Here is a 115,343-nt window from a genome sequence, read left to right on the forward strand (position 1 = left end):
GTGACCTCTTCGTATTCTGTTCTTTTATTTTGTCTTATTTCAAGTGAATTATAGCCACCTGTTATAAGGTAGGCAATTTGACGTCCCCAAGGATAGTAAATTAAGCTTGTTCTTTTATCTTTAGGATAGATATTGGGCGATATTAAGACGGCAGAGTATATTTTGTTTGGGTAGTTTTTTAATGCCCAAATAGTGCAAGCTCCACCATTTGATGTCCCAATGATTATTAATTTTTCTCCTATTGATTGCCCAATTTGAATAGCCTCATCAATATCTCTTAACCAGTCTTGAGTGTTAACACCTTTAAATGCGTCTTTGTTGTTAATTCCGTGCCCTTTAAGTCTTGTAAAGAAGATATTTGCGTTTAATGCTTTGGCTATATTGTTTGGAATGGGATAAATTTCATTTTTAGATGCCCCAAAGCCATGAATATATACTACGGCGTATTCTGTTCTTTTTTGAGCCTCGTTCCATATGATTTCTTTTTTTGTATTTGCTTCTAGATTAAACTTGGATTCCTCAATTAGTAAATATTGATCAATCTCTTCAAGTTTATTGGGAATTTTGGTCTTTGCAAATTCATTTCTAACTTTCATTTTTGGACCTACTACTATTAAAAGAAGTAAGAATATAAAGATAAAAATAGAGTTTTTTATGTGCATATATTGTTTTCCTTTAATTATTTTCATCATCAATATTAGATTTTTCATCTTTAGATTGTTGATAACAATTGTTACATGAGCCTGAATAAATAATTTCAATAGATTTGGTTTTCCATTCTTCTCCAAGTTTGTCTTTCAGAATATCTTTAATGTCATCAAGTTGGATGGGATAAACTTGATTGCATTTGTTGCATTTAAAGTGAGCTATTGTAGAAGTCAAACTTAGATAAAATCTTGTTTCTTTTTGATCGGTTGTTTTTATATCTTTAAGAATATTACGTTCTTTCAAGATGTTTAATGTGTTATACACCGTTGCTTTTGATAGGCTTGGTATTTCTTTTATTAATTTGTTGTAAATCTCTTTTGCTGTAAAATATTCTTTTGGATTTGAGGCAATGTGTAAAATTATTCTATTTCTTGAATGTGAGGCTTTCATGCCCAACTCTGTTGTTAATGATTTTAGCAAGATAGGGTCATTAGTAATTCCGACTTTTTCTAAAGTGGAATGTACCTCTATTGTATTGTTGTTCATATATCATACCCTTTATTATTTAAGATTAAGTACTTTAATGTCCTTATAGAAATAATTTTATAACGGTTTATTAATATTTTGCTACTGATAGCTATTTATTTTCATTTTTTTTTATATTTGGGTAAAAAAGTAAGGTTTTTATTTTTGAGTTTATCTTTATTTTATTATCAAAATTATTATTAATTGGGATTAATAGCAAGTTTAAACTCAAAGAATAATTTTGCAAATCTTCAGCTTTTACTGTATTGTAAGATCCTCCTATATTTAAAATAAACCATCTCTTAAAGCCTCTTTTTGAGATTTTATAATTGATCGTGTATATAATATGTTTTTCGATATTTAAGAAACTGATGAAGAAATTACTATTTTGATCGTTTCCTTTAGATATTAAGAATTCTGTGCCATTGATGTATCCTTTTATATCTTTTTTTGTTTCAATAATTTTTTCATAAGTATCAGAATCATTGTATCTTGCAGTAATTTTTAAGTTTGTTCCTTTCTCAACTTCGAAAATGGGTATCTCTAGACTTGAATATTCAAGCAAATAATTTGTGTTACTTATCTTTGGGCTTTTATTATTGCAAGTTATAGCAGAAGGCCATGCTATTTTAATCGATATAAAAAAACCTGCAAGGCTTTCGTCTAGAAAGAAATCAATTATTGATTTTTCTTTTTCATTGAAATTTAAGTATTGTCTAATTCCTACAATTTTCTCATTTGAGAATGAAAATGAACTTTCAATAGTTGGTTCTATAACTATTTCTTTTTTCGATAAGACCTTAATGTAAGTTCTGCAAAAATCTAAAAATTCAACTTTTCTCTCTTTATATTTGATCTTATTTAGTTTGCCTTCTTCAAACTTCACATGATATTTTTCATGAGATAGCGTAAAATTGCCTTCCATGTTGTATTCAAGATTTTTACTTGTAATAGGTTCTAGATTGGTTAAGTGATATTCAAAATTTTTATTAACTAAAAATTCTTTTAAAGAAGTTTCATTTACTTGATATTCTTTTAGTCTTTTGTTTTGAAATTGCAGTATTAGTGCTTGTTCTTTTAATGAGTTAAACTCTGGGATTTCTAAGAGCTCTGTGGTTATTTTTTTGCCTTCTAGATTTTGTATCTTAATACTGTAAAAGTTTGCATCTAGTTCTTTTAAAGACAGTAAAAAGTTCTTTAATTCTTGATTGTTATAAATGTCTTTAATTTCATGAAAGTAAATAAGCGTATCTATATTTTGCTTTTTTGTTTCAGGTTCTTGGATTTCTGAGAGTAATTGACAATTATTTTTATAGAAAACTAAATATTTTTTATTATTTTTTGCAATTCTTATTCCTTCTATGTAGTTAAAATTAAGGTTTCTATATAGTTCAAGCACTCTCTTCCTTGATTTTTCCATATTGTATACGTAAAATGTATGTGGATTATCTTTAAATAAATCTTTATATCCACTTTTAAATGGGTTCTTTAAAGCCCAGTATAAATCTACATGTATTTCATCATGTAACATGTACTCATGAGGACTGCCGCTGTACGTGCTTGGAATGTAAATATCTTCATTATTTTTAAGTCTCTTAAGAAACCATTCATTTAATTCTGAATTTAATTTTAAAATTTCAAAAAAGTATGTTGGGAATGTCCAATGTATCTTATAGCTTAAATTTTTGTTTTCAATTAAATATTTGGTATTTGATAAAATGGAATATAATTTACTCTCAGCAAATGCAGTTATTGAAATGATAACAATATAAGTTCTTGAGTTTCTAAATTTTCTAAACATCATAAAAGATCTTTACATAAGTATATATTAGATTAGTATAAATGGTATTGATTTTACAGTAAATTACTGCAAAGAGGTTTCTTGATTTTTATGTTATTTTGGCTTGATTAATGAATAAAAAAAAATTATATTTTTATAGTGATCTGTATGAAGTTCATGCTAACTTTATGATGTGCTATTTAATTTAACTTTAAATTGTTATACTTAAAAGGAGTAAAATTTATGGCTAAGGACATATATTTTAATGAAGATGCGAGAAAGAGTCTGCTCAGCGGCATTGAAAAATTATCAAATGCTGTAAAGGTGACTCTTGGTCCTAAGGGGAGAAATGTTTTAATTGATAAAAAATTTGGTTCTCCTACTGTTACAAAAGATGGAGTGAGTGTTGCTCGTGAAATTGAGCTTGAAAATGCGTTTGAAAATATGGGAGCACAACTTTTAAAAGAAGTTGCAATTAAGACAAATGATTTAGCTGGAGATGGAACTACTACAGCTACTGTACTTGCTTATGCAATTGCAAGAGAGGGACTTAAAAATGTTTCTTCTGGGATTAATCCAATTGGAATAAAAAAAGGGATAGATCGTGCGGTGACTTTGGCTGCTGAAAAGATTCGTAAATCTGCTAAGAAAATTACTACTAAGGAAGAAATTGCACAGGTAGCATCTATTTCTGCAAACAATGATACTTCGATAGGTGAAAAAATTGCTGAAGCAATGGACAGAGTTGGAAAAGATGGGGTTATTACTGTTGAAGAGTCAAAGACTTTTGATACTACAATCTCTTATGTTGAAGGAATGCAATTCGATAGAGGATATTTGTCCCCTTATTTTTCTACAAATAAAGAAAATATGAGTGTAAGCTTTGATGATGCTTATATTTTAATATGTGAGAAAAAAATTAGTACAATTAAAGAACTCTTACCAGTGCTTGAAAAAGTTTTAAACACAAATAAACCTTTGTTAATTATTGCTGAGGATATTGAGGGAGAAGCTCTTGCTGCACTTGTTCTAAATAGTGTTCGTGGGGCTTTAAAGGTTTGTGCAATTAAAGCTCCTGGATTTGGTGACAGACGCAAGGCAATGCTTGAAGACATTGCGATACTTACTGGAGGAGTACTTGTCAGTGAGGAATTGGGACTTACTCTTGAAAATGTTGAGCTTGAGCAACTTGGCCAGGCTAAATCAATAAGAGTTGATAAAGATAATACTACAATTATTAATACTGGAAATAAAGAGCCAATAAAAGAGCGTGCGGAGCTTATTAAAAAACAAATTGAAGAGACAAGTTCTGAGTATGATAGAGAAAAACTTCAAGAGCGTCTTGCAAAACTTGTTGGTGGAGTTGCTGTTATTAATGTTGGTGCTGTTACTGAAGTGGAACTTAAAGAGAAAAAACATAGGGTTGAGGATGCTTTATCTGCAACTCGTGCCGCTGTTGAGGAAGGTGTTGTTCCTGGTGGTGGATCAACTCTTATTGAAGTTGCTATGTATCTTGATACAGTTGATACAAGTAAACTTAGCTATGAGGAGAAGCAAGGTTTTGAGATTGTGAAGAGAAGCCTTGAAGAACCAATGAGACAAATAATTGCTAATGCTGGATTTGAGAGTTCTATTTATATTCATCAGATTAAAACTGACAAGAAAGGACTCGGTTTTGATGCAGCTAGTTTTAAATGGGTAAATATGATTGAGAGTGGCATAATTGATCCTGCCAAAGTTACAAGAAGCGCTCTTCAGAATGCAGCTTCAATTGTAGGATTGCTCTTGACAACAGAGTGTGCTATTACTGAAGTTAAAGAAGAGAAGAGTAATGCTGGTGGTGGCGGTTACCCTATGGATCCTGGAATGGGGATGATGTAAGTTAGTCTTACTTGCAGATTTTTCATTTATGAGGATTTATATTGTGCTAAGGAGCTAGATTTGAGTGAAAATGAGTTTGTCTTTTGCATAGGTTATGATGGTTCTAAGGCAATAATAGATAAAGAGCTTTTAAGCCAGCATAAAGGTAAGAGCGCAGAAGAACTTTTTGAACTTGGGTTTTATAGAAGTGCTTTTAGCAAGGCTCTTTATAGAAAAGATAATACTCTTATTGAGTATTTAATTGATAGGTATAATAAAATTAGCAAATCTAGTTATAGTAAAAAAGAGGAGCTTGAGCTCCTCTTTGGGGTAGTTTATCCGGATGATATTGCTAGTACAAAAGCGACTTATGTTTAAAAGTTAGGAAATTTTATGTTTTTATTGCAAGATTTTAGCCATAGTAGTAGTTTTTTTAGGAGTTTATTGGTTTTTATTCCTGTAATTGCTATATTTTGGTTTTTAGTAATATCACCTCAGCGTAAAGAAGAGAAGAAAAAAAAGGATATGATCAAAAACCTTAAAAAGGGAGATAAGGTCTTAACTATAGGTGGAATTTTTGGGGTTATTAAGAAGGTTAGTGATTCTGAGGTTGTGCTTGAGCTTAGTCCAACTTCTGAGGCAAAATTTATAAAAAGTTCAGTTGAAAAGGTTATTTTTGACGAAATTAAAAACAAAAATTAAGGTGTTAGAAGCAAATTAATATATGACTATTAAATTAAATATTAATTTAGCATAATGTTTAATTTAGATTAACTTAATAAGGGTGCTATTTATGAATAAAGTCTCTAAATTTATATTAATACTATTTGTGACATCATTTGCTTATCTTTTAATATTTCCTACTCTAAAGTGGTATTTTTTTACTAATGATGGGGATAGGAAAATTAGTTCGTATTCAAAAGAGGCTTTAAGGGATTATTCTAAGAGTAAGGCCTTGAGTTCTCTTGTAAAACTTAGGGAATTGTATCAAAGAGATCCCAATGCTCAAATTCCAGATGATTTGAAATATTTAATTCCAGTTGCTAAGAATAACTATAGAATTTATGGAAAAGAGCCTCCCAAATTCTTTAATAATGTAAAAGTCTTAAGAGATGGATTTTTAACAGATTCTGATATTGAAGAGCTTAGTCTTGAAATTTATAGGTATTATGAAGATATAAAGAGGAATAAAAGCAAAATAATACAACTTGGACTTGATTTGTCTGGGGGAATGAGTATTACTATTTCTCTTGATTACTCAGGGCTTGAGCAGAAATTAGGGAGAACTTTGAGTGCTCTAGAAAGGGAGGAAGCTCTTGGGCGTACAATTCAGATACTTAAAGAGAGGGTAGACACCTTTGGGCTTACAGAGCCTAAGATTACAAGAGAAGCAGGTGGGAATAAGATTTTCTTAGATATTCCTGGAGAAAAGGACGAGAAGCGAGTTGATTCTCTTTTAAGTGGTAGAGGCAATTTAACCTTTTATGTGGTTGATAATGATGCTACCTCTGTGCTTAATGCTAAAATACTAGAAGCTGGACCTCTTTATTCGATTTCTGATATTAAGAGTAGCATGGGGCTTGGAGATAATAAGGAAATTTTTCCATGGTATGTTAAGGATTCTTATGGTATTGATGATGAATCTAGTGTTCATTATTATGTTGTTGATTCTAGTGTTGAGAGTTCTTTTGATGGCTCCCATATTAAGGATGCTGGGGTTTTAAATGATCACAAAACAGGTAGGGATATAGTTACGTTTAATTTAGATAATGAGGGAAGTGAAAAATTTTTTGTCTTTACTCAAAAGAACATTGGCAAGGCTTTAGCGGTGGTTATGGAAGGAAAAATTAAATCAGTGGCTAATATTAGTCATGCTATTGCTGGAGGAAATGTTTCAATTCAGGGAGATTCTTTTGATAAAAGGGAAGCTAATGAGCTTGCACTTGTTTTTAAAACAGCAGCTTTTCCAGTTGAAATAAAGATAGATGACCTAAGAGTTATTGGACCTACTATGGGAGAGAAGACAATTGCACTTGGAATAAAAGCATCTCTTCTTGCACTTGTTTTAGTTTTTTTATTTATGTTGGCATATTACAAGATGAGTGGTTTTGTAGCGGGATTTTCATTGGTTATTTATAATCTATTTTTAATATTGGCAATTCTCTCGGCATTTAACTTTACTTTGACTCTTACAAGTATTGCAGGTCTTGTATTAACTATGGGCATGGCTGTTGATATTAATATAGTTATTTATGAGCGAATTAAGGAAGAGATTAGAAATGGGCGAAAATTTGGGAGAGCATTTGAGGATGGATTTAAAAAAGCTTTTTGGGCAATAATGGATTCAAATGTTACAACATTTATTGCTGTGCTTTTTTTAACTCTTCTCGGAACTGGAACTATTCAAGGTTTTGCGTGGTCTTTGTCTATAGGGATTGTGGCATCACTTTTTAGTAGTTTAATCTTTTCAAGGTTTATTTTAGAAGTTATTATATCTTTAAGTAAAAGCAAATGTGTAAGTATCTCTTGGAGTTCAAATTATGCAAAAAGTGTTTAATTTTTTAAAATATGGAAATAAAGCTATAATAGTTAGTATTTGTATGATTTTTTCGGGCTTTATTTACACTTTTATGTATCATGATGGTTATAATTGGGGAATAGACTTTTCTTCAGGGGTTAATATTAATTTTGTAATAGATAAAGCAGGTATTAAAGATTATGATATGCAAAAGGTGCTCTTTCCAGTTTATAAAACATTTGATGTTAATGAAATTATTTCAAGTGATGCTTCTAAGAGCCATTTTTCTATTATAGTTAAGTCAGACATTACTGATTATACTTTAAAAAAAGAAATTCACACTACATTAATCGATAAGTTGAATGCTGAATTTGGTGTTAATGTTGAAATTCTTGATTCTTATTTTATTGATTCGAATTTTTCATCTATTTTAAGGACAAAATCAATGTTATTGGTTTGTTTAACATTTGCACTTATTTTAGTTTATGTGGCATTGAGATTTAGGTTAAGTTATGCTGTTGCATCAATATTTGCAACGATTCATGATATACTTTTTGTGGTTGCTTTTTTAGGGGTATTTAGAATAGAGATAAATAGTTCAATAATTGTTTCTATATTGACAATTATTGGGTATTCTTTAAATGATACGATAATTATTTTTGATAGGATTAGAGAAAATTCTAGGAATATGACAGATACTTCATTTTTAAATGTTTTAAATTTAAGCATTAGGCAAACTTTATCAAGAACTATTTTGACATCTATTACGACGTTTGTTGCTGTGCTTTCTATTTATGTGTTTACTGATGGTGCTATTAAGGATTTTTCTTTAATATTTATGGTAGGTGTTGTTGTTGGTACTTATTCTTCAATTTTTATAGCTTCTCCTATTCTTTTAAGTTGTTATAAAAAAATTAAATAGATGTTTTGTTATAATATTATGATATGAAGTTTTTTGATTTTGGTTCATTAGGATTTTATAGGTTTTTTGATTTTCAGAAACATCTAAATTTTAGTATTTTTAGGTATAGTTTAATAAATTACTATTCTTATAAAGAACAGTCAAATCTTATTAATGATGCCAATTTGCTTAAATGTAAGATTGTCTTTTTAGATAAGACTCATAAGGATATTGCTAATATTGCTAGTGCTTCTTCTTCAAAGTTAAATGATAATTTAAATGTTAATAAAAAGGTGTTTTGCGATGTTTTAAATACTATTAAAAATTTGATAAAAAAGTATCATCCAGAATCAGAATTTCTAGACTTAGAATGCGATGTACTTTTAAATAATGAAGATATTTTTAATAGATTTTTAGATAAACTTAGATATTTGAATTTTAGAGTAGATCTTAAAAAAAAGATTGAAGAATTTGACAGTAAAAATAAGACCCCATACTCTTGTATAAAAATTGCCACTTTTTTTATTAAAGAAGAGTTTTTAGAAAGACTGGCAAACTCAATTGATTTCTTTTCTAATGAAGCTAATAATAATAGCCTGGATTTGATCAATAAAGAAATTGATGAGTATTGTGGAAAGGTGGAACAGGTAAAAGTAAGCGAGAATATTAAAGATACACATAAAAAATTTGTTATAGAATATGCCAAAGAAAGAATATCAAAAATTATGAAAGAGCATAGTCTTGATATATCTAAGTTGCTTATTAAAATTTCTCTCCTAGATATTACTATTCAGTGTTTTGAGAGTTATTATTTGAATTTATTAGAGACTCTCAATATCCTTTTGTCAATAAGTAATATTATTGATATTGGCTTAGATGAATTACCTGATGCTATTTTTAATGAGTGGAATGAATTTATTTATTTGCGCAGGAAAGAGTTTCAAAAACTTGTTTTAATATCAGATTATGTTTTTCAAAAAAGGATAATATCTACTATAAATTCTGGGGGTTGGAAATTTACTTTCTTTAGTCTTTCGCCCCGTCAAGGTGATATTATTCAATTTGCAGTGGATATTAATAAAAATTTTAATAATATCGAGGATGGAATTAAGGAATATGAACTTAAAATAAATAGGCTTAATGATCTCAAGCTTGATTGGGAGAAAAGCTTAAAAAATTTTGAACATTTATTTGTTTAAAATCCCTAATTATATATTTCTTTTAGTCTTTCATATATTTTTTTTACTTCATCATTAATGATTTTGGGTACATCTATTATTAGCGTAGCTTTAAGATCTCCTTTAATGGTATTCCCAAGTGCAGGCATTCCAAGACCTTTTAATTTAAGTATCTCTCCATTTTTTGTATCTTTTGGAATTTTTATCTTTATTTTTTTGCCTTCAATTGTTTCAAAGATTTTTTCACTACCTAAAGCTATTTCCCATGGATATACAGTAATTTTTGTTTCTAGGTTTCGTTCCTTTAAATTAAAATTTTTATAACTTGAGATTTCAAATTTGATAATTAAATTACTTCTTTTCCCAGAAATTGGATGTATGTTTCCCTTTCCATTGAATTTTAATTTCGTAGTCTCAATTGTGCCCTTTGGAATATTAATGTCAATTTTTTCATTGTTTATTAATATTGATTTCCTTCCTCCCATATAAGCGTCGTATAACGAAATTTTAATAGTTATTTCTTTGTCTTTAAGTATTCCCCTTGTAGATTCTCCAAAGATATTAGAGAATAAATCAAAGTTTTCAAAATGATGAAATCCAGTATTTTTAAATCCTTTACTAAATGACTCTGTGTTGAAATTATTATTAAAATCCGCACTTCCAAAATTATCATAATTGGCTTTTTTCTGAGGAGATGAGAGAATTTCATAAGCTTCATTTATTTCTTTAAATTTTTCTTCAGCAAATTTATTGCCTTTGTTTTTGTCAGGGTGGTATTTTATAGCTAATTTTTTGTAGGCTTTTTTGATTTCTTCTATTGTAGCATTTTTGTGTATTCCAAGTATGTTGTAATAATCTTTAGACATTCAAACCTCTTGTTTTTATTTTCCATTTTATATTGAAGATATTTAAGTTCATTATAATTGATGCTACCATTATATATATTATAATTAAACTTAAATTTTTTAAAGGCCGTTTATATAGTAGTGAATTTTTTGTGTTTAACGGATTTAAGTATTTATATTGATCTTACCAGATGTTTTAGTTATGTTTTCTTTAATAAGATATTGCATGAGTTGTCTTGTTGCTTAGAGGTTTTGGGCTTCCCAAAAATTAAGACTCTTTATATTAAATATGAAACCTTGGGATTTGGTAATGATGCTAATTTAGAATCATTTTTAACTTCTCTTTCTAAAAATTTTGATTTTGTTACATTAGATGAATTTACCTTTGAATTGCATCCTGGAGAGATTACACCTTCGCTTTTAACAATTTTAAATGATTTTTCTGTTAGTAGAATTAGTCTTGATGTAAAGAGTTTTTCTTCAAAATTTTTAAGGATTTTGGGTGCTTCTTGGATATCTGTAGGTAGAGTAAATATCGCAGTTGATAATATTCATAAGTTTGATTTTGATTTGAATATTGATTTAAGTATTAATATTCCTTATCAAGAAAAAATGCATCTTAAGAGTGATTTAGTAAAGGTAATTGCATGTGCTCCTGAACATATTTGTCTTTCAGAAGTTTTAGTTGATGAAGAAAATTGTAATATTGAGCTTTTTAAAGAGGTTTCTTGTAATTATGATGAGGCTAAGGCTGAATATTTTTGGTTTTATGCTCTTGATTTTTTGGAATCTAGTGGTTATATAAATTATGAGATTTCAAATTTTGCCTTAAAGGGGCATGAGAGTAAACATAATGCAAGGTATTGGGCTCTTAAACCATATTTGGGTCTTGGAATAAATTCTGTTAGTTTGCTTGTTGCGCATAAAGGTGATGGTCTTGAGGCTGTAATTAGGAGGGATGATAATTTTTTAGGGAGTCCCAGAGCTTCGGCAACTTTTGAGAGTTTAAGTGATTTAGATTTTTTTATTTGTCATTTTATTACAAATCTTGGCACTAAGAATGGTCTTGATGTCTCTATTTTAAAGCGTAGGTTTATATATAATCAGGAAAATTTTTATAAGCTTATTGATTATCTTTTGAGTTTAAGTAAATCAGTTGTTTTTAGCAATGATATTCTTTATTTAGATGGGCATGAAAGATTTAAATTGGATTTTTATCTTCGGTTGATTAGAGAATATTTAATTAATAATTCTTTTAAAGTGAATTTTAAATTTCTTTAATCTGTCCATTTTGATAGTATATAACTTTAGTATTTTGATGGTTGAAAATACCAATCTCAAGTATTCCTGGAAGTAATTTAAAGTATTTTTCAGCCCCTTTAGGATTTTCAATATTCATTTTTACATCTAAGATGTAGTTATTATTATCAGTTATGATTGGGCCTGCTTTGAATTTACAAGTCCTTAGAACAGGGTTAAAGTTCATTTTTTCTAGGTTCGCCGTAATAAATGGAAGAGCATCTGGGACAATTTCAATTGGTACAGACACTTTTTCTCCTAAAGTTTGTACAATTTTTGTTTCATCTGCAATAATCAATAGTTGATGAGAATTGTATGCTATTATCTTTTCCATTAAATGAGCTGCTCCACCACCCTTTATTAGGGCTTTTTTTTCTAATAAAATTTCATCAGCCCCATCAATTGTGATGTCTATATTTTTGCTAAATTTTGTGAATTTGGATTCATATGTAATATTTTCTTTTGCAAGTAAATATTTTGTATCACTACTTGTTGGATAAAGTTTCAAATTTTTTAAGTCTCCAGATTTTATTTTGTCGCTTAAATATTTAATTGCATAAAAAACGGTTGTTCCTGTTCCAATGCCAAGATGCATGTTGCTTTTTATATAATGATCAATTGCGTATTGTGAGACTAACTTTTTTTGTTCTTCCATTATGAATCATCCTTAAATGTAGATTTATTTATAGGGTTTTAAGATAGATTATATCATTAAAATGAGATAGGCGATAGTATAGGTTTTTAGTAAAATGTCTAATAATTTATTGTATTTATGGTTACTTGGGGGGGATTCTTGAGTATTAACATTAATTAGATTTTGTGTTAATTTAATTGATAAAATGTTATTAAAGTAATAAAAAACATTTCTTAGGAGATTTTATGTATAAATTAGTTTTAGTGAGGCATGGTGAGAGTGAATGGAATAGAGAAAATCTTTTTACAGGCTGGACTGATGTTAAGCTTTCTGAAAAGGGTATTTCTGAAGCTTTAGAGGGTGGTAGAGTTCTTAAACAAAATGGATATTCTTTTGATATTGCTTTTAGTTCAATGTTAGTCAGAGCTAATGATACTTTAAATATTATTTTGCGTGAGTTGGGACAATCTTATATTGATGTAGAGAAATCCTGGCGACTCAATGAGAGGCATTATGGAGCTTTGCAAGGGTTAAATAAGGCTGAGACAGCTGAGAAGTATGGAGAAGATCAGGTTTTAATGTGGAGACGTAGTTATGATATTCCTCCTATGCCTTTAGAAGAGTCTGATAAGCGTCATCCAATTCATGACTTAAGATATAAAGGAATTCCTAAAAGTGAGCTTCCCTCAACAGAATGTTTAAAGGATACTGTTGCAAGAGTTATACCGTATTGGACAGATAAAATTGCTAAAGCTATTATTGAGGGAAAAAGAGTTATTATTGCTGCTCATGGTAATTCCTTAAGAGCTCTTGTTAAATATCTTGATAATATGAGTGATGATGATATTTTAAAGCTCAATATTCCGACTGGTATTCCTTTAGTTTATGAACTTGATCAAGATTTAAGACCTATTAAACACTATTACTTAGGTGATGAGGATAAGATTAAGGCGGCTATGGAATCTGTTGCTAATCAAGGAAAGAAAAAATAAAGAGGCCATTAAGACTATTAGGAAGAGATCATTTAAGTTAATGCTCTCTTCCTGTTATATGTTAAATAATTTAATATTGGAGCTAAATATAGTGTTTAACGATTTCTTCAAATTTTTTAATTCCAATTATTTTAATAAATCCTGCTAATTTTGGTCCCTTGTCTTTATTAATTAGTATATTGTAAAGTTGTTTAAAGAATAATGGGGGCTCAATGTTATTGTTTCTTGCAATATTATAAATTTCATCTTGGATTTCTTTTTCAGTGATATTATTGAAATCTTTTTTTAAAAAATCTAGTAATTGCGTTACCCCTTGTTTGTTATTATCCTTTAAGGGTTCGATATTATCGAATGTGTACCTTAGTGAAAATTTAAAGTCTTCAGGTGCAAATTTTTTGATCCAGTTAATGGCACATTCAATTTTGTTTATAAGTTTTGCTTTTTGGCTTTCTTTGACGTCATTTAAAAGTTTAAAAATTTTGTCTTTATCGCCTTCAAAAATTTGACAAATCGTGCTTAAATGTCTAAAACCAATTTGATAGGGAATTTCTTTGTCTGGTAATTTTGGTTGAGATAGTTCATAAATTCTTTTAAAAGCTTCTTTTTTGTTTTCTTTAATGTCATCAATTCCATAATATACTCTTTCAAATTTATCATAGTCTTCATATATTTTTATTACATCAAGATCGAATGATATTGAAAACTCTGTGTTGGGCTTTGTTGATGCAAATAAAAACCTTGTAACTTCAGGAGTGTATATTTCAAGGACATCTTTTAGTGACACGACATCTCCAGATGATGAGGATATTTTTCCACCACGTCCCTTGATTGATATGAAATCATACTGAAATGTTATGGGAGGAGTTCCCCCAAAAATTTTTACAATTTCTATTGAGGTATCAAAGCTCCCTCCACTACTGTGATGATCTTTTCCCGCAGGCTCAAAGTCAACGTTTTCATATTTCCATCGCATTGGCCAGTCAATTCTCCATGGAAGTTTTACAGCCCATGTTTTTCTTAAATCGAGCGATTCCTTGTTGCCGCATTCGCAACAGTATTCAATAGAATAGCAGTGATTATAATTTTTTATTGTTGTAGTATCTCTGTTGCATTTGGTGCAAAAAATGCTAATAGGGTACCAGTTGTCTGCAAGTTTTGTTGTTCTGTATTTATTAAGCACTTTTTCTATTTCATCTTTATGATCTAGTGCAAACTTAATTTGACTTGAATAATCACTTGACATGTATTTTAGACTTTGATCTATGAATTCTGGCTTGATACCTACAATAGGTAAATATTTTTCGAATTCCACTTCGTTTGCTCTTGCATAGCTTGACTGATTAGTTTGAGTATCAGGAACCCTTGTGATCGCTTGTCTTAAATGGGTTGTCAGTAATTCTTGATTAGGCATGTTCTTAGGTACTTTTCTAAATACATCATAATTATCCCATGAGTAGATAAATCTTACATTTCGGCCCGCATCTTTTAATGCTCTTGCTACAAGGTCAACGGAAATTACTTCCCTAAAGTTTCCAATATGTACAGTTCCTGATGGAGTGATGCCTGATGCAACTGTATATTGTTCTTTTTCTCCCTTTTCTTCTATGATTTTTTTTGCGTAAAAATCTGCCCAGTGAGCTGTTTTCATAATATTACCCCTGTTTAAAGCTTGATTTTATCATTCTATGTTTTTTGTTTCAAGATTTTAAGGAGATGTTTTATGATGTTATTGTGCTAATTGATTAAATTTTTAATTAGTTTAGAATTTTTATTCCAATTTTTTCTTAATTTCACTTGTAAGAATAAATCACATTTTTTTTCAAATATTTTTGATATTATCTTTCTTGCTTCTTCTCCAATTGCTTTGATTCCTTGCCCCCCCTTGCCGACTATTATGCCCTTTTGACTCTCTCCAGCTACAATAATATTTGCTTTAATAAAAAGTTTATTTTTCCTATCTTCTAAAATTTCGATCTGTGTATATAAAGAATATGGTAGTTCTTCTTTGAGTTTTTTAATAGTTACGCCTCTAATTATTTCACTAGTTCTTAAGTTCATTTCCTGATCTGTATAATATTCTTCTGGGTAATAAAGAGGACCTTCTTGGAGATTTGCATAAATCTTATCTTTAATTTCTTCAATATTGATTTTTTGCTCAGCGGAGATTTTTATGATATTGTCTTTCTTGATTCCTTTTTTTTCTAAAAAAATCATGATTTCTCTTTCTTTTGTTTTTTGAATGTCAATCTTATTGATGACTACTAAGAAATTAATTTTGGATTTACTGATAATTGTTAATATTTCATTTTCTTCAATACCAGGTTCATCTTGAATATCAATTACATAAAGAATTAATTCTGTTTCTGTAATTGCTGAATGTACGTTATTCATCAATGCTATATTGAATTTCTTTTTACTTAGATGAAATCCTGGTGTATCTATGAAAATAATTTGACCCCTTTTATCTGTAAATATTCCTTTTATTTTATTTCTAGTTGTTTGTGGTGTAGATGAAATAATTGATATTTGGTGTCCGCATATTGAATTTAAGAGTGTAGATTTTCCCGTTGAAGGTCTGCCTATTATTGATACAAATCCTGATTTCATTTTAGTATTCCTATTTAAATATATTAATATATTAATATATTTTATATGATAATTAATGTATACTATCTTTAAATATTATATTTAAAGGATTATAGTTTGAAAAAAGTCAAATTTGGGGTTTTTTGTGAGCAATGTGGAGGAAAGGTTGGACTTGGTAAATCTGTGTGTTCAAATTGTCATGCTAAACTAGGTGATCTTGAGTGTCCAAATTGTGGATATGTGGGTATTGTTTCTGCATTTGAAGATGGTTGTCCAAAGTGTAGTTATAGTCCTTTTGAAGAAAAGTTGAGTCGTTCTTTTAGAGGAAGACATAGAGGAGGATTTAAGGGGTTCTGGAATAATAGTAGTTTTTTAAAGTCAAGATTTTATTTTGGACTTAGTATTAATGTCATGCTTTATTTATTTGCAAGTTTTTTAATGGTTTTGCTTTTTGTTTACATTCTTTTTTTCTAAGGATGAATTCATATGGTAATTACGGTTTTTTATTTGTTATCTGTTTTCTTGTCTTTTAAGATGGGGGATAACGTTAAATCTGTTGAGGATAATGTTAGTCAAAATTCTATTTTTTATTATGATCTTGAAGAAGTTGAATTTCCTTATGCCAAAACACAAACCTTAAGATTTGAAGGTAAGTCTCCTATAAGATATGCTTATTTTAATTTTGATAAAGATAAGCTTTATTCGTATACTTTTGTTTTTGATAAGAAGTTGATTTCTCAATATTCTATTGTTATTGGTGTCAAGGAAAAATTTGGTGATGCTACTGCTGTAACTCCTTTTAATTATACTTGGGATGTTGGTGATTCTATTATTGTTTTAAGTAGCAGTATTTTAAGAATGACATTAAAGTCTTATGTTAGTAAGGAGAGTTGATCCTGCGGTTTCTTTTTGCATTAATTTTTTATGTGTCTTGTACCAGTCATGTATATGATAAAGCAATTATTATCAATAATACTAAATTTTTTGTTAAGCTTGCATTTGATGAGCTTACTAGAACTAAAGGGTATATGGGAACTAAGAACATAAATGAAAATAATGGCATGCTTTTTATTTTTAAGAAAGAGAAAAATTTATCTTTTTGGATGAAAGATACTCCTGTGCCACTTGAGATTGCTTATATTAATTCTGCGGGCATTATTAAGGAAATTTACAGCTTGGTTCCTTTTTCAAAAAGGATTGTGAATTCTAGGTATAAGGTCAAATATGCTCTTGAGGTTCCAGAGGGTTCTTTTTCTAAATTTAAAATCAAGGTAGGCGACAAGGTAAATTTTAATTTTGATGTTAATTCTTTGAATGTAGAATAGTTACTCGGCTTTTATTTTTTGAAGCTCCTCTTCTGCATGGTCTTTTATTTTGTCTTCATTTTGTAAGGTATCATTATTAATTTCATTAGGTGTATTATTAATTTTGATTTCTGTAGTGTTATCCGTTATTACCTTTTTAAAGATAGCTATTGTAGCTGCAACTTCATCAAGAGCATCGAGTAAAAAGGTTTCTTTCGCATTTTCTTCAGCTTTGACAATATATACTAAAGAATTATTTCCCCTTTCAGGATCATGAACGATTTCCCACGAACCTAAAACTCGGTTATTGTAGCTATCACTCATTAGAGATTCTGATATTTCTTGGATTTTGTCCGAATTGACGTCGAATATCTCGACAATTCCAAAAATTTCTCTTATTTTTGAATTTTTATATGAATTTAGTTTTGATCTGACTATTATTTCTGTTTTTATTTGATTGATGGTTTTTGATATAATAAAATCATTTTCTTTGTCTATTCTATATTCAATTTTATTATTATCAAGTATTTTTTTTATTCTTTTGTCGTAGGTTATATTTTTATCTTTGCAACTTATAAATGTTATAAGTATTAAATTGGCAATAACTATGCTATATTTTAATTGTTTAATGTTTAAAATACTTATTTTTAACATTTTAGTGCTTACCATGTAATTATTATAGTTTAATTATAAGGATTTTTGAAGTAAGTTTATGTATTTTAAGAGTAATGACTATTCTTATACAGTTATTCAGTCTAAAAATAATTATGTACAAAGGTCAACTTTTGGAATTTCTTTTGTAATTTTAAATAGAGGTACAAAAATTTTTAGAGAAGATTTATTTGAATCCCTTTCTAATTTTGATTTTATCAGAGAAATTATTTCTATTGAAAAGCAAAGTAACAGGAATTCTCTTCAATTTATTTCAGAAAGTTATGATAAGTTGAAGTTTATTTTACTTTCTGATGACTTGAATTCTGGCGAGAAGGTTAATTTAGCTATGAAAGAATCCATTTGTAGTTTTGTTTTTGTATTGCAAAGTGATATGTACTTGTTAAATCCTTTTTGGATTCCTAATATATTTGATGAAATAGTTAAAAAGAATGTACTTCTTGTTGGTGGAGAATTTTTTGACAAGGAAGAAGAAGTTGTTCCATCAGTTTTTCTTCCCACTATTGATAAACAGCAAAAATTAAAGGTAATTTTAATAAATTCTGAGAGGGATTATGAGAAAACTTTAATTACTATGGATTATTGTGGTCTTTACTCTAAAGAGAAGTTTGTTCAGTTGGGGGGTTTTGATAGAAGGATTAAAAACGAATATTTTCAAAAGCTGGATTTTGGACTTAGGGCTATTTATTTCGGGGAGAGTATCCATATCTATAGAAAATTGCGCATACAATATACCGCTTTAAATGTTCCAGAAGATTTGACAAAAAATAGAAGTTTTTTGATCTTTTTGCTTAAAAATTATGTTCCTATTTTTGTTGGAAACGGAATAAAATTTTCATTCCTTAGATTTTTGCAACTGTGCTTAAGGTATGGTGTTAACCCTTTTAAGTTTGGTAGAGAATTTAAAGAGATCAAACATGAAACTATTAAGAATAGTTTAAGGTTTAAAGGTGACTTAAAGAGTGCAATTGAACTTTGGGAAAATAATATTATTGATTAATTTAATCTTTGTCTTTCTATTTTTAGATGCCCGAGAATTTGATTATGTTAATATTCTTGATTCATTTGACAGTAGGCGCTTTAAGTTTAACTTTAACATTGAAAATGATATTCTTACAATTGAACATGAGAAGGGACATCTTAAGCTTAAGGTGGGATTTGAATATGGCCTTTTGTCTATTGGTTATTATATTTATGTAGATCCTATCCTTTTAAAGAATGGGGAAATCTTGATAACCAAGAGGGCTTTGATGCAGATTAAAAATTATTTTAGCTCTTTGCAAAGCTACAGCAAGCCACGAATAACATCGATAGTAATCGATCCTGGTCATGGTGGACATGATAGAGGAGCTGTTGTGACTCATAAAATAAATGAACATAATATTACTCTTTTAGAGAAGGATTTTTCTTTAACTTATTCTATTTATTTATATAAAATATTGAGTAATTATTTTTTAGATAGGAATATTTTGTTAACGCGTGTAGATGATGTTTTCGTGTCGTTACAAGACAGATCTGAACTTGCAAATGCAATTAAACCAGATTTTCCAAATAATGTTATATTTTTATCAATGCATGTAAATAATGCGCCAAATCCTGAAGCTAGGGGAATTGAATTTTGGTATCTTCCTCAGGATTCAAAAAGAGAAGTTGTAAGAAATTTTAAAGGATATGATATTAGAGGTAATAGATACTTAAGGGAGCTTAATGATATACTAGATATTCAGTATAAATATGAGTCAAAGAAATTAGCTGAGATTTTATATGAGACTTTTAGTGATGTTTTATATGAAACCAAGATACGATCAATTAGGGAAGAGCAGTGGTTTGTGATCAAAAATAGTAGTATGCCTGCTGTGTTGATTGAGATTGGGTTTTTATCTAATATTGATGATGCGATGTTAATTTTAGATTACAATTATATGAGTAAGATGAATATGTTAGTACTTAAATCTTTAATTAAGTTTATTGAATTTTATGAAAAATGATGTTTTGGATATGATTTTAAAAAATAATTCTATTTATTGTAATTTTCTTGGTCGTAATGGAGAGAAATATTTACTCGGAATATTAATTGTACTTTTATTGTTAAGTTTTCTATGGTCTTCATGTATAATTTTTGTAAATTATGAGAATATTTTCTTTAGAAAAGTATTTTATTTTTATTCTGAAAATGAATTGATTTCTGATTTAAGATATTTAAAGGAGAAAAAAACTCTTAAAGAGAATTTGGATTTTTTAGTTGGAGACTTTCTATTGGGTAATAGTAAGGGTTTTTCTTTACAATTTGCGACAAGGAATGTAAAGCTTTTGTATTCTTTTATAAGCAATGATGTATATTTTATAAATCTTTCAAAAGAGTTTTATAATTCTTTCAAGAATGGTGGTTATAATGACTCTGATAAACTGAGAGTAAATTTGTTTGTTGAATCTTTAAAAAAAACAATTAATTTTAACTATTCTGGAAATATTAGGGAAATTGTTATTTTTATTGAGGGGTATATTTTAGATGTTTAAGGCATTTGAGGTAGTCTTGGATATACTGTAAAATTAAAATTAGCAGTTTAAATGATTTTGTAGCAGGAGTTAATTTTTATGACTAAAGCAAGAAACATTGTTTTTATTTTATTTTTTCTTATTATCTTAAGTCCTCTTTTCGGACAAGAAGCAATTGGTGCAGGTGCTAATTCCCCTAAGGATGAGCCTGGCGAAGTAGTTTTTGATTTTGTTGAACTTGCAAGAGATCCAAGTTCAACAAGGCTTGATCTTGCAGATTATGTTGATCGTGTGTATTCCGGAGCTTCAAGTGTTGTGAAAGCAGAAGATATGGTATTAGACCTTGGAATAAGTAATTGGACTGTTCTTCTAGCTCCTTCAGCTAGGATGCAGGCTTATGTAAAAAATTCTGTTGTTGTTCCAGCTGTTGTTAAGGCTGAATCTAAAAGATATGCAGGCGATACAATCTTAGGAGTGAGAATATTATTCCCAAGTTATTCTCAATCTTCTGCAATGGTTTTGCCTCCATTTAAGATCCCGTTTTATGCTGGGGAGGATGGTAAGCAGTTTTTAGGTAAAGGTCTTATTGATAATATTAAAATTATGAAAGAAGTTAAGGTTACTGTTTACAGTTTGGGTCATGAGGTCGATCTTGAAGTTTTATTTGAAGATATGAGTGGTATGGAATATGTATATCCTTTAGGTACCTTGAAATTTAAAGGTTGGGCAGATTTAGTGTGGTCAAATCCTAATTATATTCCAGGTATGAGCGCTAGAGTGGTTAAGGATAACATTCCTAATTATCCCCTTCCCTCAAGTAAGATGAGATTTAAGGCATTTAGGGTTTTAAAATCTCATAGCTCAAGGGATCAGAATTTGATTTTTTATGTTAAGGATGTAAGAGTTATTTATAGTAAGTTAAGTGTTTCCTTGGATTCTGATATTGATAATGAATCTGTATTTAAGATTTATGAGACACGTGGGGCAGAATCACTTCGACGATTGAAATCACAGGAAGCTCTTAAGAGAGTTTTAAAGATTAGAGAAAGTGTGTCAATGCCAGGTGAGTCTTTCCAAAGTTTCTTAGAGAAAGGCGGCAATGATGAATCTGGGGCACGAACTGAAAAACAATAAATTTAATGATGTGTTAATAGGGTTTAAATCTTTAAGATTTTGCCCTATTAAGCTAAAATAGGAAAGATAGGCTAATGCTAGATTCAGATAGTAAAGAGCTTTTAGAGATTTTTTTTGAGGAAGCTCAGAATCTTGTAGATACTCTTGAAGAGAATATTATGTCATTAGAGGATGACCCTAATAATGCAGAAACTATTGATGAGATATTTAGGGCGGCACATACTCTTAAGGGCGGTTCAGCTTCTGTTGATATGATGGAACTCTCAGGTTTTACTCATGTTGTTGAGGATGTATTTGATGCTATTAGAGATAATAAATTAAAGATATGCAATGATCTTGTTGATTTACTTTTAAATGCGCTTGATGTAATAAAAGGCATGCTTGATGCACGTCTTAATGGAGATGTTTATTTACAAGATGTAAGCGAGCTTAAAAATAAATTAAGAGGGTTTTTAGGAGACGAGCATCAGACAGCTTCTGTTGTATCTTTAGAGAATATAAATGATGATGAATTTTTGCTTTCTTCCCGTGAACTTAGTGATATGCGCGAAGTTGTAGGACTTGAGCAAAAGGTTTTAAGAGTTAGTATTTATTTTGATCAAGATAATCCTATGGCTACAATTGCTGGCATACAAATGTTTCAGGCTTTAAAAGACTTAGGACCAATTCTTTACACTGTTCCTAATTATGAGCAAATTATTGCAGATAAGTTTTTAAGCAGAGTAGATTATTATTTAATATCTTTAAATAATCGTAATGTTGCAGAAAAAATAGATTTGTCTGATGTTGCCTTAAGTTATGCAATTGATGAATTTGACATTGGTAGTGAATTGGCAAAGGCAAATTCAAGAGAGAAAAATGCTGTTGTTCATGATACTGTATCTAAAGGCGAATTGCAGCTTTCTAATGATGAGCTTATAAGTTTAAGAGAGCATATTGGTGATGCTGAGTTATTTGAGGTAAAGTTAAATTTCAATAAAGACAATCCTATGGCAACAATTTCTGGATTTCAAATGTTGCAGGCGTTAAAAAGTTTAGGTGAAGTTTATAAATCTATTCCTGATAGTGAAGATTTATTAACCGATAAGTTTTTTGATTCTATTGTATATTATTTAATATCAAATACCTCAGTGGAGAGTATTTCTAAAAAGGTAGATTTATCAGATGTTGTTATTAGTTTTGATATTAAGAAAATCGATTTGGAGCATATTAAAGATGGGGATTTAAATACTGAAGTTGAGAGTTATACTCCTGTTAAGGAGCCAAAAAAGCCAGCTGTGAATGTCAATTTAATTAGGATCGATAGTAAAAGGATAGATTCTATATTAAATCTTGTAAGTGAAGCTGTTATAAGTAAGTCAGCTTATAATCAAATAAATTCTGATATAACATCTTTCCTTTATGGTTTTAATCATTTTTATGATTATCAAGAAAGTTTTCGCAATAGTTTCTTGGTAGATTTAAAGATGATTTTTAAGGATGTAGGTTTGGAATTGGAAAGTTCTCTTGAGAGTCAAATAGCAAATTTGGTGGAGCATAAAATTGATAAAACTTTACAAGATATGGTAGGTTTAAGAGATTTATTGCTTAAAATTCTCCAAGATTCTAGATTTGCTTCTAATAGGCTCTCTAGGATCATTACTGATTTGCATGAGAGTGTTTTAAAGACAAGGATGCTACCAGTTTCTGGTATTTTTTCAAGATTTACAAGAGTGGTAAGAGACCTTTCGAAGAAGCTAGGCAAAGTTGTAGAGCTTAGGACTGAAGGGGAGGATACGGAGGTTGATAAATCTGTCATAGATGATCTTGTAGATCCTTTAATGCATTGTATTAGGAATTCTATGGATCATGGACTTGAGACTGTTGATGAGAGACTTAGCAATGGTAAGGATAAAACTGGTCATATAGTTTTGCGTGCCAAGAATGAAGGTAATGTGATATCAATTGAGATTGAAGATGATGGGAGAGGTATAGATCCAAATATTATTAGGCGGAAGTCAATTGAGAGGGGTTTAATAAAGGAAAATACGGTTTTATCTGAGAGTGAGATTCTTAACTTAATTTTTGAACCTGGATTTTCAACAGCTAGTCAAATTACAGATGTTTCTGGTAGAGGTGTAGGACTTGATGTTGTTAAGAGTAATGTTAAGAAATTAAATGGAAATATTATAATAGATTCAAAGGTTAATGTTGGTACTACTTTTAAAATAAAGCTTCCTTTAACATTAGTGATTGTGCAGGGCCTTCTTGTAAAATCAGGCAGCGAGATTTATGTTATTCCTTTAAATAGTGTTCTTGAAACGCATAGAATTAGTGAGGAAAATATTAAGTTTCTTGAAAATGATCATGAGGTTTATAATTTAAGGGAAGAAGTTATATCTGTGCTTAGACTCGATGAGCTTTTTAATATAAAAGACGATCAAACATTATATGAGAAGTTTTTGATAGTCATTAGTATTAATGATAAAAAGGCAGGGATCATTGTGGATTCTATTCTTGGAGAAGAAGATTTTGTTGTAAAGCCTATTAAAGATAAGTATGCGTCAAGTCCCGGAATAGTTGGAGCTACTACACTTGGTAATGGTAAGGTTGTCTTAATTATTGATGTATTTAGGCTTTTTGACCTAAAGGATATGAAAGGATAGTCTTATGATGGAAATAAAAGAGATATATTCAGGTGAGCATAATTTAAGTAGACAGGTTAAAGGAATTAACCCTGTTAATTTGGATTTTAAAGTAGTATCTTTCAATATTGGTAATGATAATTATTTAATAGATATTATGCAAGTTAAGGAAATTAGGAAATCTAGTAATTTTACATATGTCCCAAATGCTAAGGAATATGTGGTTGGTCTTGATAATTTAAGAGGTGAGATAATCTCCATTATTGATTTGAGAATAATGTTTAATTTGGAAGTCATTAAGAAAGAGCTTGAAGATATTATGGTTCTAAGGAATGACGATTTATTAATAGGGGTTATTGTTGATAAGGTTAATAATGTTTTTTCAATTGATTCTTCTCTGATCCAGGAGCCCCATCCTGTTCTATCTCATGGAGCACTTATACGCTACATAAAAGGAGTAGTTGAATATAGTGGAAAATTATATATTCTTCTTGATGTTGATAGGATTTTTAATTATGATAGAGAAGAAGAGCTTTTATTGGAAGAGATCAGCAATGATGATGAGGTAAATACTGCTGATTCTGAGTCATTGTCTTATAGTAATAATTCCTTAGAATTACCAGAATCATCTGTTAGTGAGATTGTAACATCACCTAAGGATGATTTGGTTGATTTAAAGGTTATTAAAAAAAATCTTTTTAAATATTCTTTCAATGCGTCTTTAGTAAGTGACGAGTTTTTAAAGAAAGTTAGTATGAAATTAGATATTGCAAATATTAATGATTTATCTTATGATAACTTTTTAGGTGAATTTTATTCAAAATCATCAGGATGTTTATGGAGTGATAAATATTTAAAAGGATTTCAAGATGAAATTGTTAAACAACATGTTAATGATATGAGTGATGTTGGTACCGTTTTAAATGTTTTTGAAATTGGATGTGGTGAAGGAAAAGAGACAATATCTTATGTGAGTGTTTTATATGAGTCTTATAAAAATCCTTTTAAGGTAACAGCTATTGATAATGATTTAATTAAGGTGATTGGCACTTCTAATTTAGTTTTCTCAGAATCTGAGATCAATTTGAGCGAGATTTATAAAAAAAATTCTTTTGAGCAGAGTCCGGGAGTTTATAAATTCAAGCCAGAGATTATTAATAGTGTTTTATTTGAATATTCAGATGCTATTTTATCAGAATTTCCAGAGAATTTGGGAATTATTTTTTTAAGAGATGTTTTGTGTTTCTTGAGTGATGATGGGCAAGTTTTAATTCTGGATGCAATTGCAGAAAAATCTGTTAGGGGTGCTCTTTTGATTTTGGGAGATAATGAAGAACTTAAGAATAATGATCTTTTTGTAAAAGATATATCTGTGAAATATTTTAACTTGTATAAAAGGATCTAAAGGAGAAATTAATGAGAATAGATTATATAGAGCCGTTTTTAGATGCTGCTTCTTCAGTTTTAAGGGATATGTTGCTTGTTGAAGATATTCAAATGGGCAGTCCTGGACTTAAGTCGATAAATCAAAAAATAAGAGGGGCTTCTGTAATTGTAGGGCTTGCAGGTTCTGTTGAAGGTAGCATTATCATTGATATGGATATTGATACTGCACTTTTTGTTGCTTCTAAGTTGAATTTTGAGGAGTATGTTGATTTTGATGATGAAGAGACTAAGGAGATGGTAGCTGCAACTCTTACGGAAGTTGGTAATATTATTGCTGGTAATTTTGTTACTACTTTGCATGCTAAAGGTTTTGTGTTTGATATAACTCCACCGGCTTTTATTTATGGAGAAAATATGAAAATAAGCAATAAGGGTTCTGAAGCATTAATAGTACCTTTTACTTTGCCAGATGGTAAAATTATCGAGGTTAATATTGCAATAAGAGAGAGGGTTTGATATGATTATGAAGTTGAAAATACTTATTATGAGAAAAGAGGGTTTAATATGATCCAGAAAACTACAATTTCTATGGATTCTTCAAATAAACCAAAGGGGATTAATTATGAAACCGGAGCTCCTTTTAATGTTTTGATTGTAGATGATTCAGTCTTTACTGTAAAGCAGCTTACACAAATTTTTACTTCTGAAGGGTTCAATGTTATTGATACTGCTGCTGATGGCGAGGAGGCTGTGATCAAATATAAAAATCATTATCCTAATATTGATGTTGTTACTCTTGATATTACTATGCCCAAAATGGATGGAATAACTTGTCTTTCTAATATCATAGAGTTTGATAAAAATGCTAAAGTAATAATGATTTCTGCTTTAGGAAAAGAACAGTTGGTTAAGGATTGTTTAATTAAAGGTGCAAAGACGTTTATTGTAAAGCCTCTTGATAGAGCCAAGGTTCTTCAAAGAGTTATGTCTGTATTTGTTCAATGAATTAGTATTGTTTACTTATTTAGTATTTTTATAAAAAATCAATTCGTTACTTATTTCATTTGGGCTTTTTGTGAAATATGACATGTTGAGGTTGAAAATTTCTAATTTATTTTTGTTATTGTTGCCCATGTGTAGTTCTAGCTTGTAAAATCCTTTTTTGGTGTATATTAATGCTGAACTTTTAAAAATTGAATCTATAGTTTTTATTTTAAATATTTTATATTTTGAAAAGTCCTTGTCAATAATTTCACTTTGAAGTAAATATTGATTGGCTTCTTTGTAAGTTGGAGTTATTGCCGTGTAATCAATTTTATCCTTGAAGATGCTTTTTATAAAATTTTCTGTTAATTCATATATTTGTATTTCATGTGTGTTTTTTGGATATTGAGTATAGTATGCTTCTTCTGTTATTAAATTAAAAGAGGAATATTGCCTAGTTGTTTCTGATGATCGTTTTTCAATTGAAGTTGTTATTAGTCTTGAATAAATTGATGTGTTAATAATGAGTAACAGGAATATTTTTTTTATCATATATGTTCCTTATTGCTGTTTATTATTCTTTTCACTTTTTCAATCTCTAAGGGAAGTTTGCTTTTTCTTTTTGCGTTTAGTTTGTCTTTTAATAAAAGATTGTTAAATGTTTTTGCCATTTCATATACTTTTTCTTCACTGAAATGGAATGGAATTTGAATTTTTCTGTATTCGATTGGATCTTGTAAGACTTTTTGCATTAGTATGATTGGATTTAGAAAACTTGCTTTAAAGAATTTATAAAAATTTGTTAAAAATAGTGAAAATGATACAAAGAGTGTAAATAGAAATATCCCAATTACAGAATCATTTTTTCTTTGCAGATATTTATCTATATAAAATTTTGTCTGATCCATTTCAATAATTTTGTATTCACTAGGACTATAGTAGAAAAATATATCATCGGATTTAGAATATATTGTTTTATCTATATCTTTAATTATTAGTATAAATGGATATTTTTCTTTAATATAGTTTTTTTCAGTTGTTATTGAGATGTTTTTTATGATATTAAATTCTTGCTTTTCTGGAATTGTATTTGCAAAACCTGAACTTGAAAATATTATGAAAAATATGAATGGAATTAGTAGACTTATTGAGAATGTTCTGGCAAATGCAATTAAGATTAGATTTTTCTCTTTTGGATTATAATAAATTTCAATCATTAAATCGTTAAATCTAAGAAGTCTTAAGAATCTTAATTTGAAAAGTGAAAGTATGATTGGTCCTAGAATTGTTTCGTGAGGATTAATTATATTTTGAATTTGATGTGAGCTATAAAATATTAAGGGAATTAGGCAATGGATTAGATCAAAAAACAGATTATTTCTTATATATATTTGTAATGTTCGTGAAAAATAAGCTTTTAAAATTTTATGAAAAAAAATCAAGATCAGTATTGCGTCGAATAAGAGTCCAATGAATATTAGAGCAAAGCGAATCTTGTATGGCAAGAAAAGTATTATTGATAATTCTTCTATTAGGAATGCAAGTATCGAAGTGATTAAAGTAGCTTTAAAAAAATTTGCAAATATCTTTACCATTTATTTTTCCTAGCTATTTCTAGAAGTTCCTTAATAATTCTTGGATCATAGTCTTTTGAGCTGGATTGTTTTATTGAAAACCAGCTCTCATCATATCCCATAAATCCTTTTATTCTATTGTTTTTAATGCTTGGGATTCTAGTTCTGTTTGAAAAAATGGATATTAATGTTGCAATTGGTGACATGTTACTTAAATGTTCATATTTGAACAGGCTTTGAGTTATTAAATTAGCTGTGTTGTCATCTAAAAAGTCGATTTCTCTGCTCACTAATTTTGATGTATCTTCAACATTTCTTGGAATTAATTTTATATCTTTTTCTAAATAAAACTTAATTATTAAAACTCTTAATAAGAGTAGAATTTTTATGTAATTTTTTACAAGTTTTGAAGAATCAAGAATATCGTTTTCTTTTTTGATTAGGTATATTGTGTAGGAATTTTTGTCTTCAAAGAGTTTATTTATATAAAATGTTATATGCCCACTGCTTATGGCATTGAAATTATATAAAAATTCTTTTCTTAAGTAAGGATTTGCTTTAATGGAACCAAATATTAATTCTAAATTATTTTTATTAAATTTTTTGTTAAAAAGGTCTTTTACAATATTTAGATCAATAGATTCAATATTTGACAAAACAAGGGAAGTAATGATTATGTCTGTTTTTTCTTTAACGTATTGAGTAAGTGAATCAGTATCGAATTTAAAGTTTTCGTCTATGAATGTTGAAATAGTTTTTTTATTTTCTTCTAGATATTTAATTATTTCAATTTCTTTTTCAAAGACTGACAATCCCCTTATACTTTCATGATTAAATAAATAATGATATAGGTGTGGAAAATATACTTTTAATTTCATTTAATTATGCCCAAAAGTTCAGATGGACTATTTAGGATGTATTTTGCTCCACTTGCTTTTAATTCTTCTATTGTTCTAAATCCCCATGAAACCCCTATAGGTAGGAATCCGGCATTCTGAGCAGTTATCATATCAACATCACTGTCCCCGATGTATGCTATTTCTTCTGGTGTAAGATTTAATTCTGTGATCATGTCAAGTGCATTTGCAGGATCTGGTTTTGCATTAAATCTTGTTGAGTAGCCCCTCACTTCAAAGAAGTTTATATCTTTAAATATATCTTTTGATATAATTAATAGTTCCGTGTGGTTTTTATTGCTTAAGATTCCAATGGGAATGTTAAGTGAGTTTAGCTTTCGTAAAAGTTCTGGTATGCCATCATATGCTTTTGTTCGGGAAGAAAGATTTTGATTATATGATTTTACAAATTCTAGGTACAGATTATCTTTGAGGTGTTTATTGTTTAAGTTTATGTTAAGATGTTCTAAAGTGTTCTCTACTAATTTAGAATATCCTCTTCCAACAAGAGTGTTAAATTCATCTGTTTTAATTTCTGTATACCCTAATTTTTTTAGGGCAGCGTTCATTGAGAATGCAATATCCATGATGCTGTTTATTAAAGTTCCATCCATGTCAAAAATGCAAGCTTTGATTCTCATATTTTAATCCTCTTGATAAGTAATTATTATTAATGTGCCTTCATTTTATCATTATTTTTTATCTTTATATTAAGTTTATTTCATGATTTTTGATATTTTGCATTATTTTTGATTTTTTTATGAATATCCCTTGAAAATATTTACTTTTAGTTTTAACATGTCTGGTTAGGGTATAAATAAATATTATTTACCTTTGTTAAATTTCAGGTTATCTTTGATGCAAGATATATTAACTTTAGATAAAGTTACTAAGCGATATGGCAACTTTGTTGCTAATGATAATATTTGTATAAGCTTTAAAAAGGGAGAAATACATGCAATTCTTGGTGAGAATGGTGCTGGCAAAACCACTTTAATGAAAACTATTTATGGAATTCATAGACCTGATAGCGGGCAAATTTTTTTAAAAGGTAATGAACTAAGACTTAAAGATTCAAGCGAATCTATTCGAAGTGGTATTGGAATGGTTTTTCAACATTTTATGTTAATTCCAAAATTTACGGCTGTGCAAAATATTATTTTAGGATATGAAGATTCAAAGTTTGGGTTTATTAATTATGATCGTGCAAGAAGGAAGATACTTAAGCTTTCTGAAAAATATGGTTTAAAAATAGATACTGATAAGCCTATTGAAAATTTAAGTGTTGGGATGGGACAAAAAATAGAAATACTTAAGGTTCTCTATAGAAATGCAGATATTGTTATTTTTGATGAACCTACAGCAGTGCTTACGCCTAATGAGATTAATGAATTCATAAATGTTTTAAAAATATTGGCTGTAGAGGGGCATACTGTAATACTTATTACGCATAAAATAAAAGAAATAAAGGCTGTGGCGCAAAGGTGTACAATTATGCGTTTTGGAAAAGTGATTGGAACTTTTGCTGTTGCTGAGACTGATGAGAGAATGCTTACTAAATTGATGATAGGCAAAGAAACTTCTTTTGATATATCCAAGAGGCAGGTTGTTGATCACACTAACGTTCTTGAGATTAGAGATTTAAATGTTAAAGATGAACGAGGTGTTTTAAAAGTTAAAAATATTAGTTTTAATCTTAGAGAAGGTGAAATTTTTGGAATAGCGGGAGTTGAAGGAAGCGGTCAAGAAGAATTAATCGAAGCAATTCTTGGTATTAGAGATGTCTTTAGCGGGGACATAATTAAGAAGATTGATGGCAAGTTTGAATCAATAAAGGGTCTTAGTGTTAAGCAAATAATAGATAGAAAAATTGGTCATATTCCATCTGATAGACAAAACCACGGTCTTATTTTAGATTTTAATATTTTCCAAAATATTGGAATTAAGAGTTTTGATAATGTAAATTATTTAAAAATTAAGTGTAGTGATGTGTGTAATAGTAAATTAAAGTTTAAATTTTTCAATACTCTTAAAAAACAGTTTGTTGACTTTAATTTAACTTTTCTTAAGAAGATAACTGAACAACTTGCAGTTTCTTTTGATATTAGACCGAGGGATATTTTAAGCAAAGTTAAAAATCTATCTGGAGGCAATCAACAAAAGGTAATTGTTGCACGTGAGATTAATTTAAAACCCGAAGTTCTTTTGGCAGTTCAACCTACAAGGGGACTTGATGTGGGTGCTATTAAAAATATTTATAAAAAAATGATGGAACAGAGGGATGCAGGAATGACAATTCTTCTTGTGTCTCTTGAGCTTGATGAGCTTATGAGTATTTGTGATAGGATAGCTGTAATGTATGATGGGAGAATTGTCGGTATTTTGGAGGATAATTTTGATGCTGAGGTTATTGGTAAAATGATGATGGGTGTAATTTGAATGATAATTAATAATTATAAATATAAAGAAATAATTGCGGCATTTTTAAATTCAGCAATATTTATTAACTTTTTTGCATTTTTTTTAGGAATTTTAATTCTTGGACTCATAGTATTGCTTCTTGGATATTCTCCTCTTAGAATGTACTATGTAATGATAGAAGTTGCATTTTCTTCTCCTAAGCATTTTGGGTATATTATAAGCTATGCCACACCATTGATTTTTACAGGTCTTTCAATTGGTATTGCCTTAAAAGTAGGACTTTTTAATATTGGTGTTGAGAGTCAGTTTATGCTTGGTTCAATTTCAGCTTTAATAGCTGGAATTTTTTTGGATTTTCCTCCTTTATTGCACGTAATTTGCATTTTCATTTTTGCTTTTTTAGCGTCAGGAATTTTAGGCGTTTTAATTGGATATTTAAAAATTAAATTTAACATCAATGAAGTAATTTCAGGGATAATGTTTAATTGGATTTTGTTTCATGTGAATAATCTAATCATAGATTTGCCTGCTATTAAAAAGAATAACAGTGATTTATCTAAGCCAATTCGAGAAAGTGCTTTTATTGATTTTTTTGGCTCTTGGAAACTTTCATCTGAAGGACTTGCTTATAGAGCAGAACATTCATTTATTAATGATTTATTAAAGGCTCCTCTTAATTTTGGGATAGTTATTGGGATTATTATTGCTATTTTAATGTGGATTTTATTAAATAAGACAATGCTTGGATTTAAAATAAGTGCTGTAGGACATAATATTGTAGCGTCTTATCGTATGGGAATTGATATTAAAAAAATTTTGCTGTTTGCTATGTTTCTTGCAGGTGCACTTGCGGGACTTGCGGGTGCTATACAGGTTATGGGTGTTAATAAGGCAATATTTAAGCTTTCTTATATGGAAGGGACAGGCCTTAATGGTATAGCTGTCGCTTTAATTGGTAATAATTCTCCAATAGGAATTATATTTTCAAGTACTTTATTCTCAATTTTGCTTTATGGCAGTAGTAGAGTTCAAAGTTTAATGGGGTTGTCCTCTTCAATTGTATCTTTGATGATAGGAATAGTGGTGATTGTGATTTCTGCTAGCCATTTTTTTAATAAGATAGTTTTGGGAGGTATAAAAAGTGTTAAACACACTAATATTTCTAATTAGTGAAACGTTGGTAAATTCTCAGGCCTTAATTTTGGCTGGTCTTGGGGGGCTTATAAGTGAGAAAAGTGGAATAATAAATATTGGTCTTGAGGGTACGATGGCTCTTGGAGCATTTGTTGGTGCTACGGTTGCATATTATTATGGTAGTCCATTATTTGCAATTTTTGTTGGAGGTCTCTCAGGGCTTATTCTTTCAGTTTTGCATGCCATTTTTACTATTTTTTTTAAATCAGATCAGATAATAACTGGTATGGCTATTAATTTTTTGGGACCAGCTATTGCTATGTTGTTTGGAACTTTTATTTTTGGTTCTGCTTCAACTCCCCCAATAAACATTAAGTTGCCCATACTTTTTGACGGAGTTTTAGATAAAAAGTCTTTTATATTTCAGATTTTTGGTAAAAGATATTCACTCTATATTGCAATTATGTGTGTTATTCTTTTTCATGTTATGTTTAAATATACTAAAATTGGACTTAGAATTAAAGCCAGTGGTGAGGAGCCAGAAGTTTTAGAATCCCTTGGGGTTAATGTGATTATGATTAGGTTTTTTTGTGTTCTTCTAAGTGGATTATTTGCAGGAGTTGCTGGAGCGGTGATCTCTACTGTGATTGCTTCAAGTTATATGCAAGGAATTATTGGTGGGCAAGGTTTTATTGCCATTGTTATGGTAATTTTTGGGAATTGGCAACCTTTTGGAATTTTGATGGGTAGTTTTTTATTTTCTTTTATAAGAACCTTAGTTGTTATGATTTCTCAAATTTCCTTTTTATCTTTAAAGGTTCCTTTTAAGATATTAATCATTTTACCTTATGTTGTTGTGATTCTAAGTCTTATGTTCCTTTCAAAAAATAATTATGCTCCTAAAGCCTTAGGTTTACCTTATAAAAAAGATTGATTTTTATTTTTATTTCTTTTAAGATACAGGTGGAATTATTTAGGGTTTATTTGGGAATTATATTTTTTGATATAAAGTTATGAAGGATATCTACTTAATTCTTATATTTGTTAAATTAATTAAGTGAGTGATTAATTTACGAGGTAGTTTTATGTTAAAAATTAAGCACAGATTTGTTGGATTTTTATTTTTATGTTTATTGATAACCATATTGTTTTTTTCTTTAATTTTTAAGTTTGTTTTGAGTAATCGTTTAGAACGTTATTATAAGCAACTTACAAGAGCTCAAGCAAGACGAGCTGCTTTTGCTATGCAGGCTTTGTTAGATACATTTTATATAGTAATTGATGGAGCAAGTTCCAATTTAGCCCTTGAGACCATGGATGAGTATTCGTCTATTAAAAATGGTGGGCATATGTTTTCAGAGGTCGAATTAGACAGGCTTAGAGAGAATTCCCAAATAGTTCTTGATTCTGTAAAGGGGCATAAAAGATATCGTGATCGGTTGTATGATATATTGTGGAATTTAAAGCTCGATACTGTTTATGAAGAATTTGCATTTCTAGATTTTGAAGGTAAAGTAATTGTTACTACAAGACATGCGAATAATATGGATTTTGGTCAGTCTGAGGCAAATACTGAGTATTTTAAAAAATCTGTAGAAGAGTATAATAAAAGTAAATTAAGTTTTATTGGCTGGTATTCTGGTCTTATTGAGGGGATAGCAGGAGAGGTTGCTGTTAGATCCTACTATGAGGATAAAAAGGCTTCTGCCATAGTTGTTCCTGTGTATTCAGCAGAAGATAAAGTGTTTCTTGGCTATTTGATAGGTTATTTACTTGATGATATTATAAGGGATAAATTAGATAGAGCTAGATTTGGTTTTTATAATAGAGGAAATTTATTTTATTTAGATCCATATAATAATCTTGTTAATCCTTTAATAGAATATAATGAGAGCTCTAAGCTTAGTGCTCAATTTGTTGATGTTTTAAAGGATACATTGTCCAAGCCCCCTAGGCAATCTATTGTGTCAACTGAGGTGCCAGTTTATCAGATTGAGAAAGCGTATCTTCCAGAGATGGGGTTGTATAACTATTATGCCATATTGCCTATTAGCAGTGAGCTTGGAGAGAATAGTGGAATTCTTGTTGCCAGAATCCCTTATGAGGATATTCATGGGGTTATTGACAGTTTAGCTTTGAAATTTATTGTAAGCTCTGTCTTAGGCATTATCATATTGGTTGTGATTCTTTCAATGAGGGTAGAGAGAATTATTAGTTCTAGGTTAAATTTGATTCGGAATTTAGTAAAGGAGATAGTCCAAGGGAATTTAGATAAAGATTATATCATTGGTAATGATAAGTATTCTGATGAGCTTAGTTCATTGGGTTTACAAATTATTAAAATGAGAAATGCAATTGCGGATGCTATTGCAAGTGTTCTAAAGAATATTAATTATGTTAATAAGGCAAGTGTTGAAGTTGCTAATTCAAGTCAAAGTTTAAGTTCTAGTGCATTACAGCAAGCGTCAACACTTGAAGAAATGTCAGCTAACATTGAACAGATATCAGCTGGAGTTAAGATGAGTGCTAATAATTCCCAAGAAACAGAACGAATTGCTTTAATTACTAATGAGAGTGCCCAAGTAGGGGGTAAGGCTGTTGAAGAATCTGTTGTGGCTATGCAGGCTATTGTTGAGAAGGTTAGTGTTATTGAAGAGATAGCTAGAAAAACTAATTTGCTTGCGTTAAATGCAGCTATTGAAGCTGCAAGGGCTGGGGAGGAAGGCAAGGGATTTGCTGTTGTAGCAAGTGAGATTAGAAAGCTTGCTGATCTTAGCAAGGAGTCTGCTCTTGAGATTGGCGAATTAGTTGAAGAGAATTCTAGATTGGCAACGGAAGCTGGATTGATATTTAAGGATATGTTACCTGAGATAGAAAAGACTACCAATCTTGTGAAGAGGATTTCTGAAGGAAGCTACAAACAAAATGAGCAAATTATGCATTTTAAAATGGCCCTTGATCAGGTTGGAGAAGTCGTTCAAGCTTCAGCATCAAGCAGTGAAGAGCTTTCAAGTATGGCTGATCGAATGCTTGAAAAGGCAAAAGAGCTCAGACAGGTAATATCTTTTTTCAAAGTTAAAGATTCTGAGGGTGATTCTTCTGATGCATTTAACGATGCAGATGATGGTTTTGTGGCTGGGAGTCTTACCACTTTAAATGTGGAGAGTAATCCATCTTTAGGAGATAGGCAAGATGATATACATGGTGATTCAAATGTAAGTTATAAGCCTATTAATAAAAGGGTAGATCCTAAGAAAGCTATTGATGTTGTTGATAAGGATTTAGATTTTGATGAGGACTTTTCAGATTTTTAGAATTTATTTTTGTAAGAGGTGGTTAGTGTATGAAACTGAAGCTGAAAGTTAGGATATTACTTATTGTTAGTATTCTTATATCGATTTTTATTTCTGTATTATTTTTCGTATTTGGGATGACGATTAATTCTAGCTTAGTAGAGCAGCAGTTAGATCTTATGGAAAATCTTATTGGCAATGTCAAAAATTCTGTAACCATATATCTCTCATCAATGGAAGAGAGGGTTAAAATTAATTCAATGTATTTAGACTCTTCAGATAGATTTGAATCTATTGCTAAAAGTAAGCCTAAGAGAATAGAGGCTATTTTAGATCAAATTGAGATCTTGCTTAAGACAGGCAGAGGTAGCAACTTGATGATAACTAATAATAAAGGCGAGATAATATTTACTACTGCTGTTAAAGATAATAGTGATTATGGCATTTCTATTGCAGATAAGGGATATTTTGTTAATTTAAGGAGCACTAGTTCTGTTTATAACTCTTCTGTTCTTTTGGCAGATTCTGGGTCTGTTGAAGAGGTTTTGATGAAGGATATTTCTAAGATTAGGAATAAGGCGGGACAAATTCCTTATTTATTAATAGGCGTTCCTTTAAGAGATCATGATACCAATGATATTTTTGGTTATTTTATGATCTTTTATGCTACCGATTATCTTTATAATTCATTTAAAGGTATTGTTTTTGGAACATTAGGCAGTGGTCGGGCTATGGTATTTGACAAAACGGGTTCATTTCTTGTCCATCATACTTGGTTTCCTGGCGATAACTTAGTTGGTACTAATCCTTACTATGATGACGTAATTAAGAAGACTTCTGAAGATTTAATACAGAAAAATAAAGAAATTAGTGTAGGACGTTATGTTGACCCTCTTGACACCGCATATATTGGACTTGCTCAAAAGATAAAATGTAAATTGTCTAATATGTCATTTATAGTATATTTGAGAGTTAAGGAAAAAGATTTTTATTATATGTCTAGACTTACTACTGTAATTTTGGGGGTAAGTTTTATAGTTACTTTAGTTGTTCTTGGAGGGGTTACTATTTATCTTGTAGGTAAACTTAGTGCTGTTTTAAATGGAATTTTAAGTTACTCCGGAAGACTTGCTTCTGGAGATTTTACTGTTTCAAATTATTCTTTAGAGTGGAAAACTTTAGAACTTTGTGGATTATATGAAAATTTGGAGCTTTTAAGATCTAACTTTTCATCTGTTGCTAGAGGAGTTGTTGAGAACCTTGATTATCTTTATGAAAATGCAATTCAGATAGCAAATGCGAGTCAGAATTTAAGTTCAGGAGCAGTTGAACAAGCATCTACATTAGAAGAGATGACAGCAAATATTGAGCAGATATCCCAAGGTGTTATTGAGAATACCGATAATGCTTCTACTACTGAGAGTATTGCTGTTAACACTAATGAGAAAACCCGTGATGGACATCAATCTGTTGTTAAAGCTATTGAGGCGATGGAAGTTATTACAGATAAAATAAGTGTTATTGATGAGATAACAAGGCAAACCAATTTACTTGCTTTAAATGCTTCTATTGAAGCTGCTAGAGTAGGGGATAAGGGTAAGGGATTTGAAGTTGTAGCTGCTGAGGTTAGGAAGCTTGCTGATCAGAGCAAGGAGTCTGCTAGAGAAATTATTGATATTGCACATAAGAGTTTGACTATTGCAAGTAAAGCAGGTAATAATTTTGAGCAGATTGTTCCTGGAATGGAGAAAACAGCTGGGCTTGTTAAGAATATTACTCGTGAGAGTTCTAATCAGAGTAATCAGATTGGACAATTTAAGAATGCAATAGAACAAGTTAGTCAATTGGTTCAAACAACAGCATCAAGTAGTGAGGAACTCTCAGCAATGTCTGATAGAATGTTGGAGAGTGTTAAACATTTAAAGGAATCCGTAGATTACTTTAAGATTGATAAATAATTTATAGGGATATTTAAATTATCCCTATAAATAATGATATTAAAAATATATGTTTTTATGTTAGGGTTTGAAGGATTTGAGCTCCACCCAGGCACTCATCTTCTTGATAAAATATGCAAAATTGTCCCGGTGAGATTCCATAGTCTTTTTCTTCTAAGTCAACTTTTATAATGTCGTTTTTTAACATTTCTATTTTGCATTTTATTTTTTTTTCTCCATGTCTTATTTTGGCGCTTAAGTCGATATTATTTACTGGCTTATTTATCCAGTTTGTTTTGTGAACTAAAAATTGGTGTTTTCCTTGTGCCAGGTAATTTACACTGTTTGAGATATAAATAATGTTATTTTGAATATCCTTTTCTGTGACAAACCATGGCCCGTGGCTGAGTTTGATGCCTTTTCTTTGTCCAATTGTAAAAAACCAATATCCATTATGTGTTCCAAGTATTTTGCCCGTTTCTTGTTCGATTATATTACCTTTAAGTTCTCCCAAGTGGTATTTTATAAATTCATCATATTTGATTTTTCCAAGAAAACAGATCCCTTGACTGTCTTTTCTGTTTTTATTAGGCAAATCTATTTTGTGTGCTATTTGTCTTATTTCAGTTTTTAATAAGTCTCCTAATGGAAAATGCAATTTTGATATTTGTTCTCTAGAGAGATGGGATAAGAAATAGCTTTGATCTTTTATTTTATCTTTAGCTTGTTTAAGTATGTAATGATTATTTTTGTTTTCTATTTTGGCATAGTGTCCTGTGACAATTAAATCGTAATGTTCGTTGATCTTGTCAAAGAATGCACCAAATTTTATTCTTTGATTGCAAAATATATCTGGACTTGGGGTATTTCCGATTTTTAGTTCTTCAATAGCATAAGTTACTACTCTTTTGTAATATTCATCTTGCAAGCTGATGATTTCATATGGTACATTGAATTTTGTACACACAGCTTCTACATAATTAATATCTTCTTCCCAAGGACACTCTCCAATATAAGAAAGTTCATCTTCAAGCCAAATTTTGAGATAATAACATTTTATATTCTTATATCCTTTTTGTATCATTGTATAAAGAGCTACAGAGCTGTCTACGCCACCAGATAGAAGTACTGCTATTTTCATGATTTGCATCTCCTTTCAATATTATATTGAACTTTGCTGTTTTTATGATCTATAGTATAATACTTGGCAATCATTTTTTTTAATTGGAGGAAATCGATGAGAGTAGGTATTAGTGATATTAGAGTTTTTTTACCTTTAAATTATTTAAATTTTAATGTTCTTTTAAGCAATTCTTTATATAAGTCTGATGGGATTTTTTTTAAGAAATTTAATAGAGCAATTGATGCAACCCTTCAGAAGGCATTTAGATTTACAAGTCCTAATGAAGACAGTGTTACAATGGCTAGTTCTGCTGTTAAGCTAATTTTTGATAATAATAATCTTAAGTTAGATAAGATGAGGATATTTTTAGGCGGAACTGAGACGGGGGTGGATTATTCAAAGTCAATCTCATCTTATGTCTATGGGGCTTTGAAGTTGGCTGGCATTGATTTAAAAAATAATTTCTTGACTTTTCAAGCTCAGCATGCATGTGCAGGTTCTGCGCTTGCTTTGCACAGTGCCGCAAGTATTTTGAGTCAGTTAGATAGGTCTGAATATGGCATAGTATTCTCTAGTGATATTGCACATTATAATAATCTTACAACAGCAGAGATTACTCAAGGGGCTGGAGCAACAGCAGTACTTATCGAACAAAATCCAAAAGTTTTATCTATTAATTTGTCTGAATTTGGGGTTTATACTGATGATGTTGATGATTTCTTTAGACCATTTGGAAGTCTTGAGGCTAAGGTAAAGGGACGTTATTCTATTGAATGCTATAATAAGGCAAATGAAGAAGCTTTAGCAGATTTTGCATATAAGAAAAATATGAGTATTAAGGATTTATTTTCTAACTATAGATTTATTTTGCATGTACCTTTTGCAAAAATGCCTATAGATTCAATGCATTATGTTTTAAAGAAATATTATAGTGAAGATGAATCTGAGCGAAATGCTTATTTAGAATCAATAGACTTTTATGATTCTGTTGAGGCTTCTAAGGAAGTGGGAAATTTATATACAGGGTCGATATTTTTATCTTTAATGTCTTATTTGAAACGAGTATTTGCAAAAAAGGATATTAGTGGGGAGAAAATACTTTTTTGTTCTTATGGATCTGGTAATATTATGGTTATTTATGAGCTTACAGTTGAAGATCATGCTCAATATGTTGTTAAGACTTGGGATATTGATAAAATACTCTCAGTAAGGCATAATGCAAGCTTTGATGAGTATAGAGATTTTTTTGAAAATAAGATCGCGCCAGGTGAATCCCAAGGCTTCTATTTAAAGGAAATTAGAGAGGATGGATACCGAGTTTATGGGTATCGAGCCTAATATATTAAATAATAAAAAACGACAGATTGAAATTTGTTTAAATAAAGAAGATGTTAGCAAGAGTGATAATCTTTTAAATTTTGTTAATTTAAAGCATGATGCACTCAGTGAGCTTGATTTTTATGAGATAGATACAAGTGAGAGTATATTTGGTTATGATATTGCTATGCCTATTTTTATCTCATCAATGACAGGGGGTATTCAAGAGGGCAATAAACTGAATAAGTCTCTTGTTAAGATTGCAAATAACTTAAGAATTCCAATGGGTCTTGGATCTTTTAAGCTTATATTTAAATATCCTGAATATATTAAATATTTCGCCTTAAGGAAGTGTGCTGATAATATTCCTTTATTTTCAAATATTGGTGCTATTCAGTTAAGAGAATTTGGAATATTTAAAGTAATTGAGATAATTAAGAAGCTCGAGGTTGATGCCATAATTGTGCATTTAAATTCAGGCCAGGAATTAATGAATTCAAGAGGTGATCGAAATTTTAAAGGAATTAAGGATTCAATTGCTAGGCTTTGTGATGCATCAAATTTACCAGTCATTGTTAAAGAAACAGGTTTTGGGATTTCACCGGGTTGTGTTATCAGTTTACTAGATCTTGGAGTGTCTTATGTTGATCTTGCTGGTAGTGGTGGAACTAACTGGGTTTTGGTCGAAGGAATTAAAGAAGAAAATTTGAATGTTGCGTCTTGTTTTTCTAATTGGGGCATATCTTCAGTTTTAACATTACTTAGTATTAAGGATTCTTTTAAAGATAGGATTTTTGCATCAGGAGGATATGAGACGGGAATAGATATCGCTAAAGGCATTGCTCTTGGGGCTAAGTTGGTGGGTATTGCATCAGCCATTCTTAGAGCTTTTTATGCGGGAGGTGAGGATGCCTTATATAAACTTTTAAAAGATTATGAATATGTTTTAAAGATGTCTATGCTTTTAAGTAATAGTAAAAATTTGGTACAGTTTAGGTTAAATAAATATTTCTTAAGTCATCCGTTGTCGTTTAATGTTAAGAGTTTTAAGGATTTTTATGAGACTTAGTGAGAATTTTAGAAATAAAAATATTTCAGATAAAAGACAAGAGATAAAGAGTATTTTAAAATTGAATCCTTGCGATTTTTTTTATGATTCTGTTGATGAGAATTTTCTTTGTCACATGATAGAGAATTATGTTGGGTATTTATCCTTGCCCATTGGCATTGTAAAAAATTTGAAGGTAAATGGAAAGTATTATGCTGTACCTATTGCTACAGAGGAATCTTCAGTTATTGCCGCATTAAATTTTGCAGCTAAGATTCTTGAGAGCGCTAATTTAAGTTATTCTGTGGGTGAAGTGTTAGGTATTGCTCAAGTTTATATAAGAACAGATAAAGATTTAAGTGATATGCTCCTTAGTCTTTTTGAAAAAATTGATCTTTGGTCTAAGCCTCTTTTGCATAATATGGAGCTTAGGGGTGGCGGATTTAGAAGGCTTTCGACTAAGTTTATTAAGGAAATTGGTATTCAAAAATTAAATATTTATGTAGATGTTTGTGATGCTATGGGTTCAAATTTGCTGAATTCGGTAGCTGAAAGGGTGGCTCATCATATTACTTTGGAGTTTGGATATGAGTGTGTTTTAAAAATTTTAAGCAATGATTCAAATGATTTTGTTATAAAAGCTAATTTTAAATTAAATGTTAATGCTTTGCTTAAAGATAATGAAGAATCTTTGGCTTTGGCTCAAAATATATCTCTTATTTCTAAGATAGGATTTTTTGAAGAGGAACGTGCTGTTACTAATAATAAAGGTATTATGAATGGCATAACGGGTTTATGTGTCGCTACACTTAATGATACAAGGGCTCTTGCTGCATGCATACATAAGTTTGCCTCAAGAAGTGGTAGATATTTACCTCTTAGCAAATTTTATATTTCTGATGAAAATTTAATTGGAGAGATTGAATTGCCTTTACAAGTTGGAGTTAAAGGAGGTTCAGCTAGTTCTCATGAAGCAGCTATATTGAGCTTTAAGATTATGGGAATTGATTGCAAAGAGGAATTTATGGGTATTCTCTCTTGTGTTGGTCTTGCAAGTAATTTTGCGGCTTTAAGAGCACTTGCTCTTGATGGAATTCAAAGAGGGCATATGAAACTTCATGTTAATAAGATTTTATATCTTCTTAAAAGGGATTATAATCTTTCAAGTGATGAGATAGAAAAAATATTATTGAAAATGAGTGACAGTGGAATTTATTCTCTTGATTTTGCTCTTAAACTTTTAAAGGATTTGCGAGTGTAGTGTGAAGATTAGATGTAAGGCAAATCCTAGTTTGGCGTTAATTAAGTATTGGGGCAAGAGAGATAAATTTTTGAATATTCCAGCTACTTCAAGCATTGCCGTAAGTGTTGATAAATTTTATTCAATAAGCGAACTTGAATTATCATGTAAGGATGAAATAATTTTAAATTCAAGGGCTATTGTATTACAAGAGAGGGAAATAAATTTTTTTAATTATGCAAGGAAAATTTTAAATGAGCCAAATGTTGGATTTAGGGTAATTAGTGAAAATAATTTTCCAACAGCCGCAGGACTTGCAAGTTCAAGCTCTGGGTTTGCATCTATTGCTGCTTGTATTTTAAGATATTTTAATCAATATTCCCATCAAAAAGCTTCACAGCTTGCAAGAATAGGCTCAGCTTCAGCGGCAAGAGCTATTTATGGTGGATTTACCTTTTTAAAGGAAGGGGCCAGGAGTGCATTTCAGTTAAATAATTTTAATTATTTTAATGATTTGTGCATAATATTTGCTATAGTTGATAGCAGAAAAAAAGATATGTCTTCAAGGGCTGCCATGGAGATTTGCAAGCAGGAGAAATTTTATTGGGATGCTTGGATTAAGTCTAGTCGAAATATATTTAAAGAAGCTTTATTTTTTTTGTTAAAAGGAGATTTTAACGAATTTGGTCTTAAGATTGTAAAAAGTTATCAGTGTATGTTTGCTTTAATGTTATCATCTTCCATTATTTATTTTAAAAGTAATACTATAGAGTTAATAAAGTATATTGCTGCTCTTAGAAGTAGAGGTATTTCTGTTTTTGAAACGATGGATGCTGGGCCACAGGTTAAGGTGTTGTGCCTAAAGAAAGATTTGGAATTAGTTTTAACTGAACTTACTAGCAATTTTAGAGATGTTGATTTTATTGTTTCAAGGATTGGAAGTGGTTTGGAATGGATATAATTAATTTTTCAGTGCCTGGTAATTTACTTTTAATGGGTGAATATTTTATTTTGGAAGAAAATGGTCTTGGACTTGCAATTGCAATCAAAGAAAGAGCTTATTTTTCTTTTAAACAAAGTGATACTTGGCGTTTTTTTGCTAAAAAAACCAAAATTGATAATTTTACTTTAATAGAAAATAATGATGATTTTGTTTTTAGGATGTTTAGATATTTAAAACAGAAATATTTTGCTAATTTAGAAGATTTTCCCTTTGATGTTTATATTGATACAAGTAATTTTTTTTTAAATAGTGGCGTCAAAAAAGGATTTGGTTCGAGTGCTGTTGTTGCTGTTGGGATTGTATGTGGAATTTTTTTGATTTTAAATGATATTAATTATTTTGTTAAAGATAAAATTTTTATGTATTGTCTAGAAGCTTACAGACATGCTCAGGGAGGTATGGGTAGTGGATATGATATTGCTACGAGTCTTTTTGGCGGCGTTGTTAGGTTTAGAGGAGGAGATTCTCCTACGTATGAACTTTTAGATAAAATATGTTTTGATAATTTTTATTTAATGCAAGGTTTAAATCCAGTTAAGACTACTAGTTCGATTATTAAATATAATGAACATAGGTCTTATTTAATGAGTTTTATGGAAGACTTTAATATTGTAATGGAAGAAATTATTCTTAATGCTAGTAATTTTTCTGGTTGTTTGCTGCCTAGTTTGAAGTTGGCAAAAGATATAGGATTAGAAATTGGAAGGAGGATAGGCATTTCTGCTGATTTGCCCTTAAGTCTTTCTTATCTTGAAAAGGAATGCACCTTTATTAAGGCTTTGGGTGCTGGAAATGAAACTTTTTTAGTTTATAAGCCGAATTTTGAAGTTTTTAAACAATTTAATATTGAACCAATAAATCTAGATTTAGATGGTGTTAAATTTCAGTAGATGTTTATAATAAAAAAACCTTCTAAAATATTATTCTTAGGCGAACATAGTGCCGTTTATGGTTTTCCAGTAATTGGTGCTACGATACCTCTTTATATGCACTTAGTTTATACCTTTTCTGCTTCTTGGAGGTACTTGGGAGTACCTTTTTTAAAAATAGATGAGGTAATACATTTTATTAATAAAAGGTTTAATAAAGTTAGGCCCATTGAATTTTTAATTTTTTCTCAAATTCCAGTTGGACTGGGATTTGGTTCTTCTGCCAGTCTTAGTTTATGTTTTGCTGAATATATTGTAAGTCATGATGAATATAGTACTTACGATAAAATTTTGCTGGCAAGGGAAATTGAAAATATTTTTCATGGCAGGTCTTCTGGTATGGACGTTTTGCTTGTTGAGTTAGATGGAACTTTTTATTTAGAGAGTCGAAATGGTGCTTTAAGTTATCTAAGAATATCATTTTGTAATTTTTACTTTTTAATTGGAGCAGTTAGAAGGGAATGTGCAACAAATGAAATAATATCTGATTTGAGCTATAGGATTTCTCTTGATAATGATCAATTTGAAATTATTAAAAAACTTGGTTGGATTGCTAGGGATTCTTATGTTGCTTTTGAGAAACGAGATATTGCTTTATTGGCGAATAATATGAATGTTGCAAATAATTGTTTAAATTCTTTGGGTTTATCTTCAGGTGTACTTGATTATGTAATAGAGAGAGGTAGAAAATTTAAGGCTCTTGCTGGTAAATTGAGTGGTGCTGGTAGGGGTGGGGCTTTTATTTTACTTTTTCAAAATAAGAATGAAGCTAGCTTGTGTTTAGAGGAATTGAATAAGGATTTAGATAAGAATAATATTGATTTGATTTTTAAACTTAAAATATTTAAGTGTTAAACTATATTAAAGACATATTAGAGAGAAATGTTTTTGTGAGGCTAAGGAATTGCATTTTATGTAGTGTCTTATAGTAACTTAAAGAAAATTAATAAAATTACCATGGAACCTTTAATTTACACCTTAGCTAGATTTTCCAACAGTAAAGAGAGCAAAAAGCACGCTTTTAACAATTTTAAATGATTTTTCTGTTAGTAGAATTAGTCTTGATGTAAAGAGTTTTTCTTCAAAATTTTTAAGGATTTTGGGTTCAGAGGGATTCGAACCCCCGACATCCTGCTTGTAAGGCAGGCGCTCTGACCAACTGAGCTATGAACCCTTTTAATACTGAAAAACATTATATAAAATAAATTTGATTTATGTCAATTTATTTAAAATTTTTCTCCGAAAAGGACTACGAATATATTTTTTTTGTCTTGTGTTCGTAGTACGTACCCTCCCATTTTGCTTGTGTCTTTGTTTAAAAGGGCTTCTTTGTGTTTCTGACTATTAAGCCAGGCACCCGTTACATCTTGGACATCTAGTCCTGATGCTAAAATTTCTCTTATCCTGCAAAAATATTTATCATATTTTTTAACTCTTTGCATAGGAGTTGTGCCAAAGAGTGTATGAGTTAATACTTTGTTTTTATTAAGATTGATTGCATATTCTTTTGCCACTATCTCAAGAGTTTTATCTATTTCTAGATGTTTTAAATTTAAATCACCTCTTAATTTATGGATTGATGAGTAAAGAAATTTTAGGTCTTCATTTATACCTAAGAGTGTAAATTGACTTGTAAAAATTAAAATAATGCAAATAAATTTTTTTTGCATAGTGAGCCTACTTATACTAAAATAATGTTATTATAACATATATCTAGTTATTTTTTAAATAGGAGCGTAATATGTCAAATCATTTAAGTTATTTAAAGAAGGATGATTTAGATAAAATAAATTTAAAACTTCAAGAATTGTTAGCAGGACTTCATGTTTTTTATGCTAATTTGAGAGGTATCCATTGGAACATAAAGGATATTAATTTTTTTGTGATTCATAAAAAAACTGAGAAACTTTATGATTATGTTGCAGAGGTGATCGATATTATAGCTGAGAGGTCTAGAGCGCTTGGATATGATTCTGAGTTTAGATGTTCTGAATTTATTAAGAAATCATTTATTAATGAGATTAGTTTAGATGAAACTTCAAGTCTTATGCCTTCAATTAGTAGTATTGTTTCTAATCTTAAAGATATTCTTAAAAATATATCTGATACAAGATGTTTTATTGATGGTACATCTGATTATGGGACAGCTAATGTTTTAGATGATATTATTGTTTCTTTTGAAAAGTATTTATGGATGTACAGTTCTTTGTTAGGTGGTTGCGGGTGTGCATTATTGCATAAGATGGAGCATTGTGAGAAAGGTTACGTTAGTTGATCTTATGATATGATATAAAAATAATTTTAATATTTTTTTGTATGCATTAATTAAGTATAATTATGATCTAATTGAAAAAAGCTATAGCAGAATCTATAGCTTTCATAGTGTTTGAGGGATTTATGGAAATTAGAAATATTGGGATTATGGCACATATTGATGCTGGTAAGACTACTACTACAGAAAGAATTATATATTATACTGGTAAGACTCATAAAATAGGCGATGTTGATTCTGGTAATACTGTTACTGATTGGATGACGCAAGAACAAGATAGAGGTATTACAATTAGCTCTGCTGCTATTACTTGTTATTGGAAGGATCATCAAATAAATATTATTGATACTCCTGGGCATGTTGATTTTACAGCTGAAGTTGAAAGGTCTCTTCGTGTTCTTGATGGTGGTATTGTTGTCTTTAGTGCTGTTGATGGAATTCAGGCACAAACCGAAACTGTTTGGAGACAAGCATCAAAGTATGGTATTCCAAGGCTTGCTTACGTTAACAAAATGGATCGCGTAGGAGCTAATTTTTTTAAAGTAGTTGAGGATATAAGGAATAAATTTGGTATAGTTCCAATAGTTTTACAAATTCCAATTGGCAGTGAAAATAACTTTGAAGGAGTTATAGATATTATTCGCAATAAAGAATTGCATTTTGAACTTAGAGATGGCAAGCCTATTGTGCTTGAGGATGTGGTTCGTGAGGAGTTTGTTGAGAATGTTAAAATTTTTAAGGAAAATTTAATAGATTCTCTTAGTAATTTTAGTGAAAGGATTACTGAGCTTTTTCTTGAAAATTCTGTTATTGATGATTCCCTTATAATTGAAGAGATTAGAAGATGTACTATTAGTGGTTTTATTATTCCTGTTTTGATGGGAACTAGTCTTAAAAATATTGGTATAGAGCCTTTAATTGATGCGATTGTGGATTACCTTCCAAGTCCTTTTGAAAAAAAAATTAATGCGTATTCTTTAAAAACGGATAGAAGTGTGTCAATTGAGCCTAAAGATGAGAAAAGGTTATCCGCACTTGTGTTTAAGGTTCAATATTTTAGTGCAATTGCTGCACATCTTTATTTTATTAGGGTATATTCAGGAGAGCTAAGTTCGTCTAAAAGGGTTCTTAATATTGCTAAGAATAAACGTGAGAAATTTACAAGGATTTTTCGGGTTTTTTCAAATAAAAATGAGCAAATCGATGAAGTTAAAGCAGGAGATATTGGGGCAGTTATTGGGCTTAAATATTCTATAACGGGAGATACTCTTGTTGAAGAGGGAAATGAGATTATGCTTGAGCCCTTGGTATTCCCAGAGCCAGTTGTCTTAATATCTATTGAGCCAGAGAGAGCATCTGATGATGGTAGGCTTAAAGAAGTCCTTGAAATTATTACTAAAGAAGACCCTACGTTTAGTTATAAGGAAAGTAAGGAAACGGGGCAATTATTGGTGTCTGGAATGGGTGAACTACATCTTGAGATTATTGTTATGAGGATTAGAGATGATTTTAAACTTAATGTTTATACAGGTAAACCCCAAGTAAGCTATAGAGAGAGTTTAAGTGTTACAGTTAATGATGTGTTTGAATTTGTTAATATGTTTGCAGGTAAGGAACTTAATTTAAAAATTGGGATGATTGTTAGTCCTTTGATGAGAGGCGAGGGAAATAAAATTGAGTTTGAGTGTAATGTTGAACCTTTGTTTAAAGCTGCAATATTAAGGGGTATTACTTCTTCCTTTTCAAGTGGCATTATTGGGTATCCGATTATTGATGTGGGGGTTAAGATTACTTCATTAGATTATGATAAATCTAAGGTCAATGAGTCTGTCATTGAGTCAATAGCAGGTCTTGCTTTTAATGAATTTTTTAAAAGGGCAAATCCTATTAAGCTTGAACCAATAATGATATTAGAAATTAGAACTCCTATTGAATATACTGGGGAGGTTGTCTCTACATTAAATTTTGTTGGTGGTATGATTCATTCTATTAGTAACATTGAGGATTATGAGATAATAAAAGCCGAAGCAGCTTTTGAAAAACTTTTCGGATATACTTCTATTTTAAGAAGTGCTACTAAGGGCAGAGGAGTTTTTACTATGGAATTTTCATATTTTAAAGAAAAATGTGAGTGATTATTTTAAAAATGTTGTTAGAGTAATTTGTGCATAAATTTATGTCTTGAAGCTATATGATACATGTTTTATATTTTATTTTTTGCTGTTTTTTTAAGTTTTAGCGGTTTTGTCCTTTAGTTAGTTAGCTTTAAAGTTTGTATTTTAATACTTTGTTGGATTATTTCAAAAATTAATAAATATAAGATATTTTTTGTTATTAAAAAAGATTCTTTTTGTCTTGTAAGTGCTACTAGAATATTAGGATGATTTTTTGATATTATGTCTTATTATTAATATTTTTTTATTTTAAAAATAAAGGAGGTTGTGTTATGCAGGGTGAGAACATGGTTTCAATTAGAGGTGGTAATAGAAAAAAAATACTCCTTAGTTTGAAGAATATGCAGTATTCAAGGACAGATCTGGCTCGTAAATTAGCATTGACGAATGCGGCTGTGACTATTCTTACTAATCATATGATCAAGGAGAATATTTTAGTTGAAGTTGGTTCGAAGGAATCAGGCATCAAAAAGCATGGGCGAAAAGAAATACTTCTTGATATCAATAAAGATTTTGCATATTCAATGGGGGTAATTATTTCAAGTAATTATTTTCAAATAGGAATTGCAAACCTTAAATGTGAGGTTTTAATAAGTGAGATTTATTCTTTTGAACCACCGGTTAGCGCTTATGAGATCTTGGAAAAAATTAAAGATCACATGATTGAGATTATCTGGAAACATAATTTTTCAAGGGATAAATTTATCGGATTGGGATTTAGTATTACTGGTATCATTAAGGATAAGGAATCTGGCATTGTTAATGATAGTCATGGTGCATGGATTGAGAAGGATGTACCTGTTAAGGCTATATTAGAAGAATATTTTTCACTTACCGTATATCTTGAGAGTTATGTTAAAAATCTTTCTCTTGCTGAATTTATGGGTAAGAATGTAGATAACATTATGTTTTTCGATTATACAGATACCGCTGAGCTTTCTATATGGTCTGATGGTAATGTTTATTCTGGATTTAATAATAAATCTGGTATGGTTAGTCATATGGTGATTGATTATGGAGGAGAGAAGAATTGTCCTACATGTGGAAATAAGGGGTGTGTTAATATGTTAATATCTAATTTTGCACTTCAGCGTTTAATTTCAAAAGAGTTTATGAATGGAGAGATTCCTGAGCTTTATGACAAATATGAGGGTAGGCTTAAAAAAGTTACGATATATGATATTTTTGCTCTTCATGATAAATATGAATTTATACATAAAATAATGGAAGATACAGTAAAATACTTGGCAATAGTTATTATCAATATTCAAAGGGTGCTTGATTTTAATTATTTAGTGCTTTATGGGCAAAGTTTTAAACTTAAGAGTTTTTTTGACTTATTAAAAGAAGAAATAAAGAGGTTGAATAAAGAGAGTATAATATTGAAGCTTAGTTCTCTAGACACTGAAGTATCTGTCGTTGGACCTGCTTCTAGTGTTATATTCAATAAATTCTATTTGACAGGGGGAGATATTGATTAATATTTCCTTTTTTTGTATTGTATATTTTGTAGGATTTTGACAAATGAAGGTGATTTTTAGTGTTTGAGAAGTTAGGTGCAGGTTTTAGAGATTTTGTTAAGTATGTATCTGGGAAATCTGTGATAAATGAAAAAAATATTGAAGATGCTATTGACACTATTAAGGATGCCTTAATTGAAGCTGATGTTAATTTAAGAGTTGTAAGACGTTTTGTAAATTCTGTTGCCGAAGAGGCAAAGGGAATTAAGGTTTTAAGAGATGTTGATCCCAAGTCTCAGTTTGTTAAGATTGTTAATGATAAACTTGTAAATTTTCTGGGTGATAAGCATTCCGAGCTCATTTTAAACCCCGTTAACAAATTGTCATGTATTCTGATGCTTGGTCTTCAGGGTTCTGGTAAGACTACAACATGTGCAAAACTTGCGATGCGGCTTAAATCAGAGAATCGAAAAGTTCTTCTTGTCGCTGCAGATACTTTTAGAGCAGCAGCAGTTGATCAGCTAAGAGTTTTGGGTGAGCAAATTGGTATTTCTGTTTTTGCTATTGAGAGTGAGAATGATCCTATTAAGGTTGTAAAAAAGTCCATTGAATATGCCAAAGTGGAGCTTTTTGATACTGTAATAGTAGATACTAGAGGGCGTCTTGAGGTTGAAGATTTATTGCTAAAAGAGATAAAAAAGATTAAGGATATTGTGACCCCTACGGAAACAATATTAGTTGCAGATGCAATGACAGGTCAGGTGGCTGTAAATATTGCTAAAGAATTTAATGAGAGTGTTGGGATTACGGGTGTAATTTTTACAAAATTTGATTCTGATGCTAGGGGCGGTGCAATACTTTCGCTTAAGACTATTTGTGGAGCTCCCATTAAATTTGTTGGAGTTGGAGAGAGGCCTGAGGATCTTGATATTTTTTATCCAGATAGAGTTGCTTCACGAATTCTTGGCATGGGAGATGTTGTTAGTCTTGTTGAGAAAGCCCAAAGTGTTATAGATAAAGAAGAAGCCTTAAGACTTGAAGAGAAAATTAGAAAAGCTAATTTTAGTTTTGAAGATTATTTAAATCAATTTAAGTATATGCGTAATATGGGTGGGATTTCTAGTTTGATGGGAATGCTTCCAGGCGTTTCACCAGAAATGTTAGGTCGTGGTATCAATGAGAGAGAACTTAAAAGGGAAGAGGCAATCATCCTTTCTATGACTAAAAAAGAGAGGGTAAATCCTGTCATTTTAAATAGTCCTTCAAGGAAGAAAAGAATAGCTTTGGGAAGTGGGACAACAGTTTTTGAGGTAAATAAGCTTATGAAAAAATTTAGCCAGACGATTTTGATGATGAAAAAAATGAAAAATAAGAGCTTTCAAAATAAGATAACATCTCTTTTGGGAGGTAAAGGAGGAATGGTAAATTGAGTGTTAGAATAAGATTAAAAAGGATGGGGGCAAAAAAGAGGCCTTATTATCGAATTGTAGTAATGGATTCTGCTTCGCCTAGAGATGGACGAGCCATTGAAGAGCTTGGGTATTATCATCCTGTTGAGATGCAAAATCAAGTCAAAATAAATGAGGATAAATTTAGAGATTGGATAGGCAAAGGAGCTATTCCAAGTGATACTGTTAAGAGGATTTTAAATAAAAATAATTTTAAAGTTGAGAGTTAGGAGGAGTTAATGAAAGAGTACGGTAATGAAATTGAACTTATAGAATTTGTGGTAAAATCTCTTGTAGATAAAAGAGATGAGGTCAAGTTGAATGTAGTTGAAGGTGAGAAATCAACTATTTTAGAATTAAGAGTTTCTGCAAATGATGTTGGAAAGATAATTGGAAGAAGAGGGCGCATTGCAAGGGCTATTAGGACACTTCTTAGTGCTTGTGCTGCTAAAACAAATAGGAGAGTTCAGCTAGAAATTTTGGACTAATTTATGTTTGTAAAAGGCATAATATTGTCATCTTATGGAATTAATGGATATGCTAAAGTTAAGAGCATATCCAATAATTTTAATGATTTCCTTGATTTAAAGGGTAGTAAGTTAGTTTTAAAAAAGGAATGTTGTTCGTCAATTGAAGTTAAAGTTGAAGACGTATCTTTAATGAATAAGTCATTATTATTGAAATTTGAAGAATTTGATGCCCCCGAGCCTATTAAGGATTTAATTGGTTTTGAGTTATGGGTAAATGATGAATTTGCATCTAAATTGGAAGAAGATGAGTATTACTTTGGCGAGCTTATTGGTTATAAGCTTATTAATAATGGACAGGAATTAGGAGTTGTTGTATCTTTTTATGAGTGTGTAAAGTCGATTCTTCTTGAGGTTAAAGTTGGAAGTAAATTGTTTTTTGTTCCCTTTTTAAATGTTTATCTTGGAGATATTAATAGGGAATTGAAAACTATTGAGCTTAAGGTATTAGATCTCTTAAAATGAAAATTACGATTCTCTCTTTATTTCCTTCAATCATTACCCCATTTTTTGAAAATTCAATAATGAAAAAAGTTGTAGATAGAGGTATCATAAGTTATGAGGTCATATCTATTCGTGACTTTTCTGATGATAAACATAAAAGATGTGATGATATTCCTTATGGCGGAGGTGCAGGTATGGTTTTGAAAGCCCCGCCTATCTCTGCTGCTCTTGAGTATGTAAATGCAAAATCAAAAACCACAATCTTTGTAAGTCCATCTGGATTGAAATATACTCAAAAATTGGCTTATGACTTGTCAAAGAAGAGTGAACTTGTTATAATTTGTGGAAGATATGAAGGGCTTGATCAACGCGTGATTGATTTATATGTTGATCTTGAAGTTTCAGTTGGAGATTATGTATTGTCTTCAGGTGAAGTGGCTGCTCTTGTTATAATAGATAGTGTATATAGATTGTTAGATGGGGCAATAAATCCAAGTTCCTTGCTTGAGGAATCTTTCAGTTTCGATTGTGGCCTACTTGAGTACCCTCATTATACTAGGCCTTATGAATTTAAGGGGTTGGAAGTTCCTGATGTGCTTCTTTCAGGTCATCACGAGGAAATAAAAAAATGGCGGTTTATTAAGTCTGTTGAAAAAACAAAGAAAAATAGATATGATTTGTACCTTAAATATTTGGAAATGATAGGAGAAAATGATGGATTTAGTAAGAAAAATTGAGGCTAAAGGAAAGAGAACAGAAAGTTTTGATTTTAGGGCAGGAGATACTATACGTGTTAGTTATAGGATAATTGAAGGCACTAATGAGAGAGTTCAAAATTTTGAGGGTCTTGTTATATCTATTCAAAATAAAGGTATTGGACAAACTTTTTTAGTTAGAAAAATCTCTTCAGGGGTTGGGGTTGAGAAAATTTTTCCAATGCATTCACCTATTATAGAAAAAGTTCAGGTTTTAAAGCGAGGAAAGGTAAGACGGGCTAAACTTTATTATATGAGAAATAGAATTGGTAAAGCTGCTATGAAGGTGAAAGAGCGTCTTGATATTAAGAAGCTTAAATAACACTCAAGTATCCAAAGTTACTTTAAATAAAAATGTTCCTTTGAATGGGAGATTGGAAATTGTTAAGTCCCTTGGTCTTAATAAGTGGCTTGTATCCTTTTTAGGCAACTGTTTTGAAGTAAAGAGTAGTTTGCCTTTAAAAGTTGGATTTACGTATTTTGCCAAGATGATTAGTACTTCAGGTAATTTTTTGATTCATGTTAATTATGCATCTTTATTTAGGGATTTAGATTTATTTGAAAGTAATAATAAGGTTATACTTAAACTAAGAGGTGAACCCTTGGAGCAAAATACTTGGAAGTTATTTAAGAATGTTTTTGATAATATAAAAGATGAATTTATTTTAAAGTTTCTTTTAGCTTTGCATGAACAAGGCATAAGAGAACAGGATTTTATGCAAATTTATGATTATTTTGGTAGTAAAGTAAGGGAAAGAGAACAGTATAATAAGCTTCCAGTTTTTATTGAAAGCAATAATAATTTTATTATTGCAATTCCCTTTAGATTTATGGAAGGAAATGGTTTATTATTTTTATTTTCTTATAAAGATTTAGAGATGGTTTATAAGTGGAGTTTTGTTTATTTTTTGAATGAACAAGAAAAAATAATTTGTGAGATTAATAATTCCGGTTCTAATTTTAAATTAAGAATATATGCAGATTTTAGTTTAAGTAAGATCATTAGAGAGCTTAAGAGTTCTCTTTTTTGCTATAATGTGACTGATATAGAAATATTAGATTCAATTCAAGAGTTTGAAGATTTTGATTGTGAAGTAATAGTGGTTAAGGGTATTAATTATAAAATATGAGTGGAGAAAAATTAGCTTTATTGATTAAATATGATACTAAATTTCCAGCGCCTTTTATTTTAGCTAAGGCCAGAGGAGAGAAGGCTTTGCGCATTAAAGAACTTGCTAAGCAAGAGGGTATTCCTATTGTGGAAGATAAATATTTGTCTGAGAGCTTATTTTTGATTAATGAGGGTGATTTTATTGATTTTAAATATTTTAAAGTAGTTGCACAGATTTTATCTGTTGTATATAAATTGAAGAGTAATAAACTATGAATAGTGGGCAGATTGAAAAACAAGTGAGGTTTTTGCTTTAAAATGGTTATAAGATAATAGATAGAAATTATTATAGTTAATCAGGGAGATGATATTATTGTGCAAAGAAATAAGGTTTTGCATTTTATAGCGGCAAAATTCCTGAGTATTTATTCATTTAAAAATTTATAATATTTAATTGATAGAACGAAAGTGGCAAATATGGTAAATATAGCATTAGGATATATTATGTCTAATTTTGAGTCGTTTGGAGTGTTTTTTTGACTTTGTGTTTAATTTTTAAGGGAGAAGAACCCTTATTTGCTTGATATAATTGGAGGAGATAGCATTGAAGTCTGATCAAAGTAAAGCCCATGGCAATGATTTTCGAAGAAGGAACAGAATTCCTTATTCGAAAATGAGAAAAGCAAAATCTGAGCCTAAAAAACAAAATGTTGCAGCTTTGAATACCGCTGCTACTAATAAATCTGTGGGTACTAGCTTTAATAACCAAAAGAATTATAAGGGTAATAGACAAAAAGGTATTAGTAAAGACCGCGGATTGCGTATAAGGTTTCAAGAAGTATGTTCTATTTGTGAGAAGCAGATCAAAGATATTCTTTCTTGTATGTCTATGAAGTTTAATGGTGAAGACAAGCCTATACATTTTGATTGTGCTATTGATAAGTTGAAGGCTGAGAATGAACTTGTTAATAATGAGAGTTTGGTATATAGAGGTGTTGGTAAATTTTTTGTTGTTGATAAGTCTGTTAGAGGAAATAACTTGGCTTTTAAAATAGTTAAAGAGATTGATTTTGAAAATTTAGAGAGTCGTCCTATTTGGCGAAAAAAAATTCTTCAAGATATGAATAAAGGGTTTAAGTTTTATTAATTATGAGAGTAGCATTATTTCCTGGTTCATTCGATCCTGTTACTTGGGGACATATTGATTTAGTGAAGAGAGCATCATTAATTTTTGATAAGGTTATTGTTCTTGTTGCTAATAATAGTGCTAAGAATTATTTGCTTAGTGATGTTGAGAGATATGAGCTTACTTTTGAGGTTATTGCGTCTTTAGGATGGTCAAAAATTTTTGTGGATAGGTATGATGGGATTATTTTGGATTATGCTTTAAAGAATGATATTGGTTTTATTGTTAGAGGAGTTAGAGCTTTTCATGATTTTGAATTTGAATTTGAAAGGTATGTTGTTAATAACAAGCTTAGTCCTTTAGTAGACACAATATTTTTACCAAGTAGTGATAGATATCTGTTTGTAAGGTCAGATCTTGTTAAAGAATTGATAAAGAATAAAAATTTTGATCTCTCAAGTTTTATTCCAGAGTTAGTGCAAAAAAAGTTGAAATCTAAATTTATTGACAAATTATCTTAATAATATATATATTATTAAGATATGTTTGTTTATGTTTAAGGAGGCAAAAAGATGGCTGTTCCAAAATTTAAGCCTTCAAAGTCTAGAAGTAGGACGAGGCGCAGTATAAATATGAGGAAAAAAATACCTCAACTTCAAGAGTGTTCAAATTGTGGTTACCTTGTAATAAGGCACAGAGTATGTTTAAAGTGTGGCTATTATAAGAATATTCAATATTTAGAATTAGGATTGTAGTTTGAACGAGGAATGTTTGTTTATGGATCAAAGTGAGATTTTTAAAAAAGTTAGGTCTATCATATCCGAGCAGCTTGATAAAAAGGAAGATGAAATTACTATGGAGTCTAGGTTTGTTGAGGATCTTGGTGCAGACAGTCTTGATATTTATGAACTTTTATATTTACTTGAGGAAGCATTTGATGATAAGATCCCAGAAAATGAGGCTAGTGAATTTGAGACTATAGGTGATGTTGTTGCTTTTATTGAGAAAAAAAAGGGTTAGATATAATGGGTTCTGCTATAGTGAAGTTGGATGTGGATCGGAGAAGAAAGTTAGATGAGTTCTTAATGGGTTTACATATTGATTTTAATGATATTGATTTGTTAAATATGTCTTTAAGTCATTCATCATATGCAAATGAATTTGATCAAAAATATGCTAATAATGAGAGATTAGAGTTTTTAGGAGACTCTGTTCTTAATCTTATTATTACAGATTATTTGTATAAATTTTATCCTGAAAAGAGCGAAGGTGAACTTAGCAAGGCCAGATCTTATATTGTTAGTGAAGAGTCTCTCTCTAGTATTGCCCGGGAACTTAACCTTGGTAACTATATTTTGCTTGGTAGGGGCGAGGAGAATAATGATGGCCGCAATAAAAAGGGTATTATTGCAGATGCTATTGAGGCTTTTGTTGGTGCACTTTATCTTGATGGTGGGTTTTTAAAAGCCTCAGCTTTCGTGGTAGAGCTTTTTGAAGTTCACATAAGGTTGATGTTTAATCGTGGTGACTTTAAAGATTATAAAAGCCTTCTGCAGGAATATGTTCAAAAGAAATATAAGATTTCGCCAAATTATAGGTTGGCTAAAGAGTTAGGTCCTGATCATAATAAAATTTTTTGTGTTGAACTTTATGTTAATGATAAATTTATATCTAATGGCAAAGGAAAATCTAAAAAAGAGGCTGAAATGATAGCAGCTGAAATGGCACTTAAGACTATTGCAAATATTGATCTTTAATTTTTTTAATTAAGATCTCTTTTTTGTTTAATTTGGGATTAGTTAGTACTTCTCTTAATAGATAGTTGAGGATTTCTCCAATGTTTTTGTTGTCTGTTAACTTAAGGTCTTTGATGTCGTTGCCATTGATTTTCAGTTCTTTTAAAGATAAGGGATCGTTTAGTAACTTTTTGCTTTTTATTTTATTCATTATAAACTTAAGCTTATTATCCCTTCCTTTAAGGGCTTTATATATGTCAAGTATTTCCTTGTAGTTTTCTCTGGTGGCTTTGCTTAGTAAAATTCTAACATCATGTAATTTTTTAATTCTTAGAGTGTTAATTTCATTAATAATGGTTTTATAGAATAATATTAATTTGATATCTTTATTTGAAAATCTAAGTAATTCTAACTTTTCTCTTAAACATCTTATATCTTTTTTGCTTGTAAAGATAACTATTGCTTTTAAATAAAATTTGTTTCTGTTTAAGAGGGTAATTTTATTTTTTAATTTTTTGTTTATTTCTGTATTGAAAAAATATCTGAAGAAATTTATTTTTTGCAGATAATGAATTCCCTTTCTTGGGTTTTTTCCTTCTAGAAGTTTAATAAATTCATTATTTATTCTTTCTTTTGATAGAAGCAGGATATTTGCTTTTTTATATTTCATGGAGATTAATGTATTTTGATCAATTGTAAAGTCAAGCGTGGATGCGAATCTTGCGGCTCTTAGTATTCTAAGAGCATCTTCTTCAAATCTTTTGTTTGGTTCACCTATACATTTTATTATTTTTTTATTAAGGTCTTGTTTGCCATTATAGTAGTCTATTATTTCACAGTTAAGTATATTCATTGCGATTGAGTTTATTGTAAAATCTCTTCTTTGAAGATCTTCATTTAAGCTTTTTGTAAATTTTACTTCTTTAGGAGATCTTTTATTTTCGTAGTCTATGTCTATTCTGTAAGTTGTAACTTCAAAAATTTTTTTGTTAAAAATTATGCTTATTGTGCCATGCTTCATACCTGTTTGTATATTATTTGGAAATAGTCGCATTATTTCTTTCGGAGTTGCATTTGTTGTGAAGTCAAAATCATCAGGTATTTTTTTAAGAAGTAAGTCTCTTAAAGCGCCTCCTACTAGGAAAAATTCATAGTTATTATTATTAAAGATTTTACTAATTTTCATTATATCTTTAGTATTAGTGCCTATATTCATATAGAAATATATTATAGTTGAAATACTATTTTTTTTAAGGTTAAAATATAGTTTTAGTTTATTCTTAAAATATCATAAAATAATATTTGTTTGATTTGTATTTAAACATTTATAAATGGGGTTTTATGAACAAGAGTAATGTTAATATATATGATTCTATTGGTGAACTTTCAAAAGATTCAAGGGCTAAATTGATAAGGGAAATTAAAAAGAATCTGAGTCTGAATTCTTCAGTGTTGTCTGAAAATAATTCTAATTACTTAAATTCAGATTCTACCGTGCAGATTGATGATTTTCTATCTAAAAAATTCATGGAAGAGTCACTTTGGATAAAGATATGGGTATATATCTTAAGTTTTTTTCAAAAAGATAAGACTAAGGAGGATATTTATAAGATGCATCTTCTAAAAAACTTAGAAGGTCATATTAATAGTATGTACAAAAATCCTGTCATAAATTTTAAAAAAGGGTATTTACGTGTGGGTTTTGTAGAAATGTTTTTTGAACTTTATTGTTATTTAATAGAGCTTAAAGGGTATTTTAAGATGTTAGAGACAGGTAATATTGTTGAACAAGCAATGTTTGAAGTTATTCAAAGTAAGATTCCTAATTCCCAGTGCAGACTAGAAGATTTTTTAGCACTTGAAGAGCATGAACAATTCTTAAGAAAAGATAAAAGTCAAAATGAGTTAGAAGCAATTATTAGAATAAAAATTAGTAATTATATTAATTCCATTCCTTCACAAACTTATACAGTCGTAGAGGATATGTTTGAATTTTTCTATGTTTTAAATGGTATTGCATTTTTTCCTTACAAGTCTTTTTTGTCTTTCTTTAATGTTGAGCTTTTAGATGATGTGGATAATTTCGATGTTGCCGATCTTGATGGGACAGTTAGCATCAGTTTTGAGAGTGTTGATAAGTATTTTAGGTGTTTTTTTGAGCTTTTGCATACATTAAGAGATATTGAAATAAATGAAGAAGTTTTAAAAATTATTGTTAAAAATTATTTTTTAATAATAAAATCAGACGAGAATGGTATTTTAAGCGAAGAGAATCTTTTAGGAATTGATTCTATGTTTAAAAGCATTTTGGGTATTATGATAAAAATCATCAGCTTTTCAAAAACTTTGCCTTATTTAGATGTTTTTAAAATTTATTATGAAAATCCAGTTTTAAAGCCTAAGAAGTATGTTCCTTGTTTTGATGTAAAAAGTTTTTATGAAAATGTTTTATTTTTAAATGTTAGTGGGCAGCTTGTTAAAAACTATTCTAAGTCTTTAACAGTGCTTTTGAATAAAGAACTTAAAGACTTAATTAAAAATTATAGCGTTATTATGAATTTAGATAATATAATTTTTAAAGGAATGGGACTTGAATATTCAAATCTTAAAAAGCTTTATTTTCTCAATGAATTCTTTAAATACGTTTATGATGTAAAAATGATGGAAATATTAAGGACCGTGAACAATGTAGTCCTTGTAAATAATACTGACTTGAGAAGTTTGTATATTAAGCTTGAGAGAGATATTAGTGTTTTAAGAAAAGAAGTTTATGATTTGTATTTTGAACTTAATTATAAAAATGAGGAGTATGAGAAATATAATGAAGATTATAATATTGATGATTCTTATAAGGATAAGATTTTGGAATGGTACTTGAGAGAGATTGAGACTGTTAAAAGGCTAGTTTTTAATTTTATGAGTTATTTCATTGATCTTAGGGGGAAATATATTGCTCTTTTAGAAAATAATAATGCTTTTATACAAAGCGCTCTTAATCTTTCCCATAAATTGTCCACAGATGATAATGTGAAGATCAGCTTAAGTTATGTTATTGATAATATATTATTTATAATTAAACAAGCTCTTTTTATACTTGAAAATTTATAGGTTATGATGAAGAACTCTGATGCAAGTGATTTAAGGTTATTTTCAATTCTTATTAGAGTTTTAGTAATAATTTTATTTCTTAATTCTGTACTTAGTTTATTTATGTTTTTAGCTGGTGCTTATAATGTTTTTATGCATTCTTTTCAAAAATTTTCACTTGAATTTACGATTGTATTAAGTGCTGTTGCCTTTGGGCTTGAGGTTACTAGATTAATATTTTTTTATCTGTTTGGAGGAAAGAGGATTAAACGTTATACCATTTTGGTTTTTAGTTTTATTATTTGTTTTTGTGCTTTTTTTATAAAAATTTTTCTTTCTCTTGAAATATGATTTATTTTGATCTTGCTATTGACTAATATATTTTATTTTTATAAACTAACCATTAGCTTTATTATGCCGACTTAGCTCAGCTGGCTAGAGCAGCGGTCTTGTAAACCGCAGGTCGTCGGTTCGAGTCCGACAGTCGGCTTTTAGGGGCGGTACCGAAGTGGTTAACCGGGGCAGACTGTAAATCTGTTGGCGTTGCCTACGTGGGTTCGAATCCCACCCTCCCCAACTTGAAACTGTAATTTAGCTAGATATCTTGTGAGGTTTGATTTTTTGTTTGATCATTTAAGATATAATCTGATTGTTGAGCTTGTTATGCTTTTTAAATATTTTGGCATCTATTGTAATGAAATTTTAATTAATATTTGTAAGTTGTGTTTTCAGGGCTAATATGCTTTTTGTGTCTTATTTGATTAAAGGCATGGAAGTGTGGTTTTCTTTTTTTAAAAGAGATTTTAAGTTCTTATGGCAATAAAAAAAATTTTTATTTTCCTTTTTGTGTTATTTATTGTTTTCTCTGTTTTAGTATTTTTTTTGTATTTTTTAAATTCTTCTCCTTTAAAGTCTGACTTGGTATATGAGTTTGAAGTTCAAAAGGGATGGGGGGTTAAAAAAATTGCTTTGGAACTTAATAAGAAAGGACTCATTAGATCCCACAAGTTATTGATAGCTATTTCTTATCTTTTTGGTAGTGATAAAAGTTTTAGGGAAGGCAAATATTTAATCAATGGTAATTGTTCAACTTTTGATGTGTATAGAGAATTTTTGAAGGGTAGACCTATACTTCCTATTAATATTACCATACCCGAAGGGTATACTGGCCGAAGAATAGCTTTAAAGCTTAATGAATCAGGAATTATTAGTGATGTGCAGAGTTTTGTTGATTTGATAAATGACGTCAAATTTATTGGTGAACTTGGACTTAGTTATGATTCTCTTGAAGGATTTTTATTCCCAGATACTTATAAATTTTATAAGGGTATGGATATGAAGGAAATAATTCGAATTTTTGTTGGTAATTTTTTTAGCAAACTTGGTTTTATTGGCATAGATCATAAATCTTATTCTAGTGAAGAACTTTATAATAAAGTGATCATTGCTTCTATTGTTGAACGTGAATATCGAGTTAAGAGCGAGGCACCAATAATGGCATCTGTTTTTTATAATAGGATAAAGTCTAATATGGCATTACAATCTTGCGCTACAATTGAGTATATTATTACTGAAGAACTAAGGAAGCCACATCCTTCAAGAATTTATTTTTCAGATTTAGAGATTAATTCTGCATATAATACTTATATTAATAAAGGTTATCCTCCAGGTCCAATTTCTAACGCTGGGATTGTATCTTTAAAGGCGGCCTTTTTTCCAAATAACACAAATTATTTGTTTTTTGTTATAAAAGATCCTAAGATTGGTATTCATAAATTTTCTTCAGCTTATAATGACCATCTCTTAGCTGCAAATAGTTATATTCGTAATTTTATTACTAAGGATTAAAGAAGTATGGAATATGCTAAGGTTATAGATTTAATTAAACAAAGAGTAGATATTGTAGGTTTAATAGGCGAGCGTGTTAGATTGGTTAAAGCAGGAGCGTCTTATAAGGGGCTTTGTCCTTTTCATGCTGAGAAGACACCTTCTTTTTCTATAACCCCTTCTCAGGGACTTTTTTATTGTTTTGGATGTAGAAGGGGAGGAGATGTCATTAAATTTTTGATGGATATTGAAAAGCTTGATTATAATGATGCTGTTAAGTCTTTGTGCAGTAGGATAGGTATTGCATATGACGAGATTAAGAAAACCACGGGATTTAAGAATAAAACTCAGGATAAGGCATTAATTTCAAAAATATATGATTTGAACGCTAGATTGGTTAAGACTTTTTTATTTTTTTTAAATAATAATCAAGACAATCAAGGGGTTTTGAATTATATTTTGAAAGAGCGGGGGATATCCAAAGAGGTTATTAATTTATTTAATATTGGTTATTTGCGATGCGATGTTCCAGGTAAGTTAGGTTTTTATGATTTTTTAGTTTTAAAAGGATATTCCGATGAGCTTTTGAGTAAGAGTGGTTTGTTTGCAAAACAAAATCGAAGATTTTCAATTTTATCTGGAAGATTGATTTTTCCAATCAGAGATTTTAAAGGAAATGTAGTAGGATTTGGAGGTAGAGATTTAGGTAAAAATAATGGACCTAAATATATTAATTCAAGTGAAACAGAGGTCTTTAAAAAGAGGGAATTGCTTTATGGGTTTTATGAAGGCTTTTCTGTAATTAGGGAAAGTAAATCTGTGATCTTAACAGAAGGGTATATAGATGTTCTTTCCTTTTTTACAGCTGGTGTAAAGTTTGCTGTTTCTACACTTGGTACATCTTTTTCAAGGGAGCATCTTGCTTTAATTAGGAGACATGCAGATAAAATAATGCTGTGCTTTGATGATGATGCTGCTGGGCTTGCAGCTACCTTTAAGGCTTATCAGATTTGTTTACCGTTTAATGTTGATGTGAGTGTGATTAGGATGAAATACGGGGCTGATCCTGCAGATGTTTTAAAAAACAAAGGTGCTTCTGTCTTAAAGAATATGATTAATGATAATTGTGAGGCTTTTGAATATCTTTTGGAAAAATATTCAGCTAAATATGATTTAAATAAAACAACAGATTTAAATGGCATGATTAATTTGTTTATAACTTTGATAAGTTTGTCAAGTACTAATACGCAGCGAGATCTTCTCTTAGAAAAGCTTGAGAGTAGAGTGGGCATTAAGTTAGAAACCTTAAGAAAAGATTACTATAGCATGAGAGAGAGGAGTGCAATTGCGAGTTATAAGAAGAATACATCTTCTTATGAGATAAATACCTATGAGAGATATTTATTAGTTGCCTTATTGAAAGACTTTAATTATTTTACTATAATAAGGCGTAATATTAGTGATAGTGACTTGTATGATGTTGATGTGAAAAGAATTTTTGTGTGCTTTGAGAAGCTATTTGAGAATAATAAAGGTTTTTCATTGCTTAATTTAAGAGAATTATTAAAAAATAAACATAGTGTTAGTGAAGTTTTTTTTGAAAATATGCTACGAGTAGAGTTTGAAGTGGATGATGAGATGGTTAAGCAAATTTTGTTTGCAATTAAGAAAAGAAAAGTGGAGAATCGAATTTTAGTATTTAAAGAAATGAGCAGAGATAATTTTTCAATAGATGCTAAGGCCCAAATAAGAGAATTGATGTTTTTAAATATGCAAAGAGAAAACCTGAGGATATATTTGAATGAATAGTGTAGAGAATAAAGACTTGCAGGCTTTTAAGAAGAAGAATTCAAAAGCAATAAAGGCTATCTTAAGTTATTTGGGAGACAAAAAGGTAATTACTTTTGAGGACTTATCCACCTTTTTATCAGGGGATATGTTGGAACCTGAAAATATTGATTATATGTATGGAGTTCTTGAGAATGAGGGGATAAGTTTAATTAATGAAAAGATGGAGTCAGCTATATGTAGCATTGATGAATTTGATGAAGCAAGTAAACTTGATAGTCAGTGTATGATATTAGATGATTCTGTTCAGAGTGATGATGAGCTTGATGATAAATTAGATGAATTTGAGGATGAGACTTTAGACAAGGAAGATTTTAGTTCAGGGTATATTAAGAGTGGTTTATTAAAAGATAGTAATTCTGAAGATCCGATAAGACTTTACTTGAAGGAAATAGGGAAAGAATTCCTATTAACTGGAAATCAAGAGGTTGAGCTTGCAAAGCAGATGGATTCTGGTGAGAGCATAATTGAGAATATTCTTAAAAATGAAGGACTCGTTATAGAGAATTATTATAATTTAGTTAATGCCATTTATTCAAGAGTAGATAAAGAAGAGTTTTTTAAAAAAGAAAAGGAAAGAGAAAAAGATAATAATTTTGATTATTATAACAAAAAAAAAAGGATCACTTCCTTTTATAAAGCTTCATTAAAATCGTTTCAGGATCGTTTGGTAAAATATATTGAAAAGAAGCATAGATTATATGAGCTTGGAGAAGATATTTTTGAAGAGAGTATTAATAATGAGAGACTTCATATAAAAGAAATGCTTAAGTCTGTTCCTCTATATCAAGAGGAGTTGCGCATTTTTTCAGATGATTATATTGATTCTGCTAGCAAAATAAAGGATTTAAAGAGACAACAAAAGTCCATATTGGATAGATTAAAGATAGATAAAGTACGAAATCTTAGAATTCTTGGGAGAGATTTAGCTATTCCTGAGAGACGGGAGAGGATAGAGCAATCTTTAAATATTCGAGAAGATCTAATTAAAGAGCAAATTACAGAAGCTCAACTTGCTCAAAAGGAGCTTGAGAGAATTGAGATGTATTATGAATATCCAATGGATAAGATAATAAGCATGTCGGAAGAAATCCTTAAGGGCAAGCAGATGATGCAGCATGCAAAAGATCAGTTAATTAAGGCTAATTTAAGACTTGTGGTAAGTATTGCCAAAAAGTATGCTAATAGAGGATTGCATTTTTTTGATCTTGTTCAAGAAGGTAATATTGGTCTAATTAAGGCAGTTGAAAAATTTGAATATAAGCGAGGCTTTAAGTTTTCTACTTATGCTACTTGGTGGATTCGTCAAGCAATAACAAGATCAATCTCAGATCAAGCACGTACCATTCGTGTGCCTGTGCATATGATTGAGCAGATAAATAGACTAAATAGAGAGACAAGATATTTGATTCAAGTGTTAGGTAAAGACCCAACAGATGAGGAGTTATCAGCTAGACTTGGGTGGGATCTTAAAAAGGTAAAAACTGTAAAAAATGTTTCAAGAGAGCCCGTTTCACTTGAAACACCAATTGGAGAAGAGGAAGATTCTGTTCTTAGTGATTTTATTGAGGATAAAGCTATAAAAAATCCAGCAAAGCATACATCTTTTGTGGTTTTACAAGATCAAATAAGATCAGTTCTTGGCACTCTTCCAGAAAGAGAACAAGAAGTTGTTAAGATGAGATTTGGTCTTGAAGATGGATATTCTTTAACCCTTGAAGAGGTTGGACTGCATTTTAATGTTACAAGAGAGAGAATTAGACAGATTGAATCTAAGGCTTTAAGGCGACTTAAAAATCCTAAGAAAACTCAAAAACTTAAAGATTATTTAGAAGATTTAAATTGAATAGGAGGCTTCATGGAAAGTAATATCGATATATTGAAGAATCTTGAATGTATATATAAAGCTAAATTTGAGCTTGAGGAAAGGCAAAAAAATATTCCTAAATATTTGCAAACAAAGAAGGCTCAAATTGATGGACTTATTGAGACTCTTGCTGAATTACAGTTCAAGTTTAAAGAGTATCAAAAAGAAGATTCATCTTTAAAATTAGATATTCAAGACATTAATGTGAGGAAGAGTAAGGCAGAAGAGAAAATTGATAGTATTAAAACTCAAAGGGAATATGAGGCTCTTGAGAAGGAATTGCAGACTATTATCGATGATGAGGTTGCTATTAGAAAGAAAATGACGCATATTACTGGACTTAAGACAAAAGTAGATAGGGAAATAGCAGATATTAAGAGTAAGCTTGAGATTGAGCAGGATATTTATGCTACTGAGAGTAGTGCTCTTGAAAATGAGCTTTTAGAAATTGTAAAAAAGCTTGATTCTATACGAAGTGAAGAGGAAAAATATGCTTCTCGAATGGACGAGGATTTTTTGTTTAAATTTCAAAGAATTATTAGAAATAAATCTAATGGGGTTGTACCTTTGATTGAAAATGTTTGCAAGGGTTGTCATATGATACTTCCTGTTGAGTTTGCAAATAAGGTAAGGCGTGAACCGGATGATATTAAATTTTGTCCTTATTGTAGTAGAATACTCTATTATCAAGATAGATTTGAAGTTGGTTTAGAAATGGTTCCTGGTGGTTTGGCAGATCTGATAGAATAAGGGGTTTTTATATTTAAGTTGATATCCAGTCATCGCTTAATATGCTGCATTGAAGTATTTTAAGAGGAAAGTCCGAGCTCCAATAAGAGTATAATGCTAGGTAATGCCTAGGAGTTTAAAACTTAAGAGAGTGTCACAGAAAATTACCGCCTTAGGGTAAGGGTGAAAAGGTGAGGTAAGAGCTCACCGCTTATTTAGTGATAAATAAGGTCAAGATAAACCTCATTAGGAGCAAAATCAAATAAGCAAGCTTCCTTAGCTCTTGAGGGTATGCTTGCGGGTGGATTGCATGATTTTTTCAGTGATGAAAAAACAAGATAGATGATGACATAATACAGAACTCGGCTTATGGATATCAACTTAAATTTTTTGTAGAGAGTTTTTATGGGAATCAATTATTTAAAATGTACTTTTTATTTGATTATAAGTTTATCACTTTTATTTTTTATTTTTTATTTTTTGTCTTATTTTAAGACCTTTTCCAATTCTTATTTAAAGGCAGGACCTACTGAAGTAAATTTACTTGTGCTTTGGGATAATAAAGAATATAAAGAAATAATAGATTATGCTGAGAATGGTCTTAAAGAAAACAAGTTTGACTTTAATCTAAATTTGCTTCTTGGATTTTCATATTTTTATTATTCCTTAATGTTGAATGATAGTTATTTAAAAAATCAATTTTTAGATAATGCAATAGAAAGATTGCGGTTTTTAATGTCGATTAATGATGATGTTCCTATGAGTTCGCTTTATTATATTTTGGGCAAAGCTTATTCTCATAAGGGCGAGTATTATAGCGATCTTTCTGTTAAATATTTAAATAAAGCTTTATATTCAAGTAGTTTTGACTTTATGAGTGTAAAAGATGATATTTATGAGTATTTAGGATATTCTTATCAGCTTTTAAAAGACTATAATTCTAGCTTAAAGTTTTTTGAAAAAGCTTATAAAGAGAATAAATCTGATCTTGTTCTTTGGAGTTTGGCATATGTTAATTATAAGACGGGAAACATTGATAAGAGCGTTGAATATATAAATAAATTTTTTATACCTTTAGATGAAGATAATGAATCATTAAGAGATGAGAAAAGTGATGATAATTTAATGCAAAAGGTATATTTATTGTACGGAGATATTTATTTTGAGAGGGATGCTTATGAGGATGCTTTTAATTGCTATGATAAAGTCCTTAAAATTAATAGTTTAAATCCTAATGTTTATGTTAAAATAGGAGACATATATAGGAAAAGAGATAAAGATTATCCTAAGGCTAGGAAATATTGGAGAGAAGCATTAAGTATTAATCCTTATTTAGAAGAAGCAAGGGAGAGGCTTAAAATTAGTTTAGAGGATTTTTAGGGGGAGTTTGAATTGAATATTTTTAAATCTTTTTTGATAGATATTGGTATTGATCTTGGCACATGCAACACTTTAGTTTACATCAAAGATTATGGTGTGGTGATGAGTGAGCCTTCAGTAGTTGCTATTGATGTTAGTAAGAGTAATAGGGTGGTAGCTGTTGGGCGAAATGCAAAGAAGATGCTTTGGAAAACACCGGAAAACATTAAGGCAGTAAGACCTCTTCGTGATGGTGTTATTGCTGACATTGAAAATACAGAAAAAATGATTAAATATTTTATAAGTCAGATTTTTTCTAAAAAGAAATTATTTTTTAAACCTAGAATGGTAATAGGGGTACCAACTTGTATTACAGAAGTTGAGAGGAGAGCTGTAAAAGAGAGCGCAATGAATGCTGGTGCTCGTGAAGTTAAGGTTATTGAAGAATCCCTTGCAGCTGCTATTGGCTCTGATATTCCCATTTTTGAACCAACAGGTCATATGGTATGTGATATTGGAGGAGGAACTACTGAAATATCAGTTATTTCTCTTGGTGGTATGGTAGTAAGTAGAGCTATTAGAACGGGTGGAGATGAGTTTGATGAGAGCATCATTAAATATATGAGAAATGCTCATAATATTATTATTGGACAGCAAACAGCAGAAAAATTGAAAATTAAGATCGGTAATGTTTATCCAGATACTCATAATTTGAAGGTAGAGACAATAGATATTAAGGGAACAGATGCTGTTACAGGTCTTCCTAGAAAGCAGATTATTGATTCTATGGAAGTACGAGAGTCTCTGCAAGAACCTATTAGTATTGTTGTTGATGAGGTTAAGCGAACTCTTGGAGCAACTCCTCCAGAGCTTGCAACAGATATTGTTGAGCGTGGCATTATATTAACAGGAGGTGGAGCTCTTCTTAAAGGCCTTAATAGGCTTTTATCAAAAGAGACTGGAGTTCCAGTTTACGTTGCGGATAATCCTCTTTTATCTGTGGCTGTTGGAGCTGGTTTGTTTTATGATTATGCTAATAGAATAGATATTAGTAAAAATATATATAGTTTTATTAATGAGTAAATATGAAGTTTCTTGTTAATTTCAAGAATTTTATTAAGGTATTTAGTGTATTAATATTTGCTGTTATTATTATGATTTATGATTCGAGTGATTCTAAGAAGAACAAGAGAGATGATTTTTTTATTTTTACTTTAAATTCATATATTCAACGGAATATGTATGAATTTTTTAATTTTATTTCTAGTATTTTTAAAGCGATAAATGAATACAAAGATTATGGTGAGACGATAGAAGCTTATAAGAAAAGAATACAGCAGCTTGAGATAGTGATTCAGAATGTGCAAGTCTTAAGACAAGAAAATGCTAGGCTTAAAGAGCAGCTTGGATTTTATTCAGCACATTCTAATGATTTTATTTCAGCTGAAATAATTTACTTGAATTATGCAAATGTTTCATCTTTAATGGCAATTAATAAAGGCTATAATGATGGTGTTCAAAAAGACATGATAGCTGTTGCTTATCAGGATGGATTTAGTGGTCTTGTTGGCAAAGTTGTTAAAGTTTATGCAGATACTGCAAGAGTTTTACCTTTAACGAGTTATGAAAATTTTGTTTCTGCAAGAATTCAAAATAGCAAATTCATTGGTCTTGTTGAGGGTAAGGGATATGGTGAGGCTCTTGAGATGAATTATGTTAATAAATTGGCTGAGAATGCTTTAAAGATAGGAGATTCTGTTGTTACTGCTGGATTTAGTGATTATCCTAGTGGAATTTATATAGGACAAATTACTAATTTTGATGTTCTTGAATATAATTCTCTTTTAAATATTAAAATAGAACCCATAATAGTTTTGGATAAGTTGGAATATGTTTTTTTGATTAAGGGTAATCAAAGGGTAGAGAAGTGATATCTTTTATACTCTATTATATCGTTAGCATATTTTGGGGACAAATTTTTCAGTATTATTGTGATATTAGTTTTTCTTTTTCAATAGATATATTTTTAATTATCTTAATTTTTAATTCTTTAAATTTTGTTTTTAATGTAGGCTTGATCTCAAGTATTTTGCATGGTCTTATTATGGAATATTTCAATGGATTACCACTTGGATTTTTTGTTTTTAATTATGTTTTGATATTTTATCTCCTTGAAAAAGTAAAAATGATTGTTCCAAAGAGCATGTTTAGTATAACATTATTTTTTATTTTTTCAAAATTTGTTATTTGGTTTGTGGCAATGACTTTTGCGGATTTTATTGATCTTAAAGGATTCAATTATTCAATATTTGATCTTAATCTTGTCATAAATATAGTATTTTTAAATTTTTTATATCCGATTTTAAATTATTGCACGAAAAGTCTTTATACTATTAAAGAGGAATATTAAATGAAAGTTATTTTGAGCGGCAGGTATAAGTTTGGGCTGTTACTTTTATCTTTCGTTTTTTTTTCTTATCTTTTTACTTTATTTAAAATGCAGATTGGGAAACACTTGTTGTATGATAGAGAAGCAACGGTTCTTTTATCTAGGGTTGAGAAAATCAAGGCTTCAAGGGGTGAAATTCTAGATTCAAATTTTAATGTTCTTGCGAATAATCTTACGGCATTTGTTTTAAAAATTAGTTTGGAACAATATTACGGCATGTCTCTTGAGGATAGGGACGGAATGTTAAATTTTTTGTCAAGTATTCTAGGTATTGAAAGAGAACTTATTCTCTCTAAAATTGAGGCTACTAGAGGGTATTTGAAAGATGTAGAAATAGTTGAACTTAGTCCAGAAATGTTGTTTAGAGTTGCTGAGAAGAGAAGTTATTATCCTGCACTTTTATGGACATATTCTTTTAAAAGAAATTATTTGGTGGATGATTCTCATTCCCATCCTATTGGGTATGTTGGTAGGATTAATCAAAGGGAACTTCGTTCTTTTTATAATGTTCAAGGGTATGATAATAATTCTACAATAGGAAAATTAGGCATTGAACAAGTTTATGATAGTTATATTAGAGGGAAGGAAGGTTTAATTAGGTATAAGGTAGATTCTAGAGAGAGAAAAATGGATAGTGGTTCTATTATAGAGCGTATGATTCCTGGTAATAATATTGTTTTAAATATTAATAAGGATATTCAACTGCTTGCTAAGAATACTTTAGGTAAGAGATACGGAACTATAGTAGTATTAAAACCCGCAACAGGAAGTGTGTTAGCACTTCATAGTTATCCTTACTATTCAATGAATGATGTTTATAATAAGCATTCTAAGGAAGATTATTCTTTTCTCAATAGGGCAATACAATCAGTTTATCCTCCCGCATCTATTTTTAAATTGGTTATGACTACGGCGTTATTAGAAGAAAAGGTCCTTGATAAGGGTAAAAAAATTCATTGCCCGGGCTATTTTAGAGTGGGGAATAGAGTTTTTCATTGTTGGCAACGTGGTGGTCATGGTTATGTCGATTTAGAACATGCTGTTGCTCATTCATGTAATGTTTATTTTTATATATTGGGACTTAAGTACCTTGGTATTGAGAAGATTTTTAAGTATGCAAAAGAGTATGGATTTGGAGAGAAAACTGGGATTGATTTGCCAAATGAGGTTTCTGGCATTCTTCCAAATCCAGAATGGAAGAAAAAAACTTTTAATCAACCTTGGGTAGGTGGTGATACTGTAAATTGTTCAATAGGCCAAGGTTTTTTAAGTGCTACTTCTATTCAGATTGCTAATATGATAGCTATGATTGCAAATGAAGGTGTCATTTATAAACCAAGAATTGTTAGTAAGATTTTAAATGGAACTACTAATGAAGTTATTCTTGAAAATGTTCCTGAAATTCTTAAGAAAACAGATATTATTAGTAGAAATACGTTTAAGGTTTTAAAAAAATATATGAGAAATGTCATAACTTATGGTACTGCTAGAAATTCAGTTCTCACAAAAGCTGTTGCTGTTGTAGGAAAGACAGGTACAGGTCAAACTGGTGTTACTGGACTTGAGAATAGTTCTTTTGTTAGTCTTGCTCCTTATAATGCCCCACCTAGTGAACAAATTATTATTTTTAGTTTGGTTGAAGGGAGAAGTAACACAGATAATATGTGGTCTGCTAAATCCGTAGATTTAATGATGCAAGGGATTTTTACTAATCAGAGTTATGAGGATATTCTTAGAGAATATAGACCATGGTATATTAGGTAAGGTAAATGGCTGTTTTTAGAAAAAGTTATGATAGTTTGGCATTATTTAGTTTGGTTATGATATCTTTTATTGGAGTTTTGCTTATATATTCTAGTGATTATACTTCTAATGGCTCTCTAATGAAAATTGAATATCTCAAACAAATCGTATGGGTTCTTGGTGGATTTTTTGTAATTTTGATAATAGGAAGGTATGATCTTAAGATCATACATGGCGTGATCTATCCTTTATATTTTTTATTGGTTGCATCTTTGATTTTTACTGCTATTTTTGGTGTTAGTGTTAATGGGGCTAGATCTTGGATTGGAATTTGGAAATTAGGTGGACAACCTTCGGAGTTTGGTAAGATTATTAGTATTCTGACTCTTGCTAAATTCTACAGTAGTAAGAATGAGTATCATAATTTTTTTGTTTTTGTTTTTGCTTTTATGTTAATTTTTCCTATTATTTTGCTTGTGTTTTTGCAGCCCGATTTTGGTACTGCTGTGGTTTACTTGAATATGTTTATATTTATTTCCTTTTTTGCTGGTGTAGATATACACTATATTTTGTATTTTGCTTTAACGGGATTCTTTTCGTTTCTTTTTGTAGTCTTGCCGGTTTGGTATGAATATAAGGCTGATATGGGAAATGTGTTATATTTGATTTTTTCTAATAATTTTTATTTTCAAGTAGCTTTTTTAGTATTAATTTTGGTGTTCTTATCTTCTGCTATAGGCTTTTTTGTGTCAAAGTATAATTTAAATGTTAGAGTTATTTACTTTTATATCTCATTTATAAGTTCAATTTTATTAATTTCAGCTTTTTTTTCTAAATTTCTATCAAAATTCATGAAACCTTACCAAATTAAAAGATTTTTGGTTTTCTTAGATCCAAATATTGATCTTAAAGGAGCTGGATGGAATTTAAATCAGGTAAAGATTGCTATTGGTTCTGGAGGTATTTTCGGTAAGGGATTTTTAAAAGGTCCTTATACTCATGCAAATTATGTTCCATCTCAGAGTACGGATTTTATTTTTTCAATCCTTGCTGAAGAATTTGGTTTTGTGGGAGTTAGTGTGGTTTTAATATTATTTTTCTTTATTTTTTTTAAGATTTTAATCTTAATGAATAAAAGTAAGGATAGATATATGTCTTTGGTGCTTGCTGGTGTACTAGGTCTTTTGTTTTTTCATACCTCTTTTAATATTGGCATGTCTTTAGGGCTTTTGCCAATTACAGGTATTCCCCTGCCTTTTTTATCTTATGGTGGTTCTTCTACTATTACTTTCTTTTTTGCTATGGCTCTTTATTTTAATATTGAATCTATAGTAACTATGGATTAAAAATTTTATTTGTTGGTTCTTATTGTTTTGCCTGTTTTTTTAGTAAATTTTTTTGTATATTTTATTGAGAAGATTTATTGTTTGTCTATAACTGTGATTGGAGCTTAAATTTATTATAATAATTAATATTTAGAATCTTAGTAAGGGGTTTTTATGAGTGAAAAATTAGATAGAGAGAGTATTCTTTATAAGAAGAGACATTCAATCGCACATGTTATGGCAGAAGCTGTGCTTGAGTTATTTCCAAATACTAAGATTGCTATAGGGCCTCCGATTAAAGATGGATTTTATTATGATTTTGATTTTGAAAAACATATTACAGAAGATGATCTTTTGTTAATAGAACAGAAAATGAGAGAAATACTAAAAACAGGGAGTCCTTTTGTAAAGGAAGTGATAACTAAAGAACAGGCTTTAATGCTTTTCAAAGATGAACCTTATAAAATGGATTTAATTCGCGGACTTGCGATTACAGATGAGATTTCAATATATAAAAGTCATAATTTTACTGATCTTTGTAAAGGTCCTCATGTTGATAATATGGGTAAAATTGATCCAAAGGCATTTAAGTTAACTAGTATTGCTGGTGCTTATTGGCGTGGCGATGAGAAAAATAAGATGCTTACTCGTATTTATGGAACTTTATGGAATAATGAAAAAGATTTAAAAGCGTACCTTAAATTACGAGAAGAGATAAAAAGGCGAGACCATAGAAAACTTGGTCGTGAACTTGATTTGTTTTCTGTTCATGAAGACATAGGGCCTGGTCTTATATTTTTTCATCCAAATGGTGCTAGAATAAGAGCTATAATAGAAGATTTTTGGAGAGAAGAGCATTTTAAAAATGGTTATGATGTACTCTTTACTCCTCATATTGGTAAGTCTTGTCTTTGGGAGACTTCTGGGCATTTAGATTTTTATAAAGAAAGTATGTTTGAGAAAATGGAGATGGATAAAAGTAATTATTATGTTAAGCCTATGAATTGTCCATTTCATATTGCGATTTATAATACCGGCAAGCATTCTTATAGAGATTTGCCGTTTAGGTGGGCTGAACTTGGTACTGTGTATCGTTATGAGAAGATTGGCGCTCTTCATGGTACTATGCGTGTTAGAGGATTTACTCAAGATGATGCACACATTATATGTGCTTATGAGCAAGTTAAGTCTGAAGTTCAAGAGGTTTTAAGATTTGCTCTTTATATGTGGAATCAATTTGGATTTGCTGATTTAAAGGCATATCTCTCGACAAAGCCAGAAAAAGCTGTAGGGGATAAGGATGATTGGGAAATGTCTGTAAAAGTTTTAGAGGAAGCTTTGATTGATCTAAATATTGCTTATGATATTGATGAGGGAGGCGGGGCTTTTTATGGGCCTAAAATTGATCTTAAAATAATTGATTCTCTTGGGAGAGAATGGCAGATGAGCACAATTCAATTTGATTTTAATCTTCCTGAAAGATTTAAGATGACTTATACAGCAGAGGATGGTAAAGAAAAGCGGCCTTTTATGATTCATAGAGCCCTTCTTGGTTCTATTGAGAGATTTTTTGGAATTTTGGTAGAACATTATGGCGGAGCGTTTCCTGTGTGGTTGGCGCCTCTTCAAGTTATAATTATTCCTGTAAACAATGTTGTAGAAGAATATGCATTAGAGATATTATCTTTGTTTAAAAATGAAGGGATTAGAATAAAGCTTGATAATGATTGCAATATGAGGATGAATGCAAAAATTAGACAATATCAATCCAAAAAAGTTCCCTATATGTTTATTATAGGAGAAAAAGAGGTAGTAGAGGGAAAAATTTCGATTAGAACCAGGACAAATGATCAGATTAATGGACTTGAACTTAAAGAAGCACTTGAATTTGTGAGACTAAAGGTAAAGAATAAGGAGATTTTATAAATTGAATAGCAAGAGTATAATTAGTCCAAATAAAATAACTTTTTTTAGAATTATATTATCTTTTGTTATCTTATTTATATTCTGTCTTGAAGATTTTTGGAATCCTTATTTATTTTTAATCTTGATTTGGTTTTTAATTATTTTTAATGAAATAACAGATCTTATTGATGGATATATTGCTAGGAAATATGATTTAGTTAGTAATGTAGGCAAGATTTTAGATCCTTATGCAGATGTGTTGCAACATTTAACATATTTTGTTTTTTTCTTTTATAAAGGTATTACTCCATATTATTTTTTTGTGATATTTATATACCGTGAACTTTCTGTTGGTGTTATTAGGAATTTAATTATTCAGTTTGATATAGTTCAGCAAGCTAAGTTTTCGGGCAAAATAAAATCTTTATTTTATGCCATTTCAACATTTGCCAGTCTTTTTCTTTATAGTTTAGACAAATTGAAAATTACTACATTGATTGAGAATTTTATTAGTTTAATTTTAAATCTAGATTTTAATTTTTCTTTTATTGTTGGAATAATATATGCTATTTCTGCCTTTTTGACTCTCATATCATTAATTGATTATATTGTAATATTTTTGGATCTTGGCAAGTATGAGAAGTAATTTCTTATTAATATTTGTTTGGCTACTAATTGGTTTTTATTCTCATGCTCAGTTAAAGCAGGTGTTAACGGAAGTTGAGCCTTTAAGTATTTCAAGTGAAAGTGGAAAGGGAAGTATTTATCTGAAGGTCAATAAGTCTTCTAATTATATCTTAACTTTTGATATTTCTCTAGGTTCAGATTTTGTCTATATGGTGTATGATGTCTTGAATAAGAAATATATAACAGATAAGATAAGGAAAAGGGATGTTAAGCTTAAATTGCATAAAGATATTCTTTATGCTGTTATCTATGTCACATCTGAGAATGCAAATATTAATTTTGTCCTTGCTGATTTAGATTTGTCAATAATAAGTGATGATGCTTTAAGAGCTAAAATATCCAATATAAAAAAACAAGATAAGACTTTTTTATTAAGGGATTTGCCAAGTTTTAAACTAGGGGCAAAGCTTAAAAAATATATTTTAAGGACTTATAGTCGTAATATTTACCTTGCTTATCAGATGGAAAATAGTGATAACATTAAGGTTTCTTCATTTATTGAAAATATTGGTTGGTTTGATATAAGTACTGCTGTTAATGATAATATTACTGATATTGCGTGTTTTGATTTTGCAGTTAATTCTAAAGGGGAATTATATGTTGTATTTACTACTAAGAGTACTGATGATTTTTCTAGCGAACTTATAGTTAAAAAATTTAATAGTAGAAAGTGGATTGATATTAGTCCTAAATTTAGGACTAATATTGGATTTTTGGTAAATATTAGCATTGATAAGAGAGATAATCTGTATGTAGCTTACTTAAAGAAAGTTGGCAGTGAATATAAAGTAAATTTTGTTGCAAATAGAGGATATAGTAATATTTGGAATAATGTTATGGATTCTTATATGTCTAAAGGTGATGCCTATGTTGATGTTTCAAGTATTGGTATCATTTCTGAACCTTTTTTGGGAATTTTTTATAATTATAAAGTAAATGATTATGTTAATTCTGAGTTTATTGTTGATAGGGGCAAAACTTGGGCAAATGCAAATATTCAGTCTGCAAATATGGCAGATTCTGTCAAGCTTCTTTCTAATTTTAAATCTGGTCAGGTTGTTTTAAGTTATATAACAAAGGATAGACCTATTGTAAGTGTATTTTCCCTGCAAGATGATAAATGGAAAAATATAAGTCCAAATATTAGGATCAAGGGGATAACTAGTGATATTTTAAGTTATAGAAATGATTTGTTATTAACGTTTGAAGATGGTGATGATATCAGACTTATTTATTTTGATGAGGATAATTGGTATTTTTTAAATGAATCTGAAATTTTTCAGAAATCTGCTTGTAAGCCTCAGTTTGCAAAATATCAAGACGAAGGATTTATATTATCATATTTGAGTTTAGATTTTAAAGTTTTATCCTTTAAATTGATTAGCTAGTATTAATTCAAAGTATGATTTTTTTTCAATGTTGTTTTGTAGTTTAAATTCTTTTATTGTTTCGTAAATTTCTGTCTTGGCAAGACTTAATTCATTCTTATCATAAATTATTTTTTCAATTTCCAAATAAAAACCAAGATTTTCAATGTCATTAATTTCTATGTTTAAGTTTCCTTTTTGATAAATTAAACTTTTTTTGATTTTTTTGTATAGAATTTTAAAATTCATTTCTTCTAGAAAAAATATAAAATTGTTTATTTGGTCTACTTTAAATTCGATTTCCCTGTTGATTTCTATGTCATTTTCTAAAGATTGGATTTTAAATGTTACAATCTCTTCTGAGGTATTAAATTTTCTTATTCTAATTATTTTTTCTGTGTTAGAATAGTAAGTATCATTTTTGATTTCTTCTTTAATAAATTTGAATTTTTGATTAGCCAATTTTAATATTTTTTTAAGTTTATTTTTGGGAATAAAAGCTTTCAATTCAATTTCAAACATGTATTAAAAATAATAAAATTATGATAATATTTCAATGTCTTATGATTTTGCTGTTTTGGTAATGATATCTTATGTAGTTTGTTATATTTTATGTTTTTATGTTGAAATTTGAGTTTAGTGATAGGTTTTTTCTTTTCAGTTATTTTATCCTGATTATGTTCTTGGGTTCTCTACTGTTGTCATTGCCCATTGCTTGGAATGGTGAGGAAAAACTAGAGTATATAGATGTTTTATTTACATCTGTATCTGCTGTTAGCATTACGGGACTTGTTACTGTTCAAATAGAGAATTTTTCTACTTTTGGATTTATCGTAATAATGTTATTGATGCAATTTGGTGGTCTTGGGTTTATAACAATTACTACTTTTTATTTGCTTATTCCTAAGCGTAAGTTGAAGTTAACCGATGCTCGGATAATAAAGCAGTATTCTCTTTCAAATATTGAATATAATCCTGTTAAGATTTTGAAAAGCATACTTTTTGTAACTTTTTTAATTGAATTAATTGGACTAATATTAATATTAGTGTGTTTTAAACTTCGAGGTATTAGTATTTCATTGCTTGAGGCTTTATTTACGGCAATTTCAGCCTTTTGTAATGCAGGGTTTTCTATGCATTCTGAGAGTATTTATGCGTGGCGTGATGTTCCTGAGGCTATAGTTGTTATTGCTATTTTGATTATTTGTGGAGGACTTGGGTTTATGGTATATCGTGATGTTACTAATACTATTAAATACCATAAGAAGTTGTCTCTTCATGTTAAAATTGTTTTCTTGCTGAGTTTCTTTTTAATTGTTTTTGGTGCAATCGTATTTTTTTTATCAGAAATGCATAAACTTGAGGAAGGTTATTCACTTGGAACGCTCATATTTAATTCAATATTTTATTCAATAAGTACAAGGACTGCTGGTTTTAATTATCTTGATAATTCTCTTATTGCAGGTAGAACCCAAATGCTTTCGTTGCCATTCATGTTCATTGGTGGTGCTCCAGGCTCAACTGCTGGGGGGATTAAGATTACTACCTTTTTTCTAATTATTCTTGCTGTAATAAAATCCCAAGATGGTAATGGTTATATTATTGGTTCTTATAAAGTTTCAATTGATAGTATAAGGTTTGCACTTTTATTTTTTGTAAGGGCTGTTTTTATTTTGTGTTTTTCATTCTTTGTTCTTCTTGCTGCTGAGAGTGGTGGAAAATGGAGAGTTATTGATTTAGGATATGAAGTTTTTTCTGCTTTTGGTACTGTTGGTTTGTCAGTTGGTGTTACACAGGATTTGTCATTTTTAGGTAAAGTAATTATAATCTTTACTATGTTTGCAGGTCGGATAGGACTTTTTTCTATGGCAATTTTTGTTTCACGAAGATCTCGTTTTGAGGAATTTACAAGACCAAGGCAAGATATTTTGGTGGGTTAGGGAAGAATGAAAACGTTTGTTATTATTGGTCTTAGTAATTTAGGGATTCATATTCTTGAGAATTTGAGTAAGCTTGATTGTCAAATTATTATTGTCGACACTTCAAAGGAATTGGTTGAGGAATATGATGTTATTGCTACAGAAAGCTTTATTTTGGATCAATTTACTAAAAATGCTTTAAAAAAAGTTATTCCTGTAGATACTGATGCTGTTATTATTGATTTTGATAATGATCTTGGGAAAAGTGCTCTTGTTACTCATTATTGTAATCTTTTAGGTGTTAAAGAGATATGCGTTAAAACTGAAGATAGGGATGACGCTGAGATATTAAAAACTCTTGGTGCTACAAAAATTATATTTCCAAGTAAGGATGCTGCAAGAAGATTAACCCCACTATTAGTATCTCCTAATCTTTCAACTTATAGTATTGTTGGTCACGACATCATTGTTGCTGAGACTGTTATTCCGAAAGAGTATGTAGGCAAAACTCTTCTTGAGGCTGATTTAAGAAGAGAGAAGGGCATTACTGTTATTGCTGTTAGAAATTTAAGCAATTCTAGGTATGAGTTTGTGGATGGTGATTATTTTTTCTTGAAAGATGATAAAATTGTAATTTGTGGCAAGCCTGATGGAATTGAGAATTTTACAAATAATAAGGATTTGATTAAAGATTTAATATCAGTTTCTAAAGCAGAAGATGTTTCTTCCAAGGAGGATTTTAAGAAATTAGGATTTTTAAGATTTTTTGATTTCATGAAAAAGTTTAATAAAGATAAGAAAAATGATTAATAGGATTTGAAGATGACTAAGATTATTCCTGTTGCAAGTGGAAAGGGTGGTGTTGGAAAAACGTCTTTTGTTGCTAATATTGGTTATAAACTTGCATGTTTAGGCAAAACTGTAATACTTGTTGATCTTGACCTTGGTGGTTCTAACCTGCATACATGTTTAGGGGTTAAGAATACTGGCGTTGGAATAGGTTCCTTTATTAATAAACGTGAGAAAGATTTTTCAAGTTTAATTCTTAAAACGCCTTATAAAAAGCTTTATCTGATTCCAGGAGATGCCCTTTATACGGGAACAGCTAATATTCCTTTTTCTATTAAAAAGAGGATAATAGACTCGATTCAGAGAGATCTTGTTGCTGATTTTGTTTTCATAGATTTAGGTTCAGGTACGTCTTATAATACAGTAGATTTTTATTTGTCAGCTTACAGTGGTATAATCGTTACTGTTCCAGAAACCCCTTCAATACTTAATGCTTATTCTTTTTTGAAAAATGCACTGTATCGGCTTTTGTATTTGAGTTTTCCTTCAAAGAGTGCTGAACGTGAATATATTAGTAATTTTTTTAAAAATAAAATAGAAGGTACGAATGTTAAATTTAAAGATTTAGTTACGGGGATTGAAGTTATATCTTTAAGTGCATCACTTAAGGTAAAAAAGATGATGAATAGTTTTTATCCCAGAGTTGTATTAAATAGGATAGAATCTAGTGAAGAAATAGCTATGTGTGAAAATTTAATAAATGTTGTTAAAAATAATATTAACATACCGGTTGAATTTGTTGGTTTTATTCCGTTTGCAAAGAGTTTTAGAGAGTCTGTTAATAATAGAGTTCCATTTATTGATTTTGATAGAAATTCAAAGCTTAATAAATATTTTGAGTTTATTGCAGGTAATTTAATTAAGTCTCCCGTTGAAGGTTCGCCTTATATTTATGATGATATATACGATATGATTAAAGAACAAAGTCAATTTATTAGGAAATAATTGAATTATAATAATACTTATTATGGAGGAGGAACTTAATGCATAGAATTAGGAATGAGAATTTAGATTTTAAAATAGAAAATTTAGGAGAATGTAAACAAGATAATCCTTTGATTAGTTTTTATGCTAAGGAGAGTCATGTTCACTTTACTGATGAGACTAGTAAGATTAGATTGAATGTTTATAAAAATGAAGAGGGTTGGGAGCAATATGAGAATGTTTTTTTAGAGAAAGCTGGTCCTAGATATAAGATTTATTTTGATCCAAGTCATGTTAAGGCGGCAATTACTACTTGTGGAGGTCTTTGTCCAGGTTTTAATGATGTTATTCGTTCAATTGTTAGAACTTTATGGAAAGTATATGGAGTTTATAATATTTATGGAGTTAAATTCGGATATCAGGGACTTTTGCCAGAGTCTAATTTGAGTTTTATGAAGCTAAATCCTGATGTAGTAGATGATATTAATCAGCTTGGTGGGACAATACTTGGTTCATCAAGAGGGGGGATTAAACCTGTTGAAATAGTTGATACTTTGGAGAGGATGGAAATTAATATGCTCTTTAATATCGGTGGAGATGGAACACAAAAGGGTTCTGTTTTAATTGCTGAGGAAATAGAGAGAAGAAATTTGAAAATAGCTGTTGTAGGTATTCCAAAGACAATAGATAATGATTTGATGTTTGTTCAAAAATCTTTTGGATTTGAAACGGCTGTGGAGCAAGCAGTTGCTGCGGTTGCTGGTGCTCACTTTGAGGCAAATAGTGCTTATAATGGAATTGGTCTTGTTAAGGTTATGGGTAGAGATTCTGGGTTTATTGCTGCTTATACTGCTTTATCATCTAATGATGTTAATTTTTGTTTAATCCCAGAACTAGATTTTGATATTGAGGGGCCTAATGGGCTTCTTGCACATCTTGAAAGACGCCTTTTGGCAAAAGAGAATTTGGATGAGATGCCCCATGCAGTAATATTAATAGCAGAGGGAGCTGGACAAAAATATTTTGATCCTGGTAGTCGCAAAAGAGATGATTCTGGTAATTTGCTTTATGAAGATATTGGACTTTATATTAAAGACAAGGTTAATACGTATTTTAAATCAAAAAATATTCCAGTTAATCTTAAATATATTGATCCTAGTTATATTATTAGAAGCTCACCAGCTAATGCTAGTGATTCCCTTTATTGTGCTCGTCTTGGCTCAAATGCTGTTCATGCTGCTATGGCAGGTAAGACAAAATTATTAATTAGCTTATGGAGTACAAAATTTGTACATATTCCAATAAAAATGGCAGTAATTGCTAGAAATAAAGTCAATATAAATGGTTCTTTCTGGCGGGATGTTCTTTCAAGTACTGGTCAGCCATTTAGCATGAAGAACTAAAATAAAGGTAATTTAAGTTTTCTTTTATTTTTCTTTTAGTTATTTTGCTGCATTGCCCGCAATATTTAATGCATCCCAAGTTTTTGAGAATGGTGGAGAATATGCGAAATCCATCATTCCAAGTTCATTTGTTGTAAGTTTTGAATAAACAGCAAGGGATAGTGCGTGCATTCTTGTTGCAGCTCCATTTTTACCAATTATTTGTGCCCCAATGATTTCTTTTGTTTCTTTATTGTATATCAGTTTAATATACAAATCTTCTTGATTTGGATAATAATTTGTATGATTTTTATCTTTTATAAATATTGTTTTATATTTAATTCCAAGCCTTAAAGCGGCCTCTTCTGTAAGACCAGTTCTGGCTGCTTCAAGAGATAGGACTTTAATAGACGCAGATCCTAGCGTTCCTTTAAAAGGAACGCGCCTTCCTGCTAGATTTTCACCAATTACCTTTCCTAATTTGTTAGCTGTTGTTGCAAGGGGAATGTAATCATTTTTCTTGCTTATAATATTGTAAACTGTAGCGCAATCTCCTGCAGAGAAAATGTTTTCTGCACTGGTTTCGCCATATTCATTGATAATTATTGCACCATTTTTTAAGGTCTCAAGTTGACCTTCTAAGAATTCAGTAGCAGGTTTTATTCCTGTAGAGAGAATTACAAGATCTGCCTTATATTCGGATTTATTTGTAATAATTCCTTCAACTTTTTCTTTTCCTATTAAGCTTTTTGCAAATTCATCTGTGTGGAGTAAAACATTGTTTTTTATTAGTTCTTCTTCCATTATATTAGTTATTTCTTTATCGAATGATTCGGTTAGTATTCGTTTGTCTAGTTGGATTATTCTTATATTTTTGTCTAAAGTTTTAGCAGCCTCGATCATTTCAATTCCAATATATCCAGCTCCTATTATTACTATGTTTTTTATGTCTTTTTTCTTGAAAAGTTCTCTTATTTCCTGTCCGTCTTTCATATTTCTTAGAGTATAAAAGTTATTTAGTTGAATATTGCTAATTGGAGGAATGATAGGATTTCCTCCCGTTGCAATCATTAATTTATCATAAGTATCATTGAATATCTGTTGTGTTTTAAGGTTTTTTACCTTAAGGGTATTATTTTTTATGTCGACTTTAATGACCTCATGTTCAGTGAATACTGATATTCCATTTTGTGCAAATTCCTCAGGTGTTCTAGCTATCATGTTGTTTGGTTCATCAAAGAAGCCACCAATGAAATATGGTAGTCCGCAAGCCCCAAAAGATGTAGTATTTGTTTTCTCATAAATAGTGATATTTAATCCTTTATTTGTTCGTTTGGCTTTTGCAGCAGCGCTAGTTCCTGCAGCAGTTCCGCCAATAATTATTATTTTCATAGAATCCCTTATTTTTCTATTTCGTTTTGATTATTATAAATATTTATGTCTAATTGATTAAGGTTTTTGGCTGTTATTATTCCTGCAATCATTGCGCCGCTTACATTAACAGATGTTCTACCCATGTCAATTAAAGGTTCAATAGATATTAGTAGCCCAACGAGTTCAACGGGTAGGTTCATTGATGAGAGAACCATTAAAGAGGATATTGTTGCACCTCCTCCAGCTCCAGCTGCTCCAAATGAGGTTATTATTATTAATCCTATAAGTTGGAGTAGGAATAAAGGTTCTGTTGGGTTTATTCCTTGGGTAGGAGCAATCATTATTGCTAGCATGGCAGGATGGAGAGCTGCGCAGCCATTTTGTCCAATGGATGTTCCAAATGCACTTGAGAGATTTGCAATGCCCTCACTGACTCCTAATTGTTTAGTTTGTACTTCTACATTAACAGGTATTGTTGCTGCGCTAGAACGAGATATGAATGCAAATGTTAAGACTGGCCATGCTTTTTTAATGAAGATAATTGGATTTAGCCTGTTAAGTGCAATTAGTGACATGTGCATTAAAATTGTAATACCAATAGCAATATAAGATGCAAGTGCAAATTTTCCAAGTTTCATGATACTTGAAATATCACTTGTTGCTGATATTTTTGTAATCATTGCTAATATGGCATAAGGTGTTAACTTTAAAATTAACATTATCATTCCTGAGGTTAAATCTTGTGCTGTGGATATTATTTGTTTAAAAACTTCTATTGATTCTGGGTTTTTTTTGGCAACCCTAAGAGCAACGATTCCTACTAAGGCAGCAAATATTACTATTCCAATTGTTGAGTTTGGCCTTGCTCCTGTCATATCTGAGAATATATTCTCAGGGATAATTTCTGATAGTTTTTGTGTAATTGGGGTTTCCTGTAGGCGTTCAAGACCTTGATTTAGTTTTTTGCCTCGTGTAATTTCATCTACTCCAGGTTGGAGTCCTTCTGCTGTTAATTTAAAGGAGAGAGATGTACAAATTCCAATTATTGCAGCAATTCCTGCTGTGAATACAAGCATGAATATTACAGATAAACTCATTTTCCAAATGTCCTGGCTATTTGTTAGTTTTACTATTGCCGATATTATTGAAACAAGTATGAGTGGTATTACCATCATTTTAATAAGTCTTACATATCCTATGCCTAAGATATTAATCCACTGAATACTCTCTTTTAATATTGTTGATTCTGGTTCATAACAATATTTCATAGTTATACCAAAGACTATTCCTAATCCTAGGGCTATCAATAGTCTTTTTGTAAATGAGATGTGTTTTTTATGTAGAAAATATAGAAATCCTATTAATATAAGCATGATTATAATATTTATTAGTGTGTATATTATTGTTGTGTCCATCCTTTTGCCCCTTTTTTGTAAATTTGAATGTACATAGTATTTTGAATCATAGTTAAGTACTTATGAATTAACTTTGTTACTTTTTTATTATCAAAGTAGGCTATCATAAGAGCTTATTATGCCGTCTTTTAAGTCATTGTTCTTCAAAATTTTAGTTGCAATGACTTTGCCAAGTTGAACTCCTTCTTGGTCGAATGAATTTATATTTAGTAAGAATCCTTCAAACATTACCTTGTTTTCATAGTGGGATAGTATTGCACCTATTGTATAAGGTGTAAGCTCTTTTGAATATATTAATGCAGAAGGTCTCTCACCTTTAAAGTTTTTATTTTTATTTGTATCTTCTTTGCCGCAAGATAATGCTATTATTTGGGCTATTAAATTTGCTTTTAGCTTATTATTGTTTGATGTTCCCTCTAGAGTGATATCCTGTTTTAGTTGAGACTCACTAAAACCTATGAAATCCATTGGTACTATCTCTGTTCCTTGATGAAGCATTTGAAAGAATGAATGTTGAACATCTGTTCCAATTCCCCCCCAAATTATTCTTACTGTTTTATAATCAATTTTTTCTCCAAACCTGTTTACACTTTTTCCATTGCTTTCCATTTCAAGTTGCTGCAGATGAAGATAGAAGTTTTCCATTGCTTTTGAATATGCAATAATACAGTTACTGCTGTAGTTGAGGATATTACTTTCGTATATACTAATTAGTGCTGCTAGGAGAGGAGCATTTTCTTTTATATTTTTATTTAATGCTTTTTTATCAACCTCATAAGCTCCTTTCAATATTTCTTTTGTAACGTTTTCTGTGAAGCAAAGAGTAATTAGGGTAAGTCCAACAGCCGATGTTGGTGAAAATCTTCCACCAATTGAATCATGCATAAAGAAGTATTCAAGATATCCCTGTTCAAGTGCTAGCATACTTCCCTTTGAGGTAATGATTATAATCTGTTTTTGGTATTCTTTGATTCCATTATCTTTTAATTTTTTAATTAAAAATTGCATATTAGATGCTGTCTCTAGCGTGGTTCCGCTTTTTGATACTATAATAAATAGGGTTTCTTGAAGGTCTATTTTACTTAAGATTTCTTCTGATTCATCTGGGTCAACATTTGAAATAAAATAGGCTTTCATCAGATGTAAATTTTTTTTCTTAGCATAATTTTTAATTGCGGTGTATAGCGCTTTTGGGCCAAGACTCGATCCGCCAATTCCGATTTGTACCACATTCTTAAATACTCTTCCACTTGTGCTCTTAATTGTGCCGTTTTGGACTTGTTTTGCAAATTCAAAAATTCTTTTAAGCTCGCTTTCAAAAAATTTTCTCATATTTTCATTATTTTCTGTGACTTCTATGCCAAGTTGTCCTCTTGTCAAATGGTGTAAAACTTTTCTGTTTTCGCTGATGTTAATATTTTTACCATCAATGATTTCTTTATATTTTTCTATTAGATTTGCTTCATCGCTTAAATTTTGAAATATTCTTAGGTGATTTTCGTTAATTTGTTTTGTAGCGTAATTATAATGTACGTGATGTCCTTCTATCTTGATATCATATTCTTTTATTCTGTCTTCGCTTAGAGTCTTCTTTAGTTCTTCGGGATTGGTTTGTTTTAATTCTTGAAAATTTTTAAGTTTATTAAGGTTAATGTATTTAAGCATAAAATATCCTCAACAGTTTTTGTATATTTAAATTTTATTTTTTTCTTTTAAAGATTTTTTTTATTTTAAATGTTATAAGATTTAATAATCTTATAATTATATTTTTTTCTGAATAATTTTTTAATTGCTCTTCTCCTGTCTCTGCTTCACTTTTTGTAAATGATTTTCTGGCATTGTTCTCATCTAGTTCAATTTCGAGTAGAGTTTTTTTATCTTCTATGGGGATTACTTTGACATCGACTTCTTTATACCCAAGTTCTTTTAATACTTGATATCTTCTAAAACCAGCTACTAGATTTTTATTTTTATCTATTATTATTGGATAAATTAAACCATGTTTTTTGATACTTTCTTTAAGAGTTGTGGTATCTCCTACATTTTGTCTGATTCGTCTTTTAATTTTTATTTGTTCTAAATCTATTAACATACTTATTAATCCAATTGAATATTGTCTCCATTTACATCTTTTTGCTCATTTTCATCAATTTGTTCATTGTAATCAGTAATAGAGCTTTCTTTATCTGTATTATCTTTATGTTCATTTTCTTTAATTTCTGTATTGTTGTCTTTATCTGTATTATTTTTATCCGTATCATCTGTATCAATATTATAGTCTATATTAATATTATCGTCTATATCAATATTATCATCTGTCCTTGTGTTATTGATAGTATTGTCTATTCTTATATCTGGCATATCATGATTCACATTTGCTTTATTATTCTCAGTTTCTAAATTACTATCTGGATTACTATTGTTAGTTTCATTGATATCATTCTCAGGTTCTATTTTATTGTCTATTTCATTTAGTTGGTTAAAGTCATCCATAAGATATTCAAATTCATTAATCTCAATGTTTAATTCATCATTGTCATCTATTTTATCAATTCCATAAACATTAAATTCCATTTTGTTTAAAAATTCAGATTTATTTTCGTAGTATCTTGACTTTTCGAATGGTTGAGTACCTGCAATGAATATTTCATTTATTGTTGTTTCATTAGGTACTCCTTCTGGTAATAGTCCTGTTTCTGATTGTACTTGCACATTGACTATTCCTTTAGGTCTTATGAAGACTTTTTTAGGTAAGTGCTTATGGTATTCTGCCATAAATTTGCCCCAGCTAGGACCAGCAATGCCTGTTCCTGTTCCAGCAGTTCCTAATGAATATCCCTTTTTATCGAAGCCAACCCACAAAGCTGTTGTTATGTAGGGTGAATATCCTATTGCCCATCCGTCGGCCCAGTTTTGAGTGGTTCCTGATTTTCCTGCAATGTCAGATTTGAAGTCTTTAAGGTTTGTATATCTTTGATTTGCTAATGTTCCGTATTGTATTGTTGATTTCATCATGTCTGTCATAATATAGGCAGTTTGAGGAGATATTATTTGTGCATTAGCTCCTTTGTTTTTGATTGCTGTTAGTGTTTCAGATTCTACATTTGCTATTACTTTTCCGTTCCTATCTTCAATGTATTTAATTCCATATGGTTCTATTTCTTTGCCATTATTTCCCAAAATTGCGAATGCTCTTGCCATTTGTATGGGAGATGTTGATATGACACCGAGCGCAAGGGGATATACTTTAGGAAAAGTTTTGTTTATTTCATTTTGATCTTTTATTCCTAATAATTTAGCAGAATATTTAATTGCATTTTCAAATCCTAATATGTCGAGTATTCTAAGAGAGGGAATATTTAAAGATAAAGCTAGTGCTTTACGTGTTAATACATTTCCTCTCCATTTTCCTCCGTAGTTCTCAGGGGCATAAACTTCTCCTTCTTGATTGAAAAAGGCTACTGGAGAATCTGAAAACATTGTTGCAGCTGTTATTTTTTTCAGATCAATAGCTGCTGAGAAGTATAAGGCTTTAAATGCACTCCCAGGTTGTATTTTTGCTTGAGTTGCTCTGTTAAATTCGCTTCCCTTTCTATATCCACTTCCCCCAACCATTGCTTTAATTGCTCCTGTTGCGGTATCTAGTGCTATGAATGCACCTTCTGGTTGTACAATTAAATTTGGATTTGTTGTATTGTTAATTGTGTATTCTCTTGTTGCTTTGTCTATTTTATCAATACCTAATATTGCTGCAAAGCTTGCAATTAAATCAATATTATCCTCGTAAAATTTTCTTGTTCTTAATTTTTTATATTGTCTGCCGTTTACTCTGGTGCTTCTTATTCCAAGCAAATCAGATATTGTATCAATTACTGGCACTATTTCCGAGTTAATTATTAGCGTCTCAGATGATTTGGTAGAATTATACATTTTTCTTGCTTTTGTAATCATTTCTTGAGTAACTTCATTTGCATATTTTTGCGCATTAAGATCAAGTGTTGTGTATATTGAGTATCCGTCTTTGTATATGTTTGCTCCGGCTGGGAGATGTTTAGTTATTCTTTGTCTTATGTATTCTGAGAAATAAGGTGCATGATCCTCTTTATCAGAGATAGCTGATGTATCTGCCATACGAGTCCAGTCGTAGTTTGCCCAGTACTCATTAAATTCTGCCTCAGCTAGTTCAGGACTTATAATTCCATTAGATGATACTTGATTTAATACTGCCTTTTGTATTTTTTTAGCGAATTCTGGATTATAAAATGGTGAATAAAGTTTTGCGTTTGGTAGTTGTATAATCATTAAAACAGCTTCTGCAGTGTTAATATCTTTGACTCTTTTGTTGAAAAAGAATTTTGAAGCTGCTACCACTCCGTAATTTCCGTTTCCAAAATAGACTTTATTTAGATATTTCTCAAGTATTTCATATTTTGATAGTTTTTTTTCAAGTTGTATGGCCCACCAAATTTCATTTAGTTTCCTTAAGATCGATCGTTTTGCTTGGTTGGTATAGAGAAGCTTTGCTAATTGTTGCGTTAAAGTACTTCCCCCTGAGAAATATCTTCCAAGAGCAATATTAAAAGCAGCTCTCAAAATGCCCATGAGTGAGAAGCCTCTGTGGAAGAAAAAGCTAAGATCTTCGCGTATTAAAAGTGTATTTATTAAGTTATTAGGCATTTCTCTTAAAGAGAGTAGTTCTCTATTCTCATCAGATATAAATTGTGTTATTATCCTGCCATTGGTGTCAAAAAGTTTTGACGGTATAGCAGGGTTTACGTCACCAAATTTTTTATCTCTTTGAATGTTTATAGTTTCAGCTATCGTAATTGATAGCAAAATAATAGAGAAACTAATAGTAAAATATGTTAGATAAATGAGTATGTTATCTTTTTTACTAAAGTTAATCCTTTTCAAATTATGTCCTTCTAACATAATTATACTATAAATATATCAAAATTGACATTTTTCATGAGTTGTTATTAATGTGAAAATATTGTTATAATTCCTTCTTATATGTACTACGTGGATTCTGTAATGCAAATTGGAAAGGAATGAAAAATATGGAATCCTATATTTCATAAGTATTGTTTTTATTGATAAGTGAGAATTACGTGCGACTAGTAACTTAAATAAGAGTTTTTTTCTTGAGGTTTTTTTAAAAGTTTTTGTTTATGCAATTGGTTTTGCATTTTGATTTTATTTGAATATGAATTTGATTTCTATATATTATGCTGAATAAGTTACTAACTATTGGTTGTATCTAAGATTTTGGGATAGAATTATTTTAAAGTGTATGCATAACTTAAAATTTTTGAATTTTATTGCTTTAATTTTCCTGAATATCAATTTCAACATGTTTGTTAGATTTCAAAGGAGAGGTTTATGTTTTTGTCTCGAAAAATAAAAGATTATGAAGTTAAGTATAAGGGTAAAGAAATTAAGATGAGTACTGAAATCAACAGTTTCCTTAATATTAGAAATTCTGTTGAAATGAGAGTTGGTACTTATGTAGCAAGTGGTGTAATCTATTCTATTTCTATGAGTGCTATTAAGCTTATTTTACAGGATGATAAAGTTTTACCTGTTTTGGCACAAAATGGAAATTCAGGCAATATTCAGCTTAAGAGCTTTGATAATGTTGGTGATAATTCTTTTTTTATTCCTTCTTTAGTCGTTAAGTTGGTAAATACATCTTCTTATTCCGTTCAAGATAAGGAGTATAATTTGCTGACTCTAGATTTTTTATCTCCCCTCTCAGAAGAGGTTGCAGTTAAAATTGGCAAATTGCTTGATTTGAAGCTTGGACAGAATCAAAGAATTCATGAGCGTATTATTATTGATAAGGATTCAATTAGAAAACTTAATCTTAGTTCTGATAAAGCTTTTATTAAAGTTAATGGCGTTAAGCATAAATGCTTGATTAAAGATATGTCTTATGGAGGTGCACTTTTAATATCTTATTTTGATTATGAGGGAATGGATGAGAGTAATCCTGATTTAACTTTAAGTTTTGATATTGCAGACAAGGAAGTATCTATTGTGGGTAAGGCAAGAAATTTGAGTGTTATTCAAACTCCTAATGGTAAGGTTTTAGCTTTAGGTGTTGCATTCTGCGAGGAAAAGATTCCCCTTGCTTATACTATGTTAATCCATGATTATTTTAATTAGGGGATTTATGCTTAAAAATATTGTTTATATTTCTCTTCCAGAAGATTTTACAAGTCAAATTAAAGATTTTATATTTGATCCTAAGATACTTTTACCTGTCGAGGTTGGTGATGTTCAACATTTTTCTCAAGATGAACTTAATTTTGAGGCTGTTATGTCTGCAATTCTTAAGATCTCAGCTTATGATCAAGGTAATGTTAATTTCCCTTATTATAAAAAGCTTCTATTAGCTTTAAATCCGAATATTGTTAATATGCTTATTCATGTTGGACTTACTAAGATTGATGAGGGCGATTACAACTTGGCTCTTGAGATTTTTTTGGCATTAAAAGGTATTGATGGTGAGAATGAGGTTCTTCTTTCTAATTTGGCATTATTATATGAGAAAATGGCTGAAAACTTCTTAAGGGTTGATCAAAATGTAGAGGCTATGACTAGTAATCAAAATGCTTTAAAGATTTATGAGAGACTTTTAGAACTTGAAAGTCCAAATGAAAATGTGTTTGCAAATGCTGGTTTTTTCTTTGTTAAACAATACAAATTAGACAGGGCACAAGAATTGCTTAGGCATTATTTGAGAATTTCTAATAATTTAAAATTAAAAAGTAAGGTAAGTGAGGTTTTAGATGCTATAGGAGTTCATAAAAGTTTAGCCTTAAATCTTGAGAGAATATATGATTTGATAATTTTATCAAAGGAAGATGAAGCTATTTCTGAACTTGTTAAACTTTTAGAATATCATGAAGGTTCTTGGAATGCTTGGTTCTTGCTTGGATGGGGATATAGAAGAAAGGGGTTTTACTCTGAGGCAAAAGATGCTTTTCTTAAAGTTTTGTCTATTGATTCTAAGAATGTCGATGCTATGAACGAGCTTGCAATCTGTTTTATGGAACTTGTTGAGTTTAATGATAGTCTTGAGTATTTACTTAAAGCTTTAAAGCTTGAACCTGATAATATCAAAATTATTTCAAATCTTGGAATTCTTCATTTAAAGATGGAGCGCAGTAAAGAGGCTAGAGAATATTTTGAAATAGTTCTTGAATATGATTCAAGTGATCCTATTGCCCTTAAATATTTGGAACTATTGGATAGTTAAATTTAATGTATATGTTGTATTGCTTTTAAAAAATAAATTTATTCAGACTGGCTTTCTTAAGTCTATTATTAATTGAGTATCCAAGTTGATTGTTATCCACAAATTCAGCAAGTATTTGTTTATATTCTTTCTCAGATTCTACAAATACTTTGTAAATGTTTTTTGCATATTCTTCTAATGTGTTAAAAACACAAATATTATTCATATTCCAAAATCCGTTAAACCAGTATGATTTAAAAGTATCTCTCGTAATGAGTACTTTTGTATCTTGCCTTGAGGCATAGCATCTTATATTATCTTTTTGCTTAAATAGATAAACAGGGATTCGTGGTCTGTAATGTTCTAGTAAGTTTCCAGGTGATTTAGAGAGCATTTCCTTTCCTACTGAATATTCGACTCTAAATTCCCCCTTAAGTTCTCTCTCTATCATTTCTTTTGTGATTGAGCCTGGTCTTAGTATTGATATATTTCCTTTAAGATCGAATCCTATAACGGTTGATTCTATGCCAATTTTTGACTCTTCATTTTTTTTGATGATTCCCTTAACTAGACCGTCAAGTTCTTTGATTGCCATTTTAAAATTAGTGGCGCTGGGACGTCTTGACAAATTTGCTGATGGTGCTGCTATTGGAACTCCGCTTATTTTTATTAACTTTAAAGCTACAGGTTCTGATGGTATTCTGACTGCTATGCTCTCAAGTCCCCCGCTTATGAGGTTGGATATTTTACCTGCATTCTTTAGTATAAATGTTAGGGGGCCTGGAGTGAATTTTTGCATTAGAATTAGTGCACTTTTTGGTATATGTTCGACAAGTTCATTTATCTTTTCTATTGATTCAACATGCACTATTAAAGGATTTGTGATAGGGCGCTTCTTTACTAGAAAAATCATTCGTACAGCGTCATCATTGTATGCATTAGCCCCAATTCCATATACTGTTTCTGTAGGAAATACTACTAATTCTCCTGTTCTTATAAATTTTGCCGCTTTTTCTATCTCTGATTGTTCTATGATCTCTGTTTTCATTGATGTCATTTCCTATGGATTTTGCTTACTTATTTATTAAAGCAAAAAAATTGCAAATAAACAATTTAGGTTAACTTAGTTTGAGTGATTTTATGTTATAAGTCTTAAGCTTTCTTTATCTTGTAATATGCAATATGGTATAATATGTGGTATGGTAAGTTTGTTTAGCCTTATGGGTACTAGCTTTAGATTTGGATTTTTATTTTTATTTTTTACCGCTACTCAATTGCACAGTGCTACTGTAGGGCTTGCTTCATGGTATGGGGAAGCTTTTCATGGTAAGCCTACTGCTAATGGTGAAAAATTTGACATGACAGCTCTTACGGCTGCTCACAAGGAACTTCCATTTAATACTGTTGTAAGAGTTACTAATTTACTTAATAATAGGACAGTTGTTGTAAGAATTAATGATAGGGGTCCTTTTAGAAAAGATCGAATAATTGATTTATCAAAATCTGCTGCTGAAAAGCTAGATTTTTTAGGAATAGGTGTTGCTCCTGTAAAAATTGAAGTATTAGAACAATTGAGTGAAAAAAAAGCTGTAACGCAAGAGTCTAGAAAAACTGTTAATGGTGAAAATTCTTCTAAGTCTGATTCTGTTGTTTCTGCTTCAAAATTGGAGAGGGATGTTGCTTTAGATAAAGATCACTCTGAGGTTGCAGAAAAGCTTTTAGATAATTCAACTAAGGAACCAGATTTCTATATACAAGTTGGTTCTTATAAGATTAAGGATTATGCTCAAAGAGCTTATAAAATACTTCAAAAAGCTGGACTTAATGTTTTAGTGAATTCCCATGGACCTTTTTTTACAGTGTTTATTCCTACTTATGCTGATGATGTTCATAAGAATGTTGAACTTATTAAATCCACAGGATATCAGGATATTTTGGTAAGAAAGACTAAGATTCCAGGAGATAGTATTTCTATAGATTAGTATTTTGCTCTATCTCTTTAAAAAATGTATTTATTGTGTGTTTGATATTTTCAAAGTTTAAGTAATAAGTCTTTATTTCAGGTAGGGATTGTAGGAATAATTTGCCATAAGTTTTCTCAAAAATTCTTTTATCAAAGCATACTATAATGCCATAGTCTTTTGAATCTCTAATCAATCTTCCAAATCCTTGTTTGAATTTCATTATTGCTTGTGGCAGTGTTTCTTGTGTGAAAAAATTTTCATTTGATTTTGTAGCCAATGCGTTTTTTGCTATCAAAATTGGATCTGAGGGAGTTTGAAATGGTAATTTTGGAATTATAACCATTGTTAATTTATCTCCTTTAATGTCAATTCCTTCCCAAAAGTTTTTCATGCCTATAAGTACGCTTTTTTTTGGTGATTTTTTGAAAGAATTTATGAGTTCATGTTTTGGCAATTCTCCTTGTATGAAAAGGTTTATGTTATTTTCACGTAGGAAATCTTTAATGTTTTTTCCTATGTATTCTAAACTTTTAAATGAGGTTAAAAGAATTAAAGTCCCCCCTTTGTTTAATATCACTAGCTCTTTAATATACTGTATTGATTGATTTAAAAATTCTTCTGCTTTATTAGGGTCTTCAATATCTGATGTAACTGTTAGTATTGATTTTTCTTTATAGGGAAAAGAGTATGGTAACTTTTCCATTTCTATGTCTTGATTGATTAAGTTTAGTCCCGTTTGATTTATAAAATATGAGAATGATTGATTGATCATGAGAGTAGCTGAAGTAAAAATTATCCTTTTTACTCGTTTATACATAATTTTGTTTAGTTCAGGACCTAAATAAATCCCTGATGTTTTAAATATAGGTATATTTTTTTTATTTTCTATCCAAAAACAAAAATTATCATATTGATTTTCAGAGATGAAATTTTTAATTAATGATTCTTTATACTCTATATTTTTAATTAATCTCTCTAGTTCAATTTTTGCTGTTTTATTTTCCATATTTTGTATTATTGATGTAATGGATACTTTATAATTTTCTAGATTATATATGATATTTTGTAAGTGTGTTTTAATTCGTATATAAAAATCTGTTTTGTGTGTATCATTGGTAATTCTATAAATTGATGGGAAATCTTTTTGTATTTTTATTATATATTCAACATTTTCAAAGCTTAGCATTGTTTCAATTTCAAAGTTTTTCTTGTATGCACCGTTTATGTTTTGTTTTTTTATGATTTTATCTATTTTTGTAAAAATTTGTTTTATTCCAATTCTTGAAAAATTCTTGCTAAATAGGGTTCTTGCAGCTTCTTCTAAATAATGAGCTTCATCGATTATTATATTTTTTACATTAGGCAAGATTAAATTAATCTCTTCATAATTTTTTTCAGAGCCATTTTCATAATTTTCTTTTTCTGTTAATATCTCATTTTTTATGTAGAGATCATTTAGAAGTAAATGATGATTGGTTATGATAATATCGCATTCTAATATTTTTTTTCTTGCCTTTTTAAAAAAACATTTATTTTCGTCAGGGCAGGTAATGCCTGAACATGTTTCAGGGCTTGCTGATACTTCTTCCCAGATTTGTTCATCTATAAAATGGAGTTCATCTCTATCGCCTGTTTTTGTATTTTGTGTCCAGTAGATTAGTGCTTCTAAATGTTTTTTATTAAATGTATATGTTAAAAGGTTTTTTTCAAGTTCTTCTAGACGGCGAAGGCAGAGATAGTTTCTCATTCCTTTAATTACCCCAAATCTCATTTTAAAAGGAATGAGTTTTTCTAATGTCTCGATATCTTTTTTAATGAGTTGTTCTTGAAGATTGATAGATGCTGTTGATATTATTACTTTTTCTTGTGTTTTTTGAATGAAATCAATAGCCGCAATTAAGTAGGCAAGGCTTTTCCCAGTTCCTGTTGGTGCTTCAATGACTAAAAAATTTTCATTTTCAAAGGCTTTGCTTATTTTTTTTATCATTCTTAATTGTGTATTCCTTTTTACAAAGCCTTTGATGTTTAATTCTGCTTGTTTGAGTATGTATTCAATTAATTTCAATTTTAGTAAGTATCCTTGTTAATAATTTTGTAAATTTTTATGTATTTTGCTGAATTTATTTTAACTTTCTTATGATTTAAAGATTCTTTTTGCATTTTTTTCATATTTATGATATTTGAAATTATTGCTGTATTCATTTTGAGGTATACTTTACCACGTATTTCAGGCATTGTTGACGTTTCAGTTAATTTTGCACTTATTGTCTTAAAAAAGTTTGTCCTAGATATTGTTGTGATTACTAGACCTAAGACCGCGGAGTAAACATTTTTTTTAATTTCTTCCCTAAAGATATTTTTATAAATATTTTTTGTAAATTCCTTTAATTTTGAATTGCTATGAACCAAGCTCTGCTTGAAATCTTGCTCCAAATTATCATTATTGTTTCTAGTCAAGGGATTTTTCCGTAAAGTTTATGTGGTTGTTTATTGCGATGTTGGGTATTTTTGTAATAATAAAAGTTATTAGAAAAAATTATTATGCCTTTATTGATTTTTAATATGCTCTTAGAGTCATCTTTAGTTAATATTGAAAAGTTTTTTATTCCCTTGTAAGGCATACTGATTTCTTTGAAATTCATTTTGTGCATTTCTTTACCATAATGTTGTCTTATTATATATTTATTTTATGAATTTTTTAAGTAATATGAGTCGTCCCATTATGATTTTGGCCCCAATGGAAGATGTCACAGATACTGTTTTTAGAAATTTAATTCATTTGATAGGGAATGGAAAGGATGTGCCTGATATTTATTTTACCGAATTTATTTCCGTAAAAGGACTTTTAAATAAATCAAAGCAGTCAATGCAACATATTTTGACAAAAAATGATGAACTTAATCGACCATTGATTGCTCAAATTTGGGGAAAGGAGCCTGATGAATTTTTTAAGGCAATAGAAATTTTAAGTAATTTGGGATTTTGGGGTATTGACCTTAATATGGGTTGCCCTAAGAAAAAAATAGTTAAAAAGGGAGTTTGTTCCGCTTTAATTAACAATAAATCTTTGGCCCGTGAAATAATTATGGCAAGTAAAGAGGCGTGTTTGAAATTTGGATTGCCTCTTAGTGTTAAGACAAGACATGGGTTTTTTTATTCTGAGGTTGAAGATTGGTTAGGATTTTTACTGGAACTAGGCATTGATATGTTGATTGTGCATCCCAGGCTTGCTGTTAATCAGAGTGAAGGGCCTATAGATGTTGCTGTGTTTCATGAGCTTGTTAAGCTGAGGGATCAAATCAATCCTTCTGCATTAATTATTGGCAATGGAGGTATTTTAAGTCTAGAGCAAGCACATCAGATTGTAAGGGAGTATTCTATTGATGGAGTAATGTTTGGTTGTGGGATTTTTAGGAATTTAAACTTATTTAGAAAAGGTTTGTCAAACTTTTTGAGTAATAATTTAAATTATAGATTAAATATATTAAAATTGCATATAACAGATTTTCATTCTACTTGGAGTCTTACTAAGGATTTTAATAAACTTAAGAAATACTTCAAAATTTATTTTAATGAAGATGAAAGACATAGCGAGTATTTTTATAATATTATGAATTCAAGTAATTATGATGAGCTTTTTGAAAATCTAAGTCGAATGGATATAGGAGATGAGCTTAAGCAATGAGCGATGAACTTTCAAAAAATTATAATCCTAAAGTTTTTGAAGATAAAATTTATCAAAAATGGCTAGATAATGGTGTATTTAGTCCTAATGATGGGATTGAGTCGAGATTTAGCATGGTAGCACCCCCTCCAAATGTTACAGGCATTCTTCATATGGGACATGCCCTTAATTTTACTTTACAAGATATCCTTGTTCGTTATAAGAGAATGCAGGGTGCTAATACCCTTTGGCTTTTTGGAACGGATCATGCTGGAATTGCAACCCAAGCAGTTTTTGAAAAACAGCTTAAAGATTTTGGAAAAAGTAAAGATGATTTTAGTCGTGAAGAATTTGTTGAAGAAATTTTTAAATTAAAGAATAAACATAGAGAAATAATTGTTAATCAAATAGAAAAGCTTGGGGCTTCTTATGATCATTCTAGGGAGAGATTTACTCTTGATGCTGGGCTTTCTCAAGCTGTTAATAAGGTTTTTATTGATTTATATAATAAGGGATTAATTTATAAGGGAGAATATCTTGTAAACCTTGATCCTGGGTCTGGAAGTGTTGTTAGTGATGAAGAGGTTGAGTACAAAGAGGTTATTGGCAAGATTTATTTTATTAAATATTTATTAGATGATGATACTTTTATCGAAGTTGCAACGACTAGACCTGAGACAATTTTTGGAGATGTGGCTGTTGCTGTTAATCCTAATGATGATCGGTATAAATCTTTAATTGGTAGAGACGTTACAGTTCCTATTGTAAATAGAAAGATTAAGATAATAGCAGATAGTTATGTTGATATGGAATTTGGTAGTGGTGCTTTAAAAATAACACCTGTTCATGATCCTAATGACTTTGAAATTGCAAAAAGACATGATCTTGCTAAGATAAATATTTTAACTAAGGATGCAAAACTAAACGAGAATGTTCCAATTGAGTATCAAGGCTTAAGTGTTAGTGCTGCAAGGAGCAAGATAGAAAGGGATTTAAAAGACCAAGGATTCTTAATAGATGTTAAGAGTCATAAACATCAGGTTGGGTATTGTCATAGATCTGGAGAGATCATTGAGCCTTATTTATCTAATCAGTGGTTTGTAAGAATGAAACCTTTAGCTGATGCTGCTTTAAAAGCTTTAATAAACGGTGAGATTAAATTTTATCCTAAAAAGTGGGAGAATACATATAAACATTGGTTATTAAATATTAAAGATTGGTGTATATCTAGACAGTTGGTTTGGGGGCACAGAATTCCTGCCTGGTATGATGTTAAGACAGGAGAAATTATTGTTAGTGAGTCTGATCCCTCATTAAGTGAAGAGCATAAGGAGAGAAGTTTTGTTAGAGATCCAGATGTACTTGATACTTGGTTTTCTTCTTGGTTATGGCCATTTTCTTCTCTTGGTTGGCCAGAGATTACTCTTGATTTTAAAAATTATTATCCTACAAATACTTTGATTACTGCTTATGACATAATATTTTTCTGGGTAGCAAGAATGGTAATGGCAGGGCTTGAGTTTACAGGTCAAGTTCCTTTTAAAGATATATATATAACACCCCTTTTAAGAGACAAAAAGGGTAAAAAAATGTCAAAATCTTTAGGTAATGGTATAGATCCTCTTGAAATTATCGATCAGTATGGAAGTGATGCTTTGCGTTTTACTCTTGCATTTTTATCTGTACAAGGTCAGGATTTGAATATTGATACTAAAGATTTTATGTTTGGAGCTAAATTTTCAAATAAAGTATTTAATGCTTCTAAATTTATTTTATCAAATTTAGAGGGTAGGGTAGTATTAGACAGGTTAGAGTTAGATGATATCGATAAATGGTTACTTACGAGTTTAAATTCAACTGTTGCCATTCTAGATTGGGCTTTTAAAAATTATAAGTATAATGAGGCTACTAAAGCAGTATATGAGTTCTTTTGGAATGATTTTTGTGATTGGTACATTGAAATTAGTAAAATTAATTTAAATAGTGATGATATTAATCTTCAGAATATGATTATTTCTAAGTTAGTTTTTTTCTTGAAAGAATCTTTACGCATTATGCATCCCTTTATACCCTTTATTACTGAAGAGATTTATTCTAAGCTTATGTCTTTGAAAGATGTATTAGCTTTAGAAAAGTATCCTGAGTTTATTAGCCAAAGAGATTTTAAGGAAGAGTTTCATCGGTTTAATTTATTGAAAGAATTTATTGTATCAATAAGAACTCTTAGGAGTGAATTTGGTATAGTTCCTAATATTAAGATTAATGTTGCTTTGAAATTTGGTAATACTTTTAAATACGAGAAATATTTTAAGGAGCATGAACATATTGCAAAGAAACTGATTAACTTTGATTGCATTTTTTACAATGAAAATTATGACAATATGATAGGTGTTCCTAATGTTGACTTTGAAAGTTTTGCAGATATTAAGAATTTAATAGATACTGATAAAGAGCTTGCAGGGCTTAGTAAACAACTAGAAAAATATGAGCGACTTAAACATGCAACTTTGAAAAAGCTTCAAAATCAAGATTTTTTATTAAATGCTCCTGGTGAGATTATTGATCTCGAGAAGTCAAAATTAGAAGAATTTGATTCTTTTATTTCAAAAATCAACAATTATATTGATAACTTAAGGAGATAGTAGTAATCTTCTTAAGTTAAGATAATATTGCTTTTAGCTATATTGTATTTATGTAAAGTATTTCTAGTATTTAGGTTATTGGGATAGTTTTTTGTGTTAGTCATGCAGAACTGTTTTAAAAAATTCACATTTTTGCCCTCTTTGAATAAATTTATTGTTCCTTTTGTGCTTTTAGCATATGTCTTTTATTGTTGAATCCTTTTATTCGATAGTAATTAAAATTGGCTAGTTTTAATCCATCTTTTACAATTCTTGCTGCAGAGAATGTTGAAAGTTTTGTTCCAATTTTGCTCTTTTCTGAGATTATGGTAAATATTTCCTTATTCCACATTTTGGGATTTTTGTTTGGACTAAACCCGTCTAAAAACCAGTAATCTATGTATTTTGGTAGTTCTTTAAGTTTTTCCCTAGCATCTCCAACTAAGATTTTCAGATTAATATTGTTTGTTATTTGGTATTTTATGTTCTTCATTGGTGTGTTGGGGTATTTTTTAAGCAATATCTTAAAATAGTGTATATCTTTGATAAAAAATTGTGATATTTTTTTGATTTGCTCTTTTTTAAGTGGGAATTTTTCAATTGAGTAGTAATTAATTTTTGTTTTGAGGTTATTTTCTGTTAAATGTTTTAAAAGAGCTATGAAATTAAGCCCAGTTCCAAATCCTAATTCCGCAATTGTTATACTTTGTAGATTCACAAGTTCTTTATCTAGGTCACAGCCTTTGATGAATACATAAATACTCTCTTCAAGTCCGTATTGCGGATCATAATAGATATCCCCAAATTTACTTGAATATATAGTTTTACCTTGAAATATTAATTTATCCATTCTTTATTTTACGTATGCATAAATATGGAATAATTTTTTATTTAGGAAAATTAAATTAAAAAATTACTGCTTTTAAAAGCAATATTATTATTCTCATGTATTAACCTGAATTTAATTTGTTTGACTAGGATAACAGGATGTAAATCGATAAGTTTTAAGGTTTTGCCTTTTAAGAGAAACTAAAGCTTAATTTTAGTTTCTCTTAACCTTTATTCTTCTATAATGGCTATAATTTCTTTTGCTTTTAGAATTAAGTGTTCCTTATCTTCAATCCTTACAGCAGCACCAGCATACTTTTCATAAAGCACTGTGTCTCCAACTTTAACAGTAATGTCTTCTTTGTTAGAGCCAATAGCTATGACTGTTCCAATGTTTGTTTTCTCTTTTGCATTCTCTGGTATATATAGTCCTGAAGTTGTTTTACTTTCGGCTTCTTTTATTTTTATTAAAACTCTATCAGCTAAAGGTTTAATATTTTTCATTTTCAAACATCTCCTTAATTTGATAATATAAATATACGAAAAGTGAAGTATTAAGTCAATATATTTAGATAATACTTGAAACTTCATTTAATTTTAAAGATAATTCTTTTAATAATAATATCAAGTTTAGGTGGAAAAGTAGTTTGATAGCAGTAAGTAATTTAGAAGTTGCATTTGGGGAGAGAGTTTTATTTAAAGATGTTAATGTTAAATTTTCTTCTGGAAATTGTTATGGGATAATTGGGGCTAATGGTGCAGGGAAGAGTACATTTTTGAAAGTTTTAGGCGGAACGATTGAACCTAGCAAGGGTGAGGTCGCAGTTGCGAAGAATCAAAGAATGGCTGTGCTTGAGCAAAATCAATTTGCTTATGATGATTTCAGGGTTATTGATACTGTGATCATGGGCCACAAAAAGCTTTATGCTGTGCAAAGGGAAAAAGATTTAATTTATGAAAAACCTGATTTTAGTGATGAGGATGGAATTAGGGCTGGAGAACTTGAGGCTGAGTTTGCAGAACTTGGAGGTTATGAGGCTGAGTCTAATGCCGCAGTCCTTCTTAAAGGGCTTGGTATAGAAGAGTCGGTTCATTCTAGTTTGATGAGAGATATTGATGCGGCTTTAAAAGTAAGGGTACTCTTAGCACAAGCTCTTTTTGGAGAGCCTGATATATTACTTCTTGATGAGCCTACTAATAATCTTGATATTCAATCGATTAAGTGGCTGGAAGAATTTTTAATTAATTTTGAAAATACAGTTATTGTTGTGTCACATGATAGACACTTTTTAAATCAAGTTTGTACTCATATTGTTGATATTGATTATGGAAAAATTCAAGTTTATCTTGGTAACTATGATTTTTGGTATGAAACTAGTCAAATTCTTAATAAACAACTCAAAGATGCCAAGAAAAGATCTGAAGAGAAAATAGCGGAACTTAAAACTTTTATTCAAAGATTTTCAAGTAATGCATCGAAATCTAGACAAGCGACTTCAAGAAAGAAATTAATTGATAAGATTAGAATTGAAGATCTAAAACCGTCTTCAAGGAAGTTTCCTTATGTTAACTTTAAGAGTGAAAGAGACCTTGGGAAAAATGTTATTACAATTAAAAATCTGAGCAAGGAATTTGAAGGACAACATATTTTAAATAAGTTTAGCATTGTAATAGAACCTGGGCAAAAGGTTGTCTTTTTAGGCAGTCCAATCTCAGCAAGTTCTCTTTTTGATGTAATTACCAATGAAGATAGAGATTATAAGGGTCATTATGAATGGGGTGCTACTGTTAATTTTGCGTACTTTAAGAAGGATAATGAGCAATATTTTAGTGTGGATTTAAGTTTGGTAGATTGGTTAAGGCAGTATTCAAAAGAGCAGGATGAAACTTATATTAGGGGATTTTTGGGACGAATGCTTTTTAGTCAAGATGAAGCTTTAAAAAAAGTTAATGTCCTATCAGGGGGTGAAAAGGTAAGATGTATGCTTTCAAAGATAATGCTTAGTGGGGCTAATGTATTATTATTAGATCAACCAACTAATCATTTAGATCTTGAGGCGATTACATCTTTAAATACCGGTCTTCAAGATTTTAAAGGAGTTGTGTTATTCACATCTCATGACCATCAATTTATTGATACGATTGCTAATCGGATTATTGAGTTTACACCTAATGGAATAATTGATCGTTTTATGACTTTTTCAGAGTATATTGATGATTCTAAAGTCAAAGAATTAAGAGATAAGCTTTATGAAGGACATACCAGCTTGAAACTTTGATTATATGTTTAACCATTACAGGATGTTTGTGGTTTTGAAGGTAAATGTTTGTATTTTTATATTTTTAGGTGCTTGTTTTTCCCTTTCAGCAGATGTTAATCTTTATTTCCAGAAAGCTTTAACAGGGCAGGTTTTAGGAAATCCTATTCTTGATGAGAGACGTAATACTATTACGGTGTTAACAAAGGATAGGTGGTTGGTAACTTATACTGTGTCTTTAAATAAAAAGTATTCTTATAGGCTAGATCGAACCCCATATCCCTTCCTTTTAAAGGATTTTGGTAGTGGATATTATGTTATTACAGGACGTAATGAAGTACAAAAGATTAGAAGAGGAAAGCTTATATGGAGGTATAATTTAGGTGTCCCGCCTATAAAAGCTCCTTCAATAGGGAATGGTTATATTTTAATTCCTCAGGCTGATGGAAAAGTTATTGCTTTAAGACTTGGTGATGGTCAAAAGGTTTTTGAGGCAAATATAGAAGGGAAGGCAGCAACTTCTTCTGTTGTTCTTGAGAATGGCAATTTTTATATTGCAAATGAAAATTATAAAATGTTTGCTTTTAATTCTGAGGGAGAGCAAATATGGAGCACTGAGCTTATGTCTTTTCCCAATGCATTAATGATAAGTACTAATAATGAAATAGTGGTTGGATGTCAATCTGGAGATGTTGTTGTGTATGATAGTGATTTTGGCGATATGTTAGGTTCTATTAGTTTAAACTATCCTATTAATTTTTTATTTGAGAAGTTTAATGGGGAATATATTGCAGTCTCTGATATTGGGATTTTTTTTAATTTAAGTAGGAACTTTGATCTCATGTTTTCTGAGAATTTACCTTTAAAACTTAAGGAAGCCGTGCTTTATGATAATAAAAATCTTTTTATTGTTATGGAGTCAAATGGTGTTTTAGCTCTTGATGAATATTTCAAACCAGTTGATAGGTATGATGATATTAAGGAAATATCGGGTCTTGTATCTAATGTTGGAATGATTGCTACTGGTGGATTTAATTGGATACTAACTACTTATTATTATGAATATAAAGATGAGCTTGATTTTATTGTTTGGAATCATACATTAGGTAATAGATATCATCAAAATAGGATAGATTTTAGAGAAAAATCTTTAGTAGATCATGAGGATATTTATTTGGCTCTTGATGAAATGTTGAATTCTACATACAATAGAAAGGTTTATAATAAGTTTTTAAGTGTTCTAGATTCTTTGGTAATGAAATATGGTAGTTTCCCTAAAAAATATTTGAATTTATATAGAAAAGCTATTAATAATTGGCTTGCTCCAAAAAATGGAGTTGATAGAATAGCTCAAAGGGGGCAGCTTTATAAATATTTTATGTATGTTGATGATGCAGCCTCGGTTAAGAGTTTTATCAATATGGCAATTGAAGAAAAGGATATTAATAATGTAATTCAATTAGTTAACAGTATTGCTGGATTTGAATATTATTATGGGCAAGATGAGCTTGTATATAATTATATTCAGTATGTAATATTAAATTATCAGGGTAATTTAGAGATAGCATATGCTGTTCTTTTAAGCTTGCGCAAGATAATTTTGAATTCTACAGAGGATAATCTTAAGAGATATAGAAGTAAATATTTAACTCTTTTGAAATTTGTAAGACGTCAAAATTTTTCTGAAAAAATTAATCAATGTATTAATGAAATTATTGTATCTCTTTGATTTATTTTGTTGCTAATTTTATGTTATTATTTATTGAATACATCTTATAGTAAGTTAAGATTGATGTTTAATTTATGCCGATTTAGTTAATAATAAGGTTTATAATTAACTAGGAAACTAGGAGAGAATTTTGTTATGAAAAGAATATGGATACTTTTTAATTTTTTATTTATCTTTTTAAATATTTTTACTTTTCATGCTAGAGAAGTAGATAAGAAGAAGTTGAAGGATTTTGTTAATATGGATCTTGAATTTGTTAACTATCGGGGTCCTTATGATTCTACAGATACGTACCTGCAAATAGTAGGTATTGGTGAGTTTTTAGCTAAGAATTTAACTAATAACAAATCTAACTATTATAGTAAGTATTATGTTAATAGGTACATTGACAGTGAGAGTGAAAAGAGTAGTTCAGATGTTTTTATTATTGGTGAGAGTTCTTCTCTTGATAGTATTTTAAATCTTAGAAGGATACTTACAGGATATTTGATGGAAGGTTTTAATTACAGTAAAGAGAGTGCAGAATTACTTGCTAAAGCTATTACAATATATAATGCTACTTATCGAGGTGATTTGGATTATTATAGTGATGCTTATATTCAGCCTGCCCTTGAGGGTTTAAGTAAGCATAATGTAGGACTTTCAAGAGTTTATAGCCAATGGGCTGGAAAGACTTATATTTTTGTTCCTCTTAAGAGAAATATTTTATCAGGAAACATTGAATCAGATGTTGATCTTGACAAAATCGTTACAGATAAGGTAGTAATCTCTCTTTTAAGTGAAAATGAGGAAGTTGGTACTGACTTTGCAAGAGATTTAACTGATGTTCAGGATGAAATTCGTGATGTTGATCAGGAAAAAATTGATATTGAGTCTGCTACTTTGAAAAGCATTGATGATGAATTAACCGAGACTATTGATAACTTAAGAGAACAACTTGAGAGAGCTACAGATGATGCTGAGAAGGAAGGCATTAAGAAGCAAATTGATGATAAGACAGTTAAGAGAGATGCTTTAAAGGATAAGACAGATGGGCTTAAAAAGTCACAGAAGAAATTAGATAGTTCGCAGGAGAAATTAGATAGGCAAAGGGATGCAGTTAAAGATAAAGTTCAAGAAAGTATTGATAAAGGGAACAGAGATAAGAATTTACCAAAGCCTGGGGCAATAAGTTCTCCAAAAGTAGATGAGAAATTGCAATTAATTGAAACTATTGAAGATTTGGAAGAGCAGCTTGAGAGAGCTACAGATGATGCTGAGAAGGAAATAATTAAGAAGCAAATCGATGATAAGCTAGTTAAGCGAGATGCTTTAAAGGATAAGACAGATGGGCCTAAGGAGCTGCAGAGGCGGTTAGATGGGCAAAGGGATGCAGCTGAAGATAAGGTGCAGGAAGGTATTAATAAAGGGAAGAGAGATAATAATTTGCCAAAACCTAGGGAAGTAAATTTATTAAAGAAGGATGAAAAATTAAAGTCAGCTTCTGAATTAAAAAACCAGCTTAAGAGAGCTACAGATGATGCCGAGAAGGAAATAATTAAGAAGCAAATCGATGATAAGCTAGTTAAGCGAGATGCTTTAAAGGATAAGACAGATGGGCCTAAGGAGCTGCAGAGGCGGTTAGATGGGCAAAGGGATGCAGCTGAAGATAAGGTGCAGGAAGGTATTAATAAAGGGAAGAGAGATAATAATTTGCCAAAACCTAGGGAAGTAAATTTATTAAAGAAGGATGAAAAATTAAAGTCAGCTTCTGAATTAAAAAACCAGCTTAAGAGAGCTACAGATGATGCCGAGAAGGAAATAATTAAGAAGCAAATCGATGATAAGCTAGTTAAGCGAGATGCTTTAAAGGATAAGACAGATGGGCCTAAGGAGCTGCAGAGGCGGTTAGATGGGCAAAGGGATGCAGCTGAAGATAAGGTGCAGGAAGGTATTAATAAAGGGAAGAGAGATAATAATTTGCCAAAACCTAGGGAAGTAAGTTTATTAAAGAAGGATGAAAAATTAAAGTCAGCTTCTGAGTTGAAAAAACAACCCAAGAGAGCTACTGCTGATATTTCTAAAAATATTCCTAGTGTTGTAAACAATCAATCTCGACGTTTGCCTGCTAAGCCTTTAGCTTTTAGAAAGCAATCAGATCAATCTGAAGGTGTAGATAAATTACCCCTTGAAACTGAAAATCAAAAACCTATACATAAACCTATGTTTTTAGAGGTTCTAAATCCCAATACGAATTTGGGAGTTCTTAGGTTAATTGACTCGGATGGAGGCCAATTGGAAGAGGCTTCTAGGTATGGTATTAGGAGGTATGGGGTTTATGAGAGAAAAGATGATTTTGTAGCTATAAAACTTTGTTCAGGTATTGCAAAGCTTCAGTTGCTTAATAAAGCAGAAAATTTAAAAGTTGAATCTGAAGCAGATTTTGAGTTAAGTAGAGATTCTTCTCTTTATGTTGATTCAAAAATGATTTTGGTGGTTGTTAAGGATAATAATGTTTGGAAATTAGCAAAGTTTTCTTCAAAGGATTTAAGTGAATTTATTCTATCAGAAGATGAAGTTTTGCCATTTACAAGCTTTACTGTTGATGCAGGTCATGTTTATTTGCAAGATGCATCTAAAAAGCTTATTACTTTGGATCTAAATACTTTGAAAAAAGTGTCTTAAATTATTTTTTTGATTAAATAGTGTTTAAGTAATTAGAAAAGGAAGAACAAAATTTTGTTCTTCCTTTATATTATAGAAACAGTCGGGACAGTGAGATTCGAACTCACGATCCCCTGCTCCCAAAGCAGGTGCCTTAGCCGCTAGGCCATGTCCCGAAAAAATTACGCGCCAATTAGGACTCGAACCTAAAACCTACAGATTAGAAGTCTGTTGCTCTGTCCAGTTGAGCTATTGGCGCTTTTGAGCCTAAAATTGAGTATATCATGTTGAAAAAACCTTGTCAATAAAAATATTATTACTTATGTTTTGTTATAATTATGGATGTTTTATAATTATTTTATGCTTAATATTGATTTAATTGTAGATGAAACTTTATCTAGATATCCAGATGTTAAACCTTTTTTAACTTTTAGAAATAATTATGAGCTTTTGATAATGGTAATTTTGAGTGCAAGGACAACTGATAATATGGTTAATAAAATTGCACCTAAGTTTTTTAAAAGATATGGAGATTTTGAAAGTTTGGCAAATGCTGATTTGATAGATGTTAAGCAATTGATTTATAAGTTAGGATTTTATTCAAATAAATCTAAGTATATTATAAATTGTGCACGAATGATTTTAGAAAAATTTAAAGGTATTATTCCAAATAATATTTTTGATCTTGTATCTTTGCCAGGAGTAGGTAGAAAAACCGCTAATGTTATTCTTGGAGTTATTTATAATAAGCCGGCTATAATTGTAGATACTCATTTTAGTAGGGTTGTTATCAGGCATGGGATTACCTTTAAGAGAACACCTTTAGAAATTGAATTAGATTTAAAGAGTAAAATACCTGCTGATAAACAATATAGATTTTCTATGGCTATTAATAGACATGCAAGAGATATTTGTACATCACGTAGTAAAACTTGTAAAAATTGTTTTTTAGAAAAATTTGCACCAAGACTTTTTTGATTGTAGTTTAAATGTAGTTTCATGATGAAATGAAATATTTCATGTGTTTTTTAAGTTTTGAACTTATGAATGTTAGTATAATGTTAATGATGAGTAGTATCATTAAAGGATATGCCCATATCCAAGCGTATTCTCTTCCCATTTCGATGTATCCTAAAAGTTCCCCAAGGCTTGGATAGTAGCTTTTATCTTTTTGTTGTAAGAAATTTATTACTTCAAAAGTAGTCAGACTTTTTGATATTTGTAGGGGAATTATTGATGATATTGATGAGAAAACTTCTGGAAATATGTGGTATATAATTATTCTAAATTGACTTGCGCCCATAGTCTTGCTTGCTTTCACGTAATCAAGGTTTTTAATTAGTAGTGTATTATTTCTTGCTATGAACGAAAATTTGATCCATCCATGTATTAAGGCTAAAGTAAATGCAACCTTCAATATATTATAATTTTCTTGTTTTGCAAAGTAGTAAAAAATTAGCATTAATATGTAAGAAAATGGTATTGTTTGTAGTGCTTCTATTGGTTTTGAGATTATCAAACAGGTTTTAAATTTTAAACTTCCTATTATTATTCCTATAAAGATTCCAATTATTGCAGAAATTGCTGCATAACTAAATGCAAGTAAAATAGAATTTCTAGTGGCAATTATTAATCTTGCCAGTATATCTCTGCCCATTTTATCCGTTCCTAGAGGATTTGTGGCTGTTGGTGTTTGAGGTAGTTTGTTTATTGTCTGGATGTATGTTTTATTTGGGTCTTTTTTGTATATTGCGAATTTTGAATTTTCATTAATTAATTCAGGAATTATTATTAAAAATAAAATGAATATTCCTAATGATATAATGCATAATTTTTTAAGTTTATACATTATTCTATTACATCCTTATAAGGATTAATATTATGTGTTAAAACATCCGTTATTAAATTTGGTATGAGCCTAATAAATACACCAATAAATAGTAAGTCTTTATAGAGAATATAATCATTATGCTTGATTGCATTAATTGTTAAAGCTCCAATTCCATCAATTCCAAACATTATCTCAATAAAAGACGCACCAAAAAAAGCTGTTGCAAGAGTAGGTCTAAGCTGGGTAATTAATGGAACTAGAGAGGGAATTAATGCATGGAGTGTTATTATTTTAAAATTTTTAACTCCCCTTGATTTTGCGGTTATTATATAAAATTCAGATAAATTTTTATCTAGAGATTGTTTAAAAATGACAGCATTAAATATGAAAAATGAAAAAAACCATGCAAATCCACCTATTATTAAATTTTTCGGATTTATTTTTAGGTAGTAAAGTAGAGAAGTTATTAGTATTACGGTTAGATTTCTTGGCAGTGAGTGCAAGAATAACATTATGTATTCTAAAATATTATTTAAAATTTTATTATTTACAAATAAAGTCCAAATGAGAATAAGAAGAATGGCTGCCGCATAAGAGAGTACAGCGCCTGGGATTGATATTTTTAATGTGTTTTTCATTTTGTTAAAAATTACACTCATTGGTGATTTGCCTTTTGTAAGCGGGGAGTTGTGAGGTGTTCCCCATATTAGCCCTTTATACTGTGTTTTGTAAACTATGTATAAGCTGCCTTCAATATGTTTAGCGAAATGATCATTATCTAAGGGTACATTTGGGTCAAAATCGTATGTTAACTTATAGCTTTCAATGCTTTTAAGTATTCCAATGTATTCTAAATAGTCTCTAAATATATTTTTTTGTATAAATGGGATATTTGAATTATCATTTGAAAATATATTTATTAATGATATGCAAAAAAATGTTGATATAATAGCATTAAGCAACATATATAATATATTCTTTAGAATAAATGTAGCTGTAACTCTATCTCCCTTTATCTTCCTTTATGGAGAGTTTTTATTTTGTCGAAATAACTTAATAAGAAATAAGAAATCAGTGAAATTACTATTGATATTAAGTAAAAATTTTTATCTATGTTTTTATTTTCTAAACTATGTTTTATATTTAAAATATTACCTTGGTAGTAGTTTTCATTTTTATCAAGACTTTTTATAATTGTGGAATTTTTAGGATAATATCCTAGCTTACTTGCTTCTCTTAAGATTGCTGGCTTAGATATTTGCAAGTTAATATACTTTGTTTTTAAAGTTTTCTGTATGTTTTTTAACTTTTCAGTATGCTCTTTCATTAAAATTAAATTACTATTTAATTTTTTATAGTTAACAATTCCTGTTTCCCCAAAGATTGGTGTTATTATGAAATAACTTATTACTCCTGTGTAAATAGATAACATAATTTTTTTGATTAAAAACATATTACCTTGTAATTATATCTTTAATATATTATATTTACAAGTATATAGTCGTTGACTATGGGTGTTTGTAACCTTTATTTAAGTAGATTTGGAGAATAACTTTTAATATGACAAATCATAAAAATTCTTTTTTTATTAAGGCAGGTCCTAGTGAAGTTGATTTCGATATGGATAGTGTGTTTTTACAGCATTCAGTTGATGGCAAAATTGTTTCCCTGCGTTCTGATGAGATTAAAGATCTTTTAGATGAGAAATTATTAAAACTTGATTATTCTTTAGCTCAAAGACATGGTGAGTTAGTTAATTATTTGAGAAAGGTTGAGGGTCGTATTTCAAGGGTTGAAGATGAAATACTTGGACGTAATTTGAACTTTCTTGAGGAATTTGATAATCCTAATTTGAAATCAATGAATCTTATGAGCTCTCAGAGTGAAGCTAATGTTAAAGATAATGAGTTTGGTGAATTAGTAAGAAAAGAAAATAATTTGCCAAATATTTCACTTGATCAAGAAGAGTTAGATGCTTTGCTTGAAGGACTTAATGAAATTTCAAGGGATGACAAGAAAAGCTTTAGTAGTAACAATAATTTGGAAAATGATTCTGATGTAGGCATCTCTTTTGAAGACGCTCCTAAAAATGAGCTTAATGGTTTGGGTATAGAGCATAATTTATCTGCGCAAGCAGAGAATAATATGCATAATGTTGTTGATGCGTTGTCTAACAAAGAAGATAGAGAACCTTTAGGTGTTGATTTGATTACATCCCAGGATAATGATTTATTGGGTAAGTCTTCTTTTGGTGCAGCTAATATTGTTAATGGTGATGGTAGTAAGGGTCAAGATTTGATGATAAACTTAGATGGAGATGATAAAGTTTTAAGAGAGCCTATAGTAGGTAAGAGTTCCCTTGGTGTTGATTTGGAGATTGAAAATAATGTTCATTCAGGTGATTTTGTCCTTAATGAAGCTTCCTTTAATGTAGAGAGTGTACAGGAAGAAAATATTTCATCTTATGAGCAAGATGATTTAAGAGGGCATGAGCATCCTTTAGATGATGGTTTGAGTGAAATTGAATATTCAGCTGAAAACTTAGAGGATTTAAATAGGGAAGAATTTAAGGAAGGGAATGAAGAATTAAGTGATGTTAATGATATTATTGCTCATGAAATTGATAATGTAGATGTAAATTTGAGTGGTGATGTACTTTTACATGAAGTAAATGATGGTATTGATAGTAGTGTTTTGAAACAAAAACAGGAAATTGATAATGTTTCTTCTGGTTTAAAAAAGCTTGATAATTTTGAAGATGTATTAAAGGCAGATTTGAATTGTATGGACTTGCAAGGTTGTATTAAAGATTTTGAAGAGAAGAATCTTTATGATACTGATATAAGTGATTTAGAAGAGAAGTTGGGGCAGGATGAAGGGTTGGATTCATATACTTCAAAGGAGCAAGAGATTCGAGATGATAATGATACTTCTGATTTTAGTTTTGCTGATGTTGAGACCATAATAAATAAGTTTAATGATAATGAGTATTTAAGTAAGATTAAATTGAGTTGTGAAGAACGGGCTGTATTAGTTAGGTTTATTAGTAGATTAGAGGGCGATCTTGATTCTAGCCCTAAGGGTAATAGTTTTAAAATTAAAAAAGAATATGAGATTTTGCAAAAAATTAAGCGTTTACTGGTAAGAGAGTAGGGCTATCTATTTAATTAGATATTATTTTTTATTTTTTGTTGCTTCAGTTTTATTTTTATTTTTAACTTTTTTTTATTTTATTAATGAGTTTTTAAATCAGATTGATTTTGATCTTGATGATTTAGTAGATGATGTAAAATCATATAATATAAATTTTTTTAAGGATTTAGATCTAGAAAATTATTTCGATAAAACTTTATTTGATAATGATTTGGTTAACTCGTATTATTTACTCTCATCGGTTAATGGGATGTTAGTTTATAAATCAAAAGATGATTCGATTTATAAATTGACTGGTAAATTGGAACCGTCTTTTTTAAGTCATAGTTTTTTTATAAAAAAAATTAAAGTCAATTTTGAATTAAGTGATGATCTTGTTAGTTTGGTTGTATATTACAATATCCTGCCCAAGAGCAGGATACTCTATATTCTACATTTTTATCTTTTTTTAATATCTCTTTTGTATTTTTGTTTTTCTATTTTTGTTTTATATCGCATATATCGACATGTTAATGTTGGTGATCATGATGATCAGTGTCGTCTTTTAAATGATCTTCGTTAGAATCATTATCTTTTGTTTTTATCTTTTTCTCTAAATTGAATATATCAAAAAAAGACCACTTGTTAGTAGTGTAGTAATATACATCATTATCTCTCTTCATTAGGATATCTCTATTTTTTTCGTCTTTATTGAAGTAAACATCAATATTATTAACACTTTTGTTATTCCATTCTATTTCAATATTATATTGGAGATTATAATCATTGATTTTAGTTTTATCTATTTCAAGTCCATCTGTTGTGAATTCTTGGATCATTTGTAAGAGTCTTTCTTTGCGTAGTACTTCTTTATTGAAAAAGTAAAGACCATCTTGAATAGATACATTATAATCATTTTGTATGATGTCTTCTTCAGTTTTTTTTGGTTTATTTAGTACTTTGAAAGATAAACGTTCTATTTTTGCGTCTTTTTCTTTAAAAAGTTTAGTATTTGCAAATGTATTGTAAGAATTACCTTTGTAGGATAGGAAGATGTTATTTGTTAAATAGACATTAGCATCACTGCCCTTTATATAAGATAATCTTGAATCTCCTTCTCCTGAGTTTCCAATAAAAATTTCTGTTAACAAATTATTTTTATCGTCAAATAATTTAAAATCAGGACTTTCCTTTATTCCTAGTTCTTTATGTTTTTTTGGATCTCTGCTTACAAGTTTATTTTTTTGAAGTTTTTCTATATCTTGAATCATGGAATTGACCCTTTGTTCATCAATTGGAAGCTTTATGTCGTTATATTGAAGTTCCCAACCTTTTCCCGATTTTATGATTGTTCCGTCAAGTTCTGTCTCGATTTTTGCAGTTTGATTGAAGTCGATTGCAAAAAATTTTTCTTCTAAAAGTTTTGTAACTTGATTTTGATTGGAGAATATTATTCCTAACAAAAATGTGGATGTTAATATTACAATTATTATTATTTTTATGTTTTCTTTCATTCCTATCAATATTTTTTTATTGTCCATAAACTCTCCTTTTAGTTGATTCTTCTTTTTTTGGTAAATCTGCTAAGTCCAAATATTATTATTGCTATAGGCAGTATGATTAAATTTATGAGTATTAACGAAAATTTTGCATTTAACATTTCTTTTGACGAATTTATAAATTTTAGTTTTGAACGTACTTCTCTTGATTTGATGCTAAAAAACGCTTCTTTTTGCATCAAGTAATCTGAAATTCGTCCGGCGAGTTCAAAGTTTGAAGGTGAACCATTATACATATAATCACTAAATAACATGCTTGAGCCTAGTAAAATTATTTTTGAATTTTCAGATTTTTTATCATTAAACAAACTTTTAATTTGTCCTTCAACTGAATATCCAAGAATTTTTTGTTTATCTTCTTTATTAAAGGTTTTTGGAACGTTAAATGAATGCATTGCTATGCTTGCAACTTCTTCATCATTAACCTGCCAAGATTCTCTAGAGCTTGCAAATAGGGGTAAATATTTTATTTCACCACCAT

At 30.0% G+C, this 115,343-nt stretch carries 106 protein-coding genes, 5 tRNA genes and 1 other RNA gene (2 of these 112 only partly in view); 78 read left to right on the forward strand and 34 right to left on the reverse strand.

Features of this window, described 5'->3' with window-relative positions:
* The 3 genes from bhDAH_RS03280 to bhDAH_RS03290 form a co-directional block, all read right to left on the reverse strand.
* Positions 1 to 662, reverse strand: partial view of an alpha/beta hydrolase gene (locus tag bhDAH_RS03280; protein WP_043924526.1) — the 5' portion only. The gene continues 322 nt to the left of window position 1, outside the view; the window shows 662 of its 984 coding nt (coding positions 1-662); its start codon is at positions 660 to 662; its stop codon lies beyond the left edge, outside the window.
* 13 nt (positions 663 to 675) lie between these two features.
* Positions 676 to 1,194 (reverse strand): ferric uptake regulation protein, encoded by a 519-nt coding sequence (locus bhDAH_RS03285; RefSeq protein WP_012422397.1) that lies wholly within the window; start codon positions 1,192 to 1,194, stop codon positions 676 to 678.
* A 91-nt stretch (positions 1,195 to 1,285) separates the two neighbouring features.
* Positions 1,286 to 2,974, reverse strand: a complete 1,689-nt coding sequence (locus bhDAH_RS03290; RefSeq protein ID WP_043924475.1) for a hypothetical protein — start codon at positions 2,972 to 2,974, stop codon at positions 1,286 to 1,288.
* Between the two features lie 222 nt (positions 2,975 to 3,196).
* Between bhDAH_RS03290 and groL the strand changes: the two genes are divergently transcribed.
* The 6 genes from groL to bhDAH_RS03320 all read left to right on the forward strand — a co-directional run bounded on the left by groL (position 3,197) and on the right by bhDAH_RS03320 (position 9,431).
* Positions 3,197 to 4,834: a chaperonin GroEL gene (groL, locus tag bhDAH_RS03295; protein WP_043924476.1), complete on the forward strand. Its 1,638-nt coding sequence runs from the start codon at positions 3,197 to 3,199 to the stop codon at positions 4,832 to 4,834.
* A gap of 60 nt (positions 4,835 to 4,894) precedes the next feature.
* Complete coding sequence (locus tag bhDAH_RS03300) at positions 4,895 to 5,191, forward strand: hypothetical protein (protein ID WP_012422400.1); 297 nt, start codon at positions 4,895 to 4,897, stop codon at positions 5,189 to 5,191.
* A gap of 15 nt (positions 5,192 to 5,206) precedes the next feature.
* On the forward strand, positions 5,207 to 5,515 hold the full coding sequence (yajC, locus tag bhDAH_RS03305; protein ID WP_012422401.1) for a preprotein translocase subunit YajC: 309 nt from the start codon (positions 5,207 to 5,209) through the stop codon (positions 5,513 to 5,515).
* A gap of 91 nt (positions 5,516 to 5,606) precedes the next feature.
* Positions 5,607 to 7,370, forward strand: a complete 1,764-nt coding sequence (gene secD / locus bhDAH_RS03310; RefSeq protein ID WP_043924477.1) for a protein translocase subunit SecD — start codon at positions 5,607 to 5,609, stop codon at positions 7,368 to 7,370.
* A complete protein-coding gene (secF, locus tag bhDAH_RS03315; RefSeq protein WP_012422403.1) occupies positions 7,354 to 8,253 on the forward strand; it encodes a protein translocase subunit SecF in 900 nt (299 codons plus the stop codon). The genes secD and secF overlap by 17 nt, the downstream gene beginning before the upstream one ends.
* 23 nt (positions 8,254 to 8,276) lie before the next feature.
* Complete coding sequence (locus tag bhDAH_RS03320) at positions 8,277 to 9,431, forward strand: hypothetical protein (protein ID WP_012422404.1); 1,155 nt, start codon at positions 8,277 to 8,279, stop codon at positions 9,429 to 9,431.
* A 5-nt stretch (positions 9,432 to 9,436) separates the two neighbouring features.
* Here the strand turns inward: bhDAH_RS03320 and bhDAH_RS03325 are convergent, their stop codons facing one another.
* A complete protein-coding gene (locus bhDAH_RS03325) occupies positions 9,437 to 10,276 on the reverse strand; it encodes a DnaJ domain-containing protein (RefSeq protein ID WP_012422405.1) in 840 nt (279 codons plus the stop codon).
* A 120-nt stretch (positions 10,277 to 10,396) separates the two neighbouring features.
* Between bhDAH_RS03325 and psgB the strand changes: the two genes are divergently transcribed.
* Positions 10,397 to 11,536: a HemN-related non-iron pseudo-SAM protein PsgB gene (psgB, locus tag bhDAH_RS03330; RefSeq protein ID WP_012422406.1), complete on the forward strand. Its 1,140-nt coding sequence runs from the start codon at positions 10,397 to 10,399 to the stop codon at positions 11,534 to 11,536.
* Here the strand turns inward: psgB and rpiA are convergent.
* Positions 11,523 to 12,209, reverse strand: a complete 687-nt coding sequence (gene rpiA / locus bhDAH_RS03335) for a ribose 5-phosphate isomerase A (protein ID WP_012422407.1) — start codon at positions 12,207 to 12,209, stop codon at positions 11,523 to 11,525. The genes psgB and rpiA overlap by 14 nt on opposite strands.
* A gap of 224 nt (positions 12,210 to 12,433) precedes the next feature.
* Between rpiA and gpmA the strand changes: the two genes are divergently transcribed.
* Positions 12,434 to 13,180 (forward strand): 2,3-diphosphoglycerate-dependent phosphoglycerate mutase, encoded by a 747-nt coding sequence (gpmA, locus tag bhDAH_RS03340; RefSeq protein WP_012422408.1) that lies wholly within the window; start codon positions 12,434 to 12,436, stop codon positions 13,178 to 13,180.
* 82 nt (positions 13,181 to 13,262) lie between these two features.
* Here the strand turns inward: gpmA and lysS are convergent, their stop codons facing one another.
* Together lysS and era are read right to left on the reverse strand one after the other, a co-directional pair.
* On the reverse strand, positions 13,263 to 14,828 hold the full coding sequence (lysS, locus tag bhDAH_RS03345) for a lysine--tRNA ligase (RefSeq protein ID WP_012422409.1): 1,566 nt from the start codon (positions 14,826 to 14,828) through the stop codon (positions 13,263 to 13,265).
* A gap of 86 nt (positions 14,829 to 14,914) precedes the next feature.
* Positions 14,915 to 15,787 (reverse strand): GTPase Era, encoded by an 873-nt coding sequence (era, locus tag bhDAH_RS03350; protein WP_012422410.1) that lies wholly within the window; start codon positions 15,785 to 15,787, stop codon positions 14,915 to 14,917.
* 96 nt (positions 15,788 to 15,883) lie between these two features.
* Between era and bhDAH_RS03355 the strand changes: the two genes are divergently transcribed.
* From bhDAH_RS03355 to bhDAH_RS03365, 3 genes are read left to right on the forward strand one after another with little or no spacing between them, the layout of a single operon-like run.
* Entirely contained in the window at positions 15,884 to 16,240 is a 357-nt protein-coding gene (locus tag bhDAH_RS03355) for a hypothetical protein (RefSeq protein ID WP_012422411.1), read from the forward strand.
* 12 nt (positions 16,241 to 16,252) lie between these two features.
* Positions 16,253 to 16,660, forward strand: coding sequence for a hypothetical protein (locus tag bhDAH_RS03360; protein WP_012422412.1), 408 nt, complete (start codon positions 16,253 to 16,255; stop codon positions 16,658 to 16,660).
* Positions 16,657 to 17,091, forward strand: a complete 435-nt coding sequence (locus bhDAH_RS03365) for a DUF192 domain-containing protein (RefSeq protein ID WP_012422413.1) — start codon at positions 16,657 to 16,659, stop codon at positions 17,089 to 17,091. Before bhDAH_RS03360 ends, bhDAH_RS03365 begins: the two co-directional genes overlap by 4 nt.
* Here bhDAH_RS03365 and bhDAH_RS03370 read toward each other — a convergent pair whose 3' ends face one another.
* Complete coding sequence (locus bhDAH_RS03370; RefSeq protein ID WP_172643771.1) at positions 17,092 to 17,724, reverse strand: hypothetical protein; 633 nt, start codon at positions 17,722 to 17,724, stop codon at positions 17,092 to 17,094. It lies immediately after the preceding gene.
* 58 nt (positions 17,725 to 17,782) lie between these two features.
* Between bhDAH_RS03370 and bhDAH_RS03375 the strand changes: the two genes are divergently transcribed.
* The 8 genes from bhDAH_RS03375 to bhDAH_RS03410 all read left to right on the forward strand — a co-directional run bounded on the left by bhDAH_RS03375 (position 17,783) and on the right by bhDAH_RS03410 (position 26,387).
* Positions 17,783 to 18,742: a glycosyltransferase family protein gene (locus bhDAH_RS03375; RefSeq protein WP_012422415.1), complete on the forward strand. Its 960-nt coding sequence runs from the start codon at positions 17,783 to 17,785 to the stop codon at positions 18,740 to 18,742.
* Complete coding sequence (locus tag bhDAH_RS03380) at positions 18,735 to 19,730, forward strand: N-acetylmuramoyl-L-alanine amidase family protein (RefSeq protein WP_025406703.1); 996 nt, start codon at positions 18,735 to 18,737, stop codon at positions 19,728 to 19,730. The genes bhDAH_RS03375 and bhDAH_RS03380 overlap by 8 nt, the downstream gene beginning before the upstream one ends.
* Positions 19,720 to 20,259: a hypothetical protein gene (locus tag bhDAH_RS03385; RefSeq protein WP_043924527.1), complete on the forward strand. Its 540-nt coding sequence runs from the start codon at positions 19,720 to 19,722 to the stop codon at positions 20,257 to 20,259. Before bhDAH_RS03380 ends, bhDAH_RS03385 begins: the two co-directional genes overlap by 11 nt.
* A 78-nt stretch (positions 20,260 to 20,337) precedes the next feature.
* On the forward strand, positions 20,338 to 21,372 hold the full coding sequence (locus tag bhDAH_RS03390) for a flagellar filament outer layer protein FlaA (protein WP_012422418.1): 1,035 nt from the start codon (positions 20,338 to 20,340) through the stop codon (positions 21,370 to 21,372).
* 74 nt (positions 21,373 to 21,446) lie between these two features.
* Positions 21,447 to 24,017, forward strand: a complete 2,571-nt coding sequence (locus tag bhDAH_RS03395) for a chemotaxis protein CheA (protein ID WP_012422419.1) — start codon at positions 21,447 to 21,449, stop codon at positions 24,015 to 24,017.
* A 7-nt stretch (positions 24,018 to 24,024) separates the two neighbouring features.
* Positions 24,025 to 25,401 (forward strand): CheR family methyltransferase, encoded by a 1,377-nt coding sequence (locus tag bhDAH_RS03400; RefSeq protein WP_043924479.1) that lies wholly within the window; start codon positions 24,025 to 24,027, stop codon positions 25,399 to 25,401.
* Between the two features lie 11 nt (positions 25,402 to 25,412).
* Positions 25,413 to 25,898, forward strand: coding sequence for a chemotaxis protein CheX (locus tag bhDAH_RS03405; protein ID WP_012422421.1), 486 nt, complete (start codon positions 25,413 to 25,415; stop codon positions 25,896 to 25,898).
* Between the two features lie 48 nt (positions 25,899 to 25,946).
* Entirely contained in the window at positions 25,947 to 26,387 is a 441-nt protein-coding gene (locus bhDAH_RS03410; RefSeq protein WP_012422422.1) for a response regulator, read from the forward strand.
* A 15-nt stretch (positions 26,388 to 26,402) separates the two neighbouring features.
* Here bhDAH_RS03410 and bhDAH_RS03415 read toward each other — a convergent pair whose 3' ends face one another.
* The 4 genes from bhDAH_RS03415 to bhDAH_RS03430 are packed head-to-tail and all read right to left on the reverse strand — an operon-like array spanning position 26,403 to position 29,477.
* Positions 26,403 to 26,918 carry a hypothetical protein gene (locus bhDAH_RS03415; RefSeq protein ID WP_012422423.1) on the reverse strand — a complete coding sequence of 172 codons (516 nt, stop codon included), beginning with the start codon at positions 26,916 to 26,918 and terminating at the stop codon, positions 26,403 to 26,405.
* Positions 26,915 to 27,961: a hypothetical protein gene (locus tag bhDAH_RS03420; RefSeq protein WP_012422424.1), complete on the reverse strand. Its 1,047-nt coding sequence runs from the start codon at positions 27,959 to 27,961 to the stop codon at positions 26,915 to 26,917. Before bhDAH_RS03420 ends, bhDAH_RS03415 begins: the two co-directional genes overlap by 4 nt.
* Positions 27,955 to 28,818, reverse strand: a complete 864-nt coding sequence (locus tag bhDAH_RS03425) for a hypothetical protein (RefSeq protein ID WP_012422425.1) — start codon at positions 28,816 to 28,818, stop codon at positions 27,955 to 27,957. The genes bhDAH_RS03420 and bhDAH_RS03425 overlap by 7 nt, the downstream gene beginning before the upstream one ends.
* Positions 28,815 to 29,477, reverse strand: coding sequence for an HAD family hydrolase (locus tag bhDAH_RS03430; RefSeq protein ID WP_012422426.1), 663 nt, complete (start codon positions 29,475 to 29,477; stop codon positions 28,815 to 28,817). Before bhDAH_RS03430 ends, bhDAH_RS03425 begins: the two co-directional genes overlap by 4 nt.
* Before the next feature lie 214 nt (positions 29,478 to 29,691).
* On the opposite strand from bhDAH_RS03430, the gene bhDAH_RS03435 reads away from it, so the two are divergent.
* The 5 genes from bhDAH_RS03435 to bhDAH_RS03455 all read left to right on the forward strand — a co-directional run bounded on the left by bhDAH_RS03435 (position 29,692) and on the right by bhDAH_RS03455 (position 37,642).
* Positions 29,692 to 31,275: an ABC transporter ATP-binding protein gene (locus bhDAH_RS03435; protein ID WP_043924480.1), complete on the forward strand. Its 1,584-nt coding sequence runs from the start codon at positions 29,692 to 29,694 to the stop codon at positions 31,273 to 31,275.
* Positions 31,276 to 32,427, forward strand: a complete 1,152-nt coding sequence (locus tag bhDAH_RS03440) for an ABC transporter permease (protein WP_012422428.1) — start codon at positions 31,276 to 31,278, stop codon at positions 32,425 to 32,427.
* On the forward strand, positions 32,399 to 33,325 hold the full coding sequence (locus bhDAH_RS03445; RefSeq protein WP_012422429.1) for an ABC transporter permease: 927 nt from the start codon (positions 32,399 to 32,401) through the stop codon (positions 33,323 to 33,325). Before bhDAH_RS03440 ends, bhDAH_RS03445 begins: the two co-directional genes overlap by 29 nt.
* Before the next feature lie 151 nt (positions 33,326 to 33,476).
* Entirely contained in the window at positions 33,477 to 35,705 is a 2,229-nt protein-coding gene (locus bhDAH_RS03450; protein WP_043924481.1) for a methyl-accepting chemotaxis protein, read from the forward strand.
* A 35-nt stretch (positions 35,706 to 35,740) separates the two neighbouring features.
* The gene (locus bhDAH_RS03455) at positions 35,741 to 37,642 is read left to right on the forward strand and encodes a methyl-accepting chemotaxis protein (RefSeq protein ID WP_172643772.1); all 1,902 of its coding nucleotides are present in this window, start codon (positions 35,741 to 35,743) and stop codon (positions 37,640 to 37,642) included.
* A 55-nt stretch (positions 37,643 to 37,697) separates the two neighbouring features.
* Here the strand turns inward: bhDAH_RS03455 and mnmA are convergent, their stop codons facing one another.
* On the reverse strand, positions 37,698 to 38,762 hold the full coding sequence (gene mnmA, locus bhDAH_RS03460; protein ID WP_043924482.1) for a tRNA 2-thiouridine(34) synthase MnmA: 1,065 nt from the start codon (positions 38,760 to 38,762) through the stop codon (positions 37,698 to 37,700).
* Positions 38,763 to 38,858: 96 nt separating this feature from the next.
* Here mnmA and bhDAH_RS03465 point away from each other — a divergent pair, with 96 nt between their 5' ends.
* The 6 genes from bhDAH_RS03465 to mvk are packed head-to-tail and all read left to right on the forward strand — an operon-like array spanning position 38,859 to position 45,136.
* Positions 38,859 to 40,082 carry a hydroxymethylglutaryl-CoA synthase gene (locus tag bhDAH_RS03465; protein WP_043924483.1) on the forward strand — a complete coding sequence of 408 codons (1,224 nt, stop codon included), beginning with the start codon at positions 38,859 to 38,861 and terminating at the stop codon, positions 40,080 to 40,082.
* The gene (gene fni, locus bhDAH_RS03470) at positions 40,066 to 41,130 is read left to right on the forward strand and encodes a type 2 isopentenyl-diphosphate Delta-isomerase (protein WP_043924484.1); all 1,065 of its coding nucleotides are present in this window, start codon (positions 40,066 to 40,068) and stop codon (positions 41,128 to 41,130) included. The genes bhDAH_RS03465 and fni overlap by 17 nt, the downstream gene beginning before the upstream one ends.
* Entirely contained in the window at positions 41,120 to 42,370 is a 1,251-nt protein-coding gene (locus bhDAH_RS03475; RefSeq protein ID WP_043924528.1) for a hydroxymethylglutaryl-CoA reductase, degradative, read from the forward strand. The genes fni and bhDAH_RS03475 overlap by 11 nt, the downstream gene beginning before the upstream one ends.
* Position 42,371: 1 nt before the next feature.
* The gene (gene mvaD / locus bhDAH_RS03480; protein WP_012422436.1) at positions 42,372 to 43,310 is read left to right on the forward strand and encodes a diphosphomevalonate decarboxylase; all 939 of its coding nucleotides are present in this window, start codon (positions 42,372 to 42,374) and stop codon (positions 43,308 to 43,310) included.
* Positions 43,301 to 44,242: a GHMP family kinase ATP-binding protein gene (locus bhDAH_RS03485; RefSeq protein ID WP_012422437.1), complete on the forward strand. Its 942-nt coding sequence runs from the start codon at positions 43,301 to 43,303 to the stop codon at positions 44,240 to 44,242. Before mvaD ends, bhDAH_RS03485 begins: the two co-directional genes overlap by 10 nt.
* On the forward strand, positions 44,243 to 45,136 hold the full coding sequence (gene mvk / locus bhDAH_RS03490; RefSeq protein ID WP_012422438.1) for a mevalonate kinase: 894 nt from the start codon (positions 44,243 to 44,245) through the stop codon (positions 45,134 to 45,136).
* Positions 45,137 to 45,381: 245 nt separating this feature from the next.
* On the opposite strand, the gene bhDAH_RS03495 is transcribed toward mvk, so the two are convergent.
* Both bhDAH_RS03495 and bhDAH_RS03500 read right to left on the reverse strand, forming a co-directional pair.
* A tRNA-Val gene (locus tag bhDAH_RS03495) sits at positions 45,382 to 45,455 on the reverse strand.
* Positions 45,456 to 45,507: 52 nt separating this feature from the next.
* Entirely contained in the window at positions 45,508 to 45,951 is a 444-nt protein-coding gene (locus bhDAH_RS03500) for a CAP domain-containing protein (RefSeq protein ID WP_012422439.1), read from the reverse strand.
* 71 nt (positions 45,952 to 46,022) lie between these two features.
* Here bhDAH_RS03500 and bhDAH_RS03505 point away from each other — a divergent pair, with 71 nt between their 5' ends.
* From bhDAH_RS03505 to rnc, 16 genes are all read left to right on the forward strand, one after another.
* On the forward strand, positions 46,023 to 46,556 hold the full coding sequence (locus bhDAH_RS03505) for a Dps family protein (protein ID WP_012422440.1): 534 nt from the start codon (positions 46,023 to 46,025) through the stop codon (positions 46,554 to 46,556).
* A 122-nt stretch (positions 46,557 to 46,678) separates the two neighbouring features.
* Positions 46,679 to 48,688 (forward strand): elongation factor G, encoded by a 2,010-nt coding sequence (gene fusA / locus bhDAH_RS03510; protein WP_043924485.1) that lies wholly within the window; start codon positions 46,679 to 46,681, stop codon positions 48,686 to 48,688.
* A 311-nt stretch (positions 48,689 to 48,999) separates the two neighbouring features.
* Positions 49,000 to 50,208 carry a host adaptation transcriptional regulator BadR gene (gene badR, locus bhDAH_RS03515; RefSeq protein WP_012422442.1) on the forward strand — a complete coding sequence of 403 codons (1,209 nt, stop codon included), beginning with the start codon at positions 49,000 to 49,002 and terminating at the stop codon, positions 50,206 to 50,208.
* A gap of 59 nt (positions 50,209 to 50,267) precedes the next feature.
* Positions 50,268 to 51,617 carry a signal recognition particle protein gene (gene ffh / locus bhDAH_RS03520; protein WP_012422443.1) on the forward strand — a complete coding sequence of 450 codons (1,350 nt, stop codon included), beginning with the start codon at positions 50,268 to 50,270 and terminating at the stop codon, positions 51,615 to 51,617.
* Positions 51,614 to 51,865 carry a 30S ribosomal protein S16 gene (rpsP, locus tag bhDAH_RS03525; protein ID WP_012422444.1) on the forward strand — a complete coding sequence of 84 codons (252 nt, stop codon included), beginning with the start codon at positions 51,614 to 51,616 and terminating at the stop codon, positions 51,863 to 51,865. Before ffh ends, rpsP begins: the two co-directional genes overlap by 4 nt.
* Positions 51,866 to 51,874: 9 nt before the next feature.
* Positions 51,875 to 52,123, forward strand: coding sequence for a KH domain-containing protein (locus bhDAH_RS03530; protein WP_011772630.1), 249 nt, complete (start codon positions 51,875 to 51,877; stop codon positions 52,121 to 52,123).
* A gap of 3 nt (positions 52,124 to 52,126) precedes the next feature.
* Complete coding sequence (gene rimM / locus bhDAH_RS03535; protein WP_012422445.1) at positions 52,127 to 52,627, forward strand: ribosome maturation factor RimM; 501 nt, start codon at positions 52,127 to 52,129, stop codon at positions 52,625 to 52,627.
* A complete protein-coding gene (trmD, locus tag bhDAH_RS03540) occupies positions 52,624 to 53,343 on the forward strand; it encodes a tRNA (guanosine(37)-N1)-methyltransferase TrmD (RefSeq protein ID WP_012422446.1) in 720 nt (239 codons plus the stop codon). The genes rimM and trmD overlap by 4 nt, the downstream gene beginning before the upstream one ends.
* Positions 53,321 to 53,683, forward strand: a complete 363-nt coding sequence (gene rplS, locus bhDAH_RS03545; RefSeq protein WP_043924486.1) for a 50S ribosomal protein L19 — start codon at positions 53,321 to 53,323, stop codon at positions 53,681 to 53,683. The genes trmD and rplS overlap by 23 nt, the downstream gene beginning before the upstream one ends.
* Positions 53,661 to 54,491, forward strand: coding sequence for a hypothetical protein (locus bhDAH_RS03550; protein WP_012422448.1), 831 nt, complete (start codon positions 53,661 to 53,663; stop codon positions 54,489 to 54,491). Before rplS ends, bhDAH_RS03550 begins: the two co-directional genes overlap by 23 nt.
* The gene (locus bhDAH_RS03555; RefSeq protein WP_012422449.1) at positions 54,488 to 54,748 is read left to right on the forward strand and encodes an EscU/YscU/HrcU family type III secretion system export apparatus switch protein; all 261 of its coding nucleotides are present in this window, start codon (positions 54,488 to 54,490) and stop codon (positions 54,746 to 54,748) included. Before bhDAH_RS03550 ends, bhDAH_RS03555 begins: the two co-directional genes overlap by 4 nt.
* A 328-nt stretch (positions 54,749 to 55,076) precedes the next feature.
* The gene (locus bhDAH_RS03560; RefSeq protein WP_043924487.1) at positions 55,077 to 55,619 is read left to right on the forward strand and encodes a hypothetical protein; all 543 of its coding nucleotides are present in this window, start codon (positions 55,077 to 55,079) and stop codon (positions 55,617 to 55,619) included.
* Between the two features lie 2 nt (positions 55,620 to 55,621).
* Positions 55,622 to 56,119 carry a pantetheine-phosphate adenylyltransferase gene (gene coaD, locus bhDAH_RS03565; RefSeq protein WP_012422451.1) on the forward strand — a complete coding sequence of 166 codons (498 nt, stop codon included), beginning with the start codon at positions 55,622 to 55,624 and terminating at the stop codon, positions 56,117 to 56,119.
* A 51-nt stretch (positions 56,120 to 56,170) separates the two neighbouring features.
* Entirely contained in the window at positions 56,171 to 56,353 is a 183-nt protein-coding gene (gene rpmF, locus bhDAH_RS03570) for a 50S ribosomal protein L32 (RefSeq protein ID WP_012422452.1), read from the forward strand.
* A gap of 22 nt (positions 56,354 to 56,375) precedes the next feature.
* The gene (gene acpP / locus bhDAH_RS03575) at positions 56,376 to 56,618 is read left to right on the forward strand and encodes an acyl carrier protein (protein WP_025400008.1); all 243 of its coding nucleotides are present in this window, start codon (positions 56,376 to 56,378) and stop codon (positions 56,616 to 56,618) included.
* Between the two features lie 5 nt (positions 56,619 to 56,623).
* On the forward strand, positions 56,624 to 57,355 hold the full coding sequence (gene rnc / locus bhDAH_RS03580; RefSeq protein ID WP_012422454.1) for a ribonuclease III: 732 nt from the start codon (positions 56,624 to 56,626) through the stop codon (positions 57,353 to 57,355).
* On the opposite strand, the gene bhDAH_RS03585 is transcribed toward rnc, so the two are convergent.
* The gene (locus tag bhDAH_RS03585) at positions 57,333 to 58,550 is read right to left on the reverse strand and encodes a CCA tRNA nucleotidyltransferase (protein WP_012422455.1); all 1,218 of its coding nucleotides are present in this window, start codon (positions 58,548 to 58,550) and stop codon (positions 57,333 to 57,335) included. The genes rnc and bhDAH_RS03585 overlap by 23 nt on opposite strands.
* A gap of 125 nt (positions 58,551 to 58,675) precedes the next feature.
* On the opposite strand from bhDAH_RS03585, the gene bhDAH_RS03590 reads away from it, so the two are divergent.
* The 18 genes from bhDAH_RS03590 (at position 58,676) to bhDAH_RS03675 (ending at position 77,548) form a co-directional block, all read left to right on the forward strand.
* Positions 58,676 to 60,442, forward strand: coding sequence for a hypothetical protein (locus tag bhDAH_RS03590; RefSeq protein WP_043924489.1), 1,767 nt, complete (start codon positions 58,676 to 58,678; stop codon positions 60,440 to 60,442).
* A gap of 6 nt (positions 60,443 to 60,448) precedes the next feature.
* Complete coding sequence (locus bhDAH_RS03595; RefSeq protein WP_043924490.1) at positions 60,449 to 60,772, forward strand: hypothetical protein; 324 nt, start codon at positions 60,449 to 60,451, stop codon at positions 60,770 to 60,772.
* A 65-nt stretch (positions 60,773 to 60,837) separates the two neighbouring features.
* Positions 60,838 to 60,911 (forward strand) — tRNA-Thr (locus tag bhDAH_RS03600).
* A 4-nt stretch (positions 60,912 to 60,915) separates the two neighbouring features.
* Positions 60,916 to 60,997: transfer RNA gene (locus bhDAH_RS03605), tRNA-Tyr, on the forward strand.
* A gap of 237 nt (positions 60,998 to 61,234) precedes the next feature.
* Positions 61,235 to 62,269 (forward strand): endolytic transglycosylase MltG, encoded by a 1,035-nt coding sequence (gene mltG / locus bhDAH_RS03610; protein ID WP_012422458.1) that lies wholly within the window; start codon positions 61,235 to 61,237, stop codon positions 62,267 to 62,269.
* Positions 62,270 to 62,275: 6 nt separating this feature from the next.
* Positions 62,276 to 64,057, forward strand: a complete 1,782-nt coding sequence (dnaG, locus tag bhDAH_RS03615) for a DNA primase (protein WP_012422459.1) — start codon at positions 62,276 to 62,278, stop codon at positions 64,055 to 64,057.
* The gene (gene rpoD, locus bhDAH_RS03620; RefSeq protein WP_012422460.1) at positions 64,050 to 65,942 is read left to right on the forward strand and encodes an RNA polymerase sigma factor RpoD; all 1,893 of its coding nucleotides are present in this window, start codon (positions 64,050 to 64,052) and stop codon (positions 65,940 to 65,942) included. The genes dnaG and rpoD overlap by 8 nt, the downstream gene beginning before the upstream one ends.
* Before the next feature lie 12 nt (positions 65,943 to 65,954).
* Positions 65,955 to 66,713 (forward strand): zinc ribbon domain-containing protein, encoded by a 759-nt coding sequence (locus tag bhDAH_RS03625; protein WP_012422461.1) that lies wholly within the window; start codon positions 65,955 to 65,957, stop codon positions 66,711 to 66,713.
* Between the two features lie 17 nt (positions 66,714 to 66,730).
* Positions 66,731 to 67,077: RNase P RNA component class A (gene rnpB, locus bhDAH_RS03630), an RNA gene on the forward strand.
* A gap of 20 nt (positions 67,078 to 67,097) precedes the next feature.
* Positions 67,098 to 68,072, forward strand: a complete 975-nt coding sequence (locus tag bhDAH_RS03635; protein WP_012422462.1) for a tetratricopeptide repeat protein — start codon at positions 67,098 to 67,100, stop codon at positions 68,070 to 68,072.
* 12 nt (positions 68,073 to 68,084) lie between these two features.
* Positions 68,085 to 69,134 carry a rod shape-determining protein gene (locus tag bhDAH_RS03640; RefSeq protein ID WP_012422463.1) on the forward strand — a complete coding sequence of 350 codons (1,050 nt, stop codon included), beginning with the start codon at positions 68,085 to 68,087 and terminating at the stop codon, positions 69,132 to 69,134.
* Positions 69,135 to 69,136: 2 nt separating this feature from the next.
* Complete coding sequence (gene mreC / locus bhDAH_RS03645; RefSeq protein WP_012422464.1) at positions 69,137 to 69,982, forward strand: rod shape-determining protein MreC; 846 nt, start codon at positions 69,137 to 69,139, stop codon at positions 69,980 to 69,982.
* Complete coding sequence (locus bhDAH_RS03650; protein ID WP_012422465.1) at positions 69,979 to 70,461, forward strand: hypothetical protein; 483 nt, start codon at positions 69,979 to 69,981, stop codon at positions 70,459 to 70,461. Before mreC ends, bhDAH_RS03650 begins: the two co-directional genes overlap by 4 nt.
* Positions 70,462 to 72,264: a penicillin-binding protein 2 gene (mrdA, locus tag bhDAH_RS03655; protein ID WP_012422466.1), complete on the forward strand. Its 1,803-nt coding sequence runs from the start codon at positions 70,462 to 70,464 to the stop codon at positions 72,262 to 72,264.
* A gap of 5 nt (positions 72,265 to 72,269) precedes the next feature.
* Positions 72,270 to 73,589, forward strand: a complete 1,320-nt coding sequence (gene rodA / locus bhDAH_RS03660; RefSeq protein WP_012422467.1) for a rod shape-determining protein RodA — start codon at positions 72,270 to 72,272, stop codon at positions 73,587 to 73,589.
* Between the two features lie 153 nt (positions 73,590 to 73,742).
* Positions 73,743 to 75,494 (forward strand): threonine--tRNA ligase, encoded by a 1,752-nt coding sequence (gene thrS / locus bhDAH_RS03665; RefSeq protein WP_012422468.1) that lies wholly within the window; start codon positions 73,743 to 73,745, stop codon positions 75,492 to 75,494.
* A 1-nt stretch (position 75,495) separates the two neighbouring features.
* The gene (pgsA, locus tag bhDAH_RS03670) at positions 75,496 to 76,119 is read left to right on the forward strand and encodes a CDP-diacylglycerol--glycerol-3-phosphate 3-phosphatidyltransferase (RefSeq protein WP_012422469.1); all 624 of its coding nucleotides are present in this window, start codon (positions 75,496 to 75,498) and stop codon (positions 76,117 to 76,119) included.
* Positions 76,109 to 77,548 (forward strand): hypothetical protein, encoded by a 1,440-nt coding sequence (locus bhDAH_RS03675; RefSeq protein ID WP_043924491.1) that lies wholly within the window; start codon positions 76,109 to 76,111, stop codon positions 77,546 to 77,548. Before pgsA ends, bhDAH_RS03675 begins: the two co-directional genes overlap by 11 nt.
* Here the strand turns inward: bhDAH_RS03675 and cyaB are convergent.
* Positions 77,525 to 78,049, reverse strand: a complete 525-nt coding sequence (cyaB, locus tag bhDAH_RS03680) for a class IV adenylate cyclase (RefSeq protein WP_012422471.1) — start codon at positions 78,047 to 78,049, stop codon at positions 77,525 to 77,527. The genes bhDAH_RS03675 and cyaB overlap by 24 nt on opposite strands.
* A gap of 98 nt (positions 78,050 to 78,147) precedes the next feature.
* On the opposite strand from cyaB, the gene bhDAH_RS03685 reads away from it, so the two are divergent.
* Genes bhDAH_RS03685 through bhDAH_RS03700 form a run of 4 tightly spaced genes read left to right on the forward strand, consistent with a single transcriptional unit; the run spans position 78,148 to position 82,622 of the window.
* Complete coding sequence (locus tag bhDAH_RS03685) at positions 78,148 to 79,467, forward strand: TrkH family potassium uptake protein (RefSeq protein ID WP_012422472.1); 1,320 nt, start codon at positions 78,148 to 78,150, stop codon at positions 79,465 to 79,467.
* A gap of 6 nt (positions 79,468 to 79,473) precedes the next feature.
* Positions 79,474 to 80,256, forward strand: coding sequence for a potassium channel family protein (locus bhDAH_RS03690; RefSeq protein ID WP_012422473.1), 783 nt, complete (start codon positions 79,474 to 79,476; stop codon positions 80,254 to 80,256).
* Positions 80,257 to 80,268: 12 nt separating this feature from the next.
* Positions 80,269 to 81,240 (forward strand): nucleotide-binding protein, encoded by a 972-nt coding sequence (locus bhDAH_RS03695; protein ID WP_043924492.1) that lies wholly within the window; start codon positions 80,269 to 80,271, stop codon positions 81,238 to 81,240.
* A 38-nt stretch (positions 81,241 to 81,278) separates the two neighbouring features.
* Positions 81,279 to 82,622: an ATP-dependent 6-phosphofructokinase gene (locus bhDAH_RS03700; RefSeq protein ID WP_012422475.1), complete on the forward strand. Its 1,344-nt coding sequence runs from the start codon at positions 81,279 to 81,281 to the stop codon at positions 82,620 to 82,622.
* A gap of 39 nt (positions 82,623 to 82,661) precedes the next feature.
* On the opposite strand, the gene bhDAH_RS03705 is transcribed toward bhDAH_RS03700, so the two are convergent.
* The 5 genes from bhDAH_RS03705 to bhDAH_RS03725 all read right to left on the reverse strand — a co-directional run bounded on the left by bhDAH_RS03705 (position 82,662) and on the right by bhDAH_RS03725 (position 90,322).
* Complete coding sequence (locus tag bhDAH_RS03705; protein WP_012422476.1) at positions 82,662 to 83,993, reverse strand: CoA-disulfide reductase; 1,332 nt, start codon at positions 83,991 to 83,993, stop codon at positions 82,662 to 82,664.
* 8 nt (positions 83,994 to 84,001) lie between these two features.
* Complete coding sequence (locus bhDAH_RS03710) at positions 84,002 to 85,390, reverse strand: L-cystine transporter (protein ID WP_012422477.1); 1,389 nt, start codon at positions 85,388 to 85,390, stop codon at positions 84,002 to 84,004.
* A gap of 90 nt (positions 85,391 to 85,480) precedes the next feature.
* Positions 85,481 to 87,055, reverse strand: a complete 1,575-nt coding sequence (locus tag bhDAH_RS03715) for a glucose-6-phosphate isomerase (protein ID WP_012422478.1) — start codon at positions 87,053 to 87,055, stop codon at positions 85,481 to 85,483.
* 34 nt (positions 87,056 to 87,089) lie between these two features.
* On the reverse strand, positions 87,090 to 87,482 hold the full coding sequence (locus tag bhDAH_RS03720; protein ID WP_012422479.1) for a ParB N-terminal domain-containing protein: 393 nt from the start codon (positions 87,480 to 87,482) through the stop codon (positions 87,090 to 87,092).
* A 5-nt stretch (positions 87,483 to 87,487) separates the two neighbouring features.
* On the reverse strand, positions 87,488 to 90,322 hold the full coding sequence (locus bhDAH_RS03725; RefSeq protein ID WP_012422480.1) for a penicillin-binding protein 1A: 2,835 nt from the start codon (positions 90,320 to 90,322) through the stop codon (positions 87,488 to 87,490).
* A 450-nt stretch (positions 90,323 to 90,772) separates the two neighbouring features.
* Between bhDAH_RS03725 and plzA the strand changes: the two genes are divergently transcribed.
* Positions 90,773 to 91,558, forward strand: a complete 786-nt coding sequence (gene plzA, locus bhDAH_RS03730) for a c-di-GMP-binding receptor PlzA (RefSeq protein WP_012422481.1) — start codon at positions 90,773 to 90,775, stop codon at positions 91,556 to 91,558.
* 7 nt (positions 91,559 to 91,565) lie between these two features.
* Complete coding sequence (locus bhDAH_RS03735) at positions 91,566 to 92,654, forward strand: tetratricopeptide repeat protein (RefSeq protein ID WP_226285641.1); 1,089 nt, start codon at positions 91,566 to 91,568, stop codon at positions 92,652 to 92,654.
* A gap of 25 nt (positions 92,655 to 92,679) precedes the next feature.
* Here bhDAH_RS03735 and bhDAH_RS03740 read toward each other — a convergent pair whose 3' ends face one another.
* Entirely contained in the window at positions 92,680 to 93,681 is a 1,002-nt protein-coding gene (locus bhDAH_RS03740) for an L-threonylcarbamoyladenylate synthase (protein WP_043924493.1), read from the reverse strand.
* Between the two features lie 151 nt (positions 93,682 to 93,832).
* Between bhDAH_RS03740 and bhDAH_RS03745 the strand changes: the two genes are divergently transcribed.
* Complete coding sequence (locus tag bhDAH_RS03745; RefSeq protein ID WP_043924494.1) at positions 93,833 to 94,615, forward strand: septal ring lytic transglycosylase RlpA family protein; 783 nt, start codon at positions 93,833 to 93,835, stop codon at positions 94,613 to 94,615.
* Here bhDAH_RS03745 and bhDAH_RS03750 read toward each other — a convergent pair.
* Positions 94,605 to 96,662, reverse strand: coding sequence for an ATP-dependent DNA helicase (locus tag bhDAH_RS03750; RefSeq protein WP_012422485.1), 2,058 nt, complete (start codon positions 96,660 to 96,662; stop codon positions 94,605 to 94,607). The genes bhDAH_RS03745 and bhDAH_RS03750 overlap by 11 nt on opposite strands.
* Positions 96,663 to 96,664: 2 nt before the next feature.
* A complete protein-coding gene (locus bhDAH_RS03755) occupies positions 96,665 to 97,054 on the reverse strand; it encodes a hypothetical protein (RefSeq protein ID WP_012422486.1) in 390 nt (129 codons plus the stop codon).
* A gap of 232 nt (positions 97,055 to 97,286) precedes the next feature.
* Here bhDAH_RS03755 and bhDAH_RS03760 point away from each other — a divergent pair, with 232 nt between their 5' ends.
* Positions 97,287 to 98,282: a tRNA dihydrouridine synthase gene (locus bhDAH_RS03760; protein ID WP_012422487.1), complete on the forward strand. Its 996-nt coding sequence runs from the start codon at positions 97,287 to 97,289 to the stop codon at positions 98,280 to 98,282.
* Positions 98,279 to 100,903, forward strand: coding sequence for a valine--tRNA ligase (gene valS / locus bhDAH_RS03765; protein ID WP_012422488.1), 2,625 nt, complete (start codon positions 98,279 to 98,281; stop codon positions 100,901 to 100,903). Before bhDAH_RS03760 ends, valS begins: the two co-directional genes overlap by 4 nt.
* 151 nt (positions 100,904 to 101,054) lie before the next feature.
* On the opposite strand, the gene mnmC2 is transcribed toward valS, so the two are convergent.
* Together mnmC2 and groES are read right to left on the reverse strand one after the other, a co-directional pair.
* Positions 101,055 to 101,732 carry a tRNA (5-methylaminomethyl-2-thiouridine)(34)-methyltransferase MnmC2 gene (gene mnmC2, locus bhDAH_RS03770; RefSeq protein WP_012422489.1) on the reverse strand — a complete coding sequence of 226 codons (678 nt, stop codon included), beginning with the start codon at positions 101,730 to 101,732 and terminating at the stop codon, positions 101,055 to 101,057.
* A 209-nt stretch (positions 101,733 to 101,941) separates the two neighbouring features.
* On the reverse strand, positions 101,942 to 102,214 hold the full coding sequence (groES, locus tag bhDAH_RS03775) for a co-chaperone GroES (protein ID WP_025400044.1): 273 nt from the start codon (positions 102,212 to 102,214) through the stop codon (positions 101,942 to 101,944).
* Between the two features lie 143 nt (positions 102,215 to 102,357).
* On the opposite strand from groES, the gene bhDAH_RS03780 reads away from it, so the two are divergent.
* The 3 genes from bhDAH_RS03780 (at position 102,358) to bhDAH_RS03790 (ending at position 108,361) form a co-directional block, all read left to right on the forward strand.
* Positions 102,358 to 103,989, forward strand: coding sequence for an ABC-F family ATP-binding cassette domain-containing protein (locus tag bhDAH_RS03780; protein ID WP_012422491.1), 1,632 nt, complete (start codon positions 102,358 to 102,360; stop codon positions 103,987 to 103,989).
* A gap of 22 nt (positions 103,990 to 104,011) precedes the next feature.
* Positions 104,012 to 105,697, forward strand: coding sequence for an outer membrane protein assembly factor BamB family protein (locus bhDAH_RS03785; RefSeq protein ID WP_043924496.1), 1,686 nt, complete (start codon positions 104,012 to 104,014; stop codon positions 105,695 to 105,697).
* A 135-nt stretch (positions 105,698 to 105,832) separates the two neighbouring features.
* Positions 105,833 to 108,361 (forward strand): P83/100 family protein, encoded by a 2,529-nt coding sequence (locus bhDAH_RS03790; protein WP_012422493.1) that lies wholly within the window; start codon positions 105,833 to 105,835, stop codon positions 108,359 to 108,361.
* A gap of 82 nt (positions 108,362 to 108,443) precedes the next feature.
* On the opposite strand, the gene bhDAH_RS03795 is transcribed toward bhDAH_RS03790, so the two are convergent.
* Positions 108,444 to 108,516 (reverse strand) — tRNA-Pro (locus tag bhDAH_RS03795).
* A 9-nt stretch (positions 108,517 to 108,525) separates the two neighbouring features.
* Positions 108,526 to 108,599, reverse strand: a tRNA-Arg gene (locus bhDAH_RS03800).
* A gap of 83 nt (positions 108,600 to 108,682) precedes the next feature.
* Between bhDAH_RS03800 and bhDAH_RS03805 the strand changes: the two genes are divergently transcribed.
* Positions 108,683 to 109,318 (forward strand): endonuclease III domain-containing protein, encoded by a 636-nt coding sequence (locus bhDAH_RS03805; RefSeq protein ID WP_012422494.1) that lies wholly within the window; start codon positions 108,683 to 108,685, stop codon positions 109,316 to 109,318.
* Positions 109,319 to 109,337: 19 nt separating this feature from the next.
* On the opposite strand, the gene bhDAH_RS03810 is transcribed toward bhDAH_RS03805, so the two are convergent.
* Genes bhDAH_RS03810 through bhDAH_RS03820 form a run of 3 tightly spaced genes read right to left on the reverse strand, consistent with a single transcriptional unit; the run spans position 109,338 to position 111,624 of the window.
* Positions 109,338 to 110,189, reverse strand: coding sequence for an ABC transporter permease subunit (locus bhDAH_RS03810; RefSeq protein ID WP_012422495.1), 852 nt, complete (start codon positions 110,187 to 110,189; stop codon positions 109,338 to 109,340).
* Complete coding sequence (locus tag bhDAH_RS03815) at positions 110,189 to 111,136, reverse strand: ABC transporter permease subunit (protein ID WP_012422496.1); 948 nt, start codon at positions 111,134 to 111,136, stop codon at positions 110,189 to 110,191. Before bhDAH_RS03815 ends, bhDAH_RS03810 begins: the two co-directional genes overlap by 1 nt.
* A 47-nt stretch (positions 111,137 to 111,183) precedes the next feature.
* Positions 111,184 to 111,624, reverse strand: a complete 441-nt coding sequence (locus bhDAH_RS03820) for a septum formation initiator family protein (protein ID WP_012422497.1) — start codon at positions 111,622 to 111,624, stop codon at positions 111,184 to 111,186.
* Positions 111,625 to 111,731: 107 nt separating this feature from the next.
* Here bhDAH_RS03820 and bhDAH_RS03825 point away from each other — a divergent pair, with 107 nt between their 5' ends.
* Entirely contained in the window at positions 111,732 to 113,324 is a 1,593-nt protein-coding gene (locus bhDAH_RS03825) for a hypothetical protein (protein WP_012422498.1), read from the forward strand.
* Between the two features lie 509 nt (positions 113,325 to 113,833).
* On the opposite strand, the gene bhDAH_RS03830 is transcribed toward bhDAH_RS03825, so the two are convergent.
* The gene (locus bhDAH_RS03830) at positions 113,834 to 114,844 is read right to left on the reverse strand and encodes a DUF4340 domain-containing protein (RefSeq protein WP_012422499.1); all 1,011 of its coding nucleotides are present in this window, start codon (positions 114,842 to 114,844) and stop codon (positions 113,834 to 113,836) included.
* Between the two features lie 11 nt (positions 114,845 to 114,855).
* A protein-coding gene (locus tag bhDAH_RS03835) for a GldG family protein (RefSeq protein ID WP_012422500.1) crosses the window boundary here: on the reverse strand, positions 114,856 to 115,343 show its end. The gene runs 1,015 nt beyond the window's last position; 488 of the gene's 1,503 nt are visible here — the last part of the coding sequence; the start codon falls outside the window, past its right edge — the gene reads right to left on this strand; its stop codon occupies positions 114,856 to 114,858.

This window comes from Borrelia hermsii DAH (assembly GCF_023035675.1).
Lineage (GTDB): Bacteria > Spirochaetota > Spirochaetia > Borreliales > Borreliaceae > Borrelia > Borrelia hermsii.

Coding starts and splice junctions, on each gene's coding strand:
- bhDAH_RS03400 (WP_043924479.1), top strand. CDS start 24,025: ATGGAAATAAAAGAGATATATTCAGGTGAGCATAATTTAAGTAGACAG.
- bhDAH_RS03485 (WP_012422437.1), top strand. CDS start 43,301: ATGGATATAATTAATTTTTCAGTGCCTGGTAATTTACTTTTAATGGGT.
- bhDAH_RS03590 (WP_043924489.1), top strand. CDS start 58,676: ATGAACAAGAGTAATGTTAATATATATGATTCTATTGGTGAACTTTCA.
- bhDAH_RS03390 (WP_012422418.1), top strand. CDS start 20,338: ATGACTAAAGCAAGAAACATTGTTTTTATTTTATTTTTTCTTATTATC.
- mreC (WP_012422464.1), top strand. CDS start 69,137: ATGAAGTTTCTTGTTAATTTCAAGAATTTTATTAAGGTATTTAGTGTA.
- bhDAH_RS03635 (WP_012422462.1), top strand. CDS start 67,098: ATGGGAATCAATTATTTAAAATGTACTTTTTATTTGATTATAAGTTTA.
- bhDAH_RS03720 (WP_012422479.1), bottom strand. CDS start 87,482: ATGTTAATAGATTTAGAACAAATAAAAATTAAAAGACGAATCAGACAA.
- rnc (WP_012422454.1), top strand. CDS start 56,624: ATGGGTTCTGCTATAGTGAAGTTGGATGTGGATCGGAGAAGAAAGTTA.
- bhDAH_RS03830 (WP_012422499.1), bottom strand. CDS start 114,844: ATGGACAATAAAAAAATATTGATAGGAATGAAAGAAAACATAAAAATA.
- rplS (WP_043924486.1), top strand. CDS start 53,321: ATGGATTTAGTAAGAAAAATTGAGGCTAAAGGAAAGAGAACAGAAAGT.
- mnmA (WP_043924482.1), bottom strand. CDS start 38,762: ATGAAAATAGCAGTACTTCTATCTGGTGGCGTAGACAGCTCTGTAGCT.
- bhDAH_RS03815 (WP_012422496.1), bottom strand. CDS start 111,136: ATGTTGCTTAATGCTATTATATCAACATTTTTTTGCATATCATTAATA.
- bhDAH_RS03740 (WP_043924493.1), bottom strand. CDS start 93,681: ATGAAAACAGAGATCATAGAACAATCAGAGATAGAAAAAGCGGCAAAA.
- badR (WP_012422442.1), top strand. CDS start 49,000: ATGCAGGGTGAGAACATGGTTTCAATTAGAGGTGGTAATAGAAAAAAA.
- secD (WP_043924477.1), top strand. CDS start 5,607: ATGAATAAAGTCTCTAAATTTATATTAATACTATTTGTGACATCATTT.
- rodA (WP_012422467.1), top strand. CDS start 72,270: ATGGCTGTTTTTAGAAAAAGTTATGATAGTTTGGCATTATTTAGTTTG.
- trmD (WP_012422446.1), top strand. CDS start 52,624: ATGAAAATTACGATTCTCTCTTTATTTCCTTCAATCATTACCCCATTT.
- groES (WP_025400044.1), bottom strand. CDS start 102,214: ATGAAAAATATTAAACCTTTAGCTGATAGAGTTTTAATAAAAATAAAA.
- acpP (WP_025400008.1), top strand. CDS start 56,376: ATGGATCAAAGTGAGATTTTTAAAAAAGTTAGGTCTATCATATCCGAG.
- dnaG (WP_012422459.1), top strand. CDS start 62,276: ATGGAATATGCTAAGGTTATAGATTTAATTAAACAAAGAGTAGATATT.
- bhDAH_RS03820 (WP_012422497.1), bottom strand. CDS start 111,624: ATGTTTTTAATCAAAAAAATTATGTTATCTATTTACACAGGAGTAATA.
- bhDAH_RS03415 (WP_012422423.1), bottom strand. CDS start 26,918: ATGATAAAAAAAATATTCCTGTTACTCATTATTAACACATCAATTTAT.
- bhDAH_RS03825 (WP_012422498.1), top strand. CDS start 111,732: ATGACAAATCATAAAAATTCTTTTTTTATTAAGGCAGGTCCTAGTGAA.
- bhDAH_RS03430 (WP_012422426.1), bottom strand. CDS start 29,477: ATGAGAATCAAAGCTTGCATTTTTGACATGGATGGAACTTTAATAAAC.
- bhDAH_RS03465 (WP_043924483.1), top strand. CDS start 38,859: ATGAGAGTAGGTATTAGTGATATTAGAGTTTTTTTACCTTTAAATTAT.
- fni (WP_043924484.1), top strand. CDS start 40,066: ATGGGTATCGAGCCTAATATATTAAATAATAAAAAACGACAGATTGAA.
- bhDAH_RS03475 (WP_043924528.1), top strand. CDS start 41,120: ATGAGACTTAGTGAGAATTTTAGAAATAAAAATATTTCAGATAAAAGA.
- bhDAH_RS03700 (WP_012422475.1), top strand. CDS start 81,279: ATGCATAGAATTAGGAATGAGAATTTAGATTTTAAAATAGAAAATTTA.
- bhDAH_RS03675 (WP_043924491.1), top strand. CDS start 76,109: ATGAGAAGTAATTTCTTATTAATATTTGTTTGGCTACTAATTGGTTTT.
- bhDAH_RS03375 (WP_012422415.1), top strand. CDS start 17,783: ATGTATTTTAAGAGTAATGACTATTCTTATACAGTTATTCAGTCTAAA.
- secF (WP_012422403.1), top strand. CDS start 7,354: ATGCAAAAAGTGTTTAATTTTTTAAAATATGGAAATAAAGCTATAATA.
- bhDAH_RS03715 (WP_012422478.1), bottom strand. CDS start 87,055: ATGCTTAAATACATTAACCTTAATAAACTTAAAAATTTTCAAGAATTA.
- bhDAH_RS03690 (WP_012422473.1), top strand. CDS start 79,474: ATGAAAACGTTTGTTATTATTGGTCTTAGTAATTTAGGGATTCATATT.
- gpmA (WP_012422408.1), top strand. CDS start 12,434: ATGTATAAATTAGTTTTAGTGAGGCATGGTGAGAGTGAATGGAATAGA.
- bhDAH_RS03760 (WP_012422487.1), top strand. CDS start 97,287: ATGAATTTTTTAAGTAATATGAGTCGTCCCATTATGATTTTGGCCCCA.
- bhDAH_RS03450 (WP_043924481.1), top strand. CDS start 33,477: ATGTTAAAAATTAAGCACAGATTTGTTGGATTTTTATTTTTATGTTTA.
- bhDAH_RS03685 (WP_012422472.1), top strand. CDS start 78,148: ATGTTGAAATTTGAGTTTAGTGATAGGTTTTTTCTTTTCAGTTATTTT.
- bhDAH_RS03360 (WP_012422412.1), top strand. CDS start 16,253: ATGGTAATTACGGTTTTTTATTTGTTATCTGTTTTCTTGTCTTTTAAG.
- bhDAH_RS03710 (WP_012422477.1), bottom strand. CDS start 85,390: ATGGACACAACAATAATATACACACTAATAAATATTATAATCATGCTT.
- bhDAH_RS03405 (WP_012422421.1), top strand. CDS start 25,413: ATGAGAATAGATTATATAGAGCCGTTTTTAGATGCTGCTTCTTCAGTT.
- bhDAH_RS03440 (WP_012422428.1), top strand. CDS start 31,276: ATGATAATTAATAATTATAAATATAAAGAAATAATTGCGGCATTTTTA.
- bhDAH_RS03745 (WP_043924494.1), top strand. CDS start 93,833: ATGGTAAGTTTGTTTAGCCTTATGGGTACTAGCTTTAGATTTGGATTT.
- bhDAH_RS03395 (WP_012422419.1), top strand. CDS start 21,447: ATGCTAGATTCAGATAGTAAAGAGCTTTTAGAGATTTTTTTTGAGGAA.
- bhDAH_RS03505 (WP_012422440.1), top strand. CDS start 46,023: ATGTCAAATCATTTAAGTTATTTAAAGAAGGATGATTTAGATAAAATA.
- cyaB (WP_012422471.1), bottom strand. CDS start 78,049: ATGTTTGAAATTGAATTGAAAGCTTTTATTCCCAAAAATAAACTTAAA.
- bhDAH_RS03585 (WP_012422455.1), bottom strand. CDS start 58,550: ATGAATATAGGCACTAATACTAAAGATATAATGAAAATTAGTAAAATC.
- rpmF (WP_012422452.1), top strand. CDS start 56,171: ATGGCTGTTCCAAAATTTAAGCCTTCAAAGTCTAGAAGTAGGACGAGG.
- bhDAH_RS03320 (WP_012422404.1), top strand. CDS start 8,277: ATGAAGTTTTTTGATTTTGGTTCATTAGGATTTTATAGGTTTTTTGAT.
- bhDAH_RS03805 (WP_012422494.1), top strand. CDS start 108,683: ATGTTTTATAATTATTTTATGCTTAATATTGATTTAATTGTAGATGAA.
- bhDAH_RS03725 (WP_012422480.1), bottom strand. CDS start 90,322: ATGTTAGAAGGACATAATTTGAAAAGGATTAACTTTAGTAAAAAAGAT.
- mnmC2 (WP_012422489.1), bottom strand. CDS start 101,732: ATGGATAAATTAATATTTCAAGGTAAAACTATATATTCAAGTAAATTT.
- rpoD (WP_012422460.1), top strand. CDS start 64,050: ATGAATAGTGTAGAGAATAAAGACTTGCAGGCTTTTAAGAAGAAGAAT.
- bhDAH_RS03790 (WP_012422493.1), top strand. CDS start 105,833: ATGAAAAGAATATGGATACTTTTTAATTTTTTATTTATCTTTTTAAAT.
- bhDAH_RS03385 (WP_043924527.1), top strand. CDS start 19,720: ATGAAAAATGATGTTTTGGATATGATTTTAAAAAATAATTCTATTTAT.
- bhDAH_RS03530 (WP_011772630.1), top strand. CDS start 51,875: ATGAAAGAGTACGGTAATGAAATTGAACTTATAGAATTTGTGGTAAAA.
- mvk (WP_012422438.1), top strand. CDS start 44,243: ATGTTTATAATAAAAAAACCTTCTAAAATATTATTCTTAGGCGAACAT.
- fusA (WP_043924485.1), top strand. CDS start 46,679: ATGGAAATTAGAAATATTGGGATTATGGCACATATTGATGCTGGTAAG.
- mltG (WP_012422458.1), top strand. CDS start 61,235: ATGGCAATAAAAAAAATTTTTATTTTCCTTTTTGTGTTATTTATTGTT.
- rimM (WP_012422445.1), top strand. CDS start 52,127: ATGTTTGTAAAAGGCATAATATTGTCATCTTATGGAATTAATGGATAT.
- era (WP_012422410.1), bottom strand. CDS start 15,787: ATGAAATCAGGATTTGTATCAATAATAGGCAGACCTTCAACGGGAAAA.
- bhDAH_RS03695 (WP_043924492.1), top strand. CDS start 80,269: ATGACTAAGATTATTCCTGTTGCAAGTGGAAAGGGTGGTGTTGGAAAA.
- bhDAH_RS03420 (WP_012422424.1), bottom strand. CDS start 27,961: ATGGTAAAGATATTTGCAAATTTTTTTAAAGCTACTTTAATCACTTCG.
- lysS (WP_012422409.1), bottom strand. CDS start 14,828: ATGAAAACAGCTCACTGGGCAGATTTTTACGCAAAAAAAATCATAGAA.
- bhDAH_RS03290 (WP_043924475.1), bottom strand. CDS start 2,974: ATGTTTAGAAAATTTAGAAACTCAAGAACTTATATTGTTATCATTTCA.
- bhDAH_RS03735 (WP_226285641.1), top strand. CDS start 91,566: ATGCTTAAAAATATTGTTTATATTTCTCTTCCAGAAGATTTTACAAGT.
- valS (WP_012422488.1), top strand. CDS start 98,279: ATGAGCGATGAACTTTCAAAAAATTATAATCCTAAAGTTTTTGAAGAT.
- bhDAH_RS03625 (WP_012422461.1), top strand. CDS start 65,955: ATGGAAAGTAATATCGATATATTGAAGAATCTTGAATGTATATATAAA.
- bhDAH_RS03500 (WP_012422439.1), bottom strand. CDS start 45,951: ATGCAAAAAAAATTTATTTGCATTATTTTAATTTTTACAAGTCAATTT.
- bhDAH_RS03325 (WP_012422405.1), bottom strand. CDS start 10,276: ATGTCTAAAGATTATTACAACATACTTGGAATACACAAAAATGCTACA.
- bhDAH_RS03370 (WP_172643771.1), bottom strand. CDS start 17,724: ATGTTAAAAATAAGTATTTTAAACATTAAACAATTAAAATATAGCATA.
- rpiA (WP_012422407.1), bottom strand. CDS start 12,209: ATGGAAGAACAAAAAAAGTTAGTCTCACAATACGCAATTGATCATTAT.
- yajC (WP_012422401.1), top strand. CDS start 5,207: ATGTTTTTATTGCAAGATTTTAGCCATAGTAGTAGTTTTTTTAGGAGT.
- bhDAH_RS03425 (WP_012422425.1), bottom strand. CDS start 28,818: ATGAAATTAAAAGTATATTTTCCACACCTATATCATTATTTATTTAAT.
- bhDAH_RS03785 (WP_043924496.1), top strand. CDS start 104,012: ATGTTTGTGGTTTTGAAGGTAAATGTTTGTATTTTTATATTTTTAGGT.
- bhDAH_RS03705 (WP_012422476.1), bottom strand. CDS start 83,993: ATGAAAATAATAATTATTGGCGGAACTGCTGCAGGAACTAGCGCTGCT.
- groL (WP_043924476.1), top strand. CDS start 3,197: ATGGCTAAGGACATATATTTTAATGAAGATGCGAGAAAGAGTCTGCTC.
- mrdA (WP_012422466.1), top strand. CDS start 70,462: ATGAAAGTTATTTTGAGCGGCAGGTATAAGTTTGGGCTGTTACTTTTA.
- bhDAH_RS03410 (WP_012422422.1), top strand. CDS start 25,947: ATGATCCAGAAAACTACAATTTCTATGGATTCTTCAAATAAACCAAAG.
- plzA (WP_012422481.1), top strand. CDS start 90,773: ATGTTTTTGTCTCGAAAAATAAAAGATTATGAAGTTAAGTATAAGGGT.
- bhDAH_RS03285 (WP_012422397.1), bottom strand. CDS start 1,194: ATGAACAACAATACAATAGAGGTACATTCCACTTTAGAAAAAGTCGGA.
- thrS (WP_012422468.1), top strand. CDS start 73,743: ATGAGTGAAAAATTAGATAGAGAGAGTATTCTTTATAAGAAGAGACAT.
- bhDAH_RS03810 (WP_012422495.1), bottom strand. CDS start 110,189: ATGTATAAACTTAAAAAATTATGCATTATATCATTAGGAATATTCATT.
- bhDAH_RS03595 (WP_043924490.1), top strand. CDS start 60,449: ATGAAGAACTCTGATGCAAGTGATTTAAGGTTATTTTCAATTCTTATT.
- coaD (WP_012422451.1), top strand. CDS start 55,622: ATGAGAGTAGCATTATTTCCTGGTTCATTCGATCCTGTTACTTGGGGA.
- bhDAH_RS03555 (WP_012422449.1), top strand. CDS start 54,488: ATGAGTGGAGAAAAATTAGCTTTATTGATTAAATATGATACTAAATTT.